Origin of the sequence: Actinomadura violacea, from assembly GCF_017573465.1 — a bacterium.
In the GTDB taxonomy this organism is placed as follows: domain Bacteria; phylum Actinomycetota; class Actinomycetes; order Streptosporangiales; family Streptosporangiaceae; genus Spirillospora; species Spirillospora violacea.
In genome coordinates, this window is record NZ_JAGEPF010000027.1 from 55477 (window position 1) to 161689 (window position 106213).

The window sequence follows — 106213 nt, forward strand, 5'->3', positions numbered from 1 at the left end:
CCAGGTCCTTGAAGCGGTCGAGGTCCTCGGCCGGCGCGTCGATCGACCGCAGCGGGCCCGCGTCGGCGAGGTGCCTGCGAGCATAGAGGCGCGCGACGAGCGCCTTGCGGTCGGCGCCCGAGTCGGCGCGCTCCCAGCCGGCCTGCTCCAGCAGCAGCGCCGCCGCGTACACGTCGGCCATGTACTGGGCGAGCGGGTACAGGCGCGCCTCGGCGGTGGCCTGGTCGAGGCCGCGCCACTTCCCGATCGCCTCGCGGACGTGCCCGATCCGGGCGGTCACGAGGTCGGCGGTCGCGTCGTCGCCGCCGGGCGCGTTCGCGACGGCCTCGGTGAGCCGGTCGAGGAACGGCTCGTGCGCGTCGTTGCGTTCGATGGCGCGGCGGACGTCCAGGCAGAGGATGTTGTCGCCGCCCTCCCAGATCGGGTTGACCTGCGCGTCCCGCAGGATGCGGGCGACCGGCCACTGCTCGATGTAGCCGTTGCCGCCGTGGATCTCGATCGCGTCGCTCGCGGCCGTCACGCCGAGGCGCGCGGCGCGCAGCTTGATCAGCGCCGCGCCGACCCGCAGGCGCGGCCTCCCGAGGTACCCGTCGAACACCAGGGCCTGGACGGCCTCCGTCTCCACGACCATCTCGGCGAGCTTGCGGCGCATCAGCGGCTGCTCGTACAGCGACGCGCCGAACGCCTCGCGGGCCCGCGTGTAGCAGAGCGACTCCACCAGCGACCGGCGCGCGCAGCCGAGCCCCATCATCGAGATGCCGAGCCGCGCGCCGTTCGTCAGCTCCATCATCCGCGCGAGGCCCTTGCCGTCCCCGCCCTCGCCCGCGCTCGACGCCGGGGCCAGCAGGAACGCCTCCGCGTCGGTGAACTCGATCTCCGCGGACGCCACCGACCGGGTGCCGAGCTTGTCCTTCAGCCGGCGGATCCGCACGCCGTTGCGCGTCCCGTCCCGCCGCTCGCGCAGCACCAGGAACGGCGCGATGCCGCGGACGCCGTCCACCGCGCCCTCCGGCTTGGCGAGGACGACGAACGCCGACCCGTTCGCGTTCGAGGCGAACCACTTGAACCCGTTGAGCCGCCACGCGTCGCCGTCCCGCGTCGCCGTCGACTCCAGCGCGCCGAGGTCGGAGCCGCCCGACCGCTCGGTGAGCATCTGCGCGGCCTCGCCGGAGAACGCGCCCGCCGCGAACAGCTCCCGGACGCGCTCCTTCACCTCCTCGGGCGCGAACAGCTCGGTGAGGCCGACGACCATGTCGCCGCCCGTCCCGAGCGCGCACGCCATGCCGATGTCGGCCTGGTCGAGCAGGTAGCTCCAGGCGACACCGAGCGGCGCCGGGTCGACGCCGTTCGCCTTCGCCTCCGCGACGAACTCGGGCCGGGTGAACGACGTCGCGACCAGCTCCCGCCGGGACGCCTCGAACGACCCCGGCATCACGACCTCGCTGACGTCGCGGCCCCACCGGTCGTACTTCTCCAGCCGCGGCGGGTTCCGGTCGGTCTCCTCCGCCCACGCGTTCACCGGGCCGCCCATGAGCGCGCCCAGCTCGCGCAGCCGCGGCTCGGCCCAGCCGAACCCGTCCCCGAGGTGGCGGCGCATCAGGAACCGCAGCGTCGGGTCGCAGTCGTACCAGTTGAGGCCCGCCGCCCCCTGGTAGCGCTCCGTCGCGTACCGGCGGGCCTTGTCCGCGCCGCCGAACGGGAGCCGGTCGACCGGCTCGATCAGGTAAGAGGCCATGCACCGGACATTACGCTTCTTTGTCACGTGATGGAAGACTGTAATCTCACCGGTGACCGCACCCGGACGGCCCGCCCCGCCCGCCCGCACCGGCTAGAGTCCGGGACAGCCATGGACACGCCCCACCTGCGCCCCCTCACCGCGCGCTCCGTCGTGCTGAGCACCCTGCTGGGCGTCCACCCGCCGCGCCTCGCCGCGCGCCACCTCGTCCGCGTCGGCGACCTGTTCGGCATCGCCGAGGGCACGGTCCGCGTCGCGCTGTCCCGCATGGTCACCTCCGGCGACCTCGTCCAGGACGACGGCGAGTACGCCCTCACCGACCGGCTCCTGCAGCGCCAGGCCCGCCAGGACGAGTCGCGCCGCCCCCGCACCCGGGACTGGGACGGCGGCTGGGAGATCGCCGTCATCACCGCCGAGCGCCGCCCCGCCGCCGACCGCGCCGCGCTCCGCCAGGCCATGTCCGCGCTGCGGCTCGCCGAGCTGCGCGAGGGCACCTGGCTGCGGCCCGCCAACCTCGACCGGCCCCGCTCCGAGACCGTCGTCCGCCAGTGCACCTTCCTCGAAGGCCGTCCCGAGCAGGACCCCGCCGCCCTCGCCCGCGCCCTCTGGGACCTCGACGGCTGGGCCGCCACCGCCGAAGCGCTCCGCACGTCCCTCGACGAGGCCGGCACCATCGCCGAACGCTTCACCCTCGCCGCCGCGACCCTCCGCCACCTCCTCCACGACCCGATCCTGCCGCCCGTCCTCCTGCCGCCCGGATGGCCCGGCCTCGCCCTCCGCACCGGCTACGAGCGCTTCGAGACCGACTTCGCCCGCCTCCTCACCAGCGAACTCCGCCCCTGACGTTCACGGCGCCGCGAGCACCCGGAACCCCGCGTCCACCGGGATGCGGGCGCCCGCCAGCGCGGGCAGCGACCCGTCGGCCACCGCGGCGATCACCGCCGCCACGTCCTCCGGTTCGACCATCCGGCCCAGCACGGACCGCCCGGCCAGCGCCTCCTCCATCTCCGGCGTCCGCGCGGCCGCCGACCCCTCCGTCCGCACCGCGGCCGGCGCGACCACGTTGACCGCGACCGGGCTCGCCTCCGCGGCCACATGCCGCGCGAACGCCTCGAGCGCGGCCTTCGCCGTCGTGTGCGCGCCGGTCATCGGCCGCGTGAGATCGGCGCTGAGGCTCGACACGTAGACGATCCGCCCGTGCGCCGGCATGCCCGGCAGGACGGCCTGGGTCACGTGGTACGCGGCGGCGAGCTCGCCCTCCACCTTCCCGATGAACGTCTCCCACGGCAGCGTCCGCACCGGCCCGAACGCCGGCTCGACGTTCGCGTTGCACACCAGGGCGGTGACCGGCCCGCACGCCGCGGCGAGCGCCGCCACCTCGGCGGGGTCGCGGACGTCCGCCCGCACCGCCGTCCCGCCCGTCTCCAGGGCGACGGCCTCGGCGGACGCCCTGTCGCGGTGGTAGTTGACGACCACGCGGTATCCGCGGCGGGCGAGCTCCCTGGCGGTGGCGGCGCCGATGCCGCGGCCCCCGCCGGTCACGAGTGCGACTGGTTCCATGCCGGCCACGCTAGGAGGAGGGGCTAACCTTTCGTAAGTACGTACCTGAAAGTAAGCCGCCCCCAGTAAAGGTAGGTGCCCTGGTGGACGACGTCTTCCGGCAGGACTGCCCGGCCCGGGTCGTCCTCGACCATGTGACGCGCCGCTGGGGCGTCCTCGTCCTGACCGCGCTGAACTCCTCCGACCTGCGCTTCTACGAGCTGCGCGACCGCATCGAGGGCGTCAGCGAGAAGATGCTGTCGCAGACGCTGCGCACCCTCGTCCGCGACGGGCTGGTGCTGCGCACGGTGGAGCCGACCGTCCCGCCGTCGGTCACCTACGGCCTCACCCCGCTGGGCCGCGGCGTCACCGCGTCCCTCAGCGCCCTGACCGGCTGGATCCGCGACCACGCCCCCGCGATCATCGCCGCGCAGCGGGCCTACGACGCCGCAAGGGACGGTGCGGCTGCGGCAGAGCCGGCGAATCGATCGGTCATTACGGACGGGGCGCGATCGGGTTCGCGAGGCGGGCGGGCGGGCACATGATCTCCGGTGGCAACGGTGCCTGGGAGGTGGCTGCATGCCTTCGGTCCTGGACGGGATGGTCCGGCGCAAACCCATCGAGCAGATCGAGGACGAGTCGGGCGGCGCGGGCCTCACCCGGACGCTCGGGCTGTGGCAGCTGACCGCGATCGGGGTCGGCGGCATCATCGGTGCGGGGATCTTCTCGCTGGCCGGCGCGGTCGCGAACGAGAAGGCCGGCCCGGCGGTGCTGATCTCGTTCCTGGTGGCGGGGATCGCGAGCGCGGCGGCGGCGTTCTCCTACGCCGAGTTCGCGGGCCTGATCCCGAAGGCGGGGTCGGCGTACACCTACGGGTACGCGGTGCTCGGCGAGTTCACCGGATGGGCGATCGGGTGGGACCTGCTGCTGGAGTACACCGCGATCGTGGCGGTGGTCGCGATCGGGATATCCGGCTATTTCGACGACCTGCTCGGGTTCATGCACGTCCATCTGCCGCTGTGGATGAGCGGTGCGCCGGGCACCGAGCCGAAGGGCGTCGCGGACGGCAGCTACAAGATCAACCTGTTCGCGGTGCTGCTGTGCCTGCTCATCGCGTGGGTGCTGAACCTCGGGATGAAGAACGCGGCGCGGTTCGAGACGGCCCTGGTGTACCTGAAGGTCGGGATCGTCCTGCTGGTGATCGTGGTGGGCGTCTTCAAGATCCGGAGCGGGAACTACTCGCCGTTCTTCCCGTTCGGCCTCACCGGCGCGTTCACCGGGGCCGCGACGGTCTTCTTCGCCGTCTTCGGATACGACGCGATGTCGACCGCGGCGGAGGAGTCGCAGGAGGCGCGCAAGCACATGCCGAAGGCGATCCTCTATTCGCTGGCGATCTCGATGGTGCTGTACGTCGCGGCGTGCCTGGTGCTCACCGGAATGGTCGACTACCGGGACATCAACCCGAACGCCGCGTTCTCCTCGGCGTTCAAGTCGGTCGGGCTGAACACCGTCGGGATCATCATCGCGGTCGGCGCGATCCTGGGCGTGCTGACCGTGCTGTTCACGTTCATGATGGGCGCGACGCGGGTGTGGTTCTCGATGAGCCGGGACGGGCTGCTGCCCGGCTGGTTCGCCAGGACGCACCCGACCCGGCACGTCCCGACGCGGATCACCTGGATCCTCGGCGCCGCGTCCGCGGTGATCGCGGGGTTCCTGCCGATCGCGGAGGCGGCGGAGCTCACCAACATCGGGATCCTGCTGGCGTTCATCGTGGTGTGCGTCGCGGTGATCGTGCTGCGCTACCGGCGCCCCGACCTGCCGCGCGAATTCCGGACGCCGGGAATGCCGGTGGTCCCGGCGGTCGGGATCCTGTTCTCGATCTGGCTCATCACGTTCCTGGAATGGCAGACCTGGGTGCGGTTCGCGGTGTGGTTCCTGATCGGCTGCGCCATCTACTTCGCCTACAGCCGGCGCCATTCCCTGCTGAACCGGCGGTGACGCGCGGTCAGGCCACGGCGAGCTTGGACATCTCGGTGCGCATCGGCTCGGCGATCGGCACCGGGCGGCGGGTCTCCCGGTCCACGAACACGTGGACGAAGTGGCCCTCGGCGATGAGCGCGTCGTCGGACGCCCGGTACATGCCGATCTCCCAGCGGACGCTGGAGTTGCCGAGCTTCCCGATCCGCAGCCCCAGCCGGATCGTGTCCGGGAACGACACCTCGGCCTTGTACTGGCAGTGCGACTCCACGCACAGCGCGATCGACGGCGCGTCCAGCGGCGCGAACCCCGCCTTGGAGATCATCCACTCGTTGATCGCGGTGTCCATCAGCGAGTAGTGGACGGCGTTGTTGACGTGGCCGTAGACGTCGTTGTCCTTCCAGCGCGTCGGCACGCTGACCTGGTGCGGGTAGTCGCTCATCACGCGCGCCAGTCTATGTACCCGCTGGTAACAGGGGGCACGGCGCCCTCCGGGCCGCAAGGAAAGGGTTCTGAGCACGATCCCGGCCCGGAGGACGCCGTGGTCCTCGGCGCGCCTGAACGGCGCGGTGCACCTGAGCGGCGCGGTGCGCCTACGCGGCGCGGGCGTTGTCGAAGCGGGTCTTCACGTCCGTCCAGTCGACCAGCGACCAGAGCTTCTCGACGTAGTCCGGCCGCACATTGCGGTACTGCAGGTAGTACGCGTGCTCCCAGGCGTCGAACACCAGTAGCGGTGTGGTGTTCATACCCACGTTCCCGTGGTGGTCGTACACCTGCTCGACGACGAGGCGCCTGCCGAGCGGCTCCCACGCGAGCACGCCCCAGCCGGAGCCCTGCACGGCGGACGTCGCGGCCGTCAGCTGCTTCTGGAACGCCTCGAACGTCCCGAAGTGCTCGTTGATCGCGGCGGCCAGCTCGCCGTCCGGGCGGTCCCCGCCGTCCGGCGACAGGTTCTCCCAGAAGATCGAGTGCAGGACGTGCCCGGACAGGTTGAACGCGAACGTCTTCTCCAGGCCGACCAGCCCGCCGAACTGCTCCTTGTCCCGCGCTTCGGCGAGCTTCTCCAGCGTGTCGTTGGCGCCCTTGACGTAGGCCGCGTGGTGCTTGGAGTGGTGCAGTTCGAGGATCTCCCCGGTGATCGCCGGCTCCAGCGCGGCGTAGTCGTACGGCAGGTCGGGCAGCGTGTAGTCAGCCATGACGCCACTATTGCAAACGAGTCGCAGTTACGTCCAGCATGCAACAAGTGCTCATGTCGCGATCGCCTCCTCCAGGTCCGCGATCACCTCGGACGCCGTCACCGGATCCAGCTCGCCGAAGCGGTACGGCCCGCCTTCGAGGGCGAGATGGGAGAAGTGCTCGGGAGCCGGCTCGGCGCCGATCCAGACCGCCTCGAACGCCTGGTCCTCCGACGCGCTCACGTCGCCGGCGTAAAGGCCCGTCTCCAGCGTGACGACGACGTACCGCCGGTCCGCGACCGGGCGGACCATGCAGTCGATCCCGCCGTCGGAGTTGACCGGCCCGCGGTGCCAGCCGCGCCGCTCCAGCCGGAGCACGTTCCCGAACGGGACGGTCACGCCCTCGAACCGCGCCAGCCTCCCGCCCGCGCGCTCCTCCTCCGTGAGCGCGTGCACGGCCCGTCCGAGCTGCGCGAACGGCTGGAGGACCTCGTAGTCGGCGAAGAGCTGCGCCCAGCCGTCCAGCGCGTCCCCGAGGTGCAGCGGATGCGCGATCCCGACCGCGGCGCCGGCCGGCAGCTCGACGGCCCCGTCTTCGACGTCCGCGAAGGTGCGGTCTTCGGCGAGCCGGAACGCGGCCGCCGTGCCGCCGTCCTCGGCGAGCCAGACGAGGCGCCGGGCGAGGTGCCAGACCAGCGGATGCAGGACGAAGAACTCGCGGAACTCCTCCGGCGTCCACCGGCGCCCCAGCGTCATCGCCAGCTCCAGGCGGCGGAGCTGGAGGCCCGCGACCGCGCGGACGTCCTTCTTCAGCTCGGCGAAGCGCCGGTGGGCGGCGGGCGCCAGCGCGGGGTCGTCGCGTACCCCCGGCTTCGGCAGGTCCGCGCGCCGCCTCCCGGTCCCGTCGACGACGTGCGGGCGGAGCGTCTCGTCGAACCCGGCGGTGAACCGGCGCGGCCCGTAGTCGAGGACGAGCGTGCCCGCGGCGTCCAGGCCGAAGTCGGGCACCAGCCGGTCGCCGAGCTGCTCCGCGGTGAGGCCGCGCGCCTCCGCGATGGCCTCGACCTCCTCCAGGGCACGCTGCTTCAGGCCCTTGTACCGGCCCTTCTGGGAGATGGCGTGGATCTCGCGCAGCGCGAGATCGGTGCCGATCCGGGCGAGCACGTCGAGGCCGCGCACCGCGTGGTGGTGGCCGCCCTCTCCCGGCCACGCGCGGATCAGCGGGACCAGCTCGCGCACGCACTCGTCGTCCCCGAGCCACCCCAGGGCGTCGAACTGCCACGCGTCGCCCGGCTCCGCACCGTGGTCCCGCCAATGCCGGAACAGCGCCCAGCCGAATCCGGCCAGGGAACGCGCGTCGCACGCCGCCCGCACGTCCGCGAGGCCCGGCTCCGCCTCCCCCGACGCCGACAGCGCCAGCAGGACGAGCAGGTGCCGGACGGCCGGCACGGGCAGCGCACGCCCGCCGTCCCGCAGCAGCACCTGCGGGAGGGCGGCCGCATCGACACGCACGTCCGGTGCCTTCTTGCGGGGCAGCAGGTCGTCCGCGTCGCCGGACAGCAGCGCCTCCACGAGCGCGACGGCCCGCTCCCCGTGCGGGCGCGCGGCGGCGAGCACCGCCTCCTCGCCCTTGTCGCCCGCGATGGCGTGCAGCGCGTACTCGGCGGCCGTCCGGGCCCGTCCGGTCCTGCCGAGCGCCATCGGCAGCAGGTACGGCAGCGCCGCCCGGCCGTGCCGGGCGAACCAGGCGGACGCGGGCTCGCGGGCCCCGGCGACGCGCAGCAGCCAGCCCGCCATCGCCTCGGCGACCTCGCCGTCCAGGAACGGCAGCAGCAGTTCCGCACCGCGCGCGGGCCTGGCGCGCGCGAAGCTCAGCACGACCGGCAGCGCGTCGAGGCCGAACCGGGCGGTGATCGGCCTGAGCCAGTGGTCCGGGCTCCACGCGTTGCGCGTGCCGAGCCCCCGCCCGCCCCAGTCGGGCCGCCAGTCCCGCAACGCCGGGCGGACCAGCTCCTCGGGGCCCTTCGCCAGCATCGCGGCCTGCCAGTACGGCTCCTGCTCGACCGGTTCGAGCGCCACGCCCGCGCGGATGTTCGCGATCCGCTTCTCCCAGGCCGGGTCGGGCGCGGCCGTCGGCCGGACGGCCCGGATGGTGACGCCGCCGCCGGACGGGTCGGCGATCTCCGTGCGCAGCCAGGCGTCGCGCTCGCCGGGCGCCCAGACGACGTCCTGCCCGGCCGGGGCGGTCAGGCCCTTGAGCACGACCGGCTTGGTCTTCGGCCCCGTGCGGGCCCAGGGCGGGTCGACCAGGACCCGCGGCAGCTCGTCCGCCGATGCCTCGGGGACCCGGCCGCCGGCAGCGGTCAGCTTGTCCACCACGGCACGGGACTCCGCGGGGAGGTCCGTCAGAGCGCGCGCGGCGTCGCCCCTCAGGTGGCCGGCCAGCAGTTCCTCGGCCGTCGCGTCCCCGGCGGCCGCGGCCGCCGCCAGGACCCGGACCGCGCGGACCGGGAAGAGCTCCATCGTCTCGTGCAGCGCGGCCCGCATGTGGGTGTTGCCGCAGCGCTCCAGCATGAGCCGGAACGCCTCATCGCTCGGCAGGCGCTTCAGCGCCTCCAGCAGCCCCTTGCGGCGCGGGGCGCTGTCATGGTGCTCGTCGAACGCCTCGGCCAGGAACGGCGCGATCGCGGGGCCGACGCCCTCCGCCAGGGTCAGGAGGTTCTCGATGTCGTAGCAGTCCGCGACCGAGATCCGCGCGCCGGCGCCGAGCAGCTCCAGATGCTCGGGCGACCCCAGGGACCGCAGCAGCAGCTCCCGCGGCAGCGTGTTCGCGGGCGCGGCGCAGCACTCGGCGACCCAGTCCCGCTCGGTCGGGACGAGGTACGCGCAGACCATCCGGCGCAGCGGCGTGGTCCGGAGCTCGCCGAGCACCGCGACGGCCTCCCGGTACCCGGCGCCGCCCGCCGCCGCCAGCACCGCCCGGAGCCGCTTCGCGGTGGCGTCCAGCCGGTACCCGTCGAAGCGGGGCGCGGCCGGCCTGACCACACCGCCCTTCCACGCCCCGTACGGACTGCCGGACTCGACGTCGAGCCGCTCGACGAAGGCGCGGAGCGCGAACGGCAGGCCGTGCGTCGTGATCCACACGTCCGCGAACATGACGGCCGCTCCGCCCGAGTGGATCTCCGGGCCCAGGATGGTCGCGAGCACCGCCGCGCCCAGCGGATCGGCGTCCCCGGACAGATGCCCGCGCGCCGCCGCCGCGAGCGCCGGATCGGCCTTCTCGTGGCTCAGCGCCACCTCGATGTCGTCCGCGTAGGAGGCGAGGACGTCCCCCTCGCTCACCCCGGCGACCTTCGTCTTCGGGCCGGGGTGCCCGCCGTGCCTCGGGTGCAGGTGCCGCTTCCACGTCCGGGGGATCTCCAGGACGTCCTCGTCGCGAGGCGGGGGACTCGAATCGATCATGCGGAGAGACGCTAACGAAGGAGACCGACAGGTTCCGGCCTTTCGGATCTCTCCGGAGCGACGGCTTACACCTCGACGCTCTCCCCCGCCGCCGGGAGCGCCATCTCCAGGCCGGTCAGGTTGTTCAGCATCGCGGCGACGGAGTTCTGGCCGAGCTCGCTGAGCATCAGCTCGTGGATCTGCAGCAGCCTGCTGGGCCGGACGTTCCGGACGAAGTCGACGGCCTCGCCGACCTTCGTCCACGGCCCGCTGGTGGGCAGCAGCAGCGCCTCCACCGGGACGTCCGGCACGTGGTAGGCGTCGCCCGGGTGGTACAGGCGGCCGTCGATCAGGTAGCCGGTGTTGGCGACGATCGGGATGTCGGGGTGGATCACCGCGTGCCGCTCGCCGTGCACGGTCACGGCGAACTCGCCGACAGTGAGCGCGTCGCCGGACGCGACGGCCCGCACCCGCCCGCCGTGCTCGCCCAGCTTCTCCCGCACCGACGCGGGGCCGTAGACGTGCAGGTCGGGACGCTTGTCGAGGGCGGCGCCGAGGAGCGCGTCGTCGAAGTGGTCGAAGTGCTCGTGGGTGATCAGGACGGCGTCCGCGGCGGCGACGGCGGCCTCCGCGTCCGGGGTGAACTTCCCCGGGTCGAGGACGATCGTCGTGCCCTCCTTCTCGAGGACGACGCAGGCGTGGGCGTGCTTGGTGAGCTGCATCGGGCGGCCTTCCTTCCGGTCCGTTCAGCGAAATCTACAGCTTTAACTGTACACCTTTGCTGTATATATACTGGCCGGGACGCCGCACCCCGGAGGCCGCCATGACGGACCACGAGCACCTCGCCGAACGGCTGCGGACGTCGATCGGCGGGCTCGTCCGCGCCACCCGCTCCCACGCCGACGCGCTCGCGCCGCCGATCGCGCAGACGCTCGGCCTCCTCGACCGCGACGGCGAGGCGAGCATCGCGTCCCTCGCGCAGCGGCGCCGCGTCCGGCACCAGAGCCAGAGCCGCACGGTGAAGGACCTGGAGGGCCTCGGCTACGCCGCCCGCCGCGACGACCCCCGCGACGCCCGCGGCCGCGTCATCGCGATCACCCCCGAGGGCCGCGCCGCCCTCGACCGCGACCGCCGCGCCCGCCGCGACTGGCTCGCCGCCGCCATCGCCACCACCCTCACCCCCGCCGAACAGGCCCTCCTGGCCGAACTCCCCGCCCTCCTCGACCGCCTCAGCCCCCACACCTACCCGCCCCGCTGACCTCAGCGGTCGGGCCGGGCCGCCAACTCGTTGAGGGCGGTGCGGGACGGGCCTTCTTCTGGGGCGGTGAGGGTGACGAACTGGTGGTCGGGGGTGCCGGGGAGGACCATGCCGATGTAGTCGAGGGAGAGCAGGCCGACCAGCGGGTGGCGGTACTCCTTGCGGCCCATGCCCGGGCCCTTGACGTCCTGCCGGTCCCACCAGGTGCGGAACCACGGGTCCTGGGACAGTTCGCGGACCAGCGCCCCGGTCGCGGGGTCGTCCGGGTCACGGCCGGTGGCCGTGCGCAGTTGCGCGATGCCGTGCCGGGCCACCTCCTCCCAGTCCACGTAGAACGCGCGGGCGCGCGGGTCGGTGATGGCGTAGCGGAGCATGTTCCGGCGCGACCAGGGCTGCTCCGCCAGGTGCGGCATGAGCGCGGCGGCCGTCCGGTTCCAGGCCAGCACGTCGAGGCGCGGGTTGATCACGTAGGCGGGGACCGGGGCGATCGCGTCCAGGAGGCGCCGCACGTTCGGGTGCACCGGGGCGTCCGCGGCGGCGGGCGGCGGGGACGGGAGGGACAGCGCCAGGCGGTAGAGGTGGTCGCGCTCGTCGTCGTTGAGGATGAGCGCGCGGGCGAGGGCGTCCAGGACGGACGGGGACGGGCGGATGCCGCGGCCCTGCTCGAGCCGCATGTAGTAGTCCGGGCTGATCCCGGCGAGCTGCGCCACCTCGGCGCGGCGCAGGCCCGGGGCGCGCCGGCGGGCGCCGTCCGGGAGACCCACCGAGGCGGGGGTGACGCGGTCGCGCCGGGAGCGCAGGAAGTCCGCCATCTCGCGTGTCGCCATGCACCAAGTCTGCCTTCCGGAGGCTGGCCCTCCGCGTCCTAGGCATCGGCGGGCACTGGTCGTTCGGCGGGGGGCGGGGCAGGGTGGAGGGACATCCCGAGAGACGAGAGGTGACTTCCCAGTGCGCTATCGCACGCTTGGAACGGACGGGCCGCAGGTGTCGGTGGTGGGGTTCGGCGCGATGAACCTCACGCCGGTCTACGGCGGCGTCGAGGAGGACGACGCGGCGGAGACGCTCCTCGCGGCGCTGGACGCCGGCGTCACGTTCGTCGACACGGCCGACATCTACGGCGCCGGGTCCAGCGAGGCCCTGATCGGCCGGATGCTGGAGAAGCGCCGCGACGAGTACGTCCTCGCGACCAAGTTCGGCGGGAACCAGGACGCGGAGGGGATCCTCGTCCCCGGCATGGGCCGGCCCGAGTACATCCGGCGGGCCTTGGACGCGAGCCTTGCGCGGCTGCGCACCGACCATGTCGACCTGTACTACCTGCACCGGCTCGACCCGTCGACCCCGATCGAGGAGACGGCGGGGGCGCTCGGCGAGCTGGTCGCGGAGGGGAAGATCGGCGGGTACGGGCTGTCTGAGGTGTCGGCGCGGACGCTGCGGCGCGCGCACGCCGTCCACCCCGTGACGGCGCTGCAGACGGAGTACTCGCCGTTCCAGCGGGCGCCGGAGCGGGAGCTGATCCCGGCGTGCGCGGAGCTGGGCGTCGCGTTCGTCGCCTACAGCCCGCTCGGGCGCGGCCTGCTCGGCGGGCAGGTCCGCGGCTTCGACGACCTGGAGGCGGGCGACTGGCGGCGCGGCAATCCGCGTTTCCAGGCGGGGAACGTGGAGCGCAACGTCTCGCTGGCCGACCGGGTGGCGACGCTCGCCGCCGAGCAGGGCGTCACCACCGCGCAGCTGGTGCTGGCGTGGCTGGTCCACCGGGGCGCGCTGCCGATCCCGGGGACGCGCAAGGCCGCGAACGCCCGCGCCAACGCCGCCGCGGGCGGCGTGACGCTGGACGCCGCGGTCTTCGAGCGGCTCGAGGAGACCGTCCCGCCGGACGCGGTGGCGGGCGCCCAGGGCAGCGACGCCTACCTCGCCAACCTCGACACCGAGTGACGGACGCGCCCGCCCCGGTCCCCCGGGGCGGGCGCCCGGTCAGCGGCGCGGGCCGCCGCGCAGCCGGGAGAGGAGGTTGCGGGCCTTCTCCTGGTTGCGCGGGTCGTTGACGAACCGCTCGGCCTTCGCGCGGGCCTTCTGCGCCTGCGGGCCGTGCGCGAGCTGCTCGGCCTTGGCGCGCGCCTTCTGCCCCTGCGGGCTCGCGGCGAACCGCTCCGCCTTCGCCCGGGCCTTCTGCGCCTGCGGGCTCTGCGCGAGCCTCTCGGCCTTCTCGCGCGCCTTCTGCCCCTGCGGTCCCCGGACGAACTTCATGATCCGGTCGATGAGAGAAGCCACGTTCTTCCTCCTCGGCCTAGCTTCACCGGTTCAACGAGCGCCCGGACCGGAAAGTTCGGACGCTCAGAACGCCTCGTCGAAGCTCACACTGCCCTCCACGCCGATCTGGTACGCCGAGACGCGCCGCTCGAAGAAGTTCGACAGCTCCTGGACGTCCTGCAGCTCCATGAACGCGAACGGGTTCGCCGTCCCGTAGCGGACGGGCAGGCCGAGGCGGGCGAGCCGCTGGTCGGCGACGTACTCCAGGTAGGCGCGCATGTCGCCGGCGCCCATCCCGGGCAGGCCGTCGCCGCACAGGTCGCGGGCGAACGCCAGCTCCGCCTCGACGGCCTCCTCCAGCATCGTGGTGACCTGCGCGGTCAGCTCCGCGTCGAACAGCTCAGGCTCCTCGGCCCGGACGGTGTCGACGACGGAGAACGCGAACTCCATGTGCATGGACTCGTCGCGGAACACCCAGTTCGTCCCGGACGCGAGGCCGTTCAGCAGGCCGCGGGACCGCAGCCAGTACACGTACGCGAAGGCGCCGTAGAAGAACAGGCCCTCGATGCACGCGGCGAAGCAGATCAGGTTGAGCAGGAAGGCGCGCCGGTCGGCGGCGGTGCGCAGCTCGTCCAGCGCGCCGAGCGAGTCGATCCAGCGGAAGCAGAACTCGGCCTTCGCCCGGATGGACGGGATGTGCTCGATCGCGGCGAACGCGCGGGCCCGCTCGTCCTGGTCGGGCAGGTAGGTGTCGAGGAGCGTCAGGTAGAACTGGACGTGCACGGCCTCCTCGAACAGCTGCCGCGACAGGTAGAGGCGCGCCTCGGGCGCGTTGACGTGCTTGTAGAGGTTGAGGACGAGGTTGTTCGCGACGATCGAGTCGCCGGTGGCGAAGAACGCGACGAGCCGGTTCACCAGGTGCAGCTCCGCCGGGGTGAGCCGGGCGAGGTCCGCGAGGTCGGAGGCGAGGTCCACCTCCTCGACCGTCCAGGTGTTGCGGATCGCGGCGCGGTAGCGCTCGTAGAAGTCGGGGTAGCGCATGGGCCGCAGGGTCAGGTCCATACCGGGGTCGAGCAGCGGCATTACTGGCACGCCTCGCAGGTCTCGGGGTTCTCCAGGGAGCAGACCGCCGCGGCGACGGTCGTCTGCGCGATCCGCGTCGCGGGGCGGGAGCGCAGGTAGTAGGTGGTCTTGAGGCCGCTGCGCCACGCGTAGGCGTACATCGACGACAGCTTCCCGATCGTCGGCGTCTCCATGAACAGGTTCAGCGAGTGCGCCTGGTCGATGTACGGGGTGCGGGCCGCGGCGAGGTCGATGAGCGCCTTCTGCGGCAGCTCCCAGGCCGTCCGGTAGAGGTCGAGCATCTCCCCGGGCAGGTCGACGAGGCCCTGGATCGAGCCGTTCGCCCGCTTGATCGCCTCGCGGACGGCGTCGTTCCACAGCCCGAGCGACTTCAGGTCCTCGACGAGGTACCCGTTGATCTGCAGGAACTCGCCGGACAGCGTCTCGCGCTTGAACAGGTTGGACACCTGCGGCTCGATGCACTCGTAGCAGCCGGTGATGGACGCGATCGTGGCGGTCGGCGCGATCGCGATCAGCAGCGAGTTGCGCAGGCCGACCTCGGCGATCCGGGCGCGGAGCGCGTCCCATTCGGCGGGACGGGTCGGCGCGGCGTCCGGGAAGTGGTCGATGTGCAGCTGGCCGCGCGCGGTGCGGGTCTCGGCGTAGGCCGGGAGCGGGCCGTGGGCCTCGGCGAGGTCGGCGGACGCGGCGTAGGCGGCGAGCGCGATCTCCTCGGCGATGCGGGTGGACAGCTCGCGGGCCTCGGCGGAGTCGAACGGGAGCCGCAGCGTGAAGAACACGTCGGCGAGCCCCATCACCCCGAGCCCGACGGGACGCCATTTCCGGTTGGCCGTTTCCGCCTCGGGCGTCGGGTAGAAGCCGCGGTCGATGGTGCGGTCCAGGAACCGGACGGCGGTGCGGACGGTCGCGCGCAGCCGCTCCCAGTCGATCCCGGCCGGCGACACGTGCGCGGCCAGGTTCACCGAGCCGAGGTTGCACACCGCCGCCTCCTTCTCGCCGGTGACCTCCAGGATCTCGGTGCACAGGTTCGACAGGTGGACGGTCCTGCCCGGCTCGGCGGTCTGGTTGCAGGCCCGGTTCGCGGCGTCCTTGAAGGTCATCCACCCGTTGCCGGTCTCCGCCAGGGTGCGCATCATCCGGCCGTACAGCTTGCGGGCCGGGATCTGCCGGACGTACCGGCCCTCCTTTTCGGCCGCCCGATAGGCGTCGTCGAACGCGTCGCCCCACAGGTCCGTCAGCTCCGGGACCTCCTTCGGGTCGAACAGCGACCACGTCGCGTCCGCCTCGACGCGGCGCATGAACTCGTCCGGGATCCAGTTCGCCAGGTTCAGGTTGTGGGTGCGGCGCGCGTCCTCGCCGGTGTTGTCGCGCAGTTCGAGGAACTCCTCGACGTCGGCGTGCCACGGCTCCAGGTACACGCACGCGGCGCCCTTGCGGCGGCCGCCCTGGTTGACGGCGGCGACGGACGCGTCGAGGGTGCGCAGCCACGGGACGATCCCGTTGGAGTGCCCGTTCGTGCCGCGGATCAGCGACCCGCGGGAGCGGACCCGCGTCCAGGAGATCCCGATCCCGCCCGCGTACTTGCTGAGCCGCGCGACCTGCCCGTACCGCTCGTAGATCGCCTCCAGCTCGTCCTGCGGCGAGTCGAGCAGGAAGCACGACGACAGCTGCGGGCGGCGCGCGGCCGAGTTGAACAGGGTCGGTGAGCTGGGCAGATACGACAGGGTGCTGAGCAGCCGGTACAGCTCGGCGGCCTCGTCCACGGTGTCGGACAGGCCCACGGCGACCCGCAGGAAGAAGTGCTGCGGCCGCTCCAGGACGAGCCGGGTGCGCGGATGCCGCAGCAGGTACCGGTCGTAGAGGGTGCGGAGCCCGAAGTACCCGAACCGGTCGTCCGCGCCCTGGTCGATCAAGGCGTCCAGGGCGGCGGCGTTGGCGGCGGCGAACGCGGCGGGCGCGTCCGCGAGCAGGCCCTCGGCGTGCGCGGCGGCGACCGACCCGGCGAAGCTCCGCACCCCGGCCTCGGCGGTCTCGTCGCGGATCCGGGCGGCCAGCAGCCGCGCCGCGACCCGCGAGTACCCCGGCTCCACCGCGACCAGCGCGGCGGCCTCGCCGATCGCCAGGTCGCGCAGGCCGGCGGCGGACGCGCCGTCCCCCGACCGGACCGCGCCGAGCACCCGTTCCGGCGCGGTCCCCTCGATCCCGGCGCAGGCCGCCGCGACCTCGGCGGCGATCCCCCCGGTGGCCGGCGCCTCCGCGGGCATGGTGACTGTCACGTTCTCTCCCCTCGTGAGACGGCGTCGCGAGGGCATGCGAACGGGCGCGGCGGCAGGCTGCCGCGCACCGTCCCCCGGCTCACCCGCGAAGCCTCGGACGTACGGCGTGCATGGCAGGTCTTCGGACTCGCGGGCGCCCGCGCCTCCTGCCGGAGGCACGACCTACTGGCCGTCGCTTCCCGATCCGGACGATCCGGTTCAGTGCCTGTGACGGCGGTCGTTCCCGCTCACCGCTGCGGGGCAGTCCCGGACTTGCACCGGGTTCCCTCTTACGACGCCCCCGCCGCGAGCGGCGGGGGCGAACCAACACGGGATTGAACCCTACATCTTGGTGATCCTCATTGCGCAACCCCAACATGTAGGGCGCGTCGTCGTTCGATCATGGGGGTCGGATGCGCGCCGCCCGGCCGGGGTGGGACGATGTCCCCGTCATGTCCCCGCGTCCCAGGCAGCCGATCTTCCGCGCCGCGCGCGCGGTCGTCTTCGCGACCGTGTGCGTCGCGCTGGCGACCCTCGGCCACGATCTGGCGTCGCACGAGCCGGTGCCGGGCTGGGCGGTGCTCGCCGGGTTCGGCGCGGTCCTCGCCGTCACCCTCGCCCTCGCGGGGCACGAGCGGTCCCTCCCGACGATCATGGGCGGGCTGCTCGGCGGCCAGTTCGCGCTGCACACGCTGTTCGCGAGCGCGACCGAGGGCATGCCCGGCTGCGCCCCCGGGGCGCACGCGGAACACGCCGCGGCGGTGCCCGCGATGCACGGCTCCGGCACCTCGATGACCCTCGCGCACGTCGCCGCCGCCGTCGCCGCCGCATGGTGGCTGCGGCGCGGCGAGCGAGCCGCGTGGTCGCTCGCCCGCCGCCTCGCCGCCGCCGCCGACCGCCCGATCCGGCTGCTGCTCGCGCTGCTGCTGATCGAACCGGCGGAGCGCCCGCTGCGTACCCCCGTGGTGCCGGTGGCGGCCGGCGCGCTCGCCACGGGACGCGCGCTGCGGCACCAGGTCGTCCGGCGGGGACCCCCGCCGCGTTCGAGGGCGCTCGCTCACAGCTGAGCGAGCGCCGTACGTCACCGGCCGCCGGCCCCGCCGGCGCCCGGCCCCTTCCCGTACGACTCGAACGGAGTTCCGTCTTGCCTTCCCGCACGCATGCCCGCCGGCTCGGCACGCTCGCCTCGCTGACCGGCCTCGGCGTGATCGCGCTCGCGACCGCCGCGTCCGCGCACGTCACCGTCAACCCCAAGACCGCCGAGCAGGGCTCCTACGCCAAGGTCTCGTTCCGGGTGCCGAACGAGGAGGACAAGGCCAGCACCACGAAGCTGGTGGTGAACCTGCCGACCGACCACCCGGTCATGTCGGTGTCGGTGCGGCCCGTCCCCGGCTGGACGGCCAAGGTCGTCACGTCCACGCTGCCGAAGCCGGTGAAGACCGAGGGCGGCGAGCTGACCAAGGCCGCCACGCAGATCATCTGGACCGGCGGCAAGATCGAGCCCGGCCAGTTCCAGGAGTTCGACGTCTCGCTCGGCCCGCTGCCGACCGACACCGACACGATGACGTTCAAGGCCGACCAGACCTACTCCGACGGCCAGGTCGTCAAGTGGGAGCAGGACCCGGGCGACGGCTCCGCCGAGCCCGAGCACCCGGCGCCCACGCTGAAGCTCACGCCGAAGGGCTCGTCCGACGCCGCGGCGGCCGGGCTCACCGCGCAGTCCAAGCCCGCCGCGAAGGCGGAGGCGAGCTCCGACGACGGCACCGCGCGGCTGCTCGGCGGCGTCGGTATCGGCGTCGGCGTGATCGGCATCGCGGTCGGCGGCTACGGCCTGTCCCGCGCGCGGAGCCGGGCGTGAGCCGGGCCGTCCGGCGCGCCGCCACCGGCGCGGCCGCGGCCTTCGCCGCGCTCGCGCTGGCCGCGCCCCCCGTGTCCGCACACACGTCGCTGACCGGGGCGGATCCGGCCGCGAACGCGACGATCGCGCCGCCGACCCAGATCGTGCTGACCTACGCCGACCCGGTGCAGCTGCCCCAGGTCGTGCTGACGGACGCCAAGGGCGGACGGCACGAGGCGGGCAAGGCCCAGGCGGTCGACAACAAGGTCACCGAGGCGGTGAAGGGCACGCTGCCGAACGGGGTGTACACGGTCGGCTGGCGCGTCGTGTCGCCGGACGGCCACCCGATCAGCGGCACCTACAAGTTCACCGTCACCGGGTCGACCGGGGCCGCGGGCGCCGGCGGCCCGGCGTCCGCGCCCGCCGCGAAGGCGGCGGACGGCGGCTCCGGCGGCTCGGGCGGCTGGCTGTGGATCGGCCTGATCGCCGCGGTCGTCGTGGTCGCCGGCGGCGGGTTCGCCTGGTACCGGCGCACCTCGGGAGCGTCCGCGCAAGAATGATCACAGGCTTCCGGTCGGGTGATTACAGCGTTACATTGATTACCCGACCGGAAGATCATTTCTTGGGGGCCCGATGATCGTCGAGTACATCCGCTACCGGATCGACCCGGCGCGCGCCGAGGAGTTCGAGGCCGCGTACGCCCGCGCCGCCGTCCCGCTCGCCGCCGCGCCGCAGTGCGTCGACTACGAGCTGGCCCGCTGCGTCGACGAGCCCGAGTGCTACGTCCTGCGGATCGGCTGGACGTCCGCCGACGACCACATGCGGGGCTTCCGCTCCGGCGAGCACTTCCCCGCCTTCTTCGCCGCGATCAAGCCGTACGTCCAGCAGATCGAGGAGATGCGGCACTACGAGCGGACGCCCGTCCGCGGCGCCGGCTCGTCCGTCCCGACCATGTACGACTGGGCGGGCGGCGACGAGGCCCTGCAGCGCCTCACCGAGGTCTTCTACACCGCCGTCCTCAAGGACGACCTGCTCCGGCCCCTCTTCGAGCACATGGCCCCCGACCACCCGAAGTGGGTCGCGGTCTGGCTGGGCGAGGTGTTCCGCGGCCCCGAGCGCTACAGCGAGGAGCGCGGCGGCTACCACCACATGGTCCGCCAGCACCTCGGCAAGGCGATCACCGAGGCGCAGCGCCGCCGCTGGGTCGCCCTGCTCATGGAGGCGGCGGACGAGGTCGGCCTGCCCGCCGACCCCGAGTTCCGCGCCGCGTTCGCGTCCTACATCGAGTGGGGCACCCGCATCGCGCTGTCGAACTCCCAGCCGGACGCGGCACCGCCGCTCGAAGCCCCGATGCCGCACTGGGGCTGGGGCGTCGCCCCGCCCTACACCCCCGCCAAGTAGCCGCCGGGCCGGCGGGCCGTACGGCCGCTCAGGCATGCCACTGTGTGCCCTGACGCAGTCTCCGGCCCGCCACCGCATGCTCGCGCAGCTTCCGGACGGCGTCGTCGGCGTCGGCACCGGCCTGCCCGCCGCGGTCCGGACCGGCGAGGATCCCGTCCTCCAGCGCCTTCAGCACCTCCGCCGGCACCTCGGCCCGCCGGTGGGTGTCGTACAGCGCGAAGTCGATCGGCCCCGCCTCGGTCCGGACCCGGAAGCGCGCGATCCCCGGGACCATCACGCGCACTCGGCGATGGAACTTCGGGTCCTCCCGGACCCACCGGGGCGGGACGTCGTCCATCGCGACGTGCGCGGTGGCGAGGTCGCAGCTCCGCAGCCCGTCGCGCATGTGGGCGTGCAGGACCGTCCCGTCCAGCCACACCGCCGGCTGGGCGAACCAGCGGCGCATGCGCAGCACCATCGGCCACACCACGGCGGTGGCGATCAGCCCGATGACGGACCCCGCCTTCTGCGCGCCGGTGAGGCCGTTCAGCACGATGACGATTCCGGGCTCCACGGCGCGACCCCCTTCAGCGGGAGGCCAGGTCGATCACCGCCTCCCATGCGACGGCGAGCGATTCTGCCGCCATTCCCCTGAAGCGCGCCAGATGCGGGACGAGGCCGGCCAGGGTCATTTCGGCGTTCACGAAGGTCACACCGTCTTCGGCGACGCCGAGCTTGCCGAAATAGGCGCGCAGGTAGGGCTCCTGGAAATCGAAGTTCTCCTGCGGGGTGCCGGGGCCGTACGCGCCGCCGCGCGCCGTCACGACGACGATCCGCTTGTCGCGCAGGACGCTTTCGCCGGTGTCCGGGTCGGTGTACGCGCCGGGAAAGGTGATCCGGTCGATCCACGCCTTGAGCGACGCGGGGACCGAGAAGTTGTACATCGGGGCGCCGATCAGCACCGTCCCGGCGCCGGTGAGCTGCTCGACCAGCGGGAGCGTCATGCCCCATTCACGCTCCTCGGCCTCGGTCTCGATGAGCGCGTCCACCTTCGCGGGAGGGACGAAGCCGTTCTTCTCGACGCGGCGCCCGAGCGCGCAGTACGCCGGGGAGATCGGCGGCACCGGATCGGCGGCGAGGTCCCGGTACCGGTAGCCGGACGTTCCGTGCCGTTCCCGCCAGGCGTCCGCGAACCGCGCGGACAGGCGCCGGGTGACGGAGTCGCCGGAATGGCTGGAGTCCAGATGCAGCAGCGAGGCCACCTGGTCGTGGGCCGATAGCATGAGCGGGCACCCCTTCGTTCTGGTGTCGTCGTTGTCCCTCACCTCCATGACGACCCGCGACGGGAAAAGGGGACCGATGGACGAGCAGGCGCTGGCCGAGCGGTTCGACGAGTGCCGCGGGCACCTGCGGGCGGTCGCGTACCGCATGCTGGGCTCGCTGGACGAGGCCGAGGACGCGGTTCAGGAGACGTGGCTGCGCGCGGCGCGCGCGGGCGCCGGGGACGTGGCGAACCTGCCCGGCTGGCTGACGACGATCGCCGGCCGGATCTGCCTCGACATGCTGCGCTCGCGGCGCCGCCGCGGCGAGGACCCCGCCGGCCTCGACGGCCTCGACCGCCTCGCCGAACTGGAGCGGGCGGGCGGGCGCGACCCGGAGGAGGAGGCGGTGCTCGCCGACTCCGTCGGGCTGGCGATGCTCGTCGTCCTGGACCGCCTCGGTCCCGCCGAGCGCGTCGCGTTCGTCCTGCACGATCTGTTCGCGGTGCCGTTCGCGGAGATCGCCGGGATCGTGGAGCGGACGCCCGAGACCACGAAGCGGCTGGCGAGCCGGGCGCGGCGGCGCGTCCACGGGACGCCGGCGGTGCCCGCCGCCGATCTCGCGCGGCAGCGGGAGGTCGTCGCGGCGTTCCTCGCCGCGTCCCGCTCCGGCGACTTGGACGCGCTGCTGGCGGTGCTCGCCCCCGACGCGTTCCGGCGCGCCGAGGGCGCCGCGGGCGCCGCCGAGGTCCGGGGCGCCCGCCGGATCGCCGGGGAAACCCTCGCCAACCCCGTCCGCGCCCGCAACGCCCGCCTCGCGCTGGTGGACGGCTCGGCCGGCGTCGTCGTCGCCCCTCGGGGCCGGCTCGCGGCCGTCCTGCGCGTCACCGTCGAGGACGGCCGCATCGCCGGCTTCACCGTGGTCGGCGACCCGTCGCGCCTGCGCGCCGTCCGCATCGCCCTCCTCCGTTGACTTGCGGCGTGTCGGCCTTAAAACGGCCTTCATAAGGCCGACACGCCGCAAGTCAACGAGGCTGTTTGCGGGCGAGGAGGTGGCCGTGGGGGTACGGCCGCTCGTTCTCGGCGTGCTCGCGGCGGAGCCGGGCGACCTCGGCGAACCCGGCCTCAGCCGCCAGCTCGGAGAGGCGGTCGATGGGCCAGCGGTGCGCCGGCGCCACCTTGTGGTCGTACGGGACGGGCTCGGCGGTGTCGGAGGCGAAGAAGCCGAGCAGCAGGTGGCCGCCGGGCGCGAGCATCCGGTGGAACGCGGCGAGCAGCTCGGGGACCTGCGCCGGCGGCGTGTGGATGATCGAGTACCAGGCGAGGACGCCGCCGAGCGAGCCGTCGGGGACGTCCGCCTCGGTCATCGGGACCTGGTCGAAGCGGACGCCCGGGTGCGCCGCGCGGGCGATCCGGATCATCTCCGCGGACGCGTCCGCGCCGAACGCGTCGCAGCCGAGCGAGCGCAGGTGGCCGGTGAGGTGCCCGGGCCCGCAGCCGAGGTCGGCGACCGGTCCGGCGTCCCGGGTGAGCCGCCCGAACGCGTTGATCATCGCGAGGTCGAGGGGCATGTCGAGGAACGCGGTGCTGAACATCGAGGCGTAGAGGTCGGCGACGCCGTCGTAGGCGGTGCGGGTGTCGTCGAGGTGGGAGGCGGTCATGGACGACGACCCTACGGCGACCGCACCGGTTCATGATCGCGCAAGGCGTCCGCGTGTCCGCCGCGCCGGAGGCGCCCGGCGAGCCACGGCGCCGCGAGGGCGGCGAGCGCCGCGAGCCCGGCGGCGGTGGCCAGCGCGAACGCGATCCGCATCCCGGTCATCGTGTAGCCGGTCGCGGCCCAGGCGAGGGTGGCCGAGGCGGGGCCGAGCGCGAAGCCGAGCTGGCGGGCCAGGCTCTGCGCGGCCCCGGCCGTGCCGTGCAGGCCGGGCGGCGCGTGCGCCATGAGCATCGCGAAGCTCGGCCCGGCGAACAGCCCCGTCCCGGCGCCGGCGATCGCCAGCCGCCAGGCCAGGCCCGACGCGTGCAGGCCGGAGCCGACCGGGACGAGCAGCAGGACGCCGAGGGCCGTGACCGCCGTGCCCGCGGCGGCCGTCCGCGCCGTCCCCCAGCGGTCGCCGAGGAGGCCGCCGACCGGGCCGGCGGCGACCATGGCCGCGGGCATCGCCAGGACCGTCGCCGACGTCGCCACCGGCGACAGGTGCAGCACCCGCTGCAGGTAGAACGGCGCGAGGAACTCGACGAGCGAGATGACCAGGGCGTTCAGCATGATCGCGGCGACCGGCCCGGCCGCGGGCGGGACGCGCATCAGGTCCCGGAGGGGCCCGCTCGCCCGCGTCCGCCACCAGCCGGCCAGCGCCGGGACCGCCGCCACCGCGACGAGCAGCCAGCCCGGCCCGCGGCCCGCCGCCAGCGAGAGCGCGAGGAGCAGGGCCGTCGCGGCGGCGGCCAGCAGCAGCGCCTCCCCGGCGAACGTCCGGTCGGGGCGGGCGAGCCGGTCGCGGTCCAGGCTCACCAGCGCGATCGCGATCACCAGCAGCCCGGCCGGCACGTTGATGTAGAAGATCCACGGCCAGCCCCAGGACTGGACGATCGGGCCGCCGAGGGCCGGGCCGCTGACCGCGCCGAGCGGCCCGAGGGTCATGACGAGGGCGCTCGCCCGTCCGGCCAGCTCGGGCCGGACCGCCCGCACGCTGACCAGCGGGATCAGCGCGAACAGGACGGCGGCGAACGCGCCCTGCACCACCCGCGCGGCGACCAGGACGGCGAGGTGCGGCGCGAGCCCGGCGGCGAGGCTGCTGAGCGTGAAGCCGCCGGTGGCGAGGACGAGCGCGGCGCGCGGGCCGCCGCGGTCGAGCCACCGCCCGGCGGGCAGGCTGAGCGCGACCAGGGGGATCAGGTAGCCGAGGACGGCCCATTGCGTCGCGGCGGTGCGGGCGCCGAAGTCCCGCTCGATGGCGGGCAGCGCCACGGCGACGATGCTCGTGTCGAGCGTGGCCATGAAGACGACGAGCCCGCATCCGATCACGGGCCACCAGCGGTTCCGTTCCATCGCACCGACCTTCCAAGAAACTGCACGCTGTGTGTACTTATTCGAAAGTACACACAGCGTGCAGTTCACTGCAACGGGCGGGCTGCGAGCATGGGGCCATGACGAGGTCGATCGAGGAGCCGCGGAACGCGCGCAGCCGCCGGTCCCGCGCCGCGCTGCTGCGCGCGGCGCGCGAGCTCGTCGAGGAGCACGGCATGGCGGCGACCACGATGGCGGCCGTCGCCGAGCGCGCCGGGGTGTCGCGGCGGGCCGTCTACCTGCACTTCGCGTCCCGCGCCGAGCTGGTCAGCGAGCTGTTCGACTACGTCAACGAGGTCGAGGACATCGAGGGCCGGTTCGCGCCGGTCAGCGACGCGCCGGACGCGGTGACCGCGCTGGACCGGTTCGCCCGCCGGCACGCCGAGTTCATGCAGCGCGTCCTCGCGGTGTCGCGGGCGGTGGAGCGCGAGGCGGGCGACGACCCGGACGCGGAGCGGCACTGGGCGACCGCGATGTACTGGCGGTACGAGACGAACCGCGCGCTGATGGAGCGGCTCGACCGGGAGGGCGTCCTCGCCCCCGGCTGGACGGTCGACACCGCCACCGACATGCTGCTCGCGCTGATCTCCAACTCCGTCAGCGAGACGCTGCTGGTCGACCGCGGCTGGAGCGTGGAGCAGGCCGGCGAGCACATGGCGCTGGTGCTGCGGTCCACCTTCGTCGCGCAGGGGTAGGACTACCCCCGTTCGGGGGTGGCGTGGGTCACTCGGGATGTCCGACCATGCCCCTGACCAGGTGTTGTCCGTGCGGCTACGAGGAGAGACCATGCCCGCAGTCGAGTTCCGCGGGGCGCGCGACTTCCTGCTCGCGCATCGCGACGATCACGCGAGCGCGTACGAGAAGTTCCGCTGGCCGGTGCTGACCGGGTTCAACTGGGCGCTCGACTGGTTCGACAAGATCGCCGAGGGGAACGACGCGCCGGCGCTGTGGATCGTCCAGGAGGACGGGGCCGAGGAGCGATACTCGTTCGCGGAGATGGCGCGCCGGTCGAACCAGGTCGCGAACATGCTGCGCGGGGCGGGGGTGCGGCGGGGCGACCGGATCGTGCTGATGCTCGGCAACCAGGTCGAGCTGTGGGAGACGGTCCTCGCCGCGATGAAGCTCGGCGCCGTGCTGATCCCGTGCACGCCGCTGCTCGGCCCCGCCGACCTGCAGGACCGGCTCACACGGGGCCGCGCCCGCCATGTGGTGACGGGCTCGGCCGACGCCGGGAAGTTCGCGGACCTGGACGGCGAGTTCACCCGGATCGCGGTCGGCGGACCGGTCGAGGGCTGGCTGAACTACGCCGACGCCTACGAGGCGAGCGACGTGTTCTCCCAGTACGGGATGACGATGTCGTCGGACACGCTGCTGCTGTACTTCACGTCCGGGACGACCGCGCAGCCGAAGCTCGTCGAGCACACGCACGCGTCCTACCCGGCGGGGCACCTGTCGACGATGTACTGGATCGGGCTGCGGCCCGGGGACGTCCACCTGAACATCTCGTCGCCGGGCTGGGCGAAGCACGCGTGGAGCAACATCTTCGCGCCGTGGAACGCCGAGGCGTGCGTGTTCATCTTCAACTACACGCGGTTCGACGCCGACCGGCTGCTGGACGCGATGGAGCGGTGCGGCGTGACGAGCTTCTGCGCGCCGCCGACGGTGTGGCGGATGATGATCCAGTGCGACCTCGCCCGGCTGGCGACGCCGCCGCGCGAGGTGGTCGCGGCGGGCGAGCCGCTGAACCCCGAGGTCATCCAGCGGGTGAAGGACGCGTGGGGCCGGACGATCCGGGACGGGTTCGGGCAGACGGAGACGACCGTCCAGATCGCGAACACGCCGGGCCAGGAGGTCAAGCCGGGCTCGATGGGACGTCCCGTGCCGGGCTACAGGGTCGCGCTGATCGACCCGGTGACCGGCGAGCAGGGCGACGAGGGCGAGATCTGCCTCGACCTGGAGGACCGCCCGCTCGGGCTGATGACCGGCTACCACGGCGACGAGGCGCGCACCGAGGAGGCGATGGCGGGCGGTTTCTACCACACCGGCGACATCGGCTCCCGCGACGAGGACGGCTACATCACCTATGTCGGGCGCGCGGACGACGTGTTCAAGGCGTCGGACTACAAGATCTCCCCGTTCGAGCTGGAGAGCGTGCTGATCGAGCATCCGGCGGTGGCGGAGGCGGCGGTGGTGCCGTCGCCGGACCCTGTGCGCCTCGCGGTGCCGAAGGCGTACGTGACCCTCGCCGCGGGCTGGGAGCCGACCGCCGAGACGGCGAAGGCGATCTTCGAGCACAGCCGGGCGCAGCTGTCCCCGTACAAGCGGCTGCGGCTGCTGGAGTTCGGCGAGCTGCCGAAGACGATCTCCGGGAAGATCCGCCGGGTGGAGCTGCGGACGGCGGAGATCGGCAAGCATCCGGGCGCGGACGACCGGCCGCCCGGCGAGTTCCGCGAGGAGGACCTGCGATGACGCTCTCGTACGCGTCCGGCGTCTCGGCGACGCCGCTGCTCGGCGACACGATCGGCGCGAACCTCGACAGGACGGTCGCCGCGTTCGCCGACCGCGAGGCCCTCGTCGACCGGGCGTCGGGACGGCGCTGGACCTACGACCAGTTCGCCGCCGACGTGGACGCGGTCGCGCTCGGCCTGCGCGACCTCGGCGTCACCAAGGGCGACCGGGTCGGGATCTGGGCGCCGAACTGCGCGGAGTGGATGCTCGTCCAGTACGCGACGGCGAAGCTCGGCGCGATCCTGGTCAACATCAACCCGGCGTACCGGGTGCACGAGCTGGAGTTCGTGCTGAACCAGGCGGGCATCCGCACGCTGGTCGCGGCGCCGCGGTTCAAGACGTCCGACTACGCGGCGATGATCGAGGAGGTGCGGCCGCGCTGCGCCGCGCTCACCGACGTGATCCTCATCGGCACCGGCGCGTGGGACGCGCTGGTGGAGGCGGGACGCGCCGGCGACCGGCACCTGCTGCACGGCATCGGCGAGGGCCTCGGCGCGGACGACCCGATCAACATCCAGTACACGTCCGGGACGACGGGGTTCCCGAAGGGCGCGACGCTGTCGCACCACAACATCCTCAACAACGGGTTCTTCGTCGGGGAGCTGTGCGGCTACGACGAGGAGGACCGGGTCTGCGTGCCGGTGCCCTTCTACCACTGCTTCGGCATGGTGATGGGGAACCTCGCGGCGACCAGCCACGGCGCGTGCGTCGTGATCCCGGCGCCCGCGTTCGACCCGAAGGCCACCCTCGACGCGGTCGCGGCGGAGCGCTGCACGTCGCTGTACGGGGTGCCGACGATGTTCATCGCGGTGCTGAACGAGCCGTCCGCCGACACCCTCGACCTGTCGAGCCTGCGCACCGGGATCATGGCCGGGTCGCCGTGCCCGGTCGAGGTGATGAAGCAGGTCATCGACCGGCTCGGGATGAGCGAGGTCGCGATCTGCTACGGCATGACGGAGACGTCGCCGGTGTCGACGCAGACCCGCGCGGGAGACTCCCTGGACCGCCGCGTCTCCACGGTCGGGACCGTCATGCCGCACCTGGAGATCAAGGTGGTCGACCCGGAGACGGGCGTCACCGTCCCGCGCGGGACGCCCGGCGAGTTCTGCACCCGCGGCTACTCGGTGATGCTCGGGTACTGGGAGGAGCCGGGCAAGACGGCCGAGGCGATCGACGCGGCCCGCTGGATGCACACCGGCGACCTCGCGGTGATGGACGGCGAGGGCTACGTCAACATCACCGGCCGGATCAAGGACATGGTGATCCGCGGCGGCGAGAACGTGTACCCGCGCGAGATCGAGGAGTTCCTCTACACCCATCCCGACATCGTGGACGCGCAGGTCATCGGCGTCCCGGACGAGAAGTACGGCGAGGAGCTGATGGCGTGGGTGCGGCTGCGCGAGGGCGCGCCGGAGCTCACCGCCGAGGCGCTGCGCGAGTTCTGCCAGGGAAAGCTGGCGCACTTCAAGATCCCGCGGTACGTGCACGTCGTGGACGAGTTCCCGATGACCGTCACCGGGAAGATCCGCAAGGTGCAGATGCGCGCGGAGGCCGTGGAGATCCTCGGGCTCGGCGACGCGGCCGCGCAAAGGCACGCGTGAGCCCGCGCCTTGCCGATTTCCGTGCGCGTGACCTTCCGTGATCGCGCCCGCGCGGGCATGCTGGGCGGCATGGGCGACGACGCCGGGGCGGTCCGGTCGGCGGTGCTGACGCTGCACCGCACGACCGGCCTGCCCATGGTGTTCGGCGGCGCTCTCAGCGGCCGGGACCGGCTGCGCATCACCGAGCTGGTCGGCAACACCACCGACTCGCTGAACGGCCTGGTCGTCCGGCACGGCAACGGGCTCGGCGGCAAGTCGATGGCGACCGGCCGGCCGATGTGGGTGAGCAACTACCCGGCCGCGGCGTCGATCAGCCACGACTACGACAAGCCCGTCGGCCGCGAGGGGCTGCTGTCGATCGTGGCGGTGCCGGTGGTGGTGCGGCGGCGCGTCCGCGGCGTGCTGTACGGGGCGCTGCGCGAGCCGCTGTCGCTCGCCGACCGGATCGTCGGCGCGGCGGTGCAGGCGGCCCGCGACCTGGAGCAGGACCTCGCCGTCCGGGACCGGGCCGACGACGCCCTGGCGTGGACGCCCCCGGCGTCGCCGGACGCCGCGGCGCGCTGGGAGGAGGTCCGGGCCGTGCACGCCGAGCTGCGCGCGCTCGCCGAGCAGGTGGCGGACGCGCCGACCCGCGACCGGCTGCGCGCGATGACGCTGCGGCTCGCCGCCGCCGGTTCCGCGGACCCGGACGGGCCGCCGCACCGTCCGGCGCTGGCGCCCCGCGAGGTGGACGTGCTGGCGTACGTGGCGATCGGCTGCACGAACGCGGAGGCCGCCGACCGGCTCGGGCTGCTGCCGGAGACGGTGAAGAGCTACCTGCGGTCGGCGATGCGCAAGCTCGACGCTCACACGCGGCTGGAGGCGGTGGCCTCGGCGCGCCGCGCCGGGCTGCTGCCCTGACCGCCGTCCGCGTGCTCGCGGCGGCCGGCGCGCCACCCGGCGAACGCGGTGGCGCACGCGGCGAGCGCGGTGCCCGCGAACGCGGCCATGACGACGGTGAACGCGTGCCGGGGCGTCCCGCCGAGGCCGAGGTAGAGGGTGCCGAAGACGGCGACGCCCGCGACGGCCGACAGCTGCGAGTTGGTGTTGATGACGCCGCTGAGGTCGGCCGCGAACCGCGCCGGGGCGTCCGCGGTGGCGCGCCCGAGCTGGGATGCGAACCCGAGGCCGAGCCCGAGCCCGCCGAAGCCGAGGAGCACGACGAGGAGCGCCCCGTCCGCGCGGGTCAGCCCGGTGGCCAGGTACGCGGCGGCGAGGATCAGGTAGCCCGCGACCGGGGCGTGCGCGGCGAGCCGGGCCGGGAGGCGCGGCAGCAGCGGCCCCGCGACGCCGAACGCGGCGACCCATGACACGAGCACCAGGCCGGAGAACATCGCGCTCTTCCCGAGGCCCTGCTGCAGGTAGAGCGCGAGGGTGAACAGCATCGCGAAGTAGGTGGACGTCGCCAGCGCGATCGACCCGAGCGACCAGGCGACGACGGGACGGGCGAGCACCCGCAGGTCGACCAGCGGCGTCCCGCCGCGCGCCGCGACGCGCCACTGTCGCCGGACGAACAGCGCCAGCACGGGGACGCTCGCGGCGAGGCAGATCCACGTCCACGCGGGCCAGCCCGCCTCGCGGCCGAACATCAGCGGGACGGTCAGCAGCGGCACGCCCGCCGACAGCAGCGCGACGCCGCCGAGGTCGAGCCGGCCTGCCCGGCCGCCCGCGTCCCGGGGCAGCAGCCGGGCGCCGGCGATGAGGAGCACGACGCCGACCGGCACGTTCACCAGGAAGACGGGCCGCCAGCCGAGCCCGAACAGGTCGGCGGAGACCATGACGCCGCCGAGCACCTGCCCCGCGACGGCGCCGCCGGACAGCGTCAGCACCAGCAACCCCTGCGCGCGCGCCCGCGCCTTACCGGTGAAGTGGATCTGGATGCCGGACAGCACCTGCGGCACCATCAACGCGCCCGCCGCCCCCTGGACGAGCCGTGCCGCCACCAGCGCGCCCGTGACCGGTGCGAGCCCGCACGCCAGCGACGCGGCGGTGAAGACGGCGAGGCCGAGCAGGAACATCCGCCGGTGCCCGCGCGCGTCGCCGAGCCGCGCGCCGATGACCAGCAGCACCGCGTACGCCAGCGTGTACCCGGACACGACCAGCTCCAGCGCGCCGCCCGACGGGTGCAGGTCGTCCTGGACGGCCGGGGACGCCACGTTCACGATCGCGGTGTCGACGTTCACCATGAACTGGCCGAGCAGCAGCACCGCGAGCATCCCGCGCGCATGCCGGGCGCCGTCGTCTGAAGGATTCATGTGCGGGTAACCCCGCGCGCACACGGCCCGTTGCAGAGCGGGCGGGGTCGGGCGGGGCGGGCGATCGGCCCGGCGACGGGGTCAGCCTTCGTGATGCGGCGGTGGGACGCGCGCCGTCCAGGGCAGATCGGCCCCCGTGGCGCACTGCCTGGACGTAGCGACATCACCGCGCATCGGCTGCGCCGGGCCCTGATCGCTCGGCCGTCCCGCCGTACTCGCCGGCGAAGCGGTCCGCCCCCGATGTGCAGGGAAAACCGTAACATCCCTGCGAACACGATTGTTCGTGAAAGTCCGATCGGCTGGGCGGGGAGCGGCCCGGCGGCTAGCCTGTGCGGCGTGGGATCGGGTGGTGCGGGGCCGGGCGCGGCCGGCGGCTCGCTGCCGCGCGGGCGGCACCACCTGAGCCGCGAGCAGGTCCGGGCGTCGCAGCGGACCCGGCTGCTGGAGGGCATGACGGCGGCGGTCGGCGAGCGCGGGTACGCCCGCACGACGGTCGCGGACGTGCTGAAACGCGCGCGCGTGTCGCGCGAGACGTTCTACGAGCACTTCGCCGACAAGCAGGAGTGCTTCATGTCGGCGTACGAGCACGCCGCCGACCGCATCCTCGGCGTCGTCAACGACGCGCTGGCCGCGCGCGACGAGCCGGTGATGGGCCGGCTGGAGCGCGCGCTCCGCGCCTACCTGCGGGAACTGGCGGCGGACGCGGCGGCGGCGCGCACGTTCCTGCTGGAGATCTACGCGGCCGGGCCCGCCGCCGCCGCGCTGCGGTACCGGGTGCAGCGCCGCTTCGCCGACGTCGTGGACGGGCTGCTCGCCGAGGACGCGCGGTTCCGCGCGCTGCCCGACCCGGAGTTCGCCTGCCGGATGCTCATCGGCGGCATCGCGTCACTGGTCACCGCGCGGGTCGCGCTGGGCGAGCACGCGACGCTCCCCGCGCTGTCCGCGCCGATCCTCGCGCACGTCCGCACCCTGCTCGGCCACTGACCGGACGTCAGAAGAAGGTGCGGATGTAGTCGGTCACCACCGGCGCGTCCGCGTCGGCGTCGTCGACGACCGGGATCATCGTCCACTTGTCCAGGGCGGTGCAGGGGTGGGACAGGCCCAGGCGGACGATGTCGCCGGGCTCGACCGACGCGCCGCGCAGGAACGCGTGCTGGTCGTTGAGCGCGGTGATGCGCGCGCCCTCCACCGGCCCGGCGCCCTTGCCGCAGACGAACTGCGGCCGCGGCAGGCCCGAGTCGAACGGGGCGTCGCGGCGCCCCACGTCCAGCAGCGCGAGCGCGGGCTCCGGCGCGGACACCACGCGGCCCCACGCGTGCATCGCCGGCCGGAACCGCTCGCCGCCCGCCCCGGCGCCGCGGCCGAACGGCGTGATGTCCTGGTAGAAGCCGTCGTCGTGCACGAGGTAGGCGCCGGACCGCAGCACCACCTGCGCGTCGAGCCCGCCGAGCACCTCCGCGACCTGGTCGAAGAACGCGCTGCCGCCCGCCGTGACGACCGGATCGCCCGTCTCGTACTCCAGCCGCCCGTGCAGGTTCGCGAGCCGCCGCAGGTAGGCGTCGACGGCCTCGATGCTCGCCTCGGACGCGTCGTGCGCGAGCGCGCCCTCATAGCCGCCGATCCCGGCGAGCCGCAGCGACGGCGCCGCCCGGATCGCGGCGGCGACGTCCCGCGCGTCGCCGTCGTCGCGCACGCCCGTCCGGCCGTTCGGGCCGCCGAGCTCGACGCACACGTCCACGCGCCGCTGCGCCCGCGCCGCGCGCAGCGCCTCGTCCATCAGCTCCACGGACCGCACCGAGTCGGCCCAGCAGACGAACGCGAACTCGGGGTCGCCGTCCAGCTCGCCCGCCAGCCAGGCGAGGCCCGCCGGGTCGAGCGGCGTGCCCGCGAGCAGTACGCGGGCGACGCCGAACGCGCGCGCGACGCGCAGCTGCGGGAACGTCGCGAGCGTGATGCCCCACGCGCCCGCGTCGAGCTGCCGCCGCCACAGCGCCGGCGCCATAGTGGTCTTACCGTGCGGTGCCAGATGCATGCCCGTGGCGCTCACCCAGTCCGCCATCAACCGGACGTTGTGGTCGAGCGCGCCCGCGTCGAGGGTGAGCAACGGGGTGCCGAAGTCGTCCAGCGGCAGCCGCTCCTCGCGCGCCCGCGCCACCGTCGTGCCGTGCGCGGACGCGGGGATCGCCTTGAACCGCCAGTCCAGCGCCTCCCCGTCCAGCGCGTCCACGGCCTTCGCGTCGATCCCCGTCACCGGCATGCCCTCCCCTGTCGCCTCCGCCCGCAATGATCCTTCCCCTCCCGCGCGCGGCGACGCCCGCCCCCGCCGGACGGACCGGGCGGTCCCGCGCCGCGGGTACGCTGCGCTCCGGCATCGGCCGCCGGGAGGAGGGCACCCGATGAGCCAGAGCCTCGGGCGCGGGCTGAGCATGCTGATCGAGCTCGCCGACCGCCCGCACAGCCTGGACGAGCTGGCCGGCAAGCTCGGCGTCCACAAGACGACCGTGCTGCGGCTGCTGCGCACGCTGGAGGCCGAGCGGTTCGTGCGCCGCGACGAGAACCACCGCTACCACCTCGGCGCGCGGCTCGGCGCGCTCGCCGACACCCGCGGACACCGCGACGTCCGCGACGTCGCGGCGCCGCACCTGGCGCGGCTGAACGAGACCGCCGGGGCCGGCGCGCGCCTGGTCACCGGCCCGCCCGCGCTGCTCGACAACCTGGACCGCGCCGGCGCGCCCGCCCGCTTCGCCGCCGCGCCGGTCCGCGACGCGACGGGACGCGTGGTCGCGGCGGTGACCGCCCCGGACCCGGGCGGCGACCTCACCGGGCTGCGCGCGACCGCGGACGCCATCTCCGCCGACCACGCCCGTCCCGCCGACCGCGCCCGTCCCGGCGGTGCGGACCGTTCCGGCGCTCCGGACCGTCCCGTGTGAGGACGCCCGCCGCGACCAGCTCCAGCGTGATGAGCACCGCGACGACCTCGATGGCGAGCAGCCCGATCAGCACGAGCAGCTGCGTCGCGCCCGCCTGCACCGGGTCGGCGCCGCCGAGCAGCACGCCGACGAACGCGCCGGGCAGCGTGACGAGCCCGACCGTCCGGGTCTGGTCGAGGACGGGGAACAGCGCGAGCGCGGCGGCCGGGCGGCACACCTCCATCGCCGCGTCGCGCGGCAGCAGGCCGAGCGCGAGGCCGCCCTCGTACTCGCCGCGCCGCGCGGCCAGCTCGTCCAGCGCGCGCCGCCCGGTGAGGCCCGTCGCCGACATCGCGCCGCCGATGAAGATGCCGGCGATCGGCAGCACCGACACGGTCCGCAGCGGGACGAGCCGCGACGCGAGCAGCAGCGCGAGGACCGGGCCGACGCCCGCGGCGATCGGCAGCGCCGTCGCCCACGCGCCCGCGCGCAGCCCGCCGGTGATGCGGCGGCCCGCCGTCACCACCGCGATGACCACCATGCCCGCGACGAACGCCGCCGTGTACCCGGCGTCGCGCAGCACCGCGGCGATGAGCGCCGACACCGCCGCGAGCTGCACGGTCGCGCGCACGGCGACGACCACCAGGTCCCGCCCGAGGCCGAGCCGGCCGAGCCGCGCGAGCGCCGCCGCGAACACCGCGAGCGCGCCCAGCACGATCGCCAGGAGTGGTCCGACCGCGGGCCCCGCGCTCATCCCCACCCCCCGGACCAAACGATCTTCTGTGACCGATCTTCCCCTTTGAGTCGATTGTGATCCGCAAGGCCGCTCAAGGGAGCGAAAAGCCCGATAGCGTGGGACTTGTGGAGGACGAGGAGGCAGGCGGGACGTCCCGCCGCAGAGCGCTCTGGCTGATGGGGGCCGCCGCCGTCGGCCTCACCGCGATCGGTGCCGACGAGGCGCATCCGTCCCATGTGTCGAACGCGGCGGCCAAGCCGTCGGTGCCGACGCCGCGCGCCCGTCCCGTCATCCATCCCAAGCCCTCGCCGACGCCGACGCCCACCCCGACGCCGCGCCCCGCGAGCTGGACGCAGGCGCGGCTGACCGCGCTGGAGACCCCCGTCCGGGAGCTGACGCAGCTGTCCCCGGCGCCGCCGCCGAAGACGATCGCGCTCACCATCGACGACGGCCCGCACCCGGTCTACACCCCGAAGATGCTGGACCTGCTCGCCGAGCACGAGATCCACGCGACCTTCTTCATGATCGGCGAGCAGGTGAAGGAGTGGCCGAAGCTGGTGCGCCGGGTCGCCGCCGCCGGCCACCAGATCTGCAACCACACCGAGACGCACCCCATCACCATCGCGGGCCTGCCGAGGAAGCGGGTCAAGAAGGAGATGATGCAGGCGCGCGACCGGATCGCCGACACCACCGGCATCGAGCCGCAGTTCTTCCGCTCCCCGGGCGGCGCCTGGTCGAAGACGATCCTGGAGCTCGTCGCCGAGCACAACATGCTGCCGATCGACTGGGCCGTCGACCCGCGCGACTGGTCGCGGCCGGGCGTCGGGCACATCCGCCGGACGATGCTGGCGGGCAAGGCGGGCAACATCATGCTGTGCCACGACGGCGGCGGCGACCGCTCGGAGACCATCGCGGCGCTGCGCAAGGTCATCCCGAAGATGAAGAAGCGCGGCCTCACCTTCGTCGCGCTCTAGCCCCCTAAGGACGGAGGCCGGCGAACAGGTCGTCCTCCGGCAGCGGCGCCTCGACGTGCGCGCGGGCGAGCCGGTAGTCCTCGGTGGGCCACACCTCCCGTTCGACGTCGCGCGGGTGCAGCATGAACCCGGCGTCCGGGTCCACCTGCGTGGCGTGCGCGAGGAGCGCCGCGTCCCGTACCGCGAAGTACTCCGCGCACGGGACCCGCGTCGTGATGTCCAGGTTCGCGGCGCCCTCCGGCCATTCCGCGAGGACCGGGCCCATCGGCGACTCCATGCCGCGCGCGAGGATGCCGTCGTGCAGCGCCTGGAACCAGTTCCGTGAGAACGCGCCCTGGTAGTACAGCTTCGCGGGCCGCCACGGCTCGCCCGTCCCTGGGTAGCGCGCCGGATCCGCGGCTGCGTCGAACGCCTCCGCCGCGACCTGGTGCGTCTTGATGTGGTCCGGGTGCGGGTAGCCGCCGGTCTCGTCGTAGGTCACCACGACGTGCGGGCGGAACTCGCGAACCAGCGCGACCAGCGGACGGGCCGCGTCCGCGAGCGGCTCCAGCGCGAAGCAGCCCGCCGGCAGGTCCTCGCCGTCGCCCGGCAGCCCGGAGTCGGTGAAGCCGAGGAACCGCTGCCGGACGCCGAGGATCCGCCGCGCCGCCTCCATCTCCCGGCGCCGGACCGCCGGCAGGTCCGCGCGGACCTCGGGCCGGTCCAGCGCCGGGTTCAGGACGCTGCCGCGCTCCCCGCCCGTGCAGGTCGCGACCAGGACGTCCGCGCCCTCCGCCGCGTACTTGGCGAGCGTCGCGGCGCCCTTGCTCGACTCGTCGTCCGGGTGCGCGTGCACGCTCAGCAGCCGCGGACGCTCTCCACGGGTGATGCGCAGGTTCACGCGGCTTCCTTTCCGGGCTTGCGGGACGGGTAGAACAGCGCGGGCACCAGGGTCACCGCGGAGAGGCCGACCGCCCACCAGAACGTCGCGCCGAACGCGGCGGCCGGTGCGTGGTGGCCGAGCGACCGTTGCAGCACGACGGCGAGGACGGCGGTGCCGAGCGAGCCGCCGACCCGGTTGAGGGTGTTGACGGCGCCGGCCGCGCGGGCCGTCTCGTCCGGGCGGACGGCGGCGTAGACGGTCGCCATGCCGGGCGCCATCACCACGCCGAGCCCGGCGCCGCGCACCACCAGCGACAGCGTCAGCAGCCAGCCCGCGGGATGCGCGCCGAGCCGCGTGAACGCGACCGTCCCGGCGAGGGTGAGCAGGATGCCGGTGAGGATGATCGGGCGCGGCGCCATCCGGTCGGTCAGCCGCGAGGCGTAGAACGTCGCGACGGCCGTGCCGAGGGCCTGCGGGGCGAGCAGCAGCCCGGCCTCCAGCGCGGACGCGTGCTCGACCTGCTGGTAGTAGAGCGGCAGCAGGAGCATCGAGCTGTAGAGCGCGGCGCCCTGCAGGAACGAGTTGGCCGTCGCGACCGCGAAGCCCCGCCGGGCGAACAGCCCGAGGTCGATGAGCGCGGCGCCGCGCCGCCGCAGCGCGTGCGCCCCGTACCCGGCGAGCAGGACGGCCCCCGCGGCGAGCGAGGCGACGACGCGCGGCGCGCCGAACCCGCCCGCGCCGCCGGCCTCGGAGAACCCGTAGACGACGGCCGCGAGCCCGGGCGACAGCAGCGCGAGGCCGCGGACGTCCAGCCGCCGGGCCGCGCCGCCGGCGCCCGCGAACGCCGGCACGAACCGGGCCGCGAGCACCAGCGTGACCAGCCCGAGCGGGACGTTCACCAGGAACATCCAGCGCCAGTCGAGCCGCTCGATGATCAGCCCGCCGAGCAGCGGCCCGAGCACGGGCGCGAACGTCAGCGGCAGCACGGTGACGCCGAAGACCCGGCCGAGCCGTCCGGGCCCGGCGGCCCGCACGACGATCGACTGGCCGATCGGCTGGATCAGCCCGCCGCCGATGCCCTGCAGCACCCGGAACGCGATCAGGCTCCCGGCCGACCAGGAGAGCCCGCACAGCGCGGACCCGGCGGTGAACAGCGCGACGGACGTCATCCACATCGTCCGGGCGCCGAACCGGTCGCTCGCCCAGCCGGCGAGCGGCATCACCATCGAGATCGCCAGCAGGTACCCGGCGGACACCCACTGGAGGGTCGCGATCGGGGCGCCGAAGTCGCGGGCGACCGCGTCCAGCCCGACGCTCACGATCGTCGTGTCGAGCAGGGCGAGGATCGGCCCGAGGACCAGCACGAACGAGGTCCTGAGCAGGGCCGGGTCGAGCCGCTCCGGGGCCGCGGACGCGGCGGGCGCGGCGGGTGCGCGAGAGGGCGCGGTCATGGACACCTCCAAGTAAGTGGTACGAGCACAAACTTAGGTTCAGTCCACACACTTGGTCAAGGCTATTTTTAGACTCGACCCATCTTTCGAATGCGGATGGCAGAAGGCGGTCATCCGATGGCGGCCGCCGACCCGGGCCCTTACGATCGCGATGATCTCTGTCGAGCCAGAGGGGTCCCCCGTGCACGGCCCTCCGCCCTCCCCGTTCCCCGCGCCCTACGGCGGCCCGTACCGAGGTCCCGTGCCGCCGCCGCTGTACGAGCCGGCCGGGCCGGTCAGCGAGGCGGCGTCCCGCGTCCGGCGGCTGCTGGCCTGGTCGATCGACGCCGGGATCCTGGCCGGCGTGGCCGTGCTGCTCGCCGGCATGACCTGGGGACGGCTGCAGTCCTACGTCGCCGACGACCTGCCGCGCAGAGCGTGGTCGGCGGGGCTCGAACTCCTGGTGTCCGGCGGGAGCGTGGAGAAGGCCGCCGGCGAGTTCGGCGCGGGGGTGTGGGGCACCTTCGTCACCACCATCGAGCAGGCCCTGCTGCTGCTCGTGCTCGCGGAACTGCTCCACCAGTTCGTCGGGCTGGCCTGGACCGGCCGGACGGCCGGGAAGGCCGCGATGGACCTGCGCGTCCGGCACGCCTCCGCCGACGCGGGCCCGGGCAAGGGACGCGCGATGCGCCGGGCGCTGCTCACGACCGCGTCCGGGACCGGCCTCTACGCGCTCGCCTGGGTGCTCCTCCTGGAGGGCCTGTTCTTCTTCGCCGTCCTGCTGTGGGCGCTCGCGATCCTCGCCTTCCTGGCGAACAGCCTGCCCGCGCTCGCCGGCCCGCGGCGCCGCACGCTCGCCGATCTCATGGCCGGCACGGTCGTGATGCGGGCGGGCGCCTACCGGGCCGCCGTGGCGGCCGCGCGGCACGGCGCCGTCGTCGCCTGGGACGGCGCCCAGGCCGCGGGCCAGGTGATGGGGCAGGCCGCCCGCGACAACGCCGCGCGGCTCGCCCAGCACGAGCGCGTCCAGCAGGCGATCGAGTCCGAGCGGGCGGAGCGGCTGCGGGAGCTCGGCCGGCAGTCCGCCGGGAAGCTGCGCGAGGCCGCGGCGAGCGAACGCGCGCAGCAGGTCCAGGACGCGGGCAAGCGCCTCGGCGGCCGCGTCCGGGACGCCTACCGGGAGCGCAGGGCGGGCAGGGCCGTCGAGCAACCGGCCCGGCCCGCCCTGCCGCCGCCTCCACCGGCCCTGCCGTATCCGCCGGTGGCCCCGCCACAGCAGCGGATGGCCCCGCCACAGGAGCAGCCCCCGTACGGCCTCCAGGCGCCGGACGAGGCGTACCGGCAGCCGTACGAGCAGCAGCCGCCACCCGGCTAGGGCGGCGGCTGCTGGCCCGCTAGGAAACCGGGACGGCGGGCGGCGCCGGCGACGGGACGGGCGCGGGCTCGCCGTGCGAGACGCGCGGCAGCCAGCCGAGCCAGCGGGGCAGGTACCAGTTCGCGCGGCCGAGCAGCGCCATCGCGGCGGGCAGCAGCACGATCCGGACGACCGTCGCGTCGATCAGCACAGCCACCGCCAGCCCCACGCCGAGCTGCTTGAAGTCCTGCATCGACAGCGTCCCGAAGATCCCGAACGTGGCGATCATGATGACGGCCGCGCCGGTCACGACCCCGGCGGTGGCGCGCACCCCCTCGCCGACCGCGCGGGCGGTGTCCAGGCCCCGGTCGTGGGCCTCGCGGATCCGCGACACCACGAACACGTGGTAGTCCATCGACAGCCCGAACAGCACCACGAACACGAACAGCGGGATCCACGACTCCAGCGCGCCCGCGCCGCGCGTCCCGACCAGCGAGTCGCCCCAGCCGTGCTGGAACACCGCCACCATCACCCCGTACGCGGCGCCGACCGACAGCAGGTTCAGCACGATCGCGGTCAGCGCGATCACGACCGAGCGGAAGAAGACCAGCATCAGCAGGAACGTGATGCCCATGACGAACAGGAACACCGGCACGATCGCGTGCCCGAGCCGGGCGTTGTAGTCGGTGGACCAGGCGAGCTGCCCGCCCACCGGCGCGTCCGCGACCCGGCCGACGGTCTGCGGGACGATCGTGTCCCGCAGCGTCTCCAGCGCGTGCTTGGAGGTCGCGTCCGAGCCGCCGCCGGCGAGCGGCACCTCGATCTCCGCGACGTTCGCCCGCTCGTGCACGGTCACCTCGATCGGCGCGTTCATCTCACCGGACGCCAGCGCCCGCCGCTTCAGCTCCCCGATCGCCGCCTTCACCTGCGGCGCGTCGATGTCGCGGGCCTTCACGACCACGTGCGCGGGCGCCGGGTTCCCGGGGAACGCCCTGTTCATCTCGGTGTAGGTCTGCGCGATCTTCTCGCCGGGCGGGATCTGCTGGTCGATGCCGAGCTTCGCCGTCTTCATGCCGAGCGCGGGCGCGGCGAGCGCCAGCAGCAGCCCCGCCGACAGCACCGCCGCGATCCCCGGACGGGCCAGGACGGGCTTGAGCAGCGTCCCCACGACACCGGCGCGCTCACCGCGGCGGCTTGCGCGCTCACCGCGCCGCCGGCGCGGCAGCCGGATCCGCCCGGCCTCCACCTTGTCGCCGAGCAGGGACAGCAGCGCGGGCAGGACCGTCACCGAGCCGAGCATCGCGATGCACACGACCAGGATCGTCGCGATCGCGAACCCCTTGAACAGCAGCAGGCCGGACAGGAACATCCCCGACATCGCGACCATCACGGTGACGCCGGAGATCAGCACCGACCGTCCCGAGGTGGCCGCCGCGATCGCGAGCGCCGCCTCCCGGTCCCGGCCGGCCCGCCGCTCCTCGCGCTCGCGCTGCAGGTAGAACAGGCAGTAGTCGACGCCGACGGCCAGGCCCATCAGCAGCATCACCGAGTTCGTCGTGTCGTCCAGGTGCACCGCGTGGCTGGCCACGGCGAGGAGCCCGCCGGCCGCGAGGTAGGCGGTGAACGCCAGCATGACCGGCAGCACCGCCGCGAGCAGCGCACCGAACGCGACGAGCAGGATGCCGATCGCCAGCGGCACCGCCGTCAGCTCGGCGCGCTTGAAGTCCTTGCTGAGCGCGTTGTCGAACCAGGCGCCGGCGGAGGCGCCGCCGAACTCCCCGATCGGCACCGACGGGTTGTCGCGCTGCGCCTTCGCGACGGCGTCCTCGATCGCGGGCAGCGGGTCCGGCGCCCCGTCCGGCACCTCCTTCAGCGTGAACTGGACGAGCACGTGCCGCCGGTCCTTCGCCACCGCGGCCGGCCGCAGGTCCGTGATCTTCCCGGTGGCCTGGACGTTCGCGCGGACGGCCGCCACCGCGCGGGCCACCCGCGGGGAGCCCGCCGGGCCGGTGACCAGCACGGCCTCGGAGTCCGGGTCGTCGATCCCGGCGTCGTCGATGATCTTCTCGGCGCGCGCGGACGCTCCGGTGCCCTGCTCGTGGCCGCTCATCTTGACCTGCCCGGCGGCGCCGCCCAGCACCGTGGCCAGGACGACGAACAGCAGCCAGCCCACCACGGCCGCCAGCCGGTGCCGCGCGCTCCAGCCGCCGAGCGCGGCGGCCGCGTTCCTTCTCATGGGGGGATCCTCTGGGTCGTCGATACGAGGTGACCCCCTAAGGCAACCGGGCGGGCGGGCCCGGCGACATGGCTCCAGATGCCGTCCGGGGGTGTAGGTAGATACACCCCTTGTCCGGGTTGCGGGCACACTGTGCGGGAGGGACGCCGGCCGGAGACTGGACGCACGACGGCAGGCGACGACCGGAGGAAACGGTGAGCGGGCAACTGGTGAGCGAGAACCCCTGGCAGCGGCGGCTCAGGACGCCGTGGCGCGGGCTCGGGCTGTGGTTCCTCGGGATCCCGGCGACCTTCGTGGGGCTGTGGTTCATCACGGTCGTCTCGATGGTCACGAGCTTCGTCGGCATCCTGCTGTTCCCGTCCGCGACGATGCTGCTGCGCCGGCGGCTCGACCGGTACCGCGGGAGGATCGGGCGCTGGACCGGGCACCGGATCGAGCGCCCCTACCTGCCGCAGCCCGACACCGAACCGGGCTTCCAGGGCGTCATGCGGCGCTTCATCGCGCTGATCTGCGACCCCGCGACCTGGCGCGACTACCTCTGGGTCGTCGCCGACCCGTTCGTCGCGCTGTTCACCGCGGCGCTGCCCGCGGTGCTCATCGGGTACGGGGTGTGGGGCTACCTCCTCGCCGGGTTCGCCGGGAAGCTGATCGGCGACCACGGCGGCAACGACTGGTACGCCTACGTCCACGTGCACCACGGCTACGGGGACGACCCCGCGCAGCTCGTGCTGACCGCCGCCACCGGCACGCTGTTCATCGCCGCCGGGTTCCTGATCGGCCCGAAGATGCTCGACGTGTACGGCCGCTGGGGGCAGGCGATCCTCGGCCCGACCGAGAAGTCGCGGCTCGCGCTGCGCGTCCGGCACCTCACCGAGACCCGCTCGGACGCGGTGGACGCCTCCGCCGCCGAGCTGCGCCGCATCGAGCGCGACCTGCACGACGGCGCGCAGGCCCGGCTCGTCGCGATGGGCATGACCCTCGGCGCCATCGAGCACCTGCTCGACCGGGACCCGGAGAAGGCTCGGCTGCTGCTGGCGCAGACCCGCGAGTCGTCCGCGCAGGCCCTGCACGAGCTGCGCGACCTCGTCCGCGGCATCCACCCGCCGGTGCTCGCCGACCGCGGCATCGTCGACGCGGTGAAGGCACTCGCGCTCGACCACCCGCTGAAGACCGAGGTCACCGGTGACCTGCCGGCCCGCCCCGAGCCGCCGGTCGAGTCCGCCGCCTACTTCGCGGTGTCGGAGATCCTCACCAACGCGGCCAAGCACTCCGGCGCGTCCCGCGTCTGGGTCGACCTGCGGTACGAGCGCGGCATGCTGCGCGTCACGGTCACCGACGACGGGCACGGCGGCGCGTCCCTGGACAACGGCACGGGGCTGCGCGGGATCGAGCGGCGGATCGGTACATTCGACGGCGTCCTCGCCCTCAACTCCCCGGTGGGCGGACCGACCATCGTGACGCTGGAGCTGCCGTGCGCGTTGTCCTCGCCGAAGACCTCGCCCTCCTGAGGGAGGGGCTCGTCAGCCTCCTGGAGACGCACGGCTTCGAGATCGCCGACGCCGTCGACAACGGGCCCTCGCTGCTGAAGGCACTCGTCGACCACCGCCCGGACGTGGCGGTGGTCGACGTGCGGCTGCCGCCGTCCTTCACCGACGAGGGCCTGCAGGCGGCGCTGGAGGCGCGCCGCCGCATCCCCGGCCTGCCGGTGCTGGTGCTGTCGCAGTACGTCGAGCAGCTGTACGCCCGCGAGCTGCTCGCCGACGGCACCGGCGGCATCGGCTACCTGCTGAAGGACCGGGTGTTCGACACCGCCCAGTTCGTGGACGCGGTCCGCCGCGTCGCCGCCGGAGGCACCGCGATGGACCCCGAGGTGATCTCCCGGCTGCTCGCGAGCAGCACCCGAGACACCCCGCTGGGCCGGCTCACCCCGCGCGAGACCGAGGTGCTGGAGCTGATGGCGCAGGGCCGCTCCAACGCGGCGATCGCCGAGCAGCTGGTGGTGACCGAGCGCGCCGTAACCAAGCACACCGCGAACATCTTCGCCAAGCTCGACCTGCCGGTCACCGACGACACCAACCGCCGCGTCCTCGCGGTACTCGCGTATCTCAATCGCTAGGCCGCGCGCGGATTCGCCGCGTTCCGCGGACTATCCCGGGCCCCGCGCAGTGAAATAGGTTGCTCGGGCGAGGTGGCCCTTGGGAGGGCGCGATGAAGGTGATCCTGGTCCTGCTCTGCCTGGCGATCGCCGGGCGCGAGCTGTACCTGGCGTTCGACCGCAGGCGCCGGGCGGGCGCGCCCGAGATCGCCGACATCCGCACCCAGCTCATCGCGCTCAAGGGCACCCGCGACGAGCTGGAGCACTTCCGCTCCGCGCAGCGCGAGCGGCTGGACCGGCTCACCGCCGACCGCACGGCGGAGCTGGAGCCGCTCGCCGCCGGCCAGGACCGGCTGACCGCGTCGCTGCGCGAGACCGACGAGCGGATCGGCTCGCTGGTCGCGCAGATCAACGACCGGATGGTGCCGGAGGTCAACGAGCGGCTGAACTCCTACAAGGCCGCCCTCGAACGGCTCACCGCCGACGTCGCCGCGCTGCGCGGGCACCTGGTCGCGCGCCTCGACCAGGCCGTCGCCGCGTCGCTCGGCGCCGAGCCGGGAGACCTCGTCGCCGGGTCCCTCACCGCCGCGCCGGACGCGGCCCGCGCCGCGCTGTCCGCACCGTTCGAGCGGTTCCTCGAACGGTACGGGCTCTGGTGCGAGCTGGCGGACGGCGACCGCCGTTACCTGTCCGGCCGCAGCCCGCGCGGCCTGGAACGCGACTTCATCGAGCTGCTCGCCGCGCTGCGCCCCGGCCGCGGCGCCGCCACCGCCGAGGCGGCGGCGCTGCTCACCGCGCTGCGCGGCGCCGCGAAGGCCACCGTGCAGGTCGGGCCGCTGCTGATCGTCCGGACGTCCGGGGAGCTGCTGTGCGGGGTGCTGCCGCTCGCCGAGCTGCGCCTGCCGGAGACCGCCGGGCTGCTGGACGACCCGTCCCGCGCGTCCGCCCGCCTGCGCCGCCTCCCCGCCGCCCGGCTCCTCGACGCGTCCGCGGTCTAACGAGCGGGGCGGGAGGTCCAGGTGAAGCGCGGCGGGCGGCGTTCGAGGAAGGCGGCGATGCCCTCGGCGACCTCGCCGCGCGCCGCGACCTCCTCCAGCCAGACCCGGACCCGCTCCTCCACCGGCCCGTCCGCGGCGATGGCGTCCACGATGTCCTTGGTCGCCTGCTGGGTCAGCAGCGAGCGCGACGCGAGCGTCTCGGCGAACCCGGCGACCCGCGCCGGCAGGTCGTCGGCGATCTCGTTCAGCAGCCCGATCCGCAGCGCGTGCCCGGCGTCGACGAGGTCGGCCGAGTACAGCAGGTACTTCGCGGCGGACGGCCCGACCAGCCGGACGAGCCGCGCCGTCGCCGCCGCCGGGTACACGATGCCGAGCTTGGCGGGGGTGATCCCGAACCGGGCGCCCGGCGCCGCGAACCGCAGGTCGCAGGCCGCGGCGAGCTGGCAGCCGCCGCCGACGCAGAACCCCTCGATCGCGGCGAGCGTCGGCTTCGGGAACGCGGCGAGGGCCCGCTCGGCGACCGTCGACAGGTGCGAGTCGTCGTCGCGGTGGATGTCGGGCAGCTCGGAGATGTCCGCGCCCGCGCAGAAGTTGCCGCCCGCGCCGGTCAGCACCACGACGCGGACGCCCGGATCGGCCTCCAGGCCGTCCAGGACGCCGGGGAGGGCCCGCCACATGTCCGCCGACATGGCGTTCCGCTTCTCCGGGCGGTCGATGGTGATCGTCCCCACCCCGCCCGCGACCTCGCACCGCAACCCGCCGCCCATGGTCCTCCCTACCGCTCCACCAGCGGGATCATCGTACGTACCCGGCATGCCGGACGCTCCTCCGCCCCGAGCACGACGCGGCCGCCCGAGGATGGTCCCTCCGGATGGATTAGGGACGGTCCCCGTGAGGGAGGAATTCTGGGGACGCCCGCCGGATTCTAGACATATGAGCGGTCTCCGACCCGAAACGGAGCTCGTGGTGCAGCAGAGCGCACACGCCTTCTGGACGATCAACCTGGACGACCCCCTCGCCGCCGCGCCCGACATGGCCGGCGCGAAGGCGTCCGACCTGGCGCGCGCGGTGCGCCATGGGCTTCCGGTGCCGCCGGGGTTCGTGATCCCGGTGCAGTGCTTCCCCCGCGGGGAGCGCTACCGCAACACGGGCGAGCTGCGGAAGGCGTGGGCCCGCCTCAGCGGGAACGGCGCCCGGGCGCTCGCGGTCCGGTCCTCCTCGACGCACGAGGAGGGCGCGCGGGGCCGGTACGTGTCCGCGCTGGACGTGAAGGGGTGGCCCGAGTTCCTCAAGGCCGTGACGGGCGTGGTGGCGTCCGCGACCGGGCCCGCGACCACGGCGATCCTCGTCCAGCCGCAGCTGGACCTGGTGTCGGGCGGCGTGCTGTTCGGCGCGGACCCGCTGGAGGGCCGCACCGACCGGGTGATCGTGTCGGCCGCGCTCGGCGGCCCGTCCGCGCTGCGCGACAGCCAGGCCGCGACGCATTACGCGCTCAACCGGCGCGGCAAGGTCGTCAGCGTGGAACGCGACGGCGGGGCGCCGCCGGAGGAGCCGCTCACCCGGCCGCAGCTGCGGACGCTGGTGAAGCTGGCGGCGCGGGCCGCGGCGCTGTTCGGCGGCCCGCAGGAGATCGAGTTCGGGTTCGACCGGGAGGACGCCGTGTGGCTCCTCCAGACGCGCCCGCTGTCGTCCCTGACGCTGCCCCGCGCCCGCCGCCCCGCCAGCTGACCCGCCGGGCGGGGAGTGGCCGGACGCGGCCGGGATCCGGCGGAACCGCCCCTGCGGCGCGCGAGTCGAAGGTGACCGTAAGCGTCGTAGGGGTGCGAGTCGGGCATCCGTGGGCCGGGGAGTCGGAACGTGCGGGAACGCCGCCTGATCACGCGCATCGCCGTCGGCGGCGGGGCCGCGGTACTCGCCGTCGCGATGGCCGGCTGCGGGACCGGCACGCCCCGCGCGCCGCGTCCGAAGCCGGCCGCGCGGGCCGCGCCGGTCTCCGCGAACTGGCCGCTGAAGTGCGACGACCCGCAGGGCGACGTGACGGCGCACGGGTCCCCGAACCCGGCGCCGCCCGGCAGCGACCTGACGTCGGTGGCGTGGGAGCGCCGGCCGGACATCCTCCGGGTGGCGTTCACGACGGCCGGGCCGCCCGGCTCCACCGGGTCCGGGAGCGCCACCTACACCACGGTGATCCGCGACGGGTCGCGCACGTCCCAGGTCGACGCGACCTTCGCCGGCGGCCAGTGGCGCGTCAGCGGCGGCCCGGACGGCAAGGAGCTCGGCTCCGGCACGTCCCTCAACGGCGACACGGTCATGGTGAGCCTGCCCGGCCGGGTGCCCGCCGACCACGGCACGATCGACGTCGGCAAGAAGCTGGACGTGTCCGCGTCGTCGCAGGTCAAGGTCGGTGAGGGCGTGTACGAGGACGCCGGGTGCAGCGCCTCGGCGCCGCGGGGCGGCGGGCCGCGGCACTACCTGGCCTTCCCGATCGAGCGCGACACCCCGACCCCGTGGCGGACGACGCCGCGCTGGAAGACCACGAAGACCAAGCGGCCCACCTCGTACCCGACGACGCGTCCGACCACGCACCCGGCCGAGGAGCCCACGCACACGAGCACGCCGGCGCCGCGCCCCACCCACCGGACCACGACCCGGCCCCGGCCGCCGTCCAAGCCCAGAACGCATCGGTGACCTTGGGGAATGCGCGAACGGCCTCCGGTGCTGTACTGTCAAGGCAGCGCCTTTGATGTCCCGCCTTCCGCGGTTGAGGCGCCTTCTTCCCCGCCCGGGCCATCTGAGCGCCCGGTGATCCCCCGTCCGGACGCACCGACGAGCGTCCCGGACCGTCGCACAAGGGAGCCGACGTCAGCCCGGTGAACCGAGCTGCATTTCTCGCATTCTCCTCGCGTACGAGCCGCGGGTTCCGCCGCCGTACGCGGGGTTCGACTCCAGGGGGCGCGGCGCTTTCCGCGCCGCCCTGAGAAGGGACCCGTATGTCCACTCCCACACTCACCACCGAACGCCGCGGCGGCGAAGGCCGCGGCACGGAAGGACGCGCGCACGCCGTTCCGGCCGCGCGCAAGAACGACCGGCAGCAGGCGCGGCGCCCCGCCGCGGCCGCCGACGACCAGCCGGCCGTCCCGTTCCACGGCGTCCTCGCCGTCCAGGACAAGCACGCGTTCGTCCGCACGTCCGGCTACCTGCCGGGCAACGACGACGTGCACGTGTCGCTGGCCCAGGTCAAGGCGCACCACCTGCGTCCGGGCGACGCCATCGCCGGCACGGCCCGCCCGCCGAAGAGCGGCCGGGAGAAGTTCGGCGCGCTCGCGACCGTCGAGTCGGTCAACGGGCTGCCGCCCGAGCAGGCCGCCGGCCGCCCCGAGTTCGGCAAGCTGACCCCGCTGTTCCCGGACGAGCGGCTGCGGCTGGACACCGGCCCGCTCGCGACCCGCGTCATCGACCTGGTCGCGCCGATCGGCAAGGGCCAGCGCGGGCTGATCGTGTCGCCGCCGAAGGTCGGCAAGACGATGGTGCTGCAGGCGCTCGCGAACGCGATCAGCATGAACAACCCCGAGGTGCACCTCATGGTGGTGCTCATCGACGAGCGCCCCGAAGAGGTCACCGACATGCAGCGGACGGTCCGCGGCGAGGTGATCCACTCGACGTTCGACCGGCCCGCGCAGGAGCACACCACGCTCGCCGAGCTGGCCGTCGAGCGCGCCAAGCGGCTCGTCGAGCAGGGCCACGACGTGGTCATGCTGCTCGACTCGATCACCCGGCTCGGCCGCGCCTACAACCTCGCGGCGCCCTCCAGCAGCCGGATCCTCGCGGGCGGTGTCGCGACCACCGCGATCTACCCGCCGAAGAAGTTCTTCGGCGCCGCCCGCAACATCGAGGACGGCGGTTCGCTGACCATCCTCGCGACCGCGCTGGTCGAGACCGGCTCCCGGATGGACGACGTGTTCTTCGAGGAGTACAAGGGCACCGGCAACATGGAGCTGAAGCTCGACCGGAGCCTCGCCGACCGGCGGGTGTTCCCCGCCGTCGACATCGAGGCGTCCGGCACCCGCCGCGACGAGCTGCTGATGTCGCCCGAGGAGCTGGCGCTCACCTGGCGGCTGCGCCGCGCGCTGCAGGGCCTGGAAAGGCAGCAGGCGATCGAGCAGCTGCTGGAGAAGATGAAGGGCACCTCGTCGAACGCCGAGTTCCTGCTCCGCCTCCAGAAGGGCCTCTAGCCTTTCCGCCGCACGGCTTTCCGGCGGTCAGCCCTTCTGTGACTTGAACGTTCTGAGGACGCGGTCGTAGAGCCGCTGCCCCGGCGTCCAATGCGGTTCGGGAGCGTGGAAACAGAATTCGTATCCCGCGGCGCGGCTGCACAGCACATGCTCCCCGCCCGCGCGCGCGCCGCTTTCACCGCCGCCATGCCCGCCGTTCCAGACGAACTCCCATTCCGCCGCGTTCTCGCCGAGTTCCGGCGCGGCCTCCAGCCGCAGCCGCCGGTACCCGGGATAAAGGCGTCCGGCCTCGGCTCTGCGCTCGGCGGCGCGCAGCCCGTCCAGCGGCGCGCCCGGCGCCGGAGAGATGCGCAGCCCCCGCCCGGACGCCTGGTCGTCCCATTCCATGACGTCGTCGCGCCGCTCGCTCTGCCAGCCCGCCGGGACGCGCACCGAGTAGGCGCCCGCCTCGGTGTACTTCACCATCTTCGCCTCGACGCCGGCGGCCGGGCGCAGCGCCACCGAGTCGCTCTTGCCGACGGAGTTCCACCGCGCCGTCCACGTCCCGACCCCCACCGCGACCGCCGCGAGGACCGCGACGCTCAGCACGGCGCCGGGCCGCAGCCGCCGCCCGACCCGCACCGGGACCCGCAGCGTCCGCCGGACGCGGGCCGCCCGGTCCGGCACCGGCCCGCGCGGCCGGGACGGGGCGGTGAGCACGGCGGCGGTCGCGCCCGCCGGTTCGGCGTCGGCGACCTCCTGCAGCATGCGGGCGGCCGCCTCCGCCGACAGCCGGTCCTCGGGACGCTCCCGCAGCAGCCCCTCGATGACCGGCCCGAGCGCCCCCGCCCGGACGGGCCGCGGGTAGTCGCCGAGCAGCACCGCGACCATCGACGCGAGCGCGTGGCAGCGCAGGAACGGCGAGAACCCCTCGACCGCCGTGTAGAGCGTCGCGCCGAGCGACCACAGGTCGGACGCCTCGACGCTCGGCAGCCCGTGCACCCGTTCGGGCGCGAGGTAGGCGGGCGACCCCTCGATGCCCGCCGCCATCGTCTCCGCCTGGAGCATCCCGCCGGGGTCGCGGCGCTGGTCGGTGTGCAGCGCGAGGCCGAAGTCGGTGAGCAGGACGCGGCCGTCGTCGCAGACCAGGACGTTGCTCGGCTTCACGTCGCGGTGCAGGATGCCGGCCGTGTGCGCGGCGCGCAGCACCGACAGCACCGCCGCGCCGATCTGCGCCGTCCGCCGCACCCCGAGCGGGCCGCTCTCGCCGACCAGCCGGTTCAGCGAGCACGACGGCAGGAACTCCATGACGATCCACGGCCGGCCGCCCTCGACGAGGACGTCGTGGACGGCGGCGACGCCGGGATGGCGGAGCGCGGCGGTCGCCCGCGCCTCGGCGAGCAGCCTCCGGCACAACGCCCGGCGCTCGGTCTCGGTGATGCGGCCGGGCAGCCGCACCTCCTTGACCGCGACGTCCCGGTCGAGGGTCTCGTCGTAGGCGCGCCAGACGGTGCCCATGCCGCCGCGGCCGACCACGGAGAGCAGCCGGTACCGCCGTGCGAGCGGTTTCGGCCGGTCCCCGTCCATGGGGTGGTTATGCGCCCGGAATCGCCGCCGCACGCCCCCGCGCCATCAATTCTTTCTTGACCGCGCCCCGGCGCGCCGCTGGTTGCGGAATCCGCGTTTCCCCAGGTCGTCGGCTTGTCAGGCGAAGACGGACTTGGCCCACTTGTAGTCGGACTTGCCGACGGCGGTGCGCTGCACCTCGTCGACCACCTTCAGCTCGCGCGGCAGCTTGTAGCCGGCGAGGCGGCCGCGGCAGTGCTCGGTCAGCTCCTCCAGGGTGACCGCCGCGCCGGGGCGCGGCGCGACGACGGCGGCGACGCGCTGCCCGAACCGCTCGTCCGGCAGGCCCACCACGACGACGTCGTAGACGTCCGGGTGGTCCTTCAGCGCGACCTCGACCTCCTCCGGGTAGACCTTCTCGCCGCCGGTGTTGATCATGAGGGAGCCGCGGCCGAGGAGGGTGATCGTGCCGTCCTCCTCCAGGCTCGCGAAGTCGCCGGGGATCGACCAGCGGGTGCCGCCGGCGTCGGTGAAGAACGTCGACGCGGTCTTCGCCGGGTCGTTGTAGTAGCCGATCGGGATGTTGCCGCTGCGGGCGAGCTTCCCGATCTGGCCGGGCGCGACCACCTTCAGGTCGTCGTCCAGGACGGTGATGCCCGGCCGCATCATGAACCGGGCGGTGCCCTCCTTGGCGTCCACGGACGGCCCGCACGCCCCGGTCTCGGACGCGCCGTAGTTGTCGAGGAACATGATGTTCGGCAGATGCTCGCGCAGCGCCGACTTGGCGCCCTCGGTCAGCGGCGCGCCGCCGGACGCGATCGCCATCAGCGACGAGGTGTCGTACTCGCCGGTCGCGACGGCCTTGGCGACCGGCCGCGCCATCACGTCCCCGACCAGCATCATCACGTTCGCCTGCTCCTCGGCGAGCAGCGTCAGCGCCGTGCCCGCGTCGAACGCGTGGTCGGTGTAGAGGACGACCTTCGCGCCGCTGAACAGGCCCATGAACGCGACCCACTGGCCGGCGCCGTGCATGACCGGCGCGCAGTCGAGCACGGCCATCGGCGGCTGCTCGGCGTTCGCGGCGATCGCCTCGGGGCTGGTGATGGGGTCGCCGAGGACGTTCCCGCCGCCGAGCGCGCCGAAGAAGATGTCCTCGCAGCGCCACTCGACGCCCTTGGGGTAGCCGGTGGTGCCGCCGGTGTACATGATGTAGCGGTCGTCGCTGGAGCGCTCCGGGAAGCCGTCGCCGGACGCGGCGGCCGCGAGCGCGTCCTCGTACCGGACGGCGTCCGGGATGTCCGCGGACGACCCGTCCTCCAGCACGACGACGTGCCGCAGCTTCGGCAGGTCGCCGCGGATCTCCTCGACCTTCTCCAGCAGCGACCGCTCCCCGATGAGCGCGACGGAGTCGGAGTCGGAGAGCACGTGGTGCAGCTCGCCGGCGACGTACCGGTAGTTCACCGGGACCGGCACGGCGCGGACCTTGAACGCGCCGATCATCGCCTCGACCCACTCCGCGCGGTTGTAGGCGAGGATCGCGACGTGCTCACCGGGCCGGACCCCCGCGCCGGCCAGGTGGTGGCCGACCCGGCTCGCCCGCTCGTCGAGCTGCGCGTAGGTGCGCCGCTCGGGGCCGGCGACGAGGGCGGGGCGCTCGGGCCCCGCGGCCGCCAGGATCTCGAGCAGATCGGCCAGGTTGTAGCTGCGCGCCATGCCACGTCCTCGTCGGGTCGGGGTGGGTGGGACCGCCTCCGATCATCCTCGGCGACCGGTGATCGGCTCAATGGCTGTTGTCATCGAGTCCAATGAGTTCGGTCACACGGTGCCGTTTCCCTCGGCGCGGCAGCGGAACACGGGTCGGCCTGGTCGGACGGCGGGCTCTGCACCGCGACGTACAGGGACTTACCCTCAGGGGATACGGTCAGCCCCTCGAAGCCACGGTTCTCAGTCCTCTTGTCGAGGATTGAAGGCGGCACCGCCTTCACTGGGTAACCGGGACGGCCCGTCCACCCCTGCGGAACGCAGCCCGGCGGCCGGCGGCCTTGTAAGGAAATGAGCGATCGGTCACAGCCGGGACCGTGGGCCCGCGGGCGTCCGGCCCATGATCCCCAGGTGAAGGGCGGGATCCGCGCGGGAGCCGGATCCGGCCACGCCGCGGGCTTCTTACACCGGTCTTATCTGGGTACCGGCATGCTTGGCCGTAACGATTTCGTATCAGACGGGGGTCGTGGTGAGCGCAGGCACGATGGCGTGGACTCCTCCAACGTGGGAGGAGATCGTCACCGAGCACTCCACAAGGGTGTTCCGGCTGGCGTACCGCCTAACGGGCAACCGGCACGACGCCGAGGACCTGACCCAGGACGTCTTCATCCGGGTCTTCCGCTCGCTGTCGTCCTACAGCCCCGGCACGTTCGAGGGCTGGCTGCACCGGATCACGACGAACCTGTTCCTCGACCGCGCCCGCCGCAAGCAGCGCATCCGCTTCGACGCGCTCGCCGACGACGCCGCCGAGCGGCTGCAGGGCCGCGAGCCGAGCCCCGCCCAGTCCTACGACGAGCGGCACCTCGACGCCGACATCCAGAAGGCCCTGGACGGCCTCGCCCCCGAGTACCGCGCCGCCGTCGTGCTGTGCGACATCGAGGGCCTCACCTACGAGGAGATCGCCGCGTCCCTCGGGGTGAAGCTCGGCACCGTCCGCTCCCGCATCCACCGGGGCCGCGCCCAGCTGCGCAACGCCCTGGAGCACCGCCGCCCCGCCGAGGTGACGCAGGGCTGACCGCCCCGCGCCCCGCCCCTTTCCGCGTGACGAGCGTCACTAGTGACCGGCGAGTAACTTCAGGCTTACCCTCGGCGCGTGGACATCGTCTTCGACCGCCGCGGCGAAGGCCCGCCGCTGGTCCTGCTGCACGGCATCGGCCACCGCCGGCAGGGCTGGTCCCCCGTCCTGGACCTGCTCGCCGCGGAACGCGACGTCATCGCCGTCGACCTGCCCGGCTTCGGGGAGTCCCCGCCGCTGCCCGACGGCACCCCCTACACGCTCGACTCCGCGCTCGCCGTCCTCACCGCGGCCTTCGCCGACCTCGGCCTGGACCGCCCGCACATCGCCGGCAACTCGCTCGGCGGCCTGTTCGCCCTGGAGGCCGCCGACCGCGGCCTGGTCAGCTCCGCGACCGCGCTGTCGCCCGCCGGCTTCTTCAACGCCGCCGAACTGCGCTACGCCGCCTCGGTGCTGCGCGCGTCCCGGCTCGGCGCCCGCGTCCCCGACGCGGTGCTGGCCCGGCTGGCCCGCTCGCCGCGCCGCCGCGCCGCCATGTTCGGCATGATCTACGGCCGTCCCGACCTGATGGACGTCGAGGCCCTCACCGGCGACGCCCGCGCGATGCGCGACGCGGCCGGCTTCGACCCCACCCTCCGCGCCGGCCGCGACACCCGCTTCCTCGGCTCCTGCGCGGACGTCCCGGTCACCATCGCGTGGGGCACCCGGGACCGGCTGCTGCTGCGCAGCCAGGCCGTCCGCGCGCAGCGCCGCCTCCCGCACGCCCGGTTCGTCTGGCTGGAGGGCTGCGGCCACGTCCCGATGTCCGACGACCCGCCGCAGGTCGCCCGCGTCCTGCTGGACGGCAGCGCCCACCCGCTGCTCGGCGCCCGCCCGGAGAGCGCCGCGTCCTAGGGCTTGCGGCCGACGCCGCAGAACGCGTCGACCTCGGGTTCCGCGACCGCGGGGTCGGGGCGCCAGCGCGAGCACGACACGACGCCCGGCTCGGCGAGGCCGAGTCCGTCGAAGTACGCGGCGATCTCGTCCGGGGTGCGCAGCGTGACGGTCGGTCTGCCACCCGACTCGTTCCACATCCGCGCGCTGTTCTCCGACCGCTCGCCGTGCACGGCGCTCGTCGGATGGTTGACGACGAGCCGGCTGCCGGACGGCACCGCGTCCATCAGCCGCCGCACGATCGCGTGCGAGGCGTCGGCGCCCTCGACGTGGTGCAGGATGCCGACGAGCATCACCGCGACCGGCCGCGTGAAGTCGAGCAGCGTCCGGGCCTGCGCGAGGATGCCGTCCGGGTCGCGCAGGTCGGCGTCGATGTAGTGGCACGCGCCTTCCGGGCTGCTGGTCAGCAGCGCGCGGGCGTGCGCCAGCACCAGCGGGTCGTGGTCCACGTAGACGATCCGGCAGCCGGGCGCGACGCGCTGCGCGACCTGGTGGGTGTTCTCGGCGGTGGGGAGCCCGGTGCCGATGTCGAGGAACTGGCGGATCTTCTCGGGGCCCGCCAGGTACCGGACGGCGCGTCCGAGGAACCCGCGGTCGGCCCGCGCCTGCTCGACCATGTCGGGCTTGAGGCCGATGGAGTGCTCCGCGGCCCGCCGGTCGGCCTCGAAGTGGTCCTTGCCGCCGAGCAGGTAGTTCCAGACCCGCGCGGAGTGCGGGATGTGGGTCTTCAGCGCGTCCTCGTCCGCAGGACCCTGCTCCGGCACCGCCGCCTGCCCGCCCATCGCGAAGGCCCCTTCCATCACGGTGAACGAGATTCTAGTCCGGGCGTCCCCGCTCCCGCCGGAAGATCGCGAACGCGAGGGGCGGAGCGGACGGGGAACAAGGGGCGGTTGACATGTGTTTGAGCTTTCAACTAACCTCGGGGTTAGTCGTTGAAGTTTCAAGCACCTATCGCCACTGGAGACACCGATGAGCATCGCCACCATCGCCCCGGGCCTGACCGCCGGCACCTGGAACATCGACCCCACGCACTCTGAGGTCACCTTCTCCATCCGCCACCTGATGACCAAGGTGCGCGGCTCCTTCACCGAGTTCTCCGGCTCCGTGCAGATCGCCGAGGACCTCGCCGGCTCCACCGCCACCGCCGAGATCAAGGTGGCCTCCCTCGACACCCGCAACGCCGACCGCGACGCGCACGTGCGCACCGCGGACGTGCTGGACGTCGAGAACCACCCGTCCATGACCTTCAACACCAAGGGCGTGCGCGCCGAGGGCGGCGAGTACTACCTGGACGGCGACCTCACCATCAAGGGCGTCACCCGTCCGGTCAGCCTGACGGTCGAGTTCAACGGCGTCGCCGAGGACCCGTGGGGCGGCACGCGCGCCGGGTTCTCCGCCGAGACCACGATCAACCGCAAGGACTGGGGCATCGAGTTCAACGTGCCCCTCAAGGGCGAGGGCGCCCTCCTGGGCGACAAGGTCAACCTCCAGCTGGAGATCCAGGCCGTCCGCGCCTGACCGGCGCCTGGAGCGGAGCGCCAGCGGAGCGGAAGGCGCCGGTCAGGCGGCCCTTGCCGGGGGGCGTGGGGGGGGTCGTCCCCCCACAGAGATACTGACTGGACCATCCTCCTGGGCGCCCGCCCCGCACGGGCGCCCACCGGAAAGGGCCGTCCCGCACCCCGTGGACGGCCCTTTCCCCTTTCCCGAGGTCATTCGGGCGGCGCGAGCGGGAGCCGCAGCGCGAAGCGGGCGCCGCGCGCGTCGTCCTCGATCCGCAGCGTGCCGCCGTGCGCCTGCGCGATCTCGCGGGCGATGGCGAGGCCCAGCCCGGTGCCGCCGGCGCCGCGGCTGCGCGCGGTGTCCAGCCGGGTGAACCGCTCGAAGACGCGCTCGCGGTCCGCCGGCGCGACGCCGACGCCGTCGTCGGTCACCGTGAGCAGCGCGTGGTCGCCGTCGCGGGACGCCTCGACCGCGATGACCCGGTCGGCGTACCGCTCGGCGTTGTCCAGCAGGTTCCCCAGCAGCCGGACGAGCTGCATCCGCACGCCCCGCACCGTCACGCCGTGCGCCAGCTCCTTCTCGATCTTCACCTGGAAGGCGCGGCGGCCGATCTCCGCGCCGGCCAGCGCGGACAGGTCGATCGGCTCCTGCGCGGCGGTCCCGCCCGTCCCGATCCGGGCGAGCAGCAGCAGGTCGGTGACGATCGACTCCAGCCGGTCGGTGTCGTGCAGCGCCTGCGCGACGACGGCGGGCAGGTCGTTGTCCTCGGGGTGCATCGAGGCGTCCTCGAGGTTGGCGCGCAGCCCCGCGATCGGGGTGCGCAGCTCGTGCGAGGCGTCCGAGGCGAACTGGCGCTGCCGCCCCACCGCCGACTCCAGCCGGTCGAGGGTCGCGTTCGCGGTGCGGGCGAGCTGCGCGATCTCGTCCTCCCCGGGCGGCTCGGGCACCCGGCGGCTCAGGTCGGTCGCGCTGATCTCGGCGAGCTGCGCGCGGATCGCCTCGACGGGCCCGAGCGTGCGGCCGACGACCCGCCAGGTGATCCACGCGGCGAGCCCGGCGAGGACCGCCACGCCCGCCGCGAGCGCCCCCTCCAGCAGGCCGTTGACCAGGTAGGACGGCATCGGCTCCGCCGCGTACACCACCACCGAGTCGGGCGCGGTGGTGGCGCGGATCGCCTCCGCGACGAAACAGCGCCGGTGCGGCCAGCTCCCGTGGCAGGTGGTGAAGTCGCGCACGCGCAGGCCCGGGGACGGCCAGAGCCGGCTGACCGGCGGGCGTCCCGCCGCCGACGGCGTCGCCTCCCGGACGCGCCCGCCCGGCTCGACGACCTGCACCACCACCCGGCCGCCGTCGTCGTCGGCGATGGGGCCGCGCAGCGTGCCGTCCCGGACGCCGCCGCTCACCCGGCGCGCGTCCACCTGGGTGCGCTGCAGCAGGTCGGCCCGGACGACCGCGCGGACGGCGGCGTCGATGCCCGCGGCGGTGGCGCCCCAGACCAGCGCCGCGATGACCGCGGCGACGACGGTGTCCCTGGCCCTGATCGACCGGGGGCGCATCCGCATGCATCACAGAGTGTCACGGGATACCGGGTCGCCGATACAGGTTACCGGCCAGTCACTAAACGTGGCCCGAAATCACCCGCCGGGTTTTCCACCCCCTCAGCCGGGACATCCCGTTTTATGACGGTTCCTCCGAAGCACAGGGACGGACACATGGGCAGGGACGTGGCTTCGGTCACCATCAACGGCGAGGACCGCCGGCGCTACCGCGAGAAGGTCCGCAGATGCCTGGACGTGCTGGCCCGCATGCTCGGCGAGTCCCAGTTCGACTTCGAACGCCCGCACATCGGCCTGGAGATCGAGCTCAACCTGATCGACGAGCTCGGCGACCCCCTGATGCGCAACGCCGACGTGCTGAAGGCCATCGCGGACCCGGCCTGGGACACCGAGCTCGGCCAGTTCAACCTGGAGATCAACATCCCGCCCCGCGAGCTCGGCGGGGAGGGCACCGGCGAGCTGGAGGCCGAGGTCCGCGACCACCTCGGGCACGCCGAGAACCGGGCCGGCGAGGTCGGCGGCGAGCTCATCATGATCGGCGTGCTGCCGACCCTGCGGCGCAGCGACATCGGCGAGGAGTCCCTCTCCGCCAACGCCCGCTACAAGATGCTCAACGACCAGATCTTCCGCGCGCGCGGCGAGGAGATGCACATCGCCATCGACGGCCCCGAGCCGCTGCGCATGCACACCGACACCATCCTCCCCGAGGCCGCCTGCACCAGCGTCCAGTTCCACCTGCAGGTCAGCCCCGACCAGTTCGGCGCCTACTGGAACGCCGCGCAGGCCGTCGCCGGCGCGCAGGTCGCCATGGCCGCCAACTCCCCGTTCCTGTTCGGGCACCGCCTCTGGCACGAGACCCGCATCACCCTGTTCGAGCAGGCCACCGACACCCGCCCCGACGAGCTGAAGTCCCAGGGCGTCCGCCCCCGCGTCTGGTTCGGCGAACGCTGGATCACCTCCGTCTTCGACCTGTTCGAGGAGAACACCCGCTACTTCCCCTCGCTCCTGCCGCTCTGCGACGACGAGGACCCGCTCGCCGTCCTCGACGAGGGCGGCATCCCCGAACTCGGCGAGCTGACCCTGCACAACGGCACCATCTACCGCTGGAACCGCCCCATCTACGCCGTCGTGAAGGGCCGCCCCCACCTGCGCATCGAGAACCGCGTCCTGCCCGCCGGGCCGTCCGTCGCCGACGTCGTCGCCAACGGCGCGTTCTACTACGGCGTCGTCCGCATGCTCGCCGAGCAGGACCGGCCCGTCTGGTCGCGGATGTCCTTCAGCACCGCCGAGGAGAACCTGCACCGCGCCGCCCGCGACGGCATCGACGCGACCCTCTACTGGCCCGGCGTCGGCGAGGTCCCCGCCGCCGAGCTCATCCTCCGCAAGCTGCTCCCCCTCGCCCACGAGGGCCTCGACCGCTGGGGCGTCGACCCGTCCCGCCGCGACCGGCTCCTCGGCATCATCGAGCGCCGCTGCGTCACCGGCCAGACGGGCGCCGCCTGGCAGATCGCCACCGTCGACGCCATCGAGGAGTCCACCGCCGCCCCCCGCCACGAGGCCCTCCGCCTCATGACCCGCCGCTACGTAGAGAACATGCGAACCAACACCCCCGTCCACACCTGGTGACCCGCCGCGCCCCGGCGGCACCGGCGGCGGGCCGGGCGGGCGGCCACCGGCCTCCTGACGGCGTCACCGGCCCGCCGGCCGGGCCCTTCGCGAGGTGCGGTACCGCCGGACGGCGTCCCGGTTGGCGCAGGCGTGGGAGCAGTAGCGCTGCCGCCCCGGGCGGCTGAAGTCGAGGTAGGCGCCGGCGCATTCGGGCAGGGCGCAGCGGCCGAGGCGGTGCATGCCGTGGCCGGTGAGGTGCTGGGCGGCGGCGACGGTGGTGGCGGCGGTGAGGATGCCGGCGAAGCTCGCATCGTCGTGGCGGTAGTGGATGTGCCATCCGGTGCCGTCGTGGTCGGTGACGGTGGGCTGGGTCGCGTAGCGGGCGAGCATCTCGTTGAGCAGGGCGACCCGGTCGGCGTCGGTGACGGCATCGATCAGCCGGCACCAGTCGGCGAGGTAGTCGCGCACCATCGCGCAATCGTCCGGTCCGGCGGCGCGTTCCAGGGGCATGCCCGCCTCGGCCCATCGGGCGGCGAGATCGCCGGGGCCGGCCGGCGGGCGGTTGAGAAGGTCGATGACGATGTGCAGCAGCGTCCTGGCGTAAGGGTTTACAGGCACAAGCCTATTACAACACCGTGATGGGTCATGACCACCGAACCTTCCGCGGACGCCTCGCCCTCCGCCTCGCCCTCCGCCTCGGCCGACCGGGCCGCCGGCGCCCTCCGGCGGCCGGCGCCCTGGACGCCGCTGGCGGCGTGCTGCCTGGGCACGTTCCTGCTGCTGCTCTACACCACGGTCGCCACCGTCGCCCTGCCGAGCATCGGCGCCGACCTGCACGCGGGCTTCGGGGCCCGGCAATGGATCATCGACGTGTACACGCTGGCGCTGGCCGGGCTGCTGCTCGGAGCGGGGGCGCTCGGCGACGCGCTCGGCCCCGGGCGCCTCTACCCGGCCGGGTTGGCCGTTTTCGGCCTGGCGACCCTGGCCTGCGGCCTGGCCGTGTCCCCACCGTGGCTGATCGCCGCGCGCGCCGTCCAGGGCACGGCCGGGGCCGCCATGTTCGCCTCCATCCTTCCGCTGATCGGGTCGTCCTACACCGGCCGGGCCAAGGCGACCGCGTTCGCGGTGTGGGGAGCGGTGGCGGGGGCGGCCTCCGCGGTGGGCACGGTGGGCGGGGGCGTGCTCGCCGAATACGCCGGGTGGCGATGGACGTTCCTCGGCGCGCTGCCGTTGTGCGTGCTCGCGCTGGCCATGGCCGTCCGCTTCCTGCCTCCCGCGGGTCCAGCGAAGGGACGCCCGCGTCCCGGACGGGCCGCGGGGGCGGCCGACCGGCCGGGAATCACGACGATCACGATCGCGGTGACCGCGTCGACCTACGCCGTCATCGCCGCCGGCGAATCCGGCTGGACCGGGCCCGGCGCGGTCGCCGGCTGGCTCACCGCGGCCGCCGCCATGACCGCGTTCGTCCTGGTCGAGCGCGCCGCCCCCCGGCCGGTCCTACCGCCGGCCGTGTTCGCCACGCCCGGTTTCGCCGGTGTCCTGCTGGTGGCCTTCGGCTACTACTTCGCGGCGTTCGGCGCGCTGCCGGGCCTCGCGGCCTGGTTGCAGGCCGACGGCGGCCTCGGAGCGCTCGCCACCTCGCTCGCTCTCGTGATCCAGTTGCTGACCTTCATCGCCGTCTCCGGCCTGGTCGGCGACCGGCTCCACGCACTGCAGCCCCGCTGGACGCTGGGCGCCGGCACCGCCCTGGTCGGCATCGGCGCGCTGACCGGCATCACGCTCAACGCGGGATCGAGCTGGCCGGCGCTGCTGCCGTTCCTGATCCTCAGCGGCATCGGAGCGGGCATCGTGTCCCCCGTGCTCCCCGCCGTCGCCATGGCCTCCGTGCCCGCCCGCCACGCGGGAACGGCGGGCGCCGCGGCCAACGCGGCCCGGCAGTTCGGGCTCACCCTCGGCGTCGCCGTCTGCGGCACCCTCACCCGCACCGCCCACGTCCCGGGCGTGCGGGCGGCGCTCGTCCTCTGCGGAGTGCTCGCCGCGCTCGCCGGAACCCTCGCGCCCCTCCTCCTGCGCCATGGCGCCGGCGCCACGGTCCGGTCCGCCGGCCGCGACGGCTGATCGCACAGCGGTGGTCAGGTGCGCGGGAAACGGTCCGTCCGTAGTGACGGGGGTTCCATGGGGACGCCCCCCTGGGAAAATGCCCCTGTGAGCGAGACGCGGATTCTGGTGGTGGAGGACGAGCCGACGATCGCGCGGGCGGTGGCGGACCGGCTGGCCGCGGAGGGGTTCGCGGTGGAGACGGCGGCGGACGGGCCGTCCGCGGTGGAGCGGGCGCGGGCGTTCGAGCCGCATCTGGTCGTGCTGGACGTGATGCTGCCCGGGTTCGACGGCCTGGAGGTGTGCCGGCGGGTGCAGGCGGAGCGGCCGGTGCCGGTGCTGATGCTGACGGCGCGCGACGATGAGACGGATCTGCTGGTCGGGCTGGGCGTCGGCGCGGACGACTATGTGACGAAGCCGTTCAGCATGCGGGAGCTGGTGGCGCGCATCAGGGCGGTGCTGCGGCGCGTCGAGCGGCCCGCTGTGGAGGCGGTGGGGCAGGGGCCGATGCGGGCGGGGGCGGTGGAGGTGGATCCGCGGGCGCGCCGGGTGCGGCGGGACGGCCGCGAGGTGCATCTGACGCCGACGGAGTTCGATCTGCTCGCGTGCCTGTTCCGGAACCGGGGCGCGGTGCTGACGCGCGCGGTGCTGCTGGAGCAGGTGTGGGACTGGGCGGACGCGTCGGGGACGCGGGTCGTGGACAGCCATGTGAAGGCGCTGCGCCGCAAGCTGGGCCAGGAGCTCATCCGCACGGTGCACGGAGTCGGGTACAGCCTGGAGGCGGCGCGGTGATGGAGGCGAGGGTTTTCCACAGGCTGTGGACGAGGTGGCCGCGGCCGCTGGATCCGCTGCGGTCCATCAAGATGAAGTTCGGCGTCGTCGTGGTGGTGACGGCGTGCGTGGCGGTGCTCATCGTGCTGTGGGGGTACCCGCTGGGGTTCCGGGCGCGGCAGACGATGCCGGTCGGGGTGCTGATCTCGCTGGTGGTGATCCAGCTGCTCGCGCACGGGATGACGGCGCCGCTGCGGGAGATGACGGCGGCGGCGCGGGCGATGGCGCGCGGCGACTACAGCCGGCGGGTGCGGGCGACGTCGCGGGACGAGGTGGGCGAGCTGGCGCAGGCGTTCAACCGGATGGCCGCGGACCTGGCGGAGGTGGACCGGCAGCGCCGCGAGTTCGTCGCGAACGTCTCGCACGAGCTGCGGACGCCGATCAGCGCGCTGCGGGCGGTGCTGGAGAACGTCGCGGACGGGGTCACGCCGGCGACGCCGGACGTGCTGGAAACGGCGCTCGACCAGACCGAGCGGCTCGGCCGGCTCGTCACGCAGCTGCTGGACCTGTCGCGGGTGGAGGCGGGCGCGGCGCCGCTCGATCTGGACGAGCTGGACGTGGCGGCGTTCATCGGGGACGTGGCGGCGGAGGCGGCGGCGGGCCATCCGGACGCGGTGTTCGAGGCGGACGTGACGCCGGGCCTGCGTGCGACGGCCGATCGGGACCGGCTGCATCAGGTCGTCGCGAACCTGCTGGACAACGCGGCGAAGCACGGTCCGGCGGGGCGTCCGGTGACGGTGACGGCGCGTCCGGGGGCGGGGCCGGGCGGGCTGGTCATCGAGGTCGCGGACGAGGGGCCGGGGATCCCGCCGGAGGAGCGCGCGCGGGTGTTCGAGCGGTTCTCGCGGGGCGCGGCGGGCCAGGCGGGGACGCCCGGCGGCGGCACGGGTCTCGGCCTCGCGATCGCGAACTGGGCGACGGAGCTGCACGGCGGTGACATCACGGTCCTCGACACCGCGAAGGGCTGCCGGATCCGCGTCGTCCTGCCGGGCCCGCCGCGTTGACTTGCGGCGTGTCGGCCTCAAAGGGCGCTTCTTAAGGCCGACACGCCGCAAGTCAACGTTCGTGCAGGGTGAGGAGGGTGAACGCGGCGACGGACGAGTCGTCGGTGACGCGGCCGTCGCGGATCATCTCGAGGAACTCGGCGCGCGGGACGAGGCGCTGCCGCATGTCCTGCTCCTCGGGTTCGCGGTCGGCCTCGCCGGCCTTGAGGTCGGTGGCGAGGAAGACGTTGAAGCCCTGGCCGCTCATCCCGTGGGAGCAGTTCAGCCGGCCGAGGTGGGTGAGGGTGCCGGCGCGCAGGCCGGTCTCCTGGGCGAGTTCGAGGCGGGCGAGCTCCTCGGGTTCGGCGCTCTGCCGGTCGGGGAGGGAGCCCTGCGGGAAGCACCAGGTGCGCTTGCCGATCGGGTACCGGAACTCCTCCACCATGTGGAAGCCGTCGCCCTCGGCGGGGATGACCAGCGCGAAGTCGGGTTTCTCGATGATGCCGTAGATGCCGCGCGAGCCGTCGAGCCGTTCGACCTCGTCCTCGCGGACGAGCATCCACGGGTTCTCGTAGACGACCCGCGACCCGACGCGGCGGACGGCGGGCGTGTCGTTGTCGGTCATGTCAGGCTCCCGGTCCGTAGCGGTACACGAGTTCGTGCCGGTCGCCCACCACGACGCGGTGGGTGACCTCGACGACGCGGCCGTCCTCGCGGGTGCCGCGCCGCCACAGTGTGAGGACGGGCTGCTCGGGCCCGATCCGCAGCGTCTCCTGCTCGTCCGCGCGGGGCAGCCGGCAGGTGACGGTCTCCTCGAAGGCGATGCGGTGCCCGGCCTCCTCGAGCCGCGAGTAGATGCCGCCGGGCCCGGTGTCGACCTCGCGCAGCCGCGGGATCTGGTCGACGATCTCGAGGATCACCCAGGTGGTGGCGGTCTGCACGGGCGGTTCGCCCTCGACGCCCTGGACGCGCGCGCGTTCCAGCACGCGGGTGCCCGGCGGGACGCCGAGCCGCCGTGCGACCCGTTCGACGGCCTCGACCTCGGTGACGGTGGTGCGGGTGAAGGGGCGGCGGCCGTCGCGCTGCGCGGACACGTGGAATCCGCGCCACGCGCCGACCTGCCGGGTGATGTCGGACGCGGCGCGCCGCACCGGGGCGGCCGACCGGACCTGGACGCCGGCGCCGTGCCGGGCCTCGACCAGGCCCTGCTCGGCGAGCATCCGCAGCGCGCGCCGGACGGTGGAGCGGTCGGCGCCGAAGGCGCGGGCGAGCTCGCGCTCGGACGGCAGCCAGGCGCCCGGTTCCAGCTCGCCCTCGACGATGCGGGCGGCGAGCGCGCTGGTGATCGCCTGGGCCTTGGTGGGGGGACGCGGCATACCGGATCCTTCTCTGCTGCCTGCCGGGAGGCCTTGCAGGCATTCTGCCGAACGCGGCGCGGGGGCCGCTGTGGTCGGCCTAGGGTAGACCTACCATAGGCCGACCAAGGAGTCCGCGTCGATGTCGCTGATCACCTGCATGCCCGGCTGGCACGGCGAACGCTCGGAGCGGGGGCTGAGGGCCACCCGGGTCACCCCCCTGTCGGACTACCAGCTGCTCAACGGCTGCCTGGAGGAGATCAACGCGCTGGACGAGGGCGAGCTGTGGCTGCTGTGCGACGCCCAGACCCGCCTCGCCGAGCGCGTCGCCACCGCCGAGCGGCTGCGCGGCGGCGTGCGCTTCGGCGGGTGACGGCGGGCGGCCCGGTCAGCCGCGGCGGAAGGTGACGACCTCGCCGGAGTCGCCGACCGCCTCGCGGGCCTGCGGGATGATGCGCTCGCCGGCGTTGTCGGCGAGCAGCGCGCGGGCGCGCAGCACGATCTCCAGGTCGAAGCGCAGGTCGGGGTCCAGGAGCTGGTCGCCGAACAGCTCCTCCAGCTGCCGCAGCCGGTACCGGACGGTCTGCGGGTGGACGTGCAGCCGCATCGCGACCTCGTTGGCGTTGCGGCCCGACTGCAGCCAGGCGAGCAGCGTCTCGGCGAGCCGGTCCTGCTGGCTGGCGCGCAGGTGCGACAGCGGCGCGAGCCGCAGGTCGGCGAGGGAGGTGATGAGGCCCTCGTCCTGGAACAGGATCAGCGTCGACATGTGCTCGACGCTGCGGATGACGCCGTCGTGTGCCTCGATGACGCCGCGCTGGACGAGGCAGAGCGTCTTGCGCGCCCACTGGATCGACCGGGCCGCCTCCATCAGCGGGACGGTCGGGCCGACGACGGCGAGGGTGCCGGCGAGCGCGCGGTCGACGAGCTTGGCGCGGCCGGGGCCGTCCGGGTCGGGGATGATCAGGCTGGGGGTGCGGCGGGTCAGGTCGGCGAGCACGTCCGGCGGGAACGCGGGCTGCCGGGACTCCTGGCCGGGGCGGCCGAGCGCGACGGCGGCGACGGTGCGCGGCAGCGGCCAGTGCGCGGCGGCGGCGAGGTCGGCGATGGCCTCCTGCGCGGCGGGCGGGTCGGCGAAAAGCAGGTCGAGCAGCCGCTTGCGGCGGCGCTGCATCTCGCCGGCGACGGCGGCCTTGGCCTGCGAGAACCCTTCGGCGGCGGCCTTGGCGAGCTCGTCCTGGAACTGCATGAGGGCCTCTCCGACGGCGCCGAGCGTGCGCGGCGGGACCTGCTGCGCCTCGGCGCCCTCGGTGATCCGCCGCCAGGCGACCATGCCGCCGACGCGCATCGCGGACTGCATCGCGTCGAGGCTGCGGCCCTCGCCGGCCTCGCCGCGGCCGATGGCGCGGAAGAAGTCGGTGACGGAGGCGGGCTCGTGTCCGGGATCGGCGACCCGGTCGACGAAGTAGTGCAGCACGCGCTCGACGGCCTGGCGCAGCGTTCCCGAGTAGGACCCGTCGCCCGGGCGGTCGTACTCGCGGACCTTGGTCTGAATTTCCTGGATCATGTCGTCGGCCACCTCGTCGAGGTGGGGTCGCATGTGATCCGCCAGTTCCCTGGGCAGATCCGCCCACGGGCGCCCGAATGTGGTCGAACCGTCGTCCGACACGGAACCTCCCCGCCGCTCGTCCCCCTGCGTTGCGCGCCGTACACACGGGGTAATTACTTACTTATGGGACTCGTGTGGGGCAAATCATGACCCGTGGCGTGCCCGGGCGCAAAGTCTAGGTCGAGATACGACCAGGTTCGGCCGGTCGGTTCGATGGTTGTCGACAGTCCGCAACACTCCTGACCTGACCTTCCGTCCGATGCGACAGAAAAGGCACGGACGGGCACGCGCAGTCACGGGCCGGCGGGCGAGGGGGTGCCGGTGCCCGCGAGCCCCGCCGGCCGCACCCCCGGACGACCTGGTTCTTCCGCTGCGCGATCACTGCGGCCGCCCGCCCGCACCACCCCCGGGCCGCGCCTGGTCACTCTGCGCGAGGGCCGGGGGCGGGGGCTATTCCTTGCCGGTCCCGTCGCAGCGGGTGCATTTCTTGGTCCGGCCGGTCTGGATGATCGGGATTTCGCCGCTGCCGCCGCAGGTGCCGCACGTCTTGCCGCCCATGGCGTCGACGCTGCCCAAGCGGCTCTCCACCGAACTCGCCTTCGCGGACAGTTCCTGCTGCCGTTGCAGGTAATTCCCCAGGGTCTCCCCGGTCTTCTCATTCCTCGCCAGAAAGCTGGCCATTTCCAGAATGGGCGGATCGAGCCGTTTGAACAGCTCGTCGCAGAAGATCACGGCACGGTCGGCGTCCTTGAAGCGGTCAACTCCGCTGTAACCGGTATTGAACCGCCAGGTGATCACCCACGGTCTGGCGTCGTCGCTCACGGTCCACTCCTTTCCGGAGCCGCAGGAGCAACCTTATCCTCGCGACGGGCGCCGGGCCGGGCGGCGGCGCGGACCGGCGCCGCGGTTTCCCGCCGTCACCTGCCGGCGGCGAACCCGTACTTCGTCCAGTTGCCGAGGACCCGCTCGCGGACGTCGGCGGGCCAGCCGTTCTCGAAGCTGCCCTTGACGGGGCGCCGGCCCTCGGGGAAGAGGTCGGCCAGCAGGCAGTTGTAGACGACCTTGCCCGCCATGAAGCTGTGCGCCTCCTCGGGGGCGAGGTAGACGGCGAGCTGCATGCTCAGCTTGTGCGGGAAGTGGAACTCGCCGCGCTCGGGGTGCGAGCGGGTGGCGAACGCCCAGACGACCTCGTCGAGGGCGGTGATGTCGACGTCGTCCTCCACCACGAGGATCTTGGGGGCGTTCACCGACGGCTTGCCGGTGAAGATCACGTCGGCGATCCGGCCGATGAGGTCGGCGGACGGGATGCCGAGCGTTTCGTGCCAGTCCCGCCGCATCGACACGACGAGCCAGTGCACCGCCGCCTCGAACGGGTACCAGGCGGACGCGGCGGGCAGCCCGGCCTTGCGGAGCTGGTAGAGGATCTCGGCGGCGCTGGTCGTGCCGATGATCGTGTGGTCCTCCTCGACGGGCGGGCCCGCGGCGACGACGGCCTGGAGGGCGCCGTCCCGGTAGGTGATCGCGCTGACCTCGAACAGCGCCTTCGGGGACGCCTCGGTGGCGTTGTAGCCCGGGAACTCGTTCATCGGCCCCTCCATGACGGTCTCGTCGATGGAGATGTGGCCCTCGATCACCATCTCGGCGGTCGCGGGGACGAGCAGGTCGACGGTCTCGGCGGGCACGACCTCGATGCCCTCGCCGAACAGGGCGCCCAGGTAGTGGCTCTCGTCCACGCCCTCCGGGATCGGCATCCCGCCGACGAACGGGAGGCCGGGTTCGACGCCGATGGCGAGCGCGATCGGCATCGGCTCGCCGATCTCCGTCCATTTCGCGCGGATGACGCCGAGGTGCTGGGGCGGCGGGATGAGGCAGGCGAGGGTGTCCTTTCCGGAGATCATCATGCGGTTGACGGACCAGTTCGTCCACGACCCGTCCGGGGTCTTGGCGATGTTCATCCCGTACGTCTGGATGTAGCGGCCGCCGTCGTTGCCGTGGATCAGCGGGGTGGGGAAGGCGAACAGGTCGATGTCGTCGCCGGTCATGACGTTCTGCTTGCACGGCGCGGCGGCGCGGTCCACGACGACCGGCGGGACGCCCTCGGCGTCGCGGGCGGCGGCCAGCGCCTCGACGATCTCCTGCCCGGACGCCGCGGCGGGCAGCCCGAGCGCGAGCGCGATGCGGGCCAGCGGGTGCCCGGACGCCGACAGGGCGCCGGGCGCGCCGAGCAGCCCGAACCCGGTGCCGGTGTAGCCGGTGAGGTTGGTGAACAGCGGCGCGGGGGCGCGCAGGTCGTAGCAGCGGCGGATGATCGCGCCGACCTCGAGGTTCCAGTCGACCTCGGCGTCGATGCGCTGGAGGTCGCCGATGCGGTCCAGCTCGTCGATGTATTCGCGCAGGCTGCGCAGGTGCTTCACGAAGGGTCCTCTCACACCGTGCGGGTGAAGATCGGGTCAGTCGCCCCAGCGGGGCAGGTCCGGGACGTCGATCCCGAACAGGTCGAGCGCGCGGCCGACGGTGTGGGCGACGAGGTCGTCCACGCTCGCGGGCCGCAGGTAGAACGCGGGGACGGGCGGCATCACGATCGCGCCGGACTCGGTCGCGGCCGTCATCGCCCGCAGGTGGCCGAGCGTCAGCGGCGTCTCCCGGACGAGCAGCACCAGCCGGCGCCGCTCCTTGAGGGTGACGTCGGCGGCGCGCGTCAGCAGGTTGTCGTTGTTCGCGTACGCGATCGCGGACAGGGTCCGCACCGAGCAGGGCGCGACGAGCATCCCGCCGGTCGGGAACGAGCCGGACGCGATGGCGGCGCCGACGTCCGCCGGGCGGTACGCCACGTCGGCCATCGCCGCGAGGTCGCGTGCGGACAGGTCCGTCTCGTAGGCGCGGGTCTGCTGCCCGGCGGGCGTGACGACCAGGTGCGTCTCCACGCCCGCCTTGCGCGCGAGCTCCAGCGCGCGCACCCCGTAGGCGATGCCCGTCGCGCCGCTGATCCCGACGACGAGCCGCCGTTGCGTTTCCACCCGTCAAACGATCCGGTACGGGGATCTTCCGCATCAAGGACGGCATTCGCCATGATTGATAAGTGGGGTTAATGCATGAGGGCGGGCCGGACCGGGTTCCGCTGGAGCAGGCCGAGGTCGAGGTGTTCCTGGCGCTGGCCGGCGAGCTGCACTTCGGCCGGACGGCCGAGCGGCTGCGGATCTCCCAGCCGCGGGTCAGCCAGCTGCTCCGGTCGCTGGAGCGGCGGATCGGCGGCCGGCTGTTCGAGCGGTCCAGCCGCCGGGTGGCGCTGACGCCGCTCGGCGAGCGTCTGCTGGAGGGCGCCGCGCCCGCCTACGACGCGCTCGTCCTCGCGCTGACCGACGCCCGCAACATCGCGCGGGGGCTGCGGATCGGGTTCCTCGGCCCGTTCTTCAGCACGCTGGACGCGGCGATCGCCGCGTTCCGCGAGCGCCATCCCGCCTGCCAGGTCCGGACCGTCCAGTCGTCGTGGACGGACCCGTTCGCGCGGCTGCGCACCGGCGAGATCGACCTGCTGGTGTGCCCGTGGCCGGTCGAGCAGGACGACCTGCGCACCGGCCCGGTCGTCGCCGAGTACCCGCGGCTGCTGGCGGTCGCCGCGTCCGACCCGCTGGCCGCCCGGCCGTCGGTCGACCTGGAGGACCTCGCCGGCGTGCGGGTGATCGCGGCGCCGCCGTCCGGCCCGCCGGAGTGGCTGCGGTCGTTCTGGCCGCCCGACCGGACGCCCGCCGGGCGGCCGATCCCGCGCGCCGGGCAGGCCCGCACCGAACCGGAGATGCTGAGCCTCGTCGCGCAGGGCGCGGGCGTGTTCGTCACCAGCACCGCGATGGCGCGGCACTTCAGCCATCCGGGCGTGGCGTTCGTGCCGTTCACGGGCCTGCCGCCGTCCCGCGCCGTGCTGGTGTGGCACGCGGGGAACCCGAACCGCCGGGTCGCGGAGTTCGCCGAGATCGCGGCCGGGACGGCCTGACGGTCAGCGGCCGCCGCCCGCCGGGTCGGGACGCGGCGCGGGGACCACGGGCACGTCGTCGTCGGTCTGCGGCGTCCGTTCGCGGCGCGCGGTCCGGCGCGCGCGGACGGTCCTGGTCAGGGGTTCGACGCCGCGCGCGAGGACGGGCCCGGCCACCGCGAGGATCAGGACGTAGGCGGCGGCGAGCGGTCCGAGGCGGGCGTTGGTGCCCGCGCTGACCGCGAGCCCGGCGATGACGATGTTGAACTCGCCGCGCGGGACGAGCGCGACGCCGGCGCGCAGCCGGCCGGTGGCGGCGACGCCGGCGCGCCGGGCCGCGAACCAGCCGGTGGCGAGCTTGGTGGCGATGCCGACGGCGGCGAGGACCGCGGCGATGCCGAGCACCGGGGGCAGGTCGTGCGGGTCGGTGTGCAGGCCGAAGAAGACGAAGAACACGGCGGCGAACAGGTCCCGCAGCGGCGACAGCAGCTTGTGGGCGGTGTGCGCCAGCGACCCCGACAGCGCGATCCCGACCAGGAACGCTCCAACGGCCGCGGACACCTGCAGCTGCTGCGCGATCCCCGCGACCAGCAGCGTCAGCCCGAGCACCTTCAGCAGCAGCACCTCCTCGCTCGGCGAGGACACGAACCGCTCCACCCACGCGCCGTGCCGCAGCGCGACGAACAGGATCACCGCGATCGTCGCGGCGGCGACCGCGAGCGCGACGGCGCCGCCGACCAGCCCCGCCCCCGCCAGCAGCGCGGTGAGGATCGGCAGGTAGGCGGCCATCGCGAGGTCCTCGAACACCAGCACCGACAGCAGCGCGGGCGTCTCCCGGTTGCCGAGCCAGCCGAGGTCGCCGATCACCTTCGCGGTGATGCCGGACGAGGTGACGTAGGTGATGCCGCCCATCGCGACCGCGGCGACCGGCCCCCAGCCGAGCAGCAGCGCCGCCGCGACGCCGGGCAGCGCGTTCAGCGCCATGTCCGCGAGGCCGACGGGCGCGGACGTCTTCAATGTGCCGACCAGCTCGTCGGCGGTGTACTCCAGGCCGAGCGTGAACAGCAGCAGGATGACGCCGACCTCGGCGCCGATCGAGACGAAGTCCTCGCTGGTCGTCAGCGGGTAGACGCCGCCGGACCCGAACGCGAGGCCGGCGATGAGGTAGAGCGGGATCGGGGAGATGGAGAAGCGGACGGACACGGCGCCGAGCAGCCCGAGGGCCAGGATGATCGCGCCGAGTTCGATGAGCTGGACGGCCGACTCCATGCGGGGTCAGCCGTCGGCGAGGATCGCGGCGACGGCCGCCGTGCCCTCGCCCGTCCCGACGACCACCACCACGTCCCCGGCGGCGAACACGAAGTCGGGCCGGGGGCTGGCGAACACCTGCCCCTCGCGGACCACCGCGACGATGGACGCGCTCGTCCGGGTGCGGGCCTGGGTGTCGCCGAGCGGCCGGCCGACGTAGGGCGAGCCCGCCGCGATCGGCAGCTGCTCGGTGACCAGGCCCTCGACCTGCCGGTGCAGCTCCGCGAGGTGCTCGACGATCCGCCCGGTGCCGAGCAGCTCGGCGATCGCGTTGGCCTCCTCGGCGGTCAGCGCGACCGTCGCGACGCAGCTGTCGGGGTCCTCGCGGTCGTAGACGACGAGGTCGCGGCGGCCGGAGCGGTGCGAGATGATGCCGAGCTGCCGGCCCCGCCCGGTCGTCATGACGTGCTGCAGGCCGATCCCCGGCAGGGCGGTCCGTTCGACGTCCACGGTGCTGCGTCCTTCCCTGTTCTGGCCGGCCGGCCCGTGTCGCGGCCGGTCCGGCGCCCGCCGCCCGCTCCGCCGCCGCGGAAGATCACGGCACGGTCACGAGCAAGACCGGCCATCATCGCAGATAACGGACGCGGAGGTCACCTCCGGCCCGCGCGCCGCCGCAGGTCAGCGGGCGCGGCCCGGCTCGCCGAGGACCACCTCGGGGCCGAGCGCGGCGAGCGCCGACGGGGTCAGCCCGAACATGCCGCGGAACGCGCCGCTGAGGTGCGACGGCGACGCGAACCCGGCGTCGGCGGCGGCGCGGGTGAAGTCGTGGCCGGCGGCGTACCCTTCGGCGACCCGCAGGATCCGCGCCCACTGGACGTAGCGGCGGAAGCTCGTGCCGGTCTGGCCGGAGAACGTCCGCAGGAAATGCGACCGGGACAGCCCCGCCTCGCGGGCGGCGGCCTCCGCGCGCTGCGGCCGCGCCGGGTCGTCGCGGATCCGTGCGGCGACGCGGGCGATGCGCGGGTCGCGGGCCGTGGCCACCGGGATGCTGGCCGCCGCGAGCAGCCGTTCGAGGTCCACGTCGTCGCGGCCGGCGAGGCCGATCAGGTCCGCCTCGCGGTGGTGGTCGCTGCCGAACCCGCCGGCGGTGCGCCGCATGCCGCCGAGGCACCGGGCCATCCGCGCGGACGTCGGGTCGAAGAAGCAGAACAGCATCCGGCCCGTCCCGCCGGTGACCTCGTGCCGGACCCGCGCGCGGAACAGGAAGCTGCGGACGGTGCGCTCCGGCAGCCCGTCGGCGCGGACGGTGAAGGGCGCGTCGAGGCCGACGCCGAGGCAGGCCACCGCCGTCGCGTGCGGGCCGAGTCCGAGCGCGGGCCCGACGTAGACGACGTGCCCGAGCCGCACCCACAGCCGCACGCGGGCGCACGTTCGTGGAAGTGCCGGGGCGGCCATGCGGTGAAGCATAGGCGTCGTGAACACTCGTGGAGAAAGCATCGTTTCCGGCGTCGATCGCACCGGCGCGTCCGCCGGTGAGCCGGACGGGGCCGGGCCGGACGGGGCCGGGCCGGACGGGGCCGGGCCGGACGGGCGCGAGCCGGACGCGGGCGCGCTGGCGGTCGCGCTGCGCGGGCTCGCCGCCGGGCGGATCGTCCTCGGCGCCGCGGCGCTCGTCGCGCCGAACGCGATGGCCAGGGCGTCCGGCGTGCGCCCGACACCGGAGCTCGGCTACATGACCCGCATCTTCGGGGCGCGGGCGATCGCGCTCGGGCTGGGGTACCTGACCGCCTCCGGGCGGGACCGGTCCCGCTGGCAGCGGCTGGCGCTGCTCGTCGACGTCCTCGACACCGCGCACGGCGCCGCCCGCCTCGCCCGCGGCGGCCTCCCGCGTCCCACCGCCCTGGGCTACACCTCGCTGACCGGCGCCTACATGGCGGTGGGCGCCGCCCGCCTGGCCCGCGACCTCAGCTGATCCCGGCGACACCCGGGAGCGCGACGGCCGGCCGCCCCGCCGCGCGGTGGGAGGGGCGGCCGGTCGCCTCAGTGCGCTCTACCAGCGGTGGCCGTGGTGCCAGTGGCCGTGGCCGTGATGCCAGTCGCCGTGGCCGTGGCCGTGGTCGCCGTGGTCGCCGTGGCCGTGGTCGTCGCGGTCACGAACGCATCTGTGCCAGCGCATGTCCCAGTGCGTGCCCCACGGGCAGTGCCGTGGGTACGACTGGACGGCCGCGGTCGTCTCCGCCGCGTTCGCCGAGGCGGCGGGGGCGAAGGCGGCCAGCCCGGCGGCCATCGTCAGTCCGGCGGCGGTCAGTACCGCCGAGCGCAGCGGACTCGGGATCTTCATCTTCCCTCCAGGGGTTCATGGGCCCTAGCCGAGGGCCCGTGTCACCTCATCTACCCGCACCGCATCCGGACGACTACTGACCGTAAGTAGATCCTTAAGCCTCTGACCAGCGAACTCGGCGTCCCGCGGCCTCGGCGCGGGGCGCGTTGAACGCCGGGAGGCGCGGCGCCGTAACACCTCCCGTAGATCGTCATCTCGGGAGCTGGAGGGCTCATGGGGCGCCGGAACGCCGCGAGGAGAAGTCGTCCGCGGACCGTGGTCGCAGCGAGCGCGGCGGTCGCCGGCGCGGCCGGGCTGATCGCCGGATCGCTGTACGCCGTCCACGGCGGGCAGGGTCCGCAGGCCGCGAAGCTGGCCGGAGCCGACCGGCCGCGGGCGGGCTCGGCGAGGACCGGTCCGGCCGATTCCGCGGCGCTCGCGGCGCGGGTCGCCGGACGGCTCGGCGGCCGGACCGCCGGCGGGTACCTCGACGCGGCGGGACGTCCGGTCGTCACGGTGACCGGCGCGGCGGACGCGGCGATGGTGCGGTCGGCGGGCGCCGTCCCGAAGATGATGCGGACGAGCCCGCGGACGCTGCACCGGGCGACGTCCGCGCTGCGCCGGACGATGGCGGGGACGCCGGGCACCGGATGGGCCGTCGACCCGGCGACGTCGCAGGTCGTCATGTGGGTCGACGGCTCGGTCACCGGGACCAGGATGGCCGCGGCGCGGCGCGCGGCCGCGAGCATGGGGACGGCCGTGCGGATGGTGCGCGTCCCGGGGCGGCTGCGCACCCTCGCGCTCGGCGGCGACGCGATCTTCGGCGGCGGCGCGCGCTGCTCGCTGGGCTTCAACGTGCAGCGGGCCGGGCGGCCGTTCTTCCTCACCGCCGGGCACTGCGGGAACATCGTCCAGGACTGGACCGCCGACCAGCAGGGCGCGCAGGCCCTCGGCACGACGGTGCAGAGTGACTTCCCCGGCAACGACTTCGCGCTCGTCCAGGAGACGGCCGGCGCGCAGAGCGCGGTCGACCTGCACGACGGCACCGCACAGCCGATCACGGAGGCGGCGGACGCGGTGGTCGGCCAGCAGGTCGCGCGCAGCGGCAGCACGACGGGCGTGCACACGGGCCGGGTCACGGCGGTCGGCGCGACGGTGAACTTCCCCGAGGGCACGGTCACCGGGATGATCCAGACGACGGTGTGCGCCGAGCCGGGCGACAGCGGCGGGCCGCTGTTCAGCGGGACCAGCGCGCTGGGCCTGACGTCGGGCGGGTCGGGCGACTGCCGGACGGGCGGCGTCACGTTCTTCCAGCCGGTCACCGAGGCGCTCCAGGCGTTCGGCGCGCAACTGCCCTGATCCCGCGTCACATTCCCTCGGGCGGTTCCGTCATACGGGTATCGGCAACCGACACCGCTATCGAGGGGATCACCATGAGCGCACGTATCGACTTCTATGGCAGCGACGTCGCGATGAAGGTCGCGAAGTACCTGAACTCGGCGGGCAGGGCCGTCGCCGACTCGACGGTTCCGGAGGCGACGCTGGAGCTGGTGCGGATCCGCGCCAGCCAGATCAACGGCTGCGGCTTCTGCCTCGACATGCACACCAAGGACGCCGCGGCCGCCGGGGAGACCCAGCAGCGGATCAACCTGGTCGGCGCGTGGCGGGAGGCGACGGTCTACACCGAGGCCGAGCGCGCCGCCCTGGAGCTCACCGAGGAGGGCACCCGCCTCGCCGACGGGGCCGGGGTGAGCGACGCGACCTGGGCGAACGCCGCGAAGCACTTCGACGAGGAGCAGCTCGCCGCGCTGGTGGCGATGATCGCCGTCATCAACACCTACAACCGCCTGAACGTCATCACGCAGCAGCCCGCCGGCGACTACGTCCCCGGCCAGTTCGCCTGACCCCCGCGTCCGGGGCGGCGCCGCCGCCCCGGGATCGGACGGCCCGACGCCCGTCTCAGCGGGCGAGGTCGCGGCCGAGGAAGGCGAGCAGCCGCCGGTGCGCGGGGGCGCCGGCGGGGGCGGTCCGCTCCGGACCGAACATGCCGGGCCGCCGGAAAGCGCCGAAGTCCATGCCCTGCATGACCGTGAGCAGGTGCGCGCAGGCGGCGTCGTCGGCGAGGGCGTCCTGACCGGTGGCGACGGCCAGGTCCACGCCGTGGACGAGCACCTCGGTGAGGTGGATCAGCGCGGCCATCGGCGCGGGGACCTCGCCGAACCCGAGACGCACGGTGCCCTGGAGCGCGTCCGGACGCCGCCACGCCGCGCGGTCGAGGCCAGCGGCGCGGCCGAACGCGGCGTGCGGGTCGCCGCCGAGCCAGTCGGCCTCGTGGTCGGCGCCGGCGGCGGTGCCGGTCAGTTCGGCGGCGAAGATCAGCATGCCGCCGACCAGGTGGTTCAGCTCGTCGCGCACGTCCCAGCCCGGGCAGGGGGACGGCGCGGCGAGCCGCGCGGCACCGATCCCGCCGACGACGGCGGCCGTCGCGGTGAGGGCCCGGTCGATCCGCCCGATCACGTCGTCCATCTCGGTTCCTTCCCGTTCACGGCAGGATGCGCCGCCGCTTCCTAAAGCAGTCAACGACTGCGTTTAACGGAACTCTAGGTCCGGCCGGACCACAAACGCAAGTGCGAGTTGCGTTAAGCGGTGGCCAGGGCGAGCGCCGGCACCGCCGGCGCCACACCATCCGCGTCCTGCTCGGCGCCGGCGGCCGGTCGCGCGGGAAAGGCGTTGTCGGGACATGGGCGACTCTGGATACTCGACGAATGATGTCCTCGCTCGTGGCATTCGTCGGCGCGGCGTTCCTGATCGCGATGGTCCCCGGCCCCAGCACCGCCGTGATCCTGCGGCGGGCGGTGATGAACGGCCGCGTCAACGGCATGGCGACGGTCCTGGGCAACGAGTGCGGGGTGCTGCTGTGGGGCCTGGCCGCCGCGTTCGGCCTGTCGGCACTACTGCTGGCCTCACGCCTCGCCTACGACGCGATGCGCATCACGGGCGCGGTGGTCCTCGTGTACATGGGGGCGCGCGCGCTGTGGAAGGCGAGGCGCGCCACCGAGACGGAGGAGGAAGCACCCCAGCCGTCGGCCGTCTCACATGGGCGCGCGTTCTGGCAGGGCGCCATCACCAACTTCGCCAACCCGAAGGCGGGGGTGTTCGCGGTGTCGTTCCTGCCCCAGTTCGTCCCGCACGGCGCGCCCGTCCTCGCGACGCTCGTCCTGTTCTCGGTGATCTGGGCCGCGATCGACATGATCTGGTACCTGCCGATGGTCTGGCTGGCCGGACGGGCCCGGACGGTGCTCCAGCGCGCGTCGGTCCGCCGCCGGATGGAGCAGGTCTCCGGGATCGTCCTCGTCGGCCTCGGCATCCGCCTGGCCGCCGAGTCCTGACCCCTACCGGTACCCCCGCTTGAGCAGGAACTTCGCGCCCGCCGCATAGCCCTCGGGGCTGAGCAGCTCGAACCCGAACGCGTCGGCGAGCCGGCCGGTGGTGTCGAAGGCCGCGCAGACCGCCAGCGCGTCCCGCACCTGCTCGGGCGTCGCGCCGGCAGCGAGCACCTCCCGCATGTCGGCGGCGGCGACCTCCCCGTCGCGGACCAGCCTGCCGAGCATCCGCAGCGTCGACCGCAGCGGCTCCTCGACGGGCGGCGCGTCCAGGTCGTCGAGCACCGCCGCGACCCGCGCCTCGTCCTGGTACGCGCGCGTCGCGGTCGCGGTGTGCGCGCCGATGCAGAACGCGGACCCGTTCACCTTCGACACGTAGGCCGCCATCAGCTCCCGGTCGCCGACCGACCAGGCCGACGGCCCGCGCATCGCCTCGTGCGTGAACTCCTTGGCCCGCGTCCCGTAGAAGTCGGGCCGGTAGAAGGTCAGCTTCGCCGCGTCCGGCAGCGGACGCCCGGAGAACAGCCGGATGACCGCGAACAGCAGTTTCGTCCCGGGACGGTAGCCGTGGTTCAGGACGTCAAGACGCATGCCCGGGCCCCTCTTCGGCGAGCGCCTGTTCCAGGGCCGCGAGCCCGGCGTCGTAGATCCGCGCGGACCGGCCGACCGCGGCGCACACCACCAGCTCGAACAGCTCGTCCTCGGTGCGGCCGGACGCCTTCGCCGCCGCCACGTCCGCGTCGGTGACCTGCGCCGCCTCGCCGGCGACCTTGCCGATCAGCGCGTCCAGCGGCGGATCGAGGCCCTCGTTGCGGAAGGCGCGCGCCCGCTCGTCCGCGGACGCCCTGCCGTCCCCGCCCAGCACCCGGTCGACCAGCGCCTGCTGCGCCACCCGCTTCCTGTCCGCCATGGCGTCCTCCCTGCGTCGGCTGCCGCCGCATAGACGACGTTTCGCACGCCCTTCATGTGACACACCCGGACGTACCCGCCGTGTGCGGCGGCTAGCGTTCCATCATGAGCGATTCCGCGCGGATGGCCGAGGCTTTCGGTGAACTGGCCGGCACGTACGACCACGATCACCACGACGCCATCGCGCGTGCCCTGCTCGAACTCGCGCCGCCCGCCCCCGGGGACGCGGTGGCCGACGTGGCCTGCGGCGCCGGCGCGGTCGCCCTGCAGGTCGCGGCGCGGCTGCGCGCGGCGCCCACCGTCCTCGCGGTGGACCTGTCCCCGGACATGATCGCGGTCGGCAAGGCCCGGGCGGAACGGCAGGGCCGCGCCGACGCGATCGACTGGCGCGCGGCACCGGCCGTCCCGCTGCCGGTCCCCGACGCCTCGCTCGACCTGATCCTCTGCGCCTCCTCGCTCCACTTCCTGGGCATGCGCGCCCTCGCCGACTGGCGCCGCGCCCTGCGTCCCGGCGGCCGGATCGGCTTCACGCTGCCGGTGGCGTCCCGGTTCCGCCCGTCCGGCGTCTTCGCCGACCTCGTCGCCCAAGACCTGTACCTGCCCGAGGACCCAGAACAGGCATGCTCCTTGGCCACGTCCGCCGGCTTCACCGACCCCAGCGCGCAGACCATCGCCCTAGGCCCCCGAGCCGTCACAGCGACCACCGCCAAGAACCCGCCCCCGGACGCTGTGTAGGTTTGCGTGCGGCCGGGACGGTGGGAGCGTGAAAGGTGGCCGTGGTGATCGGTGTTGGAGAGATCGAGGCGGCGGCCGAGCTGATCGCCGGGCACGTCGTCCGCACACCGACGGTGCCGAGCCCCGGGTTGACCGATCTGCTCGGCGTCCCCGTCACCGTCAAGCTGGAGATGCTGCAGCGCACCGGGTCCTTCAAGGCGCGAGGGGCGACCGCCAAGCTGCTGGCTCTCGGCGACGCCGAACGCGCGGCGGGCGTGGTGGCGGTGAGCGGCGGCAACCATGCGATCGCGGTCGCGGTGATGGCCGCCGCGCTCGACGTCAAGGCGACCGTCGTCATGCCGCGGTCGGCGCCGGCGCGCGCCGTCGAGATCGCCGAGTCCGCCGGGGCCGCGGTGCGGCTGGCCGACACCGTGGACGCCGCGTTCACGCTGATGGAGCGGCTCCAGGCCGAGGGCATGGCGGTCGTGCACCCGTTCGACGACCCGGACGTCATCGCAGGTCAGGGTACGGCCGGGCTGGAAATGGCCGAGGACGCCGGCGAGCTGACCGACGTGCTGGTCAGCATCGGCGGCGGCGGGCTGATCTCCGGGGTGGCCGCGGCACTGCGGGCGCGGCGGCCGGGCGTGCGGGTCTGGGGAGTGGAGACCCAGGGTGCCGAGACGATGTCCGCGGCGCTCGCCGCCCATGGACCGGTGCCCGTCGCGTTGTCGTCCATCGTGTCCACCCTCAGCCCGCCGGCCGTCTCCCAGCTGACCTACGATCACGTGTCGGCGCTGGTCAAGGAGGTCCTGGTGGTGTCGGACGCGGAGGCCGTGCAGGGCGTCCTGGACCTTGCCGAGCACGCGAAGGTCTGGACCGAGCCGGCGGCCGGCTGCCTGCTCCCCGCCGCCCGGCGCGTCCTCGACCGGGTCGGCGACCGGGCCCGCCTGGGCCTGGTGCTGTGCGGCGCCAACACCGACCCCACCACCGTGACCTCCTGGGCCGAGCACTTCGGCCTGCACTGACGCATCCAATCCCGATGGACCATGTCCGACCAGAGGACCCTCCATCGGGCTTGCAGGATCCCGCCCCCCGCGCGTCGGGCCCTGACGGACACTCCGGCCGCCGCCCGGTGCGGAGCGCACGCGACGATCACCGCCGGATCGCTACGCGCTGGACCTTGCCAGTAATCCCGGATGCGGCAGCGAGAGCCTGGCAGGCTGGAACTCCACCGGACCGCAGCCCCGTGTCTGGTGAGGCGGCAGGCTCCCCGGCCCTGGCGCCGAGGTCGAGCGGGCCTTGTGAGCACGTAAGCAGTGCGAAGCCGAACATGCTCACGCGCGGCGGAACTAATTCAGGGAGGTGTGACGCGTGAATGAACACAGCCCTCACTATCGCTGGGAGCCTGGTGCCGGCCGCGACAGCGATGAGGTACGCGCGGGCCGGGAGGAAGCCCGTCTGGCGTTCGAACTGGGCAACGCGGTTCGGCAGCGACGTCTGGCGCTGGGATTGACACAGTCGGAGCTCGCGAGGAGGGCGGGGATGACACAGCCCGCCCTGTCCCGCTTGGAGTCGGGTGGCCCGACACCGACCATCGGCGTCCTAGAGAGGCTTGCCCATGCCCTCGACGCCAAGCTCAAGGTGGAGTTCACCGACGCCGCCTGACGACGCATCCCGATCACGATCGCGATGAGAGCCCCCGTTCGGTCGGTCCGGCCGGAGGCTCTCCAGCGGGTCTCGTCAGGCCAGGTCGTGGGCGTCGGCCTTCACGCGCTCGGCGAAGGCCCGCCATGCGGACGCGCCGAACGCGAGCTTCGGGCCGTCCGGGTCCTTGGAATCCCGCACCGCCACCAACGGCGCCATCTCGGCGACCTCGACGCAATCGCCGCCCTCATGGGCACTTCGGCTCGCCTTGCGCCACGCCCCATCCGGCACCTGCGGGACGCCGCCGACCTCCACGCAATCGCCGCCGCCATGAGCACTACGGCTTGCTTTACGCCACTTCACGGCTGACAGATCCAGTCCGGTCATCCGTACTCCTCCATCACACTCGTGATCAGGGCACGCGACTCCTCAACTCGGAGCGCATCACCTCGCATCGAGTTGTACCGTACTGCGAAGTCTGCGACGACTCGCGGCTCCTGAATGAGCATTCCCTGCCCCGCGATCTCGCCGTACACGACGTCCGGCGCATCCATGAAGGTCAGGATGGTGAAGCTCCCCGCAAGCCCGGGGTAGTACCCCTCGCGCTGCGGGACGATGTCGATCGAGATGTTGGGACGTTCGTCAAGATCGAGTAGGTGCGCGAGTTGACTGCGCATGATTTCCGGACCCGCGATCTTTCGCCGCAATGCGGCCTCGTCCAGAGTGAACCACACATACGGCGGGTTCTCGCGGGTCAAAAGTTCCTGTCGCTTGAGGCGCTCTGCGACGAGACGCTCCACCGTGTCCACATCCTGGTTGTGGCCGATGACCGCACGCGAGTACTCCTCGGTCTGGAGTAGGCCATGGATGAGCGTCAACTGGTAGACGCGCACCTGGCTGGCTTCGGCTTCGCGTTGCTGGTACTCGGTGAAGCCGGGCGGGAGGATGGCCATGTGGCGGGTCTCGATGATGCGCTTCTGCTGGCGCTCGAAGACGCCGTTGGTCTTGAAGTAGGTGTCGAGGTTCTCGGCGAAGTCCTTGGACGGGATGCTCTTGGCCGCCTCGACCTGGCAGATCCACTGCGGGGTGTAGCCGAGGGTCTCGGCCAGGGCGGTCTTGCTGAGGCCGGCCTTTTCCCGCCAGGCCGTCAACTCTGAGGCGAATGCCTGAATTGCGGGGGCTTCGTATGGTTCGTTGCGCGAGCCCATGGAATCTCCTTCTGAAACCCGGCTTCGGGTTTGGTTGATCTTTCGGGGGGTTGCGCCTTCCCGGGGAGTGATTGCTGGCGGGGGCCGGCGCGCCTCTGTGAGTCTTATAACACATTCTTCGCCCGCGAATCCGCGCATGGGACCTTCCGTGGAAGACAGAAAATCGAAACCAGATGACCCCGCTATCGAGCGTCTTCGGCAGGAATTCCCTGGGCACCGCATATGGCGTTCGCGCCGGTGGGACGGGATGCCCGGCGAATACGTGGCGACACTCCTAGACGCGCGCGCAGGCGTCGACGCGACGGTGATGAGGGCGTGCATAGAGGAACTGCGTAGCGAGTTGCTAAAGGAGGCGGCGCGCGCGCAGAGGCGCATTAGGAACTTCCGATGAACGGCCGGATCCGGTCATCGGAGGGGCCCGGCCGGTGGGCGCCCCCGGCTCACCGGCGCGGGCCCGGCCGGCTGAGGGCGCCTCGGTCGGCGCGGAAATCTCGCCACCGTGGCCGTCCTGACGGCGTTTATCGGATGGCGTGGAGGCCGTCCGACGGTCGAGAATCGTCGGATGGGTGACGTGGAGCTGTCCGACGGGGTCATCACCCTGTCCCCGTTGCGTCCGGACGACGCGGAGGCGCATCTGGCGGGTGAGGACGAGCCGATGGTGCGGTGGCTCAGCGGGGGCCGGAGCACGCGCAGCGTTGTTGACGCCTACATCCGGCACTGCCAGGAGCAGTGGGACACCGGTGGGTCGCTTCGCGCCTTCGGCATTCGGGTCGAACCCGCCGGGACGCTCGCGGGGACGGTCGATCTGCGGTCCAATGTCGAGGGCTTGGGCCCCGGCCAGATGAACGTCGCCTACGGCATCTATCCGGCATGGCGGGGACGCGGCCTCGCGACGCGCGCGGTGCTCCTTGCGTGCGGGTACGCGGCGACCGCGGGCGGGCGGCAGGCGGTGATCCGGGTGGAGCCGGAGAACTCCGCGTCCGTCGCCGTCGCCCGGAGGGCCGGGTTCGCTCCCGCCGGGCACGCCTGCGGCGCGGACGGAACGCGGCACGACTGGTACGTCCGCGATCTTCCCTTCCCGCCGCGCGCTTAAAGATCTTGATCGGGCGGGTGGCGGCCGGGATGAGCTGGGACGATGGGAAGGTCGCGTAGGGGGCGCCGCAGGTTTACACCATTCGCGCAGATTTCCGGAAATGGCCAGTCAGCCAATGTTTCGGCCGCATTCCGGTTGTGCGGCGCTTGATCCCGCTAAACTCCAGGCCCATCGTTCTCGTCAGGCACACCGGGCCTCGACCCACGAGCGCACCCGCCTCTGCGAGCCGCGCGTTCCCGCGGCTCCCCCCGCCACCGGCCAGGATGCGAGCCCAGCCCGGGCGCACTGCGAGTCCCCCGATCAGAGGAGTAAGCCAATGCGCGCGACTCAGTTGGCCGCGGCGGCGGTCGCCACCGGGGCCCTGGTGCTCGGGATGGCGGGTCCCGCACTCGCCGACTCGCCCACGCAGAGCGGGCCCAAGGCCGGACAGTTCTGCAAGAAGGCCGACATCGGCAAGAAGGTCAAGCTGGCGGACGGCACGCTGCTGAAGTGCGCCCTCAAGGCCGGGCAGAAGGTGCCCCACTGGGTGGACATAAGCGGCCAGACGCCGCCCACCAAGCCGTCGCCGCCGGTCACGCCGAAGCCGGTGTTCCGGTTCGGGTTCGACAAGGTGCAGCTGTCGAGCCGGGTCGTGGCGCCCGGGCGGCACACGACGTTCACGGTGACCTGCCCGAGCGCGGTGACCATCACAAGCAATGGCTACACCCGCAGCCCGCTGCCGGTGCGCAAGGCAGGCAAGGCCACCTGGACGGCGACCGGCACGTTCAAGAGCAGCCTGCCGGACCCGACGGTCGCGACGGTGGTCTGCAAGGGCTTCGGGTCCGTGAAGTACAGCACGCACCCGTCCAAGAACCCCTCCAAGGGCGGCAACAGCATGCAGCCGACCACGCCGAAGATCCCGAACGGGCGGATCGACACCGGTGACGGCAGCATGTACCGCCCGGCGGCGGGTTCCGGCGCGCCGCTGATGGCGATCGGCTGGGGCGCGCTCGCGGCCGCCGGGCTCGGCGCCGTCGCGCTGCGCCGCCGGACGGCGCGGGAGCGGTCGACCGTTGCCTGAGTCCTCCGCACGGGCCGCCGGCCGCCGCCGCCTCCAGGCCGCGGCGGCCGGCGCGCTGCTCACCGGACTGCTGCTCGGCGGCTGCGGTGGCGGGGGCGGGAGCGCGGCGTCCTCGCCGTCGCCGGCGCCCACGGCGAGCGGGACGCCGGGCGGCACCACGGCCGCGTCGAACGTCTCGTCGCTGGCCCCGTCCGAGCCCGTCAAGATCACGATCTCGAAGATCGGGGTTTCGGCGCCGGTCGGGCAGATCGGGCTGAAGCCGAACGGGCAGATCGAGGAGCCGCCGCTCAGCCGGCCGAACCTGGCGGGCTGGTACAAGGAGGGGCCGACCCCCGGCGAGGTCGGGCCCGCGGTGATCCTCGGGCACGTCGACGCGAACAAGAAGGCCGCGGTGTTCTTCCGGCTCAAGGAGCTGAAGCCGGGCGACAAGATCCAGGTCGGCCGCAAGGACGGGACGACCGCCACGTTCACCGTGGAGCGGTCGCAGAGCGTCAACAAGGACGCGTTCCCGCACCAGAAGGTCTTCGGCGAGTCGCTGGACCATCCGGCGCTGCGCCTGGTGACGTGCGGCGGCGCTTTCGACCCGAAGGCCGGCCACTACACCGAGAACCTGATCGTCTACGCCAGGATGACCGCGTCCTGACGGGCGCGCCCGTTCGTCCGCACGCGCGGGCGGGCGGGCGTTCCCGTCTCCGGCGTCAACCGGCCAGCGCCCGGATCAGCAGGCCCGGGCAGGCGTACAGGACGGCGACCGTACCGAAGAGGAACAGAGGGACGCCGAAGGCCAGAAGAAGGAACATCAGCGGCGGTACCAGAAGGCCGCTCAGGTGGGTCTCCATTCCGGTCCGGCCGCCGCCCTTCACCAGCCAGAGCCGCCGGGTCGGCAAGGCCGCAAGGGACGGGCTCAGCGCGTCACGCTGGTAGGTCACCTTCTCGCCGTCGGCGCCCACGTACAGGTAGAAGTGCTGGTAGGGGGCCTCGCGCAGCGCGTACGAGACCTTCTTGGTGGTGCGGACGTACTCGGCGCTGACCAGTCCCCCTCTGACGGCGCCCACGATCTGGGTCACCGATGTCCATCCCAGGAGGCCTCCGAACAGGGCCAGGCCGCCGCCCATCATCAGGGCCATCAGACCGACGAGCGCCAGCCACCAGGAGCCCAGGACGGCGAGGACGAGGAGGTAGACGGCCGCGACCGTGACGCCCGTCCGCTTCGCGAGCTGCCCTGAGGTGTAGCGGTCGCGCAGGCGCGGCCTCGCCCGGTCGCCTGGGGCGCGCGGTCGCGGGACGTCCGGCCCGCGGACCTCATGGGGCCCCTTGACCGGTGCCGCCTCCGCCTCCGCTTCCACCTGCGGTTCCGGGCGCCGGGCCTCCGGCTTCGCCACAGCCGGGGCCGGGGCCTCGGGCGTCGCGGTGCCGACGAGGTGGGCGTTGAGGCGGTTCAGCGCCGTCAGCCCCGCGGCGAGTTCCCGTCCGGCCAGTGCCAGATCACGGGCCGCCGCGCGCTTGGCGGCCTCGTAGGCGTCGAGGGCGCGCGCGTACTCGACCGCCATCTCGTGCGTCGCGTCGGGGCGGTCGGCCGAGAACGGGTGGGCGGCGAGCAGTTCACCGAACGCCGTCAGCCGGGTCTCGAAACGTGCGGCTTCCTCGCGCGCGCCCCGCTGGCGCCCACCCCTGAAGGTCACTCCGCCATCATGAACCCCCGAACCCTCCGGGACCACCGGTCAAGGCAACGGCCCCGGCGCGGTGCGCGCCGGGGCCGTTCCGGGACGGTCAGCGGCGGTACAGGTTGAACTTCTCCTCGCCGATGCGCTCGCGCAGCGCCGGGTCCTCGACGCCCTGGCCCTCGCCGGTGGCGCCGCAGAGGACGGCGACCTTGCCGATGTGCTGGTTCGTCTGGACGGCGCGGGTCGCCTCGCCCGCCTCGTCCAGCGGGAACACCGAGGACAGCGTCGGGTGGATCATGCCGAGCGAGAACAGCCGGTTCACCTCGACGGCCTCGTGGTAGTTGAAGCCGTGCGAGCCGATGATGCTCTTCAGCCGCATCCACAGGAACCGGTTGTCGTACTCGTGCTTGTAGCCGGTCGACGAGCCGCAGGTGACGATCTTGCCGCCGCGCTTGGCGACGTAGACGGACGCGCCGAACGTCTCGCGGCCGAGGTACTCGAACACGATGCCGGGGTCCTCGCCGACGAGGCGGCGGATCGCCTCGCCGAGCATCCGGCCCGCCTTCGGGTGCCGCAGGCCCTGCTCGCCGAGGTTCAGGTCGTTGCGGTTGATGACGTGCTCGCAGCCCTGCGCCCGGACGATGTCCGCCTTCTCCTCGGAGGAGACGACGCCGACCGGGATGCCGCCGCCGTTCTTGACGAGCTGCGTCGCGAACGAGCCGAGCCCGCCGGTCGCGCCCCAGATCAGCACGACGTCGCCCTGCTTCATGCGGGCGCCGTGGGTGCCGACGAGCATCCGGTACGCGGTCGCGGCGCACAGGGTGTTGGAGCCGGCCTCCTCCCAGCTGAGGTGCGCGGGCTTCCTGATGAGCTGGTTCGCCTTGACGATGCAGTACTCGCCGAGCGACCCGAAGTTGGTCTCGAAGCCCCAGGCGAGCTGCGACTCCGACATCATGCCGTCGTCGTAGGAGCCGTGGTCCTCCTCGTCCACGTAGGACGGGGACAGCACGACCTTGTCGCCGACCTTCCAGCTCTTCACGCCGGAGCCGGTGCGGACGACGACGCCGGAGCCGTCGGAGCCGAGGATGTGGTACGGCAGGTCGTGGCGGGCGCCGTACCAGCCCTGCCGGCCGAACTTCTCCAGGAACGCGAACGTCGGCACCGGCTCGAAGATCGCCGACCAGACGGTGTTGAAGTTGATCGCCGCCGCCATCACCGCGACCACGCACTCGTCGGGCGCCAGCTCGGGCATGTCCACATCGCCGACGTGCAGCGACCTGCGCACGTCCTTGTCGGTCTGGCCGTCGAAGATGCCGACCTCGTCCTTGCGGGTGAACGCGGCACGGAACCGGGACGGCAGGTCGATGTCCTGCAGTTCGGGTCCGCTCGCTCCGGAGCGGACGGCGTCGAGCAGTTCGTTGGCCATGGGTGTCCTCCGTGGAACGACGGGGTGGGGGGCGCGGCCCTCAGCGGGCCATGGTCGACCGTGCCGCGGTCCGGGCGCGGCCGGACGCGTCGCGCGCGTCCGGGCCGTCCGCGGGCCGCGGGTTCGCACCGTCCGCGGCGGGGGCGCGTCCGGCGAGCCGGCCCTCCAGGTGCGCGGCGAGAATCTCCACGCCCGGCGGGTCCAGCAGGTTCAGGTGGTGCACCCCGGGGATCGTGACGATCTCCAGGTCGGAGCAGAGCCCGCCGAAACCGTTGGTCCCGTCGAGCACGTAGCGCGCGTCGCGCACCGCCCAGGGGGTCTCTTCGGGCGCGTAGTAGAGGACGACGCGGCCGTCGTAGGTGCCGGGCTGGTACGCCTCCAGGGATCGGGTGTCCTGGTGGGACGTGAGCTGGTGGGTGAGGGCCGCCGGCGGGATGTAGTCCACCAGCGGCGCCGCCCGCTCCATGACCAGCGCGAACTGCGCCTCCTCGTCCAGCCCGGACAGCTCGTCGTAGGTGAGCGTGACGTCCAGGCCGTACGTCTCGTTGATGTAGTCGGCGAACGCGGAGAACCGGCGGGCGAGGGTGTCGGACTCGTCGTCCACCGGGAGGGGGATGCCCGCGTCGAACAGCGCGACGAACTCGACCTCTCGTCCGGCCGCCCGCAGCTGCCGGGCGGTCTCGTAGGCGAGGACGCCGCCGAACGACCAGCCGCCGAGCCGGAACGCGCCCTCGGGCTGCGCTTCGAGCAGGTGCTGGACGTAGCGGGCGGCGCGCTCCTCGACGGACGGGGCGTCCTCGAACCGCTCCAGGCCGTAGACGGGCTGGTCGTCGCCGAGCAGGTCGATGAGCTGCCGGTAGCAGGCGGTGGTGCCGCCGGCGGGGTGCGCGATGAAGATCGGGCGGCGGTCCCCGGTCGGCTTGAGGGGCCGGACGGTCTGCCGCGCGGCCTCCTCGTCGGCGGCCCGGATGACCTCGGCGACGTTCTCGGCGGTCGGCACCTCGAACAGCTCGCCGCGGGTGACCTCGCCGCCGAGCTCGGCGGCGACCATCGCGACGACCTGGTCGGCCTGGTGCTCCTGGCCGCCGAGGTCGGCGAAGAAGTCGGCGGTGACGCCGACGCGGTCGAGGCCGAGGACGTCCTCGAAGATCCGGACGGCGAGGCGCTCGGCGGCGTCGCGCGGCATCACGTAGCCGGACTCGGCGTTCGACACGGCGGTGGGGGCGGCGGCGTCGGCGAGGCCGAGCTCGCCGGACGCCCACTCCTCGAACACGTTCACGCTCGCGCCCTGCAGCAGCACGGCGGGCGGGACGGTGAGGCCGAGGTCGTGCTCGACGCCGCTCTTGATCCGGACGGCGACGAGGGAGTCCAGGCCGAGGTCGGTGAGCGGGACGGCCGGGTCGAGGCGTTCCGGGTCGAACCCGAGGACGGACGCGATCCGGTACCGGATCTGCGCGGCGATCAGCGCGCGCGCCTCGGCCGGGTCGAGTTCCTTGAGCGCGTCGACGCCGGGCCAGTCGCCCGCCTCGTCGGCGCCGCGCTCGGCCGCCGCCTCCGTCAGCGCCGCGAAGTACGGCATGTTGCGGATCTCGGGGAACAGCTCGACGGCCGTGACCGGGTCGAACCGCAGCACGCCCGTCGCGGTCATGCCGTGCGCGAGGAGCGCTTCGAGGGCTTCGGCGCCCTCCTCGGGGCTGATCGGGTCGATGACGGTCACCGCGGTCTCGGCGGCGCCGCCGACGCGCGACCAGGTGCCCCAGCCGATCGTGGTGCCGGGGCGGCCGTGCGCGCGCCGGTACGCGGTCAGCGCGTCGATCGCCGCATTCGCCGCCGCGTACGCGGCCTGGCCGGGCGAGCCGAGCAGCGCCGCCGCCGACGAGTGCACGGCGAACCAGTCGAGGCCCGAGTCCCAGGTGGCGTCGCTGAGCCGCCGCGCGCCCTCGACCTTCGCCGTCCACACCCTGTGGAGATCCTCGGCGCCGAGGTCGGCGATCAGCCGGTCGTCGATCGCGCCGGCGCCGTGCACGACGCCGCACAGCCGCACGCCGCCCTCCTGCGCGACCTGCACGAGGCGTTCGGCGGTGCCGGGCGCGGCGATGTCGCCGAGGACGACGCCGACGTCCACGCCGCCCTCGCGCAGCTTCGCGATCACCTTCTCGGCGTCGGCGCCGGGGCCGCTGCGGCCGGACAGGACGATCCGGCCCGCGCCGCGCTCGGCCAGCAGCCGCGCGGTGACCAGGCCGATCCCGCCGTACCCGCCGGTGATGATGTACGCGCCGCCGCGCCGGACGATCTTCTTCGGCTTCGCGTCCGGCAGGGCGGCCTGGGCGAGGCGCGCGACGTGGCGGCGGCCGCCGCGCCGGGCGACCTCGCGGGCGCCGTCGCCGCCGAGCAGCTCGGCGACCAGGTCGGTGGGACGGTCCACGTCGACGAGCGTCGCCCGCTGGACGGTCCGCTCGAACGCCAGGACGCGGGCCAGCGCGGCGGCGAACCCGTGCCCGGGCTCGCCCGCCTCGCCGTCGAGGACGGGGACGGCGCGGTGCGTCGCGACGTACAGGCGCGGGCCGTCGGGCAGCGAGCGGCTCACGCCCGCGATGGCGAGCACGAGGTCTTCGTCGACGAGGTCGGCGGACGGGACGAGCACGACGCCGTCCATCCCGGAGGCGTCACCCAGGTCGTCGAGGCCGCGGCGGGTGACGCGGCGGCCGCGCTCCTCCAGCCCGGCGGCCGTCGCCGCGGCGAGCGCGTCGCCGTCCTCGGCGAGGATCAGCCAGGTGCCGTCGCCGTCGCCGGGCTCGGGCGCCTCGGTCTCGTCCCAGACCAGCTCGACCAGCTTGTCCGCGACGGGGACGGGCACGTCGTGGCGTTCGGTGCGGCGCAGCACGATGCCGGTCGCCTCCACCAGGACCTCGCCGTCCGCGTCCAGCAGCAGGACGGAACCGGTCAGCTCGCCGTCGTCCTCGACGACCGCCGCGCGGACGTGCCCGCCGCGGTGCGCCGGGCCGTGCACGCGCAGGCTCCCGAGCGTCTCGGCGAGCCAGACGCCGCCGCCCGCGACCGCCGCGGCCTCCGCCGACAGCGCGGCCAGGCAGCGGTCGAACACCTCGGGGTGCAGCCGGTAGTGCCGCGACCCGCGCTCGGCGCCCGCGACCTCCGTCGCCGCGCCGGGCTCCGGCGCGGGGGCGGGACGGGTGTCCTCGCCGACGTCCGCGCTGGCCAGCCGCGCCCACGTGCCCGCGGGCGTCAGCGCGTGCACCTCGACGCGCTGCTCCGCCTCGGCGAACGTCGTCGTCACCGTCGTGTGCTCGGCGAGCGCGAGCGGCCGCTCTATCCACAGGCTGTTGACACGGACGGCATCCGTGTCGAGCGCCTCCGCGCCCGCCGCCAGCGCCATCTCCGCGAACGCCGCGACGGGCAGCGCGTGCAGGCCGTGCACGGCCAGGTCGTTGAGCCAGGGCTGCGCGTCCAGGCCGACGTCGGCGCGCCACGCGTGCCGGTCCTCGCCGGGCAGTTCGACGTGCGCGCCGAGCAGCGGATGCTCGTCGCGGCCGCCGCGGTTGCGCGTGGACAGGTCGACCCAGTGGCGCTCGTGCCGCCACGGCGACTGCGGGACGTCCACGATCCGTCCGTCCACAGGCTGTGCAACGGCGAGCCCGTGCGCGGCGAGCGTCGCGAGCTGCGCGTGGAACGTCAGGGTGTCGTCGGTCTCCTGACCCTTGGGCGCGCGCTTCAGCGTGTGCGTGACGAGGGCGCCGCTGCCGCCGAGCGTCTCACCGACCGCGTGCGCGAGGATCGGATGCGCGTTGACCTCGACGAACGTCCGGAAACCGTCCTCGGCCGCCGCCGACACCGCGTCCGTCAGCCGGACCGGGTTGCGCAGGTTCGCCGCCCAGTACTCGACGTCGAGGCGGGCGCCGTCGCCGTCGAACGCGCGCGGGTCGGGCAGCGCCGTCGTGTAGAGCCTGATGCCGTCCGCGAGCGGCGCGCCCGGCTCCAGGCCGACCTCGGCGAGCTGCTCGCGCAGGTCGGGCAGCAGCGGATCGACCTGCGGGGAGTGGCCCGCGCCCTCCGCCTGGATCATCCGGGCGAGGCGTCCCTCCGCCTCCGCGCGCTTGACGATCTCGGCCACCTGGTCGGCGTCGCCCGTCACGACCGTCTGCTTCGGCGACGAGTGCACCGCCGCGTACACCTCGGGCAGCCCGTCCGCGAGCCGCTCGACCTCCTGCGCGGACGCGCCGAGCACCGCCATCGCGCCGCCGCCGACCAGCTGCGTCAGCAGCCTCGACCGCCGCACGATCACCCGGACGCCGTCCTGCGGGGTCAGCGCGCCCGCGACGACCGCCGCCGCGACCTCGCCCATCGAATGCCCGATCACCGCGCCCGGCACCACGCCGTACGACTGCCACATCCGCGCCAGGCCGAGCTGGATCGCGAACAGCACCGGCATCGTGTCGGCCGGGCCGTCCGGCTTGCGGCCCTCCTCCAGCAGCGACCACAGGTCCGGGCCGCCCTCCTCGGCGAACAGGCCGTCGAGGTCGTCGATCGCCTCGGCGAACGCCGGCTCCTCCTCCAGCAGCCGCTGCGCCATGCCCGCGCGCTGCGCCCCGTACCCGGAGAACACCCAGACCGGACGTCCCGGCACACCGAGCGCCGACCCCGTCACCACGCCCGGGTGCGGGCGGCCCTCCGCGAGCGCCTTCAGGCCCTCGACCAGACCCGCGCGGTCACGGGCCGACACCGCCGCGCGCGACCGGCCCCGCCCGCCGCGCCGGTGCAGCGTCCGCGCCACATCGGCGAGCCTCACGTCATCGCGGTCCGCCGCCCAGCCCGCCAGCAGCGCGGCATGGTCGCGGACGCGGTCGTCGGCCGTGTCCGACAGCGGGAACGTCCGGATCACCGCCGGCCGGGACACGAACTCCTGCGCCGGAGCCTCCTCCAGCAGCACATGCGCGTTCGTCCCGCCGAACCCGAACCCCGACACGCCCGCGCGCGCGGGATGGCTCCGCTCCGGCCACGGCGTCTCGTCCGCGACCACCTTCAGCCGCAGCTCGTCGAACGGGATGTGCGGATTCGGCTCCTTGTAATGCGCGCTCGCCGGGATCACCTTGTGGTGCAGCGCCAGGACCGTCTTGATCAGGCCCGCGACGCCCGCCGCCGACTCCATGTGGCCGAGGTTGCTCTTCGCCGAACCGATCAGCAGCGGCTCGTCCTCCGCCCGGCCCGCGCCCAGCACCTCCCCGACGGCCTTCGCCTCGATCGGGTCGCCCAGGAACGTGCCCGTCCCGTGCGCCTCGACGTAGTCGACCTCGCCGGTCCCCACGCCCGCCGCCGCGTACACGTCCCGCAGCAGCGCCCGCTGCGCGTCCGAATTCGGCGCCACCAGGCCGTTGGAGCGGCCGTCCGAATTGACGCCCGAACCCTTGATCACCGCGAGGACCCGGTCGCCGTCGCGGACCGCGTCCGACAGCCGCTTCAGCACCACCGCGCCGCAGCCCTCCGCGCGGACCATCCCGTCCGCCGACGCGTCGAACGCCTTGCAGTGCCCGTCCTTCGCCGTCGCGTCCGCCAGGTCGAACGTCATCGTCACCGTCGGCGACAGCAGCACGTTCACGCCGCCCGCGAGCGCCACGTCCGCCTCGCCGCTGCGCAGCGCCTGCACCGCCAGATGCGCCGACACCAGCGACGACGAGCACGCCGTGTCCACGATCATGCTCGGGCCGCGCAGGTCCAGCAGGTACGACAGCCGGTTCGCGATGATGCTCAGCGCCGCGCCCGTCGCCGTGAACGGCTCCAGCGACGCCAGATCCGACGCGGTGAACGCCGCGTACTCCGGCGCCGACACCCCCACGAACACCCCGGTGCGGCTGCCGCGCAGCGACGCCGGGCCGATCCCCGCGTGCTCGAACGCCTCCCACGCCACTTCCAGGACGAGCCGCTGCTGCGGATCCATCACCGCCGCCTCGCGCGGCGTGATCCCGAAGAACTGCGCGTCGAACTCCGCCACGTCGTCCAGGAACCCGCCGAGCCGCGTCGTCCGCGCCAGCCGGTCCGCGACCTCCGGGGAACCGTCGTCGAACGGGTCCCAGCGGCCGTCCGGCACCTCCCGGATCGCATCGCCCCGGCCCGTCAGGAACCGCCAGTACTCCGCCGGGCCCGTCAGGTCGCGGTCACCGCCGGGGAACCGGCAGCCGATCCCGACCACCGCGATCGGCTCGTCGTCCCGCACCGCCGCCCGGACCGGCGCCGCCTGCTCCGCCTCCGCCTCGGCCGCGCCCGCTCCGCCCGCCAGCGCCCGGGACAGCTTGCTGATCGTCGGGTGCTCCCACACCAGCGTCGCCGGAAGCGCCCGGCCCAGCATCTGCTCCAGATCCCCCGCGATCGCCACCGCGTCCCGCGACGCCAGCCCGAACTCCTCGAGCGGACGGTCCGGGTCGACCTCGGCCTCGGCGATCCGGGAGCGGCGCGCGATCTGCTCGACCAGGTGCCGGCGAATCGCGTCCTCACCGATCCGCGGGTCGCCCTCCGCGTTGTCCCGCGCGGCTCCGGAACGATCGTTGCTCTGCATGCGGTGGGTTCCCCCCATGAAACCGGGATCGTTCATCGAAGCGGAGGGACCACTTTGTCCTACGGTGACCGGCTCACGATGCGCATCCAGACCACTTTTCTCCCCCGCTACTTGTCACGGTGATGACAAGACTCGGCAGTAACCAATGTGGCCTGATGGGATAGTTGAGGGACTCTGGCCTAACAGCGGGCCGAGTGACCGGATGCCAACCAATAGTAACAATAGCCACGAACGCTTTTAGGGGGAAGCGGCGGATTTCCCGACGGCACGGGACCCCCGCCGCAGGATCAGGTGACCCGCGGCCGATACCGATGGGCGCTGGCGGTGGTGGCCGTCAGCGCGTTCATGACCACCATGGACAACACGGTGGTCTTCACCGCGCTGCCCAGGATCATGGCCGACCTCGGCATGACGTCCTCCGCCAAGGACTGGGTCGCCACCGGCTACATCCTGATGTTCTCCTGCCTGATGATCACAGGCGGGCGGCTCACCGACATCTACGGCTGCCGCGTCACCTTCACCACCGGCATGGTCGTCTTCACCGCCGCCTCCGCCGTCTGCGGCCTCGCCCACACCTCCGAAGTGCTCATCCTCGCCCGCATCGTGCAGGGCGGCGGCGCCGCGCTCGTCCTGCCCGCCACCCAGGTCATGGTCACCGTCGGGCGCAACGACAAGCAGCGCTCCATCGGCAACATCGTCTTCATCGGCGCCGCGTCCAGCGCCACCGCACTCGGCCCTACCATCGGCGGCATCATCGTCGAGCACTTCCACTGGGGCTGGATCTTCCTCATCAACATCGTCCCCGGCATCCTCGTCATCCTGCTCGGCGCCGTCGTCCTCACCGGCCGCGGCAAGAACCGGCGCGCCCGCATCGACCTGCCCGGCGTGCTCATCTCCGCGACGATGCTGTTCGCCTTCATCTACGGCCTCGAGGACGGCAACAAGCACGGCTGGACCGACCCGTCCGTCCTCAGCACCTTCGCCCTCGGCGCCATCGCCCTCGTCTGCTTCATCGTCGTCGAGAGCTGGGCCCCCGAACCGATGATCGACCTGCGGTTCTTCCGCAACCGCGTCTTCACCGGCGGGCTGGTCTCGCAGATGCTCTACGGCATCGGCTTCAACGGCATGATGTTCTACTCCCAGCCGTTCCTGCAGCGCTTCCTCGGCTTCTCCCCGCCCGAGGCCGGCCTCGTCATGCTGCCCCCCGCCCTCACCATCATGGTGCTGACGCCCGTCGCGTTCCTGCTCGCCACCAAACTCGGCCCCCGCCCCGCCATCGGCGCCGGAATGGCCCTCATGGGCGTCGGCATGGTGCTGTTCTCCACCCTCCAGATCGGCGACGGCTACGCCGACCTCATGCCCGGCGTCCTCCTCGTCGGCGTCGGCGCCGCCCTCGCCATGCCCCTCGTCATGTACGTCCTCAAGGCCGTCCCCGAGAAGCGCGCCGGCGTCGCCAGCGGCGTCATCAACGTCATCCGCGAGGCGTCCGGCGCGTTCGGCATCGCCATCGTCGGCCTCCTCGTCCACACCATCCCCGCGGAGGGCGCGAGCACCAAGGCCCTCGAATCGTTCCGGCAGGGCACCTCCTCCGGCCTCGCCCTCGGCGCCGGGCTCGTCCTCATCGGCGGCGTCATCAGCGCCCTCACCCTGCCCAGCCGGCGCGGCTGGCTCGGCCCCAAGCACGGCAAGCAGGCCCCCCTCATCACCGAACCCGCCGCGGCCCCCGCCCCCGCCCCGGCCCTCGCCACCGTCGCCACCGCCACCCCCCGCGACCCGCTCCCCGTCGTCCCCGCCCCCGACCCCGCCGGCGCCGCCCCGTCCGCCGAGCCCGTCCCCGCCCCCCTCCCCTTCAGGACGGAAACGGAGACCATGGCCGCACCCCGCACCCCCGGCCCGCACTGGTGGAGCGACACCCCCGACGACGACGCGCCCGCCACCTGGCGCCCCGCCCCGCCCGACGCGACGTCCCCCTGGCAGGACTGGGCCGACACCGCCATCCCCACGTGGACCACCCCCGACGACGAGCCCGCGCCGCCGCCCACCAGCAAGTGGTTCGACGACGAGTCCGCCGCCCGCTCCCGCGGCACCCTCCCCCTCGCCGGCGACCCCCTCGCCACCCTCCCCGACCGCTGGACGCCCGGCGGCACGTCCCCCCTCGCGGCCCCCGCCCCCGGCTCGGAACCCATCGCGGACGCCGTCCTCAAGGACCTCGCGTCCCGCGCCAAGAACCCCGAGAAGCCCAGCGCCACAGCACCGGCCGCATCCGACACGGAGCCCACCGCCCCCCAGGCCGCGGACGGCCCCCGACCGGCGGCGCAGGTTCAGCCACGCGACGACGAGCACTCCGCGGCAACGCCCGTCCAAGGCAAGCCGGACCAGGCCGACGACCAGCACGCCGGCACGTCGCCCCCGCCGGTCACATTGAAGCTAGAGGGCACCGACCCCCTCGACGCCACAGCAACGACCGGCCGAAAGGCCACCGAAGAAGCACCACCCGCCCAGGGCAACGTGCCACTCAGCGATCAACTCAACGGCGAGGCGAAGGCCCCCAAGGCAGCGACGCCCAACGCGGCGCCGCTTGAGGCGGCGACGCCCAACGCGGCGACACCCGACGCGGCGGCGCTTGAGGCCGTAACGCTCGACTCGACGGCGCCCGAGGCGATGCCATCCGACGCGACGGCGCCTGGGACGGCGACGCCCGACGCCGCGGCACCCAACACGGCGGCACCCGATGTGGCGACGCCCAACACAGTGGCACCCGCCACCGCAGCACCCAGGGCGATGATGCCCGGCGCGGCGACGCCCGACACGGCGACGCCCGACACGGCGACGCTCAAGGCGGGCACACCTGACGCGGTGACGCCCAACACTGCTGCACCCGACACGGTGACGCCCGACACGGTGACGCCCGAGGCGGGGGCGGCCGACGTGGGGAGCTCTGCGTCCGGTGGCGGGTCGGCGGACGGCGTGGAGCGTCGGGGAGGCGAGGCTCGCGATGGGGCGGCCGCCGATGATCGGCCGGGCCAGCCGCAGGGCGTTGCGGGCGGGGAGCCTGGGGATGCCTGGGTGGCCGGGCGCGCAGGCGCGAAGGCCGCGCCGGACGACGAGGTGCCGGAGGTCGGGGGGCCGGGATGGCCCCCGCCGCCACCGGACGGGTGGATGTACGCGCCCTATGTGCCCGAGGACGAGGACCCGGCCGGTGGGCCGGACATGCGTCCGCGCAGCGATGCGTGGTGAGGAGCTTCCGTGAGCCGAATCGTGATCTTCGCCGCGGGTTCGCGGGGGGACATCCAGCCGTGCGTGGCGCTCGGGCGGGCACTGCGGGAGCGGGGTGAGGAGGTCCGGCTGGTCGCGAGCGCGCGGTACGCGCCGATGGCGGTGGCGGCCGGGCTGGAGCTCGCGGCGCTGACCGCGGATCCGACGGAGATCCTGGAGTCGGACGCGGGGCAGGAGCTGCTGGCCGGCGGGCGGAATCCGGTGAAGTTCCTCGGCGGGTTCCGGCGGATCCTCGGCCCGATGGCGGAGCGGCTGCTGGGCGAGTGCCTGGACGCGTGCAAGGGCGCCGATCTGATCCTGGGGCCGACGCTCGGGTTCCTGCCGGAGCACATCGGCGAGCATCTCGGCGTGCCGCGGGCGCTGATCCATTTCCAGCCGAGCCGGCCGACGGGCGCGTTCCCGCACCCGTTCGTGCCGCGGACGCTGGGGCGGTGGGGGAACCGGGCGAGCTTCGGGGCGGTCGACCAGATCGCGTGGCAGTTGTCGCGGCCGTTCATCAACCCGTGGCGGGACGAGCGGCTCGGCCTGCCGAAGCTGCCGCTGCGGGGCCTGCGGCGGGACGGGACGACGGTGCTGGCGTGCTTCAGCGAGGCCGTGGTGCCGCGTCCGGCGGACTGGCCGGCCAGCGTGCACATGACCGGGTACTGGTTCCTGGACGAGCCGGAGTGGGATCCGCCGGAGGAGATCGCCGCGTTCATGGACGCGGGGCCGCCGCCGGTCTACGTCGGGTTCGGGAGCATGGTGCCGAAGGACGCGGAGATGACCGGGCGGATCGTGCGGGCTGCGCTGCGGCTCGCGGGTGTCCGCGGCGTGGTGCAGGGCGACCCGGCCAGCTCCGACGACGAGGTCCTCGCGGTGCGGGACGTCCCGCATTCGTGGCTGTTCCCGCGCATGTCGGCGGTGGTGCACCACGGCGGGGCGGGGACGACCGCGGCGGGGCTGCGGTTCGGGGTGCCGACGGTGGTGTGCCCGTTCTTCGGCGACCAGCCGTACTGGGGGGAGCGGGTCGCGGCGCTGGGCGCGGGGCCGTCGCCGCTGCCGTTCCGGGCGATGACGGTGCCGCGCCTCGCGCGCAAGCTGCGGCGGGTGTCCGAGGACCAGGAGATGGCGGACCGCGCCTACGAGGTGGGCCGGCGGATCCGGGCGGAGGACGGTGTGGGCCGCGCCCGGGAGGTCATCGCGGGGCTGCTGCGCTGAGGGTCAGTCGGAGCTCCACGTCCAGCCGTTGCCGTCGGGGGACGGGACGATCCGGCGCTTGACCCGCGGGGGGCGGACGGGGCGGGGCTCCGGTCGGCCGTTCGCCCACGGAGACCACGGCGCCTGCGGCTGCGGCTGCGCCGGGCGGGCCGCCGCGGCGGCGGGACTCGGGTCGCGGAACACCAGTTGCGGGCGTTCGCCGTTGGACGGTCCGCCGGGGGTGGGCTGCATGGCCGGCTTGAACGCATCGTGCACGTTCAGCGGAGCAGCCGGAGGAGCCGGAGGCGGCACGGGAGCCGGAGGCGGCACGGGAGCCGGAGGCGGCGGGGGCGGCGCGGGAGCCTCGGCAGAGCCCTGCTCCCAGTGCATCCGGTACGGGAACGGCTGCGCCTCGGGCAGGGGCGGCGGCACCGCCACGGCCGCCGGACCGGCGCCGGCCCCGGCGACGCTGTGCTCGCGCAGGTCCATCTTGGCGTGCAGGAACGCCAGCGGCCCGGGCAGCCACCAGTTCGCCCTGCCCATGAACCGCATGGTGGCGGGGACGAGCAGGGACCGGACGAGCGCCGCGTCCACGACGACCGCGACGAACATGCCGACGCCGATCAGCTTCACGACGGTGATGCCGGCCATGCTGAACGCGCCGATGACGACGAGGAACAGCAGCGCGGCGCTGGTGATGATGCCGCCGGTGTGCTGCATGCCGCGGGCGACCGCGGCGCGGTTGTCGTGCGTGCGGTCCCATTCCTCGCGGATGCGGCTGAGCAGGAAGACCTCGTAGTCCATCGACAGGCCGAACACGACGGCGAGGATGAGGATCATGCTGGTGGCCTCGACGCCGCCGGTCGGGGTGAAGTCGAGGATCCCGGCGAGGTGCCCGTACTGGAAGCCCCACACGATCGCGCCGAACGACGCCCCGATCGACAGGACGTTCATGACGATGGCCTTCAGCGGCAGCACGATCGAGCCGAAGAACATGAACAGCAGGATGAACGTGGCGACCCCGACGGCGATGGCCATCTTCGGCAGGCTGCGCATCAGGCTGGACATCAGGTCCATCTGCGCGGCCGTGCTGCCCCCGACGTCGATGTGCATCGGGTAGCCGTCCTTTTCGAGGCTCATCGCGCGGATCCGTTTGACGAGGTCCTGCGCGTGCTCGTCCATCGGCTCGTACTTGTGCGTCACGGAGATGCGGACGCCGCCGTACGCGCCGGAGTAGCCGGTGAACTTCGCCTCGGTGACGCCGGGGAGCGCGGCGAGCTTCTTGCGGAAGCCCTCCAGGTAGGGCGGGATGTTGTCGCCCGACTTGGACGGTTTCCAGTCGCGCGGGATGAGGTCGCCGGAGATGACGACGTCGATGGGTTCGGCGGTGCCGTTCGGGAAGTCGGCCTTGACGTTCTCGACGACGGCGCGGGTCGCGCTGTCCTTCGGCAGGACGCGGGCGTCGATGCTGCCGAACTGGACGTGCAGGAACGGCCCGAACATGACGCCGAGGATCACCAGCACGACCGCGAAGTACGGCAGCGGGTGCTTCATGACGCTGTGCCCGAGCCGGTACCAGAAGCCGCTGTCGTGGTCGCGCTGCGCGCGCTTGGACGTGGGCCGCCGCCACGGCATCCGGCCGCCCTCGACGCGCGGCCCGAGGATGGCGAGCAGCGTCGGGAGCAGGACGGTCGCGCCGAACACGGCGACCATGACGGTGGCGATGCCGGCGAGCCCGATCGTCCGCAGGAACATCTGCGGGAACAGCAGCAGGCCCGCGAGGGCCGCGGACACGGTGACGCCGGAGACCATGATGGTGCGGCCGGCGGTCGCGAGGGTCGCGGCGAGCGCGTCCTCGCGGAGCGGCCGCATCGCCTCCCGATGCGCCTTCTTCGCCGCCTTGCGCTCCTGCTTGCCGGGTATTCGCTTCCACGGTTTCCCCGGCGGGACCCCCTGCGCGGCCATGCCGCGCTGCAGTTCCTCGCGGAACCGGCTGATGATGAACAGCGAGTAGTCGATCGCGAGGCCGACGCCCATCATCGTGACGACCTCGAGCGCGAACGACGTCACGTCCGCGGCGTAGGTGACGATGTGCAGGACGGCGAGGCCGCCGATCATCGAGAACATCGCGACGACCAGCGGCAGCGACGCCGCCACCACCGCGCCGAACAGCAGCACCAGCAGGATCATCAGCGGCAGCGCGGTGATCGTCTCCGCGCGGACGATGTCCGCGGTGACCTGCTCGCCGAACTCCTGCCCGAGCGGGACGGCGCCGCCGAACCGCACGGTCAGCCCCGGCGCCTTCAGCCGCTCCTTGATGTCCTGGTAGTTCTTCAGCTTGGTCGGGTCGTCGCCCTTCAGCTTCACCGCGACGAACGTCTCGTGCTTGTCGCGGGAGGCGAACGACACCGCGTCCTTCTCGTCCAGCGCCCAGTAGGAGATGATCTCCTCGACGCGGTCCTTCGGCAGCCGCGCGACGGTGGTGACGACGGCCGCCTCGTAGCGCGGGTCGTCCACCGTCATCGTGTCGCTCTTGTAGAGGACGAGGACGTCGGGGTTCGTGCTGCCGAAATAGGTCGCGCCGAGCCGCGCGACGAGCGTCGAGGACGCGTTCGGGTCCTCGAAGCCGCCCGCCTTGAACTTCGCGAACACCCCGAGGCCCCAGGCGCCGGCCACGCAGGTCAGCAGCAGGATGCAGACGAGGCTGATCCAGCGCCGCCGGTGGATCAGACGCCCCAGCCCCGAGAGCATGGTCCTCCTGTGTCGTCACGGCCGCCGGGCGCCGCGCCCCGCGGCCCCTGTCGAGCCGATGCCGTACGGCACGCGCCGTACGGCGGGCCTCGCCCGTGCGTGCGAGGCCGAGACTACTTGCGGGACGCCAGCCGCGCCGCCGTGGTGGGCAGCGCGCCGTCCAGGTACCGCTGCCGCGTCGCCGCCCGCGCGATCTTGCCGCTGGACGTGCGGGACACCGCACCCGGCTCGACCAGCAGGAACGCCTGCACGCTCATCTCGTGCTCGACGTTCACCGCGCCGCGCACCGCCGCCTCGACCTCGTCGAGGTCCAGCCGGCCGAGCGGCACCCGCCGGTTCCGCTCCGCGACCACGACGAGCCGCTCGGTCTCCTCGCCGGGCAGCGCGAACGCGGCGACGTGGTCGGGCCGCACCGCCGGATGCGCCTCCTGCGCCGTGACCTCGATGTCCTGCGGGTAGTGGTTGCGGCCGTCGACGATGATCAGGTCCTTGATGCGGCCGGTGACGTACAGCTCGCCCTCGTGCACGACGCCGTAGTCGCCGGTCTTCATCCACGGCCCGGCGGGCAGGCCGCCCGGCTCGGCGAGCTCGCCGCCGAAGGTGTCCTGGCTGCGCTCGGAGTTGCGCCAGTACCCGGCGGCGGTGTTCGGGCCGTGCACCCAGATCTCGCCGACCCGGCCGTCGGGCTGCTCGGTGCGCGCGTCCGGGTCGACGATCGCGACGAGCTGCCCGGACGGCCGCCCGCACGACACCAGCGTGCTGGCCCGCTCCGCGTCCGCGCCGCACAGCCGCACCTCGCCCTGCGTCAGGACGTCCCGGTCCACCGAGATGATCTTCGGGGGGACGTCCTCGGCCGCCGCCGTGACGAACACCGTCGCCTCCGCCAGCCCGTACCCGGGGGCCTGCGCGCCCGCCCGCAGCCCCGCCGGCGCCAGCGCCTCCGCGAACGTCGACAGCGTCGACGTGCGGATCGGCTCCGCGCCGTTCAGGCAGGTCGTCAGCCCGGACAGGTCCAGGCCCGCCAGCTTCTCCGGCGACGCCATCGACGCCACGTACTCGTACGCGAAGTTCGGGCCCGCCGTGTACACGTTCTTGCCCGGCCGCCCCGCGATCAGCTGCAGCCAGCGCATCGGGTTCATGATGAACGACACCGGGTCGGTGTAGATCGCGTGGTCGCCGCGCACCAGCGGCAGCGCCATCGTCGCGATCAGCCCCATGTCGTGGAACAGCGGCAGCCAGCTGACCAGCTCCGGGTCCGGCTTCTCCGGCGCCCACCCCGACCACAGCTGCGCCGCGTTCGCCGTCACGTTCCCGTGCGTGATCTCGACGCCCGCCGGGCGGCGCGTCGACCCCGACGTGTACTGCAGGTACGCCAGGTCGTCGAACCCGATCGGCTCGTCCTCCCAGGACTCCGCGAGCCCGAGGTCGACCTCCTCGGCGAACAGGATCTCCTTCGGCTGCGGGACGTCGTGGTCGGCGAGGAACTTCTCCACGTGCGGCAGCGCGTTCCGCGTCGTCACGATCACCGCGGGCTCGCTGTCGGCGTACGCGCCGATCAGCCGGTCGGCGTGCCCCGGCAGGTCCGGCGAGAACAGCGGCACCGCGATGACGTGCGCGTACATCGCGCCGAGCATCGTCATCATGTACTCGAGCGTCTGCGGCAGCAGCAGCGCGGCCCGCTCGCCGGGACCCGTCACCTGCCGCAGCGCGGTCGCCGTCGCGCGGGCCCGCCGGTCCGTCTCCGCCCAGTCCAGCGTGATGTGCTTGCCCGCCGGGTCCAGCGAGTAGTCGACGAAGGTGAAGGCCGGGGCGTCCGGCTTCTCCCTCGCCCACCGCGCGACCCGCTCGATCAGCGGGGTGCGGCCGGAACCGCCGGGCAGGAGTTCGGGAAGCAGCGAGCCCAATGCCATTGATCAATCTCCCGAGGGGACGGGCCGGGCGGGGCCATCGTGGGGGTCGGGCGCCGTCGGCGATGCGTGCAGCCGGCCGGACGACTCGTCTGGCGCCCCCCGGCAACCGGCGATGATCGTGAAGCTACCGGATGGTAGGCAGCGCGCGATATTAGCTGCGCACCACATTCGGCGGCGCCGGGTTTGTCACCCCCGTGACAAGAGGAAATGCCTTTTCACGCCTGGGCGCCGACGCCGTTACCGACCGTGTGCGGACTACCGGTCGGCCGCGAAGATCTGCTGCATGATCCCGCGCCGGTGCCGTCCCTGGTAGGTGGTGTCGGGGTTCTCGGCCTCGGGGAGTTCGGCCAGGTAGCGGCTCTCCGCGTCGATCAGCTGCTCCAGTTCGCCGCGGTCGAGGAACACGCCCTTGCAGCCCGGGCATTCCTCGATGACCACGCCGTGCCGTTCATGGGTGTCGAGCTTGGACTCGCACTTCGGACACTGCATCGTCGCCTCTGACATACCGGATCCCCTGTCCGCAACCGCAGCTTTACTGTCAGCGGATCAGCTTAGTGACACGCTCCCCCATTTGGCACCGTGCCATGACATCCACCACCGATTCGCACCCCCACCCGCGCCCGTCCCCCCGTTCCCCTCGCCACCCCACCCAGAGCACGACACAGCCAGGACACGGCGCAGCGCGGGGCGGGCGGGGGCGTGGTGGGGGCGTGGTGAGGGTTAGATGTAGGCGCCGCTTTGGGCGGCGGCTTCGGCGCGGGCTTCGGCGGCTCGGGTCTCGGCTTTGTAGAGCGCGATGCGGCGCCGCCACAGGCCGAAGCAGGCGGCGCCCCACAGCAGACCGATCTCGGCGACGATCGCGACGCCGAGCACCACGGCCCAGTCGGTCCCGCTGCCCTGCTCCATCCCGACCGGCGACACCAGCGTCATCCGGCTGTCGCCGTGGTCGGTGCCGTCGCTCGTGGTCCCCGCCATGGCCTGGCTGTTCGGCGCGGGCATCGGCCCCGGCGCGGTCAGCGGCGGCAGCGCGACGCCCGGCTGTCCCTGCGCGGGCGCGGCGGGCAGCTCCGGCACCTGCCCTGCCTTCACGTGGCCGCCTCCGGCGCTGCCGCCGTAGCCGGCGCCGCCGTCCGCACCGGCCGGGTACTCGCCGGCGGGGTACTCGTCCTCCGTCGACGGGACGCTCCCCGCGGACGCGCCTGCGTGATGCTCGTGCTTTCCACCGACGCCGGGAACGTCCCACGGCACGCTGGTGCCGGACGGCGCTTCGTCGCTGTAGGACCAGGCGTGGTGGCTGTGCGCGGTGCTCCCTCCGGCGGCGCCCGCCGGCGCGCCGCCGTAGATCGTCACGCTGTGCTGGGTCGGCTTGCTGTACTGCGTTGACGTGCTGTGCTGGGACGAGGCCGGATGCTTCGGCGTGGTCGGGTAGCCGGGTGCGGTCGGGTGGTTCGGTGCGCTGTGGTGCGTGGGCTTGTTGCCGTGAGGTGCCGGTTGTTCGTTCGTGAAGGGCTGGCCTGGGGTGAGTGCGTGGTCGGGGTGCGGCCGGCCGTGCGTGAACGGCTTGATGGGGCGGGGGTGTGCCGGTTGCCCGTGGGTGGACGGGTGGAGGTGGTGGCGGGGCTTCACCGGGCCGGGCTGCAGGGCGGGGCGGGGCTCGTCGGGCGGGCGGGTGTGCTTCGGGGGTCGGGCGTGGTGTGCGGGATGGCTCTCGTACGCCGGTTGGGTCTGGCCGGTGGGGGTCTGTCCGGTGGGGGACGGGCCGGTCGGGGACGGCGTGTTGTGGCAGGGCGAGGCCGGGAGGGCTCCCTTGGGGCGGCCGGCGTCGGCGATGGCGCGGCATGAGGACTCGTCCATCTGCGGTGCGGTCTGCGGTGGCGGGGCCTGGGCGCCGGGGGCGGCGTCCTGGCAGGGCTTGGCGTCGGCGGAGCAGTGCGCGTCGCCCTCGTTGGGGGCGGACTGGGGCTGGGCGGGGGGATCGTCGGCGGTGGCCGACCCGCTCTCGCCGCACGGGCGGGCGCCACCCCGTCCGGCGCAGGCCGCGCCGCCGGCCGGGCCGCTGGACGAGAGGTCGAGGACGGCGCGGGACGTCGTGGGCGCGGCGTTGTCGGCGGCGGCGACGGTGACGATGGCGGGCCGGGCCTCGGACGGGCGCTGCGGCACCGCGGACGCCGGGACGGCGACGGTGCCGGTCCGCGTCACGGTCGCGCCGCCGACGTCGCCGAGGTCGCAGCGCAGCTCGCGGCCGGAGTCGAGCCGGGCGCAGCCCGCGGGCCGGTCCGTCCAGGTGAGCGGGTCGGCGGCCAGCATGCGCAGGACGGCGTGGTGCGCGGTGCCGCCCCTGGCGCGGACACGGACGGTGTGGCCGAGCGCGTAGCCGGGCCCGGCGACGGCGCGAGCGGACGTCGAGGTCTCGGCGAGCAGCCGGACCGCGGACGGGTTCGCGTTCGCGGACGCCCCGCCGAGCATCATCATCGGCGGGACGGCGAGCGCGCCGCCCGCCATGATCGCGCCGACGCGGGCCCTGCTGCGTGTCCTGCTGCCACCGGTCCGCACGCTGTCCCCTCTCGCGGTTCTCGCCGTCTCTATTGCTGCCAGGGGGGTTCCGGTTCATCGCCGTGCGTAGTCATTTGTTTCCAGAGTGTCGCCATGAGTAACGTCCGTCCCCGCGTTCTCTCTCCGCGGACACCCTCTTTCGCGGAGTGAAATCAGATCTTCGTAGAATCAGGGGGATCGCGAGGAGAGGAGACGCGGGTGGCGGAGGCCGTACGGTCGCTGGAGCGCGCGTTCGAGCTGCTGGAGCATCTGGCGGACGCGGGCGGCGAGATGGCGCTGTCGGAGCTGACCGAGGTGTCCGGGCTGCCGATGCCGACCATCTACCGGCTCATGCGGACGCTGGTGAACCACGGGTACGTGCGGCAGGAGCCGTCGAAGCGGTACGCCCTCGGGCCGCGCCTCATCAGGCTCGGCGAGGGCGCGAACCGGCTGCTCGGGACGTGGGCGCGCCCCGTCCTCGGCCGGCTGGTGGACGACGTGGGCGAGACCGCGAACATGGCCGTGCTGGAGGGCGACGAGGCCGTGTACGTGGCGCAGGTGCCGTCCAAGCACTCGATGCGGATGTTCACCGAGGTGGGGCGGCGGGTGCAGCCGCACTGCACGGGCGTGGGGAAGGCGCTGCTGTCGCAGCTGCCGGACGAGCGGGTCCGGGAGATCCTCGGCCGGACGGGGATGGCGGCGCACACGCCGAACACGTTCACCGACCAGGACGCGCTGCTCGCGGAGCTGCACCGGATCCGGGAGCAGGGCTACGCGCTGGACGACGAGGAGCAGGAGATCGGGGTGCGGTGCGTCGCGGTGCCGCTGCAGGGCGCGCCCGCGCTGACGGCGCTGTCGGTGTCGGGACCGTCCGCCCGGATGACGCACGACGCCGTCGCCGACGTCGTGCCGATCGTCCGGGACGCGGCGAGCCGCTTCGCCAAGGAGCTGGGCGGCGCCTGAGGGCCGCGGCGGCGCTAGTCGATCGGCTCGCCGACGATGACGGTCGGGCGGCCGCTGCGCTCCCACATCACGAAGTCGCCGGCGGACTTGACGAGCACCGCCGCGAGCCACAGCGCGAGGCCGGTGTCGTCGGCGATGCCGGCGATCGGGATGACGTCCGGGATCGCGTCGATCGGGGAGATGATGTACACGAGGCCGAGCGCGAGCAGGCCGAGCGTCCCGAACGACATGCCCTTGTACCGGCCGCGCAGGACCGCCTTCAGCATCCGCGGCACGGCGCGGAACCGCTCCCAGAACCCGGGTACGTCGGGCTGGAGGGTCTCGCTGTAGATCTGCCAGGCCTGCCCGGCGGCGGCCGTCCTGCGATTCCTGTCCACAGGTACTCCTCGGTCAGGGGTCGTGAGGGCGCGCCCCCGCAGCGCCCACGTCCCTCTATGACGCGACCGATGCCGGTTTTGTTCCCTTCGACCGATCATGAGTTCCGGATCACAACCGGCAGCCCGGACAGGGCGGTTTCGGGTTACCGGAAGTGAGTTCTTCGTCACTCTCGCGGGCAACGTGCGGTGATTGCGGAGCAATCTCCGGCGGCCGCTGCCAGCATGAGAGGTCCCGAGAGGGAGGAGCGCCGCCTCCCCGAGGCACGGCCGGCACCGCCCGTCGAGCACGGCAGGAGCTGATCCACGACATGAGCGGCGACCATGTGAACAGACCCGTCCACGGGACGGCGGGGGGCGCCGCCTACGTGGCGCTGCCGCCGACCGCGGTGGACGCGACGGCGTCCGGGCCGACCCTGCTGATGATCGCCTGGCCGGGCTTCGACCCGCCGCGCACCGCGGCCGCGCTGGCGGCGGCGGTGCCGATGACGGGCGTGCCGGTGTGGCGCGCCTACCTCGACCTGCCCGGACGCTCGCCGGGCGGGCTCGGCTCGGGCGCGATCCTGGAGACCGAGGCGATCGAGGCGTACGGCCGCGCGGTCGAGCAGGCCGCGGCCGCGCTGCCCGCCGCGGTCGCGGAGCTGCGCCGCGGCCTGGCGCTGCCGGACGGGCCCGTCGCGCTCGCCGGGTTCAGCGCGGGCGGCGCTGCGGCGCTGCTGGCGATCGCGCCCGGCCAGGTCGCCGTCAGCGCGGTC

94 protein-coding genes, 2 pseudogenes and 1 riboswitch (1 of these 97 cut by a window edge) are annotated in these 106213 nt (G+C 73.6%); of the genes and pseudogenes, 47 read left to right on the forward strand and 49 right to left on the reverse strand.

Annotation, left to right across the window (positions count from 1 at the left end):
- Positions 1 to 1735, reverse strand: partial view of an acyl-CoA dehydrogenase family protein gene (locus tag J4709_RS37955; protein WP_208248517.1) — the 5' portion only. It extends 32 nt beyond the left edge of the window; only the first 1735 of its 1767 coding nucleotides appear in the window; it begins with the start codon at positions 1733 to 1735; the stop codon falls past the left edge of the window.
- 111 nt (positions 1736 to 1846) lie between these two features.
- Between J4709_RS37955 and J4709_RS37960 the strand changes: the two genes are divergently transcribed.
- Entirely contained in the window at positions 1847 to 2578 is a 732-nt protein-coding gene (locus tag J4709_RS37960; RefSeq protein ID WP_208248520.1) for a PaaX domain-containing protein, C- domain protein, read from the forward strand.
- 3 nt (positions 2579 to 2581) lie between these two features.
- Here J4709_RS37960 and J4709_RS37965 read toward each other — a convergent pair whose 3' ends face one another.
- Positions 2582 to 3295, reverse strand: a complete 714-nt coding sequence (locus tag J4709_RS37965) for an SDR family oxidoreductase (RefSeq protein ID WP_208248523.1) — start codon at positions 3293 to 3295, stop codon at positions 2582 to 2584.
- An 83-nt stretch (positions 3296 to 3378) separates the two neighbouring features.
- On the opposite strand from J4709_RS37965, the gene J4709_RS37970 reads away from it, so the two are divergent.
- On the forward strand, positions 3379 to 3819 hold the full coding sequence (locus J4709_RS37970; protein WP_307801904.1) for a winged helix-turn-helix transcriptional regulator: 441 nt from the start codon (positions 3379 to 3381) through the stop codon (positions 3817 to 3819).
- A 34-nt stretch (positions 3820 to 3853) separates the two neighbouring features.
- Positions 3854 to 5272, forward strand: coding sequence for an amino acid permease (locus J4709_RS37975; protein ID WP_232384673.1), 1419 nt, complete (start codon positions 3854 to 3856; stop codon positions 5270 to 5272).
- Positions 5273 to 5279: 7 nt separating this feature from the next.
- Here J4709_RS37975 and J4709_RS37980 read toward each other — a convergent pair whose 3' ends face one another.
- The 4 genes from J4709_RS37980 to J4709_RS37995 form a co-directional block, all read right to left on the reverse strand.
- Complete coding sequence (locus J4709_RS37980; RefSeq protein WP_232384686.1) at positions 5280 to 5693, reverse strand: acyl-CoA thioesterase; 414 nt, start codon at positions 5691 to 5693, stop codon at positions 5280 to 5282.
- 151 nt (positions 5694 to 5844) lie between these two features.
- Positions 5845 to 6447 (reverse strand): superoxide dismutase, encoded by a 603-nt coding sequence (locus J4709_RS37985; RefSeq protein WP_208248547.1) that lies wholly within the window; start codon positions 6445 to 6447, stop codon positions 5845 to 5847.
- A 51-nt stretch (positions 6448 to 6498) separates the two neighbouring features.
- Positions 6499 to 9888: a DUF4132 domain-containing protein gene (locus tag J4709_RS37990; RefSeq protein ID WP_208248550.1), complete on the reverse strand. Its 3390-nt coding sequence runs from the start codon at positions 9886 to 9888 to the stop codon at positions 6499 to 6501.
- Positions 9889 to 9953: 65 nt separating this feature from the next.
- Positions 9954 to 10589 carry an MBL fold metallo-hydrolase gene (locus J4709_RS37995; RefSeq protein WP_208248553.1) on the reverse strand — a complete coding sequence of 212 codons (636 nt, stop codon included), beginning with the start codon at positions 10587 to 10589 and terminating at the stop codon, positions 9954 to 9956.
- Positions 10590 to 10690: 101 nt separating this feature from the next.
- Here J4709_RS37995 and J4709_RS38000 point away from each other — a divergent pair, with 101 nt between their 5' ends.
- A complete protein-coding gene (locus tag J4709_RS38000) occupies positions 10691 to 11125 on the forward strand; it encodes a MarR family winged helix-turn-helix transcriptional regulator (RefSeq protein ID WP_208248555.1) in 435 nt (144 codons plus the stop codon).
- A gap of 2 nt (positions 11126 to 11127) precedes the next feature.
- Here J4709_RS38000 and J4709_RS38005 read toward each other — a convergent pair whose 3' ends face one another.
- Entirely contained in the window at positions 11128 to 11952 is an 825-nt protein-coding gene (locus J4709_RS38005) for a helix-turn-helix transcriptional regulator (protein WP_208248558.1), read from the reverse strand.
- 121 nt (positions 11953 to 12073) lie between these two features.
- Between J4709_RS38005 and J4709_RS38010 the strand changes: the two genes are divergently transcribed.
- Complete coding sequence (locus tag J4709_RS38010; protein ID WP_307801906.1) at positions 12074 to 13057, forward strand: aldo/keto reductase; 984 nt, start codon at positions 12074 to 12076, stop codon at positions 13055 to 13057.
- Positions 13058 to 13096: 39 nt separating this feature from the next.
- Here the strand turns inward: J4709_RS38010 and J4709_RS38015 are convergent, their stop codons facing one another.
- From J4709_RS38015 to J4709_RS38025, 3 genes are all read right to left on the reverse strand, one after another.
- A complete protein-coding gene (locus tag J4709_RS38015; protein ID WP_208248564.1) occupies positions 13097 to 13393 on the reverse strand; it encodes a hypothetical protein in 297 nt (98 codons plus the stop codon).
- A 63-nt stretch (positions 13394 to 13456) separates the two neighbouring features.
- Positions 13457 to 14455, reverse strand: coding sequence for a ribonucleotide-diphosphate reductase subunit beta (locus J4709_RS38020; protein ID WP_208248567.1), 999 nt, complete (start codon positions 14453 to 14455; stop codon positions 13457 to 13459).
- A complete protein-coding gene (locus J4709_RS38025) occupies positions 14455 to 16731 on the reverse strand; it encodes a ribonucleoside-diphosphate reductase subunit alpha (protein ID WP_307801907.1) in 2277 nt (758 codons plus the stop codon). The genes J4709_RS38020 and J4709_RS38025 overlap by 1 nt, the downstream gene beginning before the upstream one ends.
- 95 nt (positions 16732 to 16826) lie before the next feature.
- Positions 16827 to 17051: riboswitch (cobalamin riboswitch) on the reverse strand.
- 111 nt (positions 17052 to 17162) lie between these two features.
- Between J4709_RS38025 and J4709_RS38030 the strand changes: the two genes are divergently transcribed.
- The 4 genes from J4709_RS38030 to J4709_RS38045 all read left to right on the forward strand — a co-directional run bounded on the left by J4709_RS38030 (position 17163) and on the right by J4709_RS38045 (position 19948).
- Entirely contained in the window at positions 17163 to 17777 is a 615-nt protein-coding gene (locus J4709_RS38030; RefSeq protein WP_208248570.1) for a hypothetical protein, read from the forward strand.
- Between the two features lie 77 nt (positions 17778 to 17854).
- Positions 17855 to 18568, forward strand: a complete 714-nt coding sequence (locus tag J4709_RS38035) for a YcnI family copper-binding membrane protein (RefSeq protein WP_208248573.1) — start codon at positions 17855 to 17857, stop codon at positions 18566 to 18568.
- Positions 18565 to 19107: a copper resistance CopC family protein gene (locus J4709_RS38040; RefSeq protein ID WP_208248575.1), complete on the forward strand. Its 543-nt coding sequence runs from the start codon at positions 18565 to 18567 to the stop codon at positions 19105 to 19107. Before J4709_RS38035 ends, J4709_RS38040 begins: the two co-directional genes overlap by 4 nt.
- Positions 19108 to 19180: 73 nt before the next feature.
- Positions 19181 to 19948 (forward strand): group II truncated hemoglobin, encoded by a 768-nt coding sequence (locus J4709_RS38045; protein WP_208248577.1) that lies wholly within the window; start codon positions 19181 to 19183, stop codon positions 19946 to 19948.
- A 28-nt stretch (positions 19949 to 19976) separates the two neighbouring features.
- Here J4709_RS38045 and J4709_RS38050 read toward each other — a convergent pair whose 3' ends face one another.
- Positions 19977 to 20501, reverse strand: coding sequence for a hypothetical protein (locus J4709_RS38050; RefSeq protein WP_208248579.1), 525 nt, complete (start codon positions 20499 to 20501; stop codon positions 19977 to 19979).
- Positions 20502 to 20514: 13 nt separating this feature from the next.
- Positions 20515 to 21210: an FMN-dependent NADH-azoreductase gene (locus J4709_RS38055; protein WP_232384674.1), complete on the reverse strand. Its 696-nt coding sequence runs from the start codon at positions 21208 to 21210 to the stop codon at positions 20515 to 20517.
- Positions 21211 to 21286: 76 nt separating this feature from the next.
- Here J4709_RS38055 and J4709_RS38060 point away from each other — a divergent pair, with 76 nt between their 5' ends.
- On the forward strand, positions 21287 to 22159 hold the full coding sequence (locus tag J4709_RS38060; RefSeq protein WP_208248757.1) for a sigma-70 family RNA polymerase sigma factor: 873 nt from the start codon (positions 21287 to 21289) through the stop codon (positions 22157 to 22159).
- Positions 22160 to 22211: 52 nt separating this feature from the next.
- Here J4709_RS38060 and J4709_RS38065 read toward each other — a convergent pair whose 3' ends face one another.
- Complete coding sequence (locus J4709_RS38065; protein ID WP_208248582.1) at positions 22212 to 22847, reverse strand: class I SAM-dependent methyltransferase; 636 nt, start codon at positions 22845 to 22847, stop codon at positions 22212 to 22214.
- 11 nt (positions 22848 to 22858) lie between these two features.
- Complete coding sequence (locus J4709_RS38070) at positions 22859 to 24238, reverse strand: MFS transporter (RefSeq protein WP_208248583.1); 1380 nt, start codon at positions 24236 to 24238, stop codon at positions 22859 to 22861.
- A gap of 98 nt (positions 24239 to 24336) precedes the next feature.
- Here J4709_RS38070 and J4709_RS38075 point away from each other — a divergent pair, with 98 nt between their 5' ends.
- From J4709_RS38075 to J4709_RS38090, 4 genes are all read left to right on the forward strand, one after another.
- Complete coding sequence (locus tag J4709_RS38075; protein ID WP_208248585.1) at positions 24337 to 24951, forward strand: TetR/AcrR family transcriptional regulator; 615 nt, start codon at positions 24337 to 24339, stop codon at positions 24949 to 24951.
- Positions 24952 to 25042: 91 nt separating this feature from the next.
- Entirely contained in the window at positions 25043 to 26725 is a 1683-nt protein-coding gene (locus J4709_RS38080; protein WP_208248588.1) for an AMP-binding protein, read from the forward strand.
- Positions 26722 to 28365 (forward strand): AMP-binding protein, encoded by a 1644-nt coding sequence (locus tag J4709_RS38085; RefSeq protein WP_208248590.1) that lies wholly within the window; start codon positions 26722 to 26724, stop codon positions 28363 to 28365. The genes J4709_RS38080 and J4709_RS38085 overlap by 4 nt, the downstream gene beginning before the upstream one ends.
- 27 nt (positions 28366 to 28392) lie before the next feature.
- Positions 28393 to 29265 (forward strand): helix-turn-helix transcriptional regulator, encoded by an 873-nt coding sequence (locus J4709_RS38090; RefSeq protein ID WP_307801908.1) that lies wholly within the window; start codon positions 28393 to 28395, stop codon positions 29263 to 29265.
- On the opposite strand, the gene J4709_RS38095 is transcribed toward J4709_RS38090, so the two are convergent.
- Positions 29211 to 30659 carry an MFS transporter gene (locus tag J4709_RS38095; protein WP_208248592.1) on the reverse strand — a complete coding sequence of 483 codons (1449 nt, stop codon included), beginning with the start codon at positions 30657 to 30659 and terminating at the stop codon, positions 29211 to 29213. The two genes, J4709_RS38090 and J4709_RS38095, sit on opposite strands and share 55 nt — an antisense overlap.
- 336 nt (positions 30660 to 30995) lie before the next feature.
- Between J4709_RS38095 and J4709_RS38100 the strand changes: the two genes are divergently transcribed.
- Entirely contained in the window at positions 30996 to 31643 is a 648-nt protein-coding gene (locus tag J4709_RS38100) for a TetR/AcrR family transcriptional regulator (protein ID WP_208248594.1), read from the forward strand.
- A 7-nt stretch (positions 31644 to 31650) separates the two neighbouring features.
- Here J4709_RS38100 and J4709_RS38105 read toward each other — a convergent pair whose 3' ends face one another.
- On the reverse strand, positions 31651 to 32916 hold the full coding sequence (locus J4709_RS38105; RefSeq protein ID WP_208248595.1) for an alanine racemase: 1266 nt from the start codon (positions 32914 to 32916) through the stop codon (positions 31651 to 31653).
- A 139-nt stretch (positions 32917 to 33055) separates the two neighbouring features.
- Here J4709_RS38105 and J4709_RS38110 point away from each other — a divergent pair, with 139 nt between their 5' ends.
- Positions 33056 to 33589, forward strand: coding sequence for a helix-turn-helix domain-containing protein (locus J4709_RS38110; protein WP_208248598.1), 534 nt, complete (start codon positions 33056 to 33058; stop codon positions 33587 to 33589).
- On the opposite strand, the gene J4709_RS38115 is transcribed toward J4709_RS38110, so the two are convergent.
- A complete protein-coding gene (locus J4709_RS38115) occupies positions 33477 to 34322 on the reverse strand; it encodes an ABC transporter permease (RefSeq protein WP_208248601.1) in 846 nt (281 codons plus the stop codon). The two genes, J4709_RS38110 and J4709_RS38115, sit on opposite strands and share 113 nt — an antisense overlap.
- A 107-nt stretch (positions 34323 to 34429) precedes the next feature.
- Between J4709_RS38115 and J4709_RS38120 the strand changes: the two genes are divergently transcribed.
- Positions 34430 to 35278, forward strand: a complete 849-nt coding sequence (locus J4709_RS38120; protein WP_307801909.1) for a polysaccharide deacetylase family protein — start codon at positions 34430 to 34432, stop codon at positions 35276 to 35278.
- Positions 35279 to 35282: 4 nt separating this feature from the next.
- Here J4709_RS38120 and mca read toward each other — a convergent pair whose 3' ends face one another.
- Together mca and J4709_RS38130 are read right to left on the reverse strand one after the other, a co-directional pair.
- Positions 35283 to 36158 carry a mycothiol conjugate amidase Mca gene (gene mca / locus J4709_RS38125; RefSeq protein ID WP_307801910.1) on the reverse strand — a complete coding sequence of 292 codons (876 nt, stop codon included), beginning with the start codon at positions 36156 to 36158 and terminating at the stop codon, positions 35283 to 35285.
- Positions 36155 to 37591 (reverse strand): MDR family MFS transporter, encoded by a 1437-nt coding sequence (locus tag J4709_RS38130; RefSeq protein ID WP_208248602.1) that lies wholly within the window; start codon positions 37589 to 37591, stop codon positions 36155 to 36157. Before J4709_RS38130 ends, mca begins: the two co-directional genes overlap by 4 nt.
- A 181-nt stretch (positions 37592 to 37772) precedes the next feature.
- Here J4709_RS38130 and J4709_RS55120 point away from each other — a divergent pair, with 181 nt between their 5' ends.
- Positions 37773 to 38945 carry an RDD family protein gene (locus tag J4709_RS55120; RefSeq protein WP_208248605.1) on the forward strand — a complete coding sequence of 391 codons (1173 nt, stop codon included), beginning with the start codon at positions 37773 to 37775 and terminating at the stop codon, positions 38943 to 38945.
- Between the two features lie 19 nt (positions 38946 to 38964).
- Here the strand turns inward: J4709_RS55120 and J4709_RS38140 are convergent, their stop codons facing one another.
- Positions 38965 to 41160, reverse strand: a complete 2196-nt coding sequence (locus tag J4709_RS38140; RefSeq protein WP_208248608.1) for an MMPL family transporter — start codon at positions 41158 to 41160, stop codon at positions 38965 to 38967.
- Between the two features lie 194 nt (positions 41161 to 41354).
- Here J4709_RS38140 and J4709_RS38145 point away from each other — a divergent pair, with 194 nt between their 5' ends.
- The 3 genes from J4709_RS38145 (at position 41355) to J4709_RS38155 (ending at position 44253) form a co-directional block, all read left to right on the forward strand.
- Positions 41355 to 42668, forward strand: coding sequence for a sensor histidine kinase (locus tag J4709_RS38145; RefSeq protein ID WP_307801911.1), 1314 nt, complete (start codon positions 41355 to 41357; stop codon positions 42666 to 42668).
- Entirely contained in the window at positions 42632 to 43276 is a 645-nt protein-coding gene (locus tag J4709_RS38150) for a LuxR C-terminal-related transcriptional regulator (protein ID WP_208248611.1), read from the forward strand. The genes J4709_RS38145 and J4709_RS38150 overlap by 37 nt, the downstream gene beginning before the upstream one ends.
- Positions 43277 to 43368: 92 nt before the next feature.
- Positions 43369 to 44253 carry a hypothetical protein gene (locus J4709_RS38155; RefSeq protein WP_208248613.1) on the forward strand — a complete coding sequence of 295 codons (885 nt, stop codon included), beginning with the start codon at positions 43369 to 43371 and terminating at the stop codon, positions 44251 to 44253.
- Here the strand turns inward: J4709_RS38155 and J4709_RS38160 are convergent.
- Complete coding sequence (locus J4709_RS38160; RefSeq protein ID WP_208248616.1) at positions 44250 to 45020, reverse strand: enoyl-CoA hydratase/isomerase family protein; 771 nt, start codon at positions 45018 to 45020, stop codon at positions 44250 to 44252. The two genes, J4709_RS38155 and J4709_RS38160, sit on opposite strands and share 4 nt — an antisense overlap.
- A 166-nt stretch (positions 45021 to 45186) precedes the next feature.
- Between J4709_RS38160 and J4709_RS38165 the strand changes: the two genes are divergently transcribed.
- The 3 genes and pseudogenes from J4709_RS38165 to rho form a co-directional block, all read left to right on the forward strand.
- Positions 45187 to 45981 (forward strand): PEP/pyruvate-binding domain-containing protein, encoded by a 795-nt coding sequence (locus J4709_RS38165; RefSeq protein ID WP_208248620.1) that lies wholly within the window; start codon positions 45187 to 45189, stop codon positions 45979 to 45981.
- A gap of 129 nt (positions 45982 to 46110) precedes the next feature.
- The gene (locus J4709_RS38170; RefSeq protein WP_208248623.1) at positions 46111 to 46941 is read left to right on the forward strand and encodes a hypothetical protein; all 831 of its coding nucleotides are present in this window, start codon (positions 46111 to 46113) and stop codon (positions 46939 to 46941) included.
- Positions 46942 to 47417: 476 nt separating this feature from the next.
- Positions 47418 to 48485: pseudogene (rho, locus tag J4709_RS38175) on the forward strand (transcription termination factor Rho); the annotation flags it as partial.
- A 27-nt stretch (positions 48486 to 48512) separates the two neighbouring features.
- Here the strand turns inward: rho and J4709_RS38180 are convergent.
- Positions 48513 to 50051: a serine/threonine-protein kinase gene (locus tag J4709_RS38180; RefSeq protein WP_208248627.1), complete on the reverse strand. Its 1539-nt coding sequence runs from the start codon at positions 50049 to 50051 to the stop codon at positions 48513 to 48515.
- 117 nt (positions 50052 to 50168) lie between these two features.
- Positions 50169 to 51743 (reverse strand): acyl-CoA synthetase, encoded by a 1575-nt coding sequence (locus J4709_RS38185; RefSeq protein ID WP_208248629.1) that lies wholly within the window; start codon positions 51741 to 51743, stop codon positions 50169 to 50171.
- A gap of 532 nt (positions 51744 to 52275) precedes the next feature.
- Here J4709_RS38185 and sigE point away from each other — a divergent pair.
- Together sigE and J4709_RS38200 are read left to right on the forward strand one after the other, a co-directional pair.
- Complete coding sequence (gene sigE, locus J4709_RS38195) at positions 52276 to 52806, forward strand: RNA polymerase sigma factor SigE (protein ID WP_173101478.1); 531 nt, start codon at positions 52276 to 52278, stop codon at positions 52804 to 52806.
- A gap of 78 nt (positions 52807 to 52884) precedes the next feature.
- Positions 52885 to 53700: an alpha/beta fold hydrolase gene (locus J4709_RS38200; protein WP_208248632.1), complete on the forward strand. Its 816-nt coding sequence runs from the start codon at positions 52885 to 52887 to the stop codon at positions 53698 to 53700.
- Here the strand turns inward: J4709_RS38200 and J4709_RS38205 are convergent.
- The gene (locus tag J4709_RS38205; RefSeq protein WP_232384675.1) at positions 53697 to 54539 is read right to left on the reverse strand and encodes an SAM-dependent methyltransferase; all 843 of its coding nucleotides are present in this window, start codon (positions 54537 to 54539) and stop codon (positions 53697 to 53699) included. The genes J4709_RS38200 and J4709_RS38205 overlap by 4 nt on opposite strands.
- Positions 54540 to 54708: 169 nt before the next feature.
- On the opposite strand from J4709_RS38205, the gene J4709_RS38210 reads away from it, so the two are divergent.
- Positions 54709 to 55257 carry a YceI family protein gene (locus tag J4709_RS38210; RefSeq protein ID WP_208248634.1) on the forward strand — a complete coding sequence of 183 codons (549 nt, stop codon included), beginning with the start codon at positions 54709 to 54711 and terminating at the stop codon, positions 55255 to 55257.
- A gap of 191 nt (positions 55258 to 55448) precedes the next feature.
- Here J4709_RS38210 and J4709_RS38215 read toward each other — a convergent pair whose 3' ends face one another.
- A complete protein-coding gene (locus J4709_RS38215; protein WP_208248636.1) occupies positions 55449 to 56801 on the reverse strand; it encodes a sensor histidine kinase in 1353 nt (450 codons plus the stop codon).
- Between the two features lie 150 nt (positions 56802 to 56951).
- Here J4709_RS38215 and J4709_RS38220 point away from each other — a divergent pair, with 150 nt between their 5' ends.
- Entirely contained in the window at positions 56952 to 58421 is a 1470-nt protein-coding gene (locus tag J4709_RS38220) for a glutamate-cysteine ligase family protein (RefSeq protein WP_208248637.1), read from the forward strand.
- Positions 58422 to 58484: 63 nt separating this feature from the next.
- Here the strand turns inward: J4709_RS38220 and J4709_RS38225 are convergent, their stop codons facing one another.
- On the reverse strand, positions 58485 to 59021 hold the full coding sequence (locus tag J4709_RS38225; RefSeq protein ID WP_307801915.1) for a CGNR zinc finger domain-containing protein: 537 nt from the start codon (positions 59019 to 59021) through the stop codon (positions 58485 to 58487).
- A 27-nt stretch (positions 59022 to 59048) separates the two neighbouring features.
- Between J4709_RS38225 and J4709_RS38230 the strand changes: the two genes are divergently transcribed.
- The 3 genes from J4709_RS38230 to J4709_RS38240 all read left to right on the forward strand — a co-directional run bounded on the left by J4709_RS38230 (position 59049) and on the right by J4709_RS38240 (position 62335).
- Positions 59049 to 60521, forward strand: a complete 1473-nt coding sequence (locus J4709_RS38230; RefSeq protein ID WP_208248639.1) for an MFS transporter — start codon at positions 59049 to 59051, stop codon at positions 60519 to 60521.
- Between the two features lie 87 nt (positions 60522 to 60608).
- Positions 60609 to 61292, forward strand: a complete 684-nt coding sequence (locus J4709_RS38235; RefSeq protein ID WP_307801917.1) for a response regulator transcription factor — start codon at positions 60609 to 60611, stop codon at positions 61290 to 61292.
- Positions 61292 to 62335, forward strand: coding sequence for a HAMP domain-containing sensor histidine kinase (locus J4709_RS38240; RefSeq protein ID WP_208248645.1), 1044 nt, complete (start codon positions 61292 to 61294; stop codon positions 62333 to 62335). Before J4709_RS38235 ends, J4709_RS38240 begins: the two co-directional genes overlap by 1 nt.
- Before the next feature lie 52 nt (positions 62336 to 62387).
- On the opposite strand, the gene J4709_RS38245 is transcribed toward J4709_RS38240, so the two are convergent.
- Positions 62388 to 62939 (reverse strand): NUDIX hydrolase, encoded by a 552-nt coding sequence (locus J4709_RS38245; protein ID WP_208248650.1) that lies wholly within the window; start codon positions 62937 to 62939, stop codon positions 62388 to 62390.
- 1 nt (position 62940) lies between these two features.
- On the reverse strand, positions 62941 to 63690 hold the full coding sequence (locus J4709_RS38250; protein WP_208248652.1) for a GntR family transcriptional regulator: 750 nt from the start codon (positions 63688 to 63690) through the stop codon (positions 62941 to 62943).
- A gap of 121 nt (positions 63691 to 63811) precedes the next feature.
- Between J4709_RS38250 and J4709_RS38255 the strand changes: the two genes are divergently transcribed.
- A complete protein-coding gene (locus J4709_RS38255) occupies positions 63812 to 64042 on the forward strand; it encodes a hypothetical protein (protein WP_208248655.1) in 231 nt (76 codons plus the stop codon).
- A gap of 15 nt (positions 64043 to 64057) precedes the next feature.
- Here the strand turns inward: J4709_RS38255 and J4709_RS38260 are convergent, their stop codons facing one another.
- From J4709_RS38260 to J4709_RS38275, 4 genes are all read right to left on the reverse strand, one after another.
- Entirely contained in the window at positions 64058 to 65335 is a 1278-nt protein-coding gene (locus J4709_RS38260) for a PucR family transcriptional regulator (protein ID WP_208248658.1), read from the reverse strand.
- A 390-nt stretch (positions 65336 to 65725) separates the two neighbouring features.
- Positions 65726 to 66097, reverse strand: coding sequence for a hypothetical protein (locus J4709_RS38265; RefSeq protein ID WP_208248660.1), 372 nt, complete (start codon positions 66095 to 66097; stop codon positions 65726 to 65728).
- Between the two features lie 95 nt (positions 66098 to 66192).
- Positions 66193 to 67689, reverse strand: a complete 1497-nt coding sequence (locus tag J4709_RS38270) for a UbiD family decarboxylase (protein ID WP_208248662.1) — start codon at positions 67687 to 67689, stop codon at positions 66193 to 66195.
- Between the two features lie 36 nt (positions 67690 to 67725).
- On the reverse strand, positions 67726 to 68292 hold the full coding sequence (locus J4709_RS38275; protein ID WP_208248664.1) for a UbiX family flavin prenyltransferase: 567 nt from the start codon (positions 68290 to 68292) through the stop codon (positions 67726 to 67728).
- A gap of 71 nt (positions 68293 to 68363) precedes the next feature.
- Between J4709_RS38275 and J4709_RS38280 the strand changes: the two genes are divergently transcribed.
- The gene (locus J4709_RS38280) at positions 68364 to 69263 is read left to right on the forward strand and encodes a LysR family transcriptional regulator (protein ID WP_232384697.1); all 900 of its coding nucleotides are present in this window, start codon (positions 68364 to 68366) and stop codon (positions 69261 to 69263) included.
- Positions 69264 to 69266: 3 nt separating this feature from the next.
- On the opposite strand, the gene J4709_RS38285 is transcribed toward J4709_RS38280, so the two are convergent.
- The 3 genes from J4709_RS38285 to J4709_RS38295 form a co-directional block, all read right to left on the reverse strand.
- Complete coding sequence (locus J4709_RS38285; protein ID WP_208248670.1) at positions 69267 to 70511, reverse strand: cation:proton antiporter; 1245 nt, start codon at positions 70509 to 70511, stop codon at positions 69267 to 69269.
- Between the two features lie 6 nt (positions 70512 to 70517).
- Positions 70518 to 71000: a cation:proton antiporter regulatory subunit gene (locus tag J4709_RS38290; RefSeq protein ID WP_208248672.1), complete on the reverse strand. Its 483-nt coding sequence runs from the start codon at positions 70998 to 71000 to the stop codon at positions 70518 to 70520.
- A 168-nt stretch (positions 71001 to 71168) separates the two neighbouring features.
- On the reverse strand, positions 71169 to 71945 hold the full coding sequence (locus J4709_RS38295; RefSeq protein ID WP_208248673.1) for an AraC family transcriptional regulator: 777 nt from the start codon (positions 71943 to 71945) through the stop codon (positions 71169 to 71171).
- Between the two features lie 19 nt (positions 71946 to 71964).
- On the opposite strand from J4709_RS38295, the gene J4709_RS38300 reads away from it, so the two are divergent.
- Positions 71965 to 72462, forward strand: a complete 498-nt coding sequence (locus J4709_RS38300; protein WP_208248675.1) for a hypothetical protein — start codon at positions 71965 to 71967, stop codon at positions 72460 to 72462.
- A gap of 78 nt (positions 72463 to 72540) precedes the next feature.
- On the opposite strand, the gene J4709_RS38305 is transcribed toward J4709_RS38300, so the two are convergent.
- On the reverse strand, positions 72541 to 72831 hold the full coding sequence (locus J4709_RS38305; RefSeq protein ID WP_208248677.1) for a hypothetical protein: 291 nt from the start codon (positions 72829 to 72831) through the stop codon (positions 72541 to 72543).
- 255 nt (positions 72832 to 73086) lie between these two features.
- Between J4709_RS38305 and J4709_RS38310 the strand changes: the two genes are divergently transcribed.
- Positions 73087 to 74169: a S1 family peptidase gene (locus J4709_RS38310; RefSeq protein ID WP_208248679.1), complete on the forward strand. Its 1083-nt coding sequence runs from the start codon at positions 73087 to 73089 to the stop codon at positions 74167 to 74169.
- A 74-nt stretch (positions 74170 to 74243) separates the two neighbouring features.
- Positions 74244 to 74714, forward strand: a complete 471-nt coding sequence (locus tag J4709_RS38315) for a carboxymuconolactone decarboxylase family protein (protein ID WP_208248681.1) — start codon at positions 74244 to 74246, stop codon at positions 74712 to 74714.
- 55 nt (positions 74715 to 74769) lie between these two features.
- Here the strand turns inward: J4709_RS38315 and J4709_RS38320 are convergent, their stop codons facing one another.
- Complete coding sequence (locus tag J4709_RS38320) at positions 74770 to 75336, reverse strand: TIGR03086 family metal-binding protein (protein ID WP_208248683.1); 567 nt, start codon at positions 75334 to 75336, stop codon at positions 74770 to 74772.
- Positions 75337 to 75575: 239 nt separating this feature from the next.
- Here J4709_RS38320 and J4709_RS38325 point away from each other — a divergent pair, with 239 nt between their 5' ends.
- The gene (locus tag J4709_RS38325) at positions 75576 to 76199 is read left to right on the forward strand and encodes a LysE family translocator (RefSeq protein ID WP_208248686.1); all 624 of its coding nucleotides are present in this window, start codon (positions 75576 to 75578) and stop codon (positions 76197 to 76199) included.
- Between the two features lie 3 nt (positions 76200 to 76202).
- On the opposite strand, the gene J4709_RS38330 is transcribed toward J4709_RS38325, so the two are convergent.
- Both J4709_RS38330 and J4709_RS38335 read right to left on the reverse strand, forming a co-directional pair.
- On the reverse strand, positions 76203 to 76784 hold the full coding sequence (locus tag J4709_RS38330; RefSeq protein ID WP_208248688.1) for a carboxymuconolactone decarboxylase family protein: 582 nt from the start codon (positions 76782 to 76784) through the stop codon (positions 76203 to 76205).
- Positions 76774 to 77103: a hypothetical protein gene (locus J4709_RS38335; protein ID WP_208248690.1), complete on the reverse strand. Its 330-nt coding sequence runs from the start codon at positions 77101 to 77103 to the stop codon at positions 76774 to 76776. Before J4709_RS38335 ends, J4709_RS38330 begins: the two co-directional genes overlap by 11 nt.
- 104 nt (positions 77104 to 77207) lie before the next feature.
- On the opposite strand from J4709_RS38335, the gene J4709_RS38340 reads away from it, so the two are divergent.
- From J4709_RS38340 to J4709_RS53955, 3 genes are all read left to right on the forward strand, one after another.
- Positions 77208 to 77837: a class I SAM-dependent methyltransferase gene (locus tag J4709_RS38340; RefSeq protein WP_208248691.1), complete on the forward strand. Its 630-nt coding sequence runs from the start codon at positions 77208 to 77210 to the stop codon at positions 77835 to 77837.
- A 44-nt stretch (positions 77838 to 77881) separates the two neighbouring features.
- Positions 77882 to 78841, forward strand: coding sequence for a pyridoxal-phosphate dependent enzyme (locus J4709_RS38345; RefSeq protein WP_208248693.1), 960 nt, complete (start codon positions 77882 to 77884; stop codon positions 78839 to 78841).
- A gap of 346 nt (positions 78842 to 79187) precedes the next feature.
- Positions 79188 to 79481 (forward strand): helix-turn-helix domain-containing protein, encoded by a 294-nt coding sequence (locus J4709_RS53955; RefSeq protein ID WP_208248695.1) that lies wholly within the window; start codon positions 79188 to 79190, stop codon positions 79479 to 79481.
- A 75-nt stretch (positions 79482 to 79556) separates the two neighbouring features.
- On the opposite strand, the gene J4709_RS38355 is transcribed toward J4709_RS53955, so the two are convergent.
- Positions 79557 to 79847 (reverse strand): DUF397 domain-containing protein, encoded by a 291-nt coding sequence (locus J4709_RS38355; RefSeq protein WP_208248699.1) that lies wholly within the window; start codon positions 79845 to 79847, stop codon positions 79557 to 79559.
- Positions 79844 to 80668, reverse strand: coding sequence for a helix-turn-helix domain-containing protein (locus J4709_RS38360; RefSeq protein ID WP_208248701.1), 825 nt, complete (start codon positions 80666 to 80668; stop codon positions 79844 to 79846). The genes J4709_RS38355 and J4709_RS38360 overlap by 4 nt, the downstream gene beginning before the upstream one ends.
- Positions 80669 to 81230: 562 nt before the next feature.
- On the opposite strand from J4709_RS38360, the gene J4709_RS38365 reads away from it, so the two are divergent.
- From J4709_RS38365 to J4709_RS38375, 3 genes are all read left to right on the forward strand, one after another.
- Positions 81231 to 81761 (forward strand): GNAT family N-acetyltransferase, encoded by a 531-nt coding sequence (locus J4709_RS38365; RefSeq protein ID WP_208248704.1) that lies wholly within the window; start codon positions 81231 to 81233, stop codon positions 81759 to 81761.
- A gap of 316 nt (positions 81762 to 82077) precedes the next feature.
- Positions 82078 to 82821: a hypothetical protein gene (locus J4709_RS38370; RefSeq protein WP_208248707.1), complete on the forward strand. Its 744-nt coding sequence runs from the start codon at positions 82078 to 82080 to the stop codon at positions 82819 to 82821.
- The gene (locus tag J4709_RS38375; protein WP_208248710.1) at positions 82814 to 83464 is read left to right on the forward strand and encodes a class F sortase; all 651 of its coding nucleotides are present in this window, start codon (positions 82814 to 82816) and stop codon (positions 83462 to 83464) included. The genes J4709_RS38370 and J4709_RS38375 overlap by 8 nt, the downstream gene beginning before the upstream one ends.
- 55 nt (positions 83465 to 83519) lie before the next feature.
- Here J4709_RS38375 and J4709_RS38380 read toward each other — a convergent pair whose 3' ends face one another.
- The 3 genes from J4709_RS38380 to J4709_RS38390 all read right to left on the reverse strand — a co-directional run bounded on the left by J4709_RS38380 (position 83520) and on the right by J4709_RS38390 (position 92476).
- A complete protein-coding gene (locus J4709_RS38380) occupies positions 83520 to 84503 on the reverse strand; it encodes a hypothetical protein (RefSeq protein WP_208248712.1) in 984 nt (327 codons plus the stop codon).
- Between the two features lie 88 nt (positions 84504 to 84591).
- Positions 84592 to 85911 (reverse strand): crotonyl-CoA carboxylase/reductase, encoded by a 1320-nt coding sequence (gene ccrA / locus J4709_RS38385; RefSeq protein ID WP_208248717.1) that lies wholly within the window; start codon positions 85909 to 85911, stop codon positions 84592 to 84594.
- Positions 85912 to 85951: 40 nt separating this feature from the next.
- Complete coding sequence (locus tag J4709_RS38390) at positions 85952 to 92476, reverse strand: type I polyketide synthase (protein ID WP_208248720.1); 6525 nt, start codon at positions 92474 to 92476, stop codon at positions 85952 to 85954.
- 291 nt (positions 92477 to 92767) lie between these two features.
- Between J4709_RS38390 and J4709_RS38395 the strand changes: the two genes are divergently transcribed.
- Complete coding sequence (locus J4709_RS38395; RefSeq protein WP_208248723.1) at positions 92768 to 95713, forward strand: MFS transporter; 2946 nt, start codon at positions 92768 to 92770, stop codon at positions 95711 to 95713.
- Positions 95714 to 95722: 9 nt separating this feature from the next.
- Complete coding sequence (locus tag J4709_RS55885; protein ID WP_307801921.1) at positions 95723 to 96949, forward strand: glycosyltransferase; 1227 nt, start codon at positions 95723 to 95725, stop codon at positions 96947 to 96949.
- A 3-nt stretch (positions 96950 to 96952) separates the two neighbouring features.
- On the opposite strand, the gene J4709_RS38405 is transcribed toward J4709_RS55885, so the two are convergent.
- From J4709_RS38405 to J4709_RS38420, 4 genes are all read right to left on the reverse strand, one after another.
- A complete protein-coding gene (locus tag J4709_RS38405; RefSeq protein WP_208248726.1) occupies positions 96953 to 99679 on the reverse strand; it encodes an MMPL family transporter in 2727 nt (908 codons plus the stop codon).
- A 113-nt stretch (positions 99680 to 99792) separates the two neighbouring features.
- Positions 99793 to 101589 (reverse strand): fatty acyl-AMP ligase, encoded by a 1797-nt coding sequence (locus tag J4709_RS38410; RefSeq protein ID WP_208248729.1) that lies wholly within the window; start codon positions 101587 to 101589, stop codon positions 99793 to 99795.
- A gap of 255 nt (positions 101590 to 101844) precedes the next feature.
- On the reverse strand, positions 101845 to 102093 hold the full coding sequence (locus tag J4709_RS38415) for a TFIIB-type zinc ribbon-containing protein (RefSeq protein ID WP_173097897.1): 249 nt from the start codon (positions 102091 to 102093) through the stop codon (positions 101845 to 101847).
- A 216-nt stretch (positions 102094 to 102309) separates the two neighbouring features.
- Entirely contained in the window at positions 102310 to 104142 is a 1833-nt protein-coding gene (locus J4709_RS38420) for a hypothetical protein (protein WP_208248732.1), read from the reverse strand.
- Between the two features lie 198 nt (positions 104143 to 104340).
- Between J4709_RS38420 and J4709_RS38425 the strand changes: the two genes are divergently transcribed.
- The gene (locus tag J4709_RS38425; protein WP_281382654.1) at positions 104341 to 105084 is read left to right on the forward strand and encodes an IclR family transcriptional regulator; all 744 of its coding nucleotides are present in this window, start codon (positions 104341 to 104343) and stop codon (positions 105082 to 105084) included.
- Between the two features lie 14 nt (positions 105085 to 105098).
- Here J4709_RS38425 and J4709_RS55890 read toward each other — a convergent pair whose 3' ends face one another.
- Positions 105099 to 105461 carry a YkvA family protein gene (locus J4709_RS55890; RefSeq protein WP_173097895.1) on the reverse strand — a complete coding sequence of 121 codons (363 nt, stop codon included), beginning with the start codon at positions 105459 to 105461 and terminating at the stop codon, positions 105099 to 105101.
- Between the two features lie 308 nt (positions 105462 to 105769).
- On the opposite strand from J4709_RS55890, the pseudogene J4709_RS38435 reads away from it, so the two are divergent.
- Positions 105770 to 106213, forward strand: a pseudogene (locus tag J4709_RS38435) (hypothetical protein); the annotation flags it as partial.

Excerpts from the sequence above, each read along its gene's own strand:
- J4709_RS37960 (WP_208248520.1), top strand. The coding sequence starts at position 1,847 with ATGGACACGCCCCACCTGCGCCCCCTCACCGCGCGCTCCGTCGTGCTG.
- J4709_RS37965 (WP_208248523.1), bottom strand. The coding sequence starts at position 3,295 with ATGGAACCAGTCGCACTCGTGACCGGCGGGGGCCGCGGCATCGGCGCC.
- J4709_RS37975 (WP_232384673.1), top strand. The coding sequence starts at position 3,854 with ATGCCTTCGGTCCTGGACGGGATGGTCCGGCGCAAACCCATCGAGCAG.
- J4709_RS37980 (WP_232384686.1), bottom strand. The coding sequence starts at position 5,693 with ATGAGCGACTACCCGCACCAGGTCAGCGTGCCGACGCGCTGGAAGGAC.
- J4709_RS37985 (WP_208248547.1), bottom strand. The coding sequence starts at position 6,447 with ATGGCTGACTACACGCTGCCCGACCTGCCGTACGACTACGCCGCGCTG.
- J4709_RS37990 (WP_208248550.1), bottom strand. The coding sequence starts at position 9,888 with ATGATCGATTCGAGTCCCCCGCCTCGCGACGAGGACGTCCTGGAGATC.
- J4709_RS37995 (WP_208248553.1), bottom strand. The coding sequence starts at position 10,589 with ATGCAGCTCACCAAGCACGCCCACGCCTGCGTCGTCCTCGAGAAGGAG.
- J4709_RS38000 (WP_208248555.1), top strand. The coding sequence starts at position 10,691 with ATGACGGACCACGAGCACCTCGCCGAACGGCTGCGGACGTCGATCGGC.
- J4709_RS38005 (WP_208248558.1), bottom strand. The coding sequence starts at position 11,952 with ATGGCGACACGCGAGATGGCGGACTTCCTGCGCTCCCGGCGCGACCGC.
- J4709_RS38020 (WP_208248567.1), bottom strand. The coding sequence starts at position 14,455 with ATGCCGCTGCTCGACCCCGGTATGGACCTGACCCTGCGGCCCATGCGC.
- J4709_RS38030 (WP_208248570.1), top strand. The coding sequence starts at position 17,163 with ATGTCCCCGCGTCCCAGGCAGCCGATCTTCCGCGCCGCGCGCGCGGTC.
- J4709_RS38045 (WP_208248577.1), top strand. The coding sequence starts at position 19,181 with ATGATCGTCGAGTACATCCGCTACCGGATCGACCCGGCGCGCGCCGAG.
- J4709_RS38055 (WP_232384674.1), bottom strand. The coding sequence starts at position 21,210 with ATGCTATCGGCCCACGACCAGGTGGCCTCGCTGCTGCATCTGGACTCC.
- J4709_RS38060 (WP_208248757.1), top strand. The coding sequence starts at position 21,287 with ATGGACGAGCAGGCGCTGGCCGAGCGGTTCGACGAGTGCCGCGGGCAC.
- J4709_RS38065 (WP_208248582.1), bottom strand. The coding sequence starts at position 22,847 with ATGACCGCCTCCCACCTCGACGACACCCGCACCGCCTACGACGGCGTC.
- J4709_RS38070 (WP_208248583.1), bottom strand. The coding sequence starts at position 24,238 with ATGGAACGGAACCGCTGGTGGCCCGTGATCGGATGCGGGCTCGTCGTC.
- J4709_RS38075 (WP_208248585.1), top strand. The coding sequence starts at position 24,337 with ATGACGAGGTCGATCGAGGAGCCGCGGAACGCGCGCAGCCGCCGGTCC.
- J4709_RS38080 (WP_208248588.1), top strand. The coding sequence starts at position 25,043 with ATGCCCGCAGTCGAGTTCCGCGGGGCGCGCGACTTCCTGCTCGCGCAT.
- J4709_RS38085 (WP_208248590.1), top strand. The coding sequence starts at position 26,722 with ATGACGCTCTCGTACGCGTCCGGCGTCTCGGCGACGCCGCTGCTCGGC.
- J4709_RS38095 (WP_208248592.1), bottom strand. The coding sequence starts at position 30,659 with ATGAATCCTTCAGACGACGGCGCCCGGCATGCGCGCGGGATGCTCGCG.
- J4709_RS38105 (WP_208248595.1), bottom strand. The coding sequence starts at position 32,916 with ATGCCGGTGACGGGGATCGACGCGAAGGCCGTGGACGCGCTGGACGGG.
- J4709_RS38110 (WP_208248598.1), top strand. The coding sequence starts at position 33,056 with ATGAGCCAGAGCCTCGGGCGCGGGCTGAGCATGCTGATCGAGCTCGCC.
- J4709_RS38115 (WP_208248601.1), bottom strand. The coding sequence starts at position 34,322 with ATGAGCGCGGGGCCCGCGGTCGGACCACTCCTGGCGATCGTGCTGGGC.
- J4709_RS38130 (WP_208248602.1), bottom strand. The coding sequence starts at position 37,591 with ATGACCGCGCCCTCTCGCGCACCCGCCGCGCCCGCCGCGTCCGCGGCC.
- J4709_RS38140 (WP_208248608.1), bottom strand. The coding sequence starts at position 41,160 with ATGAGAAGGAACGCGGCCGCCGCGCTCGGCGGCTGGAGCGCGCGGCAC.
- J4709_RS38155 (WP_208248613.1), top strand. The coding sequence starts at position 43,369 with ATGAAGGTGATCCTGGTCCTGCTCTGCCTGGCGATCGCCGGGCGCGAG.
- J4709_RS38160 (WP_208248616.1), bottom strand. The coding sequence starts at position 45,020 with ATGGGCGGCGGGTTGCGGTGCGAGGTCGCGGGCGGGGTGGGGACGATC.
- J4709_RS38165 (WP_208248620.1), top strand. The coding sequence starts at position 45,187 with ATGAGCGGTCTCCGACCCGAAACGGAGCTCGTGGTGCAGCAGAGCGCA.
- J4709_RS38180 (WP_208248627.1), bottom strand. The coding sequence starts at position 50,051 with ATGGACGGGGACCGGCCGAAACCGCTCGCACGGCGGTACCGGCTGCTC.
- J4709_RS38185 (WP_208248629.1), bottom strand. The coding sequence starts at position 51,743 with ATGGCGCGCAGCTACAACCTGGCCGATCTGCTCGAGATCCTGGCGGCC.
- sigE (WP_173101478.1), top strand. The coding sequence starts at position 52,276 with ATGGCGTGGACTCCTCCAACGTGGGAGGAGATCGTCACCGAGCACTCC.
- J4709_RS38205 (WP_232384675.1), bottom strand. The coding sequence starts at position 54,539 with ATGGAAGGGGCCTTCGCGATGGGCGGGCAGGCGGCGGTGCCGGAGCAG.
- J4709_RS38210 (WP_208248634.1), top strand. The coding sequence starts at position 54,709 with ATGAGCATCGCCACCATCGCCCCGGGCCTGACCGCCGGCACCTGGAAC.
- J4709_RS38215 (WP_208248636.1), bottom strand. The coding sequence starts at position 56,801 with ATGCGGATGCGCCCCCGGTCGATCAGGGCCAGGGACACCGTCGTCGCC.
- J4709_RS38220 (WP_208248637.1), top strand. The coding sequence starts at position 56,952 with ATGGGCAGGGACGTGGCTTCGGTCACCATCAACGGCGAGGACCGCCGG.
- J4709_RS38230 (WP_208248639.1), top strand. The coding sequence starts at position 59,049 with ATGACCACCGAACCTTCCGCGGACGCCTCGCCCTCCGCCTCGCCCTCC.
- J4709_RS38240 (WP_208248645.1), top strand. The coding sequence starts at position 61,292 with ATGGAGGCGAGGGTTTTCCACAGGCTGTGGACGAGGTGGCCGCGGCCG.
- J4709_RS38245 (WP_208248650.1), bottom strand. The coding sequence starts at position 62,939 with ATGACCGACAACGACACGCCCGCCGTCCGCCGCGTCGGGTCGCGGGTC.
- J4709_RS38250 (WP_208248652.1), bottom strand. The coding sequence starts at position 63,690 with ATGCCGCGTCCCCCCACCAAGGCCCAGGCGATCACCAGCGCGCTCGCC.
- J4709_RS38255 (WP_208248655.1), top strand. The coding sequence starts at position 63,812 with ATGTCGCTGATCACCTGCATGCCCGGCTGGCACGGCGAACGCTCGGAG.
- J4709_RS38280 (WP_232384697.1), top strand. The coding sequence starts at position 68,364 with ATGCATGAGGGCGGGCCGGACCGGGTTCCGCTGGAGCAGGCCGAGGTC.
- J4709_RS38285 (WP_208248670.1), bottom strand. The coding sequence starts at position 70,511 with ATGGAGTCGGCCGTCCAGCTCATCGAACTCGGCGCGATCATCCTGGCC.
- J4709_RS38295 (WP_208248673.1), bottom strand. The coding sequence starts at position 71,945 with ATGGCCGCCCCGGCACTTCCACGAACGTGCGCCCGCGTGCGGCTGTGG.
- J4709_RS38305 (WP_208248677.1), bottom strand. The coding sequence starts at position 72,831 with ATGAAGATCCCGAGTCCGCTGCGCTCGGCGGTACTGACCGCCGCCGGA.
- J4709_RS38315 (WP_208248681.1), top strand. The coding sequence starts at position 74,244 with ATGAGCGCACGTATCGACTTCTATGGCAGCGACGTCGCGATGAAGGTC.
- J4709_RS38320 (WP_208248683.1), bottom strand. The coding sequence starts at position 75,336 with ATGGACGACGTGATCGGGCGGATCGACCGGGCCCTCACCGCGACGGCC.
- J4709_RS38325 (WP_208248686.1), top strand. The coding sequence starts at position 75,576 with ATGATGTCCTCGCTCGTGGCATTCGTCGGCGCGGCGTTCCTGATCGCG.
- J4709_RS38330 (WP_208248688.1), bottom strand. The coding sequence starts at position 76,784 with ATGCGTCTTGACGTCCTGAACCACGGCTACCGTCCCGGGACGAAACTG.
- J4709_RS38335 (WP_208248690.1), bottom strand. The coding sequence starts at position 77,103 with ATGGCGGACAGGAAGCGGGTGGCGCAGCAGGCGCTGGTCGACCGGGTG.
- J4709_RS38340 (WP_208248691.1), top strand. The coding sequence starts at position 77,208 with ATGAGCGATTCCGCGCGGATGGCCGAGGCTTTCGGTGAACTGGCCGGC.
- J4709_RS38355 (WP_208248699.1), bottom strand. The coding sequence starts at position 79,847 with ATGACCGGACTGGATCTGTCAGCCGTGAAGTGGCGTAAAGCAAGCCGT.
- J4709_RS38360 (WP_208248701.1), bottom strand. The coding sequence starts at position 80,668 with ATGGGCTCGCGCAACGAACCATACGAAGCCCCCGCAATTCAGGCATTC.
- J4709_RS38365 (WP_208248704.1), top strand. The coding sequence starts at position 81,231 with ATGGGTGACGTGGAGCTGTCCGACGGGGTCATCACCCTGTCCCCGTTG.
- J4709_RS38370 (WP_208248707.1), top strand. The coding sequence starts at position 82,078 with ATGCGCGCGACTCAGTTGGCCGCGGCGGCGGTCGCCACCGGGGCCCTG.
- ccrA (WP_208248717.1), bottom strand. The coding sequence starts at position 85,911 with ATGGCCAACGAACTGCTCGACGCCGTCCGCTCCGGAGCGAGCGGACCC.
- J4709_RS38390 (WP_208248720.1), bottom strand. The coding sequence starts at position 92,476 with ATGCAGAGCAACGATCGTTCCGGAGCCGCGCGGGACAACGCGGAGGGC.
- J4709_RS38405 (WP_208248726.1), bottom strand. The coding sequence starts at position 99,679 with ATGCTCTCGGGGCTGGGGCGTCTGATCCACCGGCGGCGCTGGATCAGC.
- J4709_RS38410 (WP_208248729.1), bottom strand. The coding sequence starts at position 101,589 with ATGGCATTGGGCTCGCTGCTTCCCGAACTCCTGCCCGGCGGTTCCGGC.
- J4709_RS38415 (WP_173097897.1), bottom strand. The coding sequence starts at position 102,093 with ATGTCAGAGGCGACGATGCAGTGTCCGAAGTGCGAGTCCAAGCTCGAC.